At 53.3% G+C, this 115,343-nt stretch carries 89 protein-coding genes and 2 pseudogenes (2 of these 91 cut by a window edge); 49 read left to right on the forward strand and 42 right to left on the reverse strand.

Annotation, left to right across the window (positions count from 1 at the left end):
- On the reverse strand, positions 1-25 hold the beginning of the coding sequence (locus VRZ32_RS05425) for a M3 family oligoendopeptidase (protein ID WP_414524664.1). It extends 1,805 nt beyond the left edge of the window; the window shows 25 of its 1,830 coding nt (coding positions 1-25); its start codon is at positions 23-25; its stop codon lies off the left edge, out of view.
- A gap of 628 nt (positions 26-653) precedes the next feature.
- Here VRZ32_RS05425 and VRZ32_RS05430 point away from each other — a divergent pair.
- From VRZ32_RS05430 to VRZ32_RS05465, 8 genes are all read left to right on the forward strand, one after another.
- Positions 654-2,243, forward strand: coding sequence for a sigma-54-dependent transcriptional regulator (locus VRZ32_RS05430; RefSeq protein ID WP_414524665.1), 1,590 nt, complete (start codon positions 654-656; stop codon positions 2,241-2,243).
- A 58-nt stretch (positions 2,244-2,301) separates the two neighbouring features.
- Positions 2,302-4,203 carry a L,D-transpeptidase family protein gene (locus VRZ32_RS05435; RefSeq protein WP_414524666.1) on the forward strand — a complete coding sequence of 634 codons (1,902 nt, stop codon included), beginning with the start codon at positions 2,302-2,304 and terminating at the stop codon, positions 4,201-4,203.
- Positions 4,204-4,587: 384 nt separating this feature from the next.
- Positions 4,588-6,582, forward strand: a complete 1,995-nt coding sequence (locus VRZ32_RS05440) for a DUF882 domain-containing protein (RefSeq protein WP_414524667.1) — start codon at positions 4,588-4,590, stop codon at positions 6,580-6,582.
- A 476-nt stretch (positions 6,583-7,058) separates the two neighbouring features.
- Complete coding sequence (locus VRZ32_RS05445; protein WP_414524668.1) at positions 7,059-7,349, forward strand: hypothetical protein; 291 nt, start codon at positions 7,059-7,061, stop codon at positions 7,347-7,349.
- A 342-nt stretch (positions 7,350-7,691) separates the two neighbouring features.
- A complete protein-coding gene (locus VRZ32_RS05450; protein WP_414524669.1) occupies positions 7,692-7,982 on the forward strand; it encodes a hypothetical protein in 291 nt (96 codons plus the stop codon).
- A gap of 212 nt (positions 7,983-8,194) precedes the next feature.
- On the forward strand, positions 8,195-9,229 hold the full coding sequence (locus tag VRZ32_RS05455) for a rhodanese-related sulfurtransferase (protein WP_414524670.1): 1,035 nt from the start codon (positions 8,195-8,197) through the stop codon (positions 9,227-9,229).
- 566 nt (positions 9,230-9,795) lie between these two features.
- Complete coding sequence (locus VRZ32_RS05460; RefSeq protein WP_414524671.1) at positions 9,796-10,797, forward strand: metal ABC transporter solute-binding protein, Zn/Mn family; 1,002 nt, start codon at positions 9,796-9,798, stop codon at positions 10,795-10,797.
- A 616-nt stretch (positions 10,798-11,413) separates the two neighbouring features.
- Positions 11,414-12,079 carry a hypothetical protein gene (locus VRZ32_RS05465; protein ID WP_414524672.1) on the forward strand — a complete coding sequence of 222 codons (666 nt, stop codon included), beginning with the start codon at positions 11,414-11,416 and terminating at the stop codon, positions 12,077-12,079.
- Positions 12,080-12,299: 220 nt separating this feature from the next.
- Here the strand turns inward: VRZ32_RS05465 and VRZ32_RS05470 are convergent, their stop codons facing one another.
- Positions 12,300-12,770, reverse strand: coding sequence for an Lrp/AsnC family transcriptional regulator (locus tag VRZ32_RS05470; protein WP_414524673.1), 471 nt, complete (start codon positions 12,768-12,770; stop codon positions 12,300-12,302).
- Positions 12,771-12,892: 122 nt separating this feature from the next.
- Here VRZ32_RS05470 and putA point away from each other — a divergent pair, with 122 nt between their 5' ends.
- The 6 genes from putA (at position 12,893) to VRZ32_RS05500 (ending at position 22,351) form a co-directional block, all read left to right on the forward strand.
- Positions 12,893-16,639: a trifunctional transcriptional regulator/proline dehydrogenase/L-glutamate gamma-semialdehyde dehydrogenase gene (putA, locus tag VRZ32_RS05475; protein WP_414524674.1), complete on the forward strand. Its 3,747-nt coding sequence runs from the start codon at positions 12,893-12,895 to the stop codon at positions 16,637-16,639.
- A 443-nt stretch (positions 16,640-17,082) separates the two neighbouring features.
- On the forward strand, positions 17,083-18,678 hold the full coding sequence (locus VRZ32_RS05480) for an ABC transporter substrate-binding protein (RefSeq protein WP_414524675.1): 1,596 nt from the start codon (positions 17,083-17,085) through the stop codon (positions 18,676-18,678).
- 64 nt (positions 18,679-18,742) lie between these two features.
- Positions 18,743-19,747 (forward strand): ABC transporter permease subunit, encoded by a 1,005-nt coding sequence (locus VRZ32_RS05485; RefSeq protein ID WP_414524676.1) that lies wholly within the window; start codon positions 18,743-18,745, stop codon positions 19,745-19,747.
- A gap of 11 nt (positions 19,748-19,758) precedes the next feature.
- Positions 19,759-20,682 (forward strand): ABC transporter permease subunit, encoded by a 924-nt coding sequence (locus VRZ32_RS05490; protein WP_414524677.1) that lies wholly within the window; start codon positions 19,759-19,761, stop codon positions 20,680-20,682.
- A gap of 2 nt (positions 20,683-20,684) precedes the next feature.
- Positions 20,685-21,521 (forward strand): ABC transporter ATP-binding protein, encoded by an 837-nt coding sequence (locus VRZ32_RS05495; RefSeq protein ID WP_414524678.1) that lies wholly within the window; start codon positions 20,685-20,687, stop codon positions 21,519-21,521.
- On the forward strand, positions 21,518-22,351 hold the full coding sequence (locus VRZ32_RS05500; RefSeq protein WP_414524679.1) for a dipeptide ABC transporter ATP-binding protein: 834 nt from the start codon (positions 21,518-21,520) through the stop codon (positions 22,349-22,351). The genes VRZ32_RS05495 and VRZ32_RS05500 overlap by 4 nt, the downstream gene beginning before the upstream one ends.
- Before the next feature lie 81 nt (positions 22,352-22,432).
- On the opposite strand, the gene VRZ32_RS05505 is transcribed toward VRZ32_RS05500, so the two are convergent.
- From VRZ32_RS05505 to rfbC, 6 genes are all read right to left on the reverse strand, one after another.
- Complete coding sequence (locus VRZ32_RS05505; protein WP_414524680.1) at positions 22,433-23,446, reverse strand: Ldh family oxidoreductase; 1,014 nt, start codon at positions 23,444-23,446, stop codon at positions 22,433-22,435.
- Between the two features lie 80 nt (positions 23,447-23,526).
- Positions 23,527-24,381, reverse strand: coding sequence for a pantoate--beta-alanine ligase (panC, locus tag VRZ32_RS05510; protein ID WP_414524681.1), 855 nt, complete (start codon positions 24,379-24,381; stop codon positions 23,527-23,529).
- Complete coding sequence (gene panB / locus VRZ32_RS05515) at positions 24,378-25,229, reverse strand: 3-methyl-2-oxobutanoate hydroxymethyltransferase (protein ID WP_414524682.1); 852 nt, start codon at positions 25,227-25,229, stop codon at positions 24,378-24,380. Before panB ends, panC begins: the two co-directional genes overlap by 4 nt.
- A gap of 261 nt (positions 25,230-25,490) precedes the next feature.
- On the reverse strand, positions 25,491-26,465 hold the full coding sequence (locus tag VRZ32_RS05520) for a rhamnan synthesis F family protein (protein ID WP_414524683.1): 975 nt from the start codon (positions 26,463-26,465) through the stop codon (positions 25,491-25,493).
- Positions 26,466-26,542: 77 nt separating this feature from the next.
- Positions 26,543-27,619 (reverse strand): dTDP-glucose 4,6-dehydratase, encoded by a 1,077-nt coding sequence (rfbB, locus tag VRZ32_RS05525; RefSeq protein WP_414524684.1) that lies wholly within the window; start codon positions 27,617-27,619, stop codon positions 26,543-26,545.
- A 47-nt stretch (positions 27,620-27,666) separates the two neighbouring features.
- Positions 27,667-28,230, reverse strand: coding sequence for a dTDP-4-dehydrorhamnose 3,5-epimerase (gene rfbC, locus VRZ32_RS05530; protein ID WP_414524685.1), 564 nt, complete (start codon positions 28,228-28,230; stop codon positions 27,667-27,669).
- A 209-nt stretch (positions 28,231-28,439) separates the two neighbouring features.
- Here rfbC and VRZ32_RS05535 point away from each other — a divergent pair, with 209 nt between their 5' ends.
- The 5 genes from VRZ32_RS05535 (at position 28,440) to VRZ32_RS05555 (ending at position 33,499) form a co-directional block, all read left to right on the forward strand.
- A complete protein-coding gene (locus VRZ32_RS05535) occupies positions 28,440-28,955 on the forward strand; it encodes a GNAT family N-acetyltransferase (RefSeq protein ID WP_414525052.1) in 516 nt (171 codons plus the stop codon).
- Between the two features lie 372 nt (positions 28,956-29,327).
- Positions 29,328-30,230 (forward strand): glucose-1-phosphate thymidylyltransferase RfbA, encoded by a 903-nt coding sequence (gene rfbA / locus VRZ32_RS05540; protein WP_414525053.1) that lies wholly within the window; start codon positions 29,328-29,330, stop codon positions 30,228-30,230.
- 47 nt (positions 30,231-30,277) lie between these two features.
- Complete coding sequence (locus VRZ32_RS05545) at positions 30,278-32,314, forward strand: glycosyltransferase family 2 protein (RefSeq protein WP_414524686.1); 2,037 nt, start codon at positions 30,278-30,280, stop codon at positions 32,312-32,314.
- Between the two features lie 77 nt (positions 32,315-32,391).
- Positions 32,392-32,838 (forward strand): sugar 3,4-ketoisomerase, encoded by a 447-nt coding sequence (locus VRZ32_RS05550; protein ID WP_414524687.1) that lies wholly within the window; start codon positions 32,392-32,394, stop codon positions 32,836-32,838.
- Positions 32,819-33,499, forward strand: coding sequence for a DegT/DnrJ/EryC1/StrS family aminotransferase (locus VRZ32_RS05555; protein ID WP_414524688.1), 681 nt, complete (start codon positions 32,819-32,821; stop codon positions 33,497-33,499). Before VRZ32_RS05550 ends, VRZ32_RS05555 begins: the two co-directional genes overlap by 20 nt.
- A gap of 9 nt (positions 33,500-33,508) precedes the next feature.
- On the opposite strand, the pseudogene VRZ32_RS05560 reads toward VRZ32_RS05555, so the two are convergent.
- Positions 33,509-34,236 (reverse strand): annotated as a pseudogene (locus VRZ32_RS05560) (IS5 family transposase); the annotation flags it as partial.
- A 119-nt stretch (positions 34,237-34,355) separates the two neighbouring features.
- Here VRZ32_RS05560 and VRZ32_RS05565 point away from each other — a divergent pair.
- From VRZ32_RS05565 to VRZ32_RS05575, 3 genes and pseudogenes are all read left to right on the forward strand, one after another.
- Positions 34,356-34,784: pseudogene (locus tag VRZ32_RS05565) on the forward strand (DegT/DnrJ/EryC1/StrS family aminotransferase); the annotation flags it as partial.
- On the forward strand, positions 34,781-36,448 hold the full coding sequence (locus tag VRZ32_RS05570; protein ID WP_414524689.1) for a glycosyltransferase family 61 protein: 1,668 nt from the start codon (positions 34,781-34,783) through the stop codon (positions 36,446-36,448). The pseudogene VRZ32_RS05565 and the gene VRZ32_RS05570, both read left to right, overlap by 4 nt.
- A complete protein-coding gene (locus VRZ32_RS05575) occupies positions 36,441-37,394 on the forward strand; it encodes a glycosyltransferase (protein ID WP_414524690.1) in 954 nt (317 codons plus the stop codon). Before VRZ32_RS05570 ends, VRZ32_RS05575 begins: the two co-directional genes overlap by 8 nt.
- Positions 37,395-37,473: 79 nt before the next feature.
- Here the strand turns inward: VRZ32_RS05575 and VRZ32_RS05580 are convergent, their stop codons facing one another.
- From VRZ32_RS05580 to VRZ32_RS05590, 3 genes are read right to left on the reverse strand one after another with little or no spacing between them, the layout of a single operon-like run.
- On the reverse strand, positions 37,474-38,214 hold the full coding sequence (locus VRZ32_RS05580) for an ABC transporter ATP-binding protein (RefSeq protein WP_414524691.1): 741 nt from the start codon (positions 38,212-38,214) through the stop codon (positions 37,474-37,476).
- Positions 38,207-38,986 (reverse strand): ABC transporter ATP-binding protein, encoded by a 780-nt coding sequence (locus tag VRZ32_RS05585; protein ID WP_414524692.1) that lies wholly within the window; start codon positions 38,984-38,986, stop codon positions 38,207-38,209. The genes VRZ32_RS05580 and VRZ32_RS05585 overlap by 8 nt, the downstream gene beginning before the upstream one ends.
- Positions 38,983-39,114 (reverse strand): hypothetical protein, encoded by a 132-nt coding sequence (locus VRZ32_RS05590; RefSeq protein ID WP_414524693.1) that lies wholly within the window; start codon positions 39,112-39,114, stop codon positions 38,983-38,985. Before VRZ32_RS05590 ends, VRZ32_RS05585 begins: the two co-directional genes overlap by 4 nt.
- A 26-nt stretch (positions 39,115-39,140) precedes the next feature.
- On the opposite strand from VRZ32_RS05590, the gene VRZ32_RS05595 reads away from it, so the two are divergent.
- Entirely contained in the window at positions 39,141-40,139 is a 999-nt protein-coding gene (locus tag VRZ32_RS05595) for an LLM class flavin-dependent oxidoreductase (RefSeq protein ID WP_414524694.1), read from the forward strand.
- Here the strand turns inward: VRZ32_RS05595 and VRZ32_RS05600 are convergent.
- The 4 genes from VRZ32_RS05600 to VRZ32_RS05615 form a co-directional block, all read right to left on the reverse strand.
- On the reverse strand, positions 40,136-41,686 hold the full coding sequence (locus tag VRZ32_RS05600) for a SpoVR family protein (RefSeq protein ID WP_414524695.1): 1,551 nt from the start codon (positions 41,684-41,686) through the stop codon (positions 40,136-40,138). The two genes, VRZ32_RS05595 and VRZ32_RS05600, sit on opposite strands and share 4 nt — an antisense overlap.
- Positions 41,686-42,990: a YeaH/YhbH family protein gene (locus VRZ32_RS05605; protein ID WP_414524696.1), complete on the reverse strand. Its 1,305-nt coding sequence runs from the start codon at positions 42,988-42,990 to the stop codon at positions 41,686-41,688. Before VRZ32_RS05605 ends, VRZ32_RS05600 begins: the two co-directional genes overlap by 1 nt.
- 269 nt (positions 42,991-43,259) lie before the next feature.
- Positions 43,260-45,203 (reverse strand): PrkA family serine protein kinase, encoded by a 1,944-nt coding sequence (locus VRZ32_RS05610; protein ID WP_414524697.1) that lies wholly within the window; start codon positions 45,201-45,203, stop codon positions 43,260-43,262.
- A 518-nt stretch (positions 45,204-45,721) separates the two neighbouring features.
- A complete protein-coding gene (locus tag VRZ32_RS05615) occupies positions 45,722-47,158 on the reverse strand; it encodes a YncE family protein (protein WP_414524698.1) in 1,437 nt (478 codons plus the stop codon).
- Positions 47,159-47,743: 585 nt separating this feature from the next.
- On the opposite strand from VRZ32_RS05615, the gene ahpC reads away from it, so the two are divergent.
- The 4 genes from ahpC (at position 47,744) to VRZ32_RS05635 (ending at position 53,052) form a co-directional block, all read left to right on the forward strand.
- Positions 47,744-48,307 carry an alkyl hydroperoxide reductase subunit C gene (gene ahpC / locus VRZ32_RS05620; RefSeq protein ID WP_414524699.1) on the forward strand — a complete coding sequence of 188 codons (564 nt, stop codon included), beginning with the start codon at positions 47,744-47,746 and terminating at the stop codon, positions 48,305-48,307.
- A 206-nt stretch (positions 48,308-48,513) separates the two neighbouring features.
- Positions 48,514-50,091, forward strand: coding sequence for an alkyl hydroperoxide reductase subunit F (gene ahpF, locus VRZ32_RS05625; protein WP_414524700.1), 1,578 nt, complete (start codon positions 48,514-48,516; stop codon positions 50,089-50,091).
- 4 nt (positions 50,092-50,095) lie between these two features.
- Entirely contained in the window at positions 50,096-50,995 is a 900-nt protein-coding gene (locus VRZ32_RS05630; protein WP_414524701.1) for a LysR substrate-binding domain-containing protein, read from the forward strand.
- Between the two features lie 173 nt (positions 50,996-51,168).
- Positions 51,169-53,052 carry a Na/Pi cotransporter family protein gene (locus VRZ32_RS05635; RefSeq protein WP_414524702.1) on the forward strand — a complete coding sequence of 628 codons (1,884 nt, stop codon included), beginning with the start codon at positions 51,169-51,171 and terminating at the stop codon, positions 53,050-53,052.
- A 6-nt stretch (positions 53,053-53,058) separates the two neighbouring features.
- Here VRZ32_RS05635 and VRZ32_RS05640 read toward each other — a convergent pair whose 3' ends face one another.
- Positions 53,059-53,484, reverse strand: a complete 426-nt coding sequence (locus tag VRZ32_RS05640; RefSeq protein ID WP_414524703.1) for a MerR family transcriptional regulator — start codon at positions 53,482-53,484, stop codon at positions 53,059-53,061.
- An 89-nt stretch (positions 53,485-53,573) separates the two neighbouring features.
- Here VRZ32_RS05640 and VRZ32_RS05645 point away from each other — a divergent pair, with 89 nt between their 5' ends.
- Positions 53,574-55,790, forward strand: a complete 2,217-nt coding sequence (locus VRZ32_RS05645; RefSeq protein WP_414524704.1) for a heavy metal translocating P-type ATPase — start codon at positions 53,574-53,576, stop codon at positions 55,788-55,790.
- A 127-nt stretch (positions 55,791-55,917) separates the two neighbouring features.
- Here VRZ32_RS05645 and VRZ32_RS05650 read toward each other — a convergent pair whose 3' ends face one another.
- The 3 genes from VRZ32_RS05650 to VRZ32_RS05660 form a co-directional block, all read right to left on the reverse strand.
- The gene (locus VRZ32_RS05650; RefSeq protein ID WP_414524705.1) at positions 55,918-57,063 is read right to left on the reverse strand and encodes a hypothetical protein; all 1,146 of its coding nucleotides are present in this window, start codon (positions 57,061-57,063) and stop codon (positions 55,918-55,920) included.
- Positions 57,064-57,850: 787 nt separating this feature from the next.
- Positions 57,851-58,951: a hypothetical protein gene (locus VRZ32_RS05655; protein ID WP_414524706.1), complete on the reverse strand. Its 1,101-nt coding sequence runs from the start codon at positions 58,949-58,951 to the stop codon at positions 57,851-57,853.
- Between the two features lie 407 nt (positions 58,952-59,358).
- Positions 59,359-60,252: a DMT family transporter gene (locus VRZ32_RS05660; protein WP_414524707.1), complete on the reverse strand. Its 894-nt coding sequence runs from the start codon at positions 60,250-60,252 to the stop codon at positions 59,359-59,361.
- A gap of 13 nt (positions 60,253-60,265) precedes the next feature.
- Between VRZ32_RS05660 and VRZ32_RS05665 the strand changes: the two genes are divergently transcribed.
- The 7 genes from VRZ32_RS05665 (at position 60,266) to lpdA (ending at position 68,914) form a co-directional block, all read left to right on the forward strand.
- Positions 60,266-60,475, forward strand: a complete 210-nt coding sequence (locus tag VRZ32_RS05665) for a hypothetical protein (protein WP_414524708.1) — start codon at positions 60,266-60,268, stop codon at positions 60,473-60,475.
- A gap of 195 nt (positions 60,476-60,670) precedes the next feature.
- Positions 60,671-62,179: a polyphosphate:AMP phosphotransferase gene (gene pap, locus VRZ32_RS05670; protein WP_414524709.1), complete on the forward strand. Its 1,509-nt coding sequence runs from the start codon at positions 60,671-60,673 to the stop codon at positions 62,177-62,179.
- 549 nt (positions 62,180-62,728) lie between these two features.
- Positions 62,729-63,466 (forward strand): MucR family transcriptional regulator, encoded by a 738-nt coding sequence (locus tag VRZ32_RS05675; RefSeq protein ID WP_414524710.1) that lies wholly within the window; start codon positions 62,729-62,731, stop codon positions 63,464-63,466.
- Between the two features lie 431 nt (positions 63,467-63,897).
- Positions 63,898-65,175: a 3-methyl-2-oxobutanoate dehydrogenase (2-methylpropanoyl-transferring) subunit alpha gene (locus VRZ32_RS05680; protein ID WP_414524711.1), complete on the forward strand. Its 1,278-nt coding sequence runs from the start codon at positions 63,898-63,900 to the stop codon at positions 65,173-65,175.
- 2 nt (positions 65,176-65,177) lie between these two features.
- Positions 65,178-66,191 (forward strand): alpha-ketoacid dehydrogenase subunit beta, encoded by a 1,014-nt coding sequence (locus VRZ32_RS05685; protein WP_414524712.1) that lies wholly within the window; start codon positions 65,178-65,180, stop codon positions 66,189-66,191.
- Between the two features lies 1 nt (position 66,192).
- Positions 66,193-67,503 carry a dihydrolipoamide acetyltransferase family protein gene (locus tag VRZ32_RS05690; protein WP_414524713.1) on the forward strand — a complete coding sequence of 437 codons (1,311 nt, stop codon included), beginning with the start codon at positions 66,193-66,195 and terminating at the stop codon, positions 67,501-67,503.
- 4 nt (positions 67,504-67,507) lie between these two features.
- A complete protein-coding gene (lpdA, locus tag VRZ32_RS05695) occupies positions 67,508-68,914 on the forward strand; it encodes a dihydrolipoyl dehydrogenase (RefSeq protein WP_414524714.1) in 1,407 nt (468 codons plus the stop codon).
- 39 nt (positions 68,915-68,953) lie between these two features.
- Here lpdA and VRZ32_RS05700 read toward each other — a convergent pair whose 3' ends face one another.
- On the reverse strand, positions 68,954-69,793 hold the full coding sequence (locus tag VRZ32_RS05700) for a sulfite exporter TauE/SafE family protein (protein WP_414524715.1): 840 nt from the start codon (positions 69,791-69,793) through the stop codon (positions 68,954-68,956).
- 600 nt (positions 69,794-70,393) lie between these two features.
- Between VRZ32_RS05700 and VRZ32_RS05705 the strand changes: the two genes are divergently transcribed.
- A complete protein-coding gene (locus tag VRZ32_RS05705) occupies positions 70,394-77,113 on the forward strand; it encodes a hypothetical protein (protein ID WP_414524716.1) in 6,720 nt (2,239 codons plus the stop codon).
- Between the two features lie 83 nt (positions 77,114-77,196).
- Here VRZ32_RS05705 and VRZ32_RS05710 read toward each other — a convergent pair whose 3' ends face one another.
- Entirely contained in the window at positions 77,197-77,454 is a 258-nt protein-coding gene (locus VRZ32_RS05710) for a DUF2312 domain-containing protein (RefSeq protein WP_414524717.1), read from the reverse strand.
- A gap of 276 nt (positions 77,455-77,730) precedes the next feature.
- Between VRZ32_RS05710 and VRZ32_RS05715 the strand changes: the two genes are divergently transcribed.
- The gene (locus VRZ32_RS05715; protein ID WP_414524718.1) at positions 77,731-78,201 is read left to right on the forward strand and encodes a DUF1036 domain-containing protein; all 471 of its coding nucleotides are present in this window, start codon (positions 77,731-77,733) and stop codon (positions 78,199-78,201) included.
- Positions 78,198-79,637: a pyruvate kinase gene (gene pyk, locus VRZ32_RS05720; protein ID WP_414524719.1), complete on the forward strand. Its 1,440-nt coding sequence runs from the start codon at positions 78,198-78,200 to the stop codon at positions 79,635-79,637. The genes VRZ32_RS05715 and pyk overlap by 4 nt, the downstream gene beginning before the upstream one ends.
- A 461-nt stretch (positions 79,638-80,098) precedes the next feature.
- Here the strand turns inward: pyk and VRZ32_RS05725 are convergent, their stop codons facing one another.
- The 6 genes from VRZ32_RS05725 to VRZ32_RS05750 form a co-directional block, all read right to left on the reverse strand.
- Positions 80,099-80,902: a DUF1013 domain-containing protein gene (locus tag VRZ32_RS05725; RefSeq protein ID WP_414524720.1), complete on the reverse strand. Its 804-nt coding sequence runs from the start codon at positions 80,900-80,902 to the stop codon at positions 80,099-80,101.
- 498 nt (positions 80,903-81,400) lie between these two features.
- Positions 81,401-82,150: a YebC/PmpR family DNA-binding transcriptional regulator gene (locus VRZ32_RS05730; RefSeq protein WP_414524721.1), complete on the reverse strand. Its 750-nt coding sequence runs from the start codon at positions 82,148-82,150 to the stop codon at positions 81,401-81,403.
- A 183-nt stretch (positions 82,151-82,333) separates the two neighbouring features.
- The gene (locus tag VRZ32_RS05735) at positions 82,334-83,044 is read right to left on the reverse strand and encodes a fumarylacetoacetate hydrolase family protein (protein WP_414524722.1); all 711 of its coding nucleotides are present in this window, start codon (positions 83,042-83,044) and stop codon (positions 82,334-82,336) included.
- A gap of 119 nt (positions 83,045-83,163) precedes the next feature.
- Complete coding sequence (locus VRZ32_RS05740) at positions 83,164-83,952, reverse strand: enoyl-CoA hydratase (RefSeq protein WP_414524723.1); 789 nt, start codon at positions 83,950-83,952, stop codon at positions 83,164-83,166.
- A gap of 5 nt (positions 83,953-83,957) precedes the next feature.
- Positions 83,958-84,851 (reverse strand): 3-hydroxyisobutyrate dehydrogenase, encoded by an 894-nt coding sequence (gene mmsB, locus VRZ32_RS05745; protein WP_414524724.1) that lies wholly within the window; start codon positions 84,849-84,851, stop codon positions 83,958-83,960.
- A gap of 182 nt (positions 84,852-85,033) precedes the next feature.
- Positions 85,034-86,530, reverse strand: a complete 1,497-nt coding sequence (locus VRZ32_RS05750; protein ID WP_414524725.1) for a CoA-acylating methylmalonate-semialdehyde dehydrogenase — start codon at positions 86,528-86,530, stop codon at positions 85,034-85,036.
- A gap of 233 nt (positions 86,531-86,763) precedes the next feature.
- Between VRZ32_RS05750 and VRZ32_RS05755 the strand changes: the two genes are divergently transcribed.
- The 4 genes from VRZ32_RS05755 (at position 86,764) to VRZ32_RS05770 (ending at position 91,264) form a co-directional block, all read left to right on the forward strand.
- Positions 86,764-87,669: a LysR family transcriptional regulator gene (locus VRZ32_RS05755; protein ID WP_414524726.1), complete on the forward strand. Its 906-nt coding sequence runs from the start codon at positions 86,764-86,766 to the stop codon at positions 87,667-87,669.
- 170 nt (positions 87,670-87,839) lie between these two features.
- Positions 87,840-88,607, forward strand: coding sequence for a 3-hydroxyacyl-CoA dehydrogenase (locus tag VRZ32_RS05760; protein ID WP_414524727.1), 768 nt, complete (start codon positions 87,840-87,842; stop codon positions 88,605-88,607).
- Between the two features lie 200 nt (positions 88,608-88,807).
- Positions 88,808-89,998: an acetyl-CoA C-acyltransferase gene (locus tag VRZ32_RS05765; protein WP_414524728.1), complete on the forward strand. Its 1,191-nt coding sequence runs from the start codon at positions 88,808-88,810 to the stop codon at positions 89,996-89,998.
- Positions 89,999-90,136: 138 nt separating this feature from the next.
- Positions 90,137-91,264: an acyl-CoA dehydrogenase family protein gene (locus VRZ32_RS05770; protein WP_414524729.1), complete on the forward strand. Its 1,128-nt coding sequence runs from the start codon at positions 90,137-90,139 to the stop codon at positions 91,262-91,264.
- 2 nt (positions 91,265-91,266) lie between these two features.
- Here the strand turns inward: VRZ32_RS05770 and VRZ32_RS05775 are convergent, their stop codons facing one another.
- The 7 genes from VRZ32_RS05775 to VRZ32_RS05805 form a co-directional block, all read right to left on the reverse strand.
- Positions 91,267-92,511: a phenylacetate--CoA ligase family protein gene (locus VRZ32_RS05775; protein ID WP_414524730.1), complete on the reverse strand. Its 1,245-nt coding sequence runs from the start codon at positions 92,509-92,511 to the stop codon at positions 91,267-91,269.
- Positions 92,512-92,619: 108 nt separating this feature from the next.
- Positions 92,620-93,471, reverse strand: coding sequence for an ABC transporter ATP-binding protein (locus VRZ32_RS05780; protein WP_414524731.1), 852 nt, complete (start codon positions 93,469-93,471; stop codon positions 92,620-92,622).
- A gap of 99 nt (positions 93,472-93,570) precedes the next feature.
- Positions 93,571-94,899, reverse strand: a complete 1,329-nt coding sequence (locus VRZ32_RS05785; protein WP_414524732.1) for an ABC transporter substrate-binding protein — start codon at positions 94,897-94,899, stop codon at positions 93,571-93,573.
- A 53-nt stretch (positions 94,900-94,952) separates the two neighbouring features.
- Positions 94,953-96,029, reverse strand: coding sequence for a branched-chain amino acid ABC transporter permease (locus tag VRZ32_RS05790; RefSeq protein ID WP_414524733.1), 1,077 nt, complete (start codon positions 96,027-96,029; stop codon positions 94,953-94,955).
- A 12-nt stretch (positions 96,030-96,041) separates the two neighbouring features.
- Positions 96,042-96,998: a branched-chain amino acid ABC transporter permease gene (locus VRZ32_RS05795; RefSeq protein ID WP_414524734.1), complete on the reverse strand. Its 957-nt coding sequence runs from the start codon at positions 96,996-96,998 to the stop codon at positions 96,042-96,044.
- Between the two features lie 10 nt (positions 96,999-97,008).
- Positions 97,009-97,824 carry an ABC transporter ATP-binding protein gene (locus VRZ32_RS05800; protein ID WP_414525054.1) on the reverse strand — a complete coding sequence of 272 codons (816 nt, stop codon included), beginning with the start codon at positions 97,822-97,824 and terminating at the stop codon, positions 97,009-97,011.
- 59 nt (positions 97,825-97,883) lie between these two features.
- Positions 97,884-99,857, reverse strand: coding sequence for an AMP-dependent synthetase/ligase (locus VRZ32_RS05805; RefSeq protein ID WP_414524735.1), 1,974 nt, complete (start codon positions 99,855-99,857; stop codon positions 97,884-97,886).
- 141 nt (positions 99,858-99,998) lie between these two features.
- Between VRZ32_RS05805 and VRZ32_RS05810 the strand changes: the two genes are divergently transcribed.
- A complete protein-coding gene (locus VRZ32_RS05810; RefSeq protein ID WP_414524736.1) occupies positions 99,999-100,541 on the forward strand; it encodes a hypothetical protein in 543 nt (180 codons plus the stop codon).
- Positions 100,542-100,547: 6 nt separating this feature from the next.
- Here VRZ32_RS05810 and VRZ32_RS05815 read toward each other — a convergent pair whose 3' ends face one another.
- Positions 100,548-101,231 carry a Crp/Fnr family transcriptional regulator gene (locus tag VRZ32_RS05815; protein ID WP_414524737.1) on the reverse strand — a complete coding sequence of 228 codons (684 nt, stop codon included), beginning with the start codon at positions 101,229-101,231 and terminating at the stop codon, positions 100,548-100,550.
- A 186-nt stretch (positions 101,232-101,417) separates the two neighbouring features.
- On the opposite strand from VRZ32_RS05815, the gene VRZ32_RS05820 reads away from it, so the two are divergent.
- Positions 101,418-101,948 carry an isochorismatase family protein gene (locus VRZ32_RS05820; protein ID WP_414524738.1) on the forward strand — a complete coding sequence of 177 codons (531 nt, stop codon included), beginning with the start codon at positions 101,418-101,420 and terminating at the stop codon, positions 101,946-101,948.
- 6 nt (positions 101,949-101,954) lie between these two features.
- On the opposite strand, the gene VRZ32_RS05825 is transcribed toward VRZ32_RS05820, so the two are convergent.
- From VRZ32_RS05825 to VRZ32_RS05845, 5 genes are all read right to left on the reverse strand, one after another.
- Positions 101,955-102,866 carry a hydroxymethylglutaryl-CoA lyase gene (locus VRZ32_RS05825; RefSeq protein WP_414524739.1) on the reverse strand — a complete coding sequence of 304 codons (912 nt, stop codon included), beginning with the start codon at positions 102,864-102,866 and terminating at the stop codon, positions 101,955-101,957.
- A gap of 4 nt (positions 102,867-102,870) precedes the next feature.
- Positions 102,871-104,886 carry a biotin carboxylase N-terminal domain-containing protein gene (locus tag VRZ32_RS05830; RefSeq protein WP_414524740.1) on the reverse strand — a complete coding sequence of 672 codons (2,016 nt, stop codon included), beginning with the start codon at positions 104,884-104,886 and terminating at the stop codon, positions 102,871-102,873.
- Positions 104,887-104,970: 84 nt separating this feature from the next.
- Complete coding sequence (locus tag VRZ32_RS05835; protein ID WP_414524741.1) at positions 104,971-105,750, reverse strand: enoyl-CoA hydratase/isomerase family protein; 780 nt, start codon at positions 105,748-105,750, stop codon at positions 104,971-104,973.
- A gap of 7 nt (positions 105,751-105,757) precedes the next feature.
- A complete protein-coding gene (locus tag VRZ32_RS05840; RefSeq protein ID WP_414524742.1) occupies positions 105,758-107,380 on the reverse strand; it encodes a carboxyl transferase domain-containing protein in 1,623 nt (540 codons plus the stop codon).
- A gap of 198 nt (positions 107,381-107,578) precedes the next feature.
- Positions 107,579-108,763 (reverse strand): isovaleryl-CoA dehydrogenase, encoded by a 1,185-nt coding sequence (locus VRZ32_RS05845; RefSeq protein WP_414524743.1) that lies wholly within the window; start codon positions 108,761-108,763, stop codon positions 107,579-107,581.
- A gap of 134 nt (positions 108,764-108,897) precedes the next feature.
- Here VRZ32_RS05845 and VRZ32_RS05850 point away from each other — a divergent pair, with 134 nt between their 5' ends.
- From VRZ32_RS05850 to VRZ32_RS05865, 4 genes are all read left to right on the forward strand, one after another.
- A complete protein-coding gene (locus VRZ32_RS05850; protein WP_414524744.1) occupies positions 108,898-109,932 on the forward strand; it encodes an AraC family transcriptional regulator in 1,035 nt (344 codons plus the stop codon).
- A 93-nt stretch (positions 109,933-110,025) separates the two neighbouring features.
- The gene (locus VRZ32_RS05855; RefSeq protein ID WP_414524745.1) at positions 110,026-111,984 is read left to right on the forward strand and encodes a hypothetical protein; all 1,959 of its coding nucleotides are present in this window, start codon (positions 110,026-110,028) and stop codon (positions 111,982-111,984) included.
- A gap of 81 nt (positions 111,985-112,065) precedes the next feature.
- Entirely contained in the window at positions 112,066-112,218 is a 153-nt protein-coding gene (locus VRZ32_RS05860) for a helix-turn-helix domain-containing protein (protein ID WP_414524746.1), read from the forward strand.
- A 93-nt stretch (positions 112,219-112,311) separates the two neighbouring features.
- The gene (locus VRZ32_RS05865; protein WP_414524747.1) at positions 112,312-114,243 is read left to right on the forward strand and encodes a hypothetical protein; all 1,932 of its coding nucleotides are present in this window, start codon (positions 112,312-112,314) and stop codon (positions 114,241-114,243) included.
- A gap of 149 nt (positions 114,244-114,392) precedes the next feature.
- On the opposite strand, the gene VRZ32_RS05870 is transcribed toward VRZ32_RS05865, so the two are convergent.
- A complete protein-coding gene (locus VRZ32_RS05870) occupies positions 114,393-115,067 on the reverse strand; it encodes a TerC family protein (protein ID WP_414524748.1) in 675 nt (224 codons plus the stop codon).
- Between the two features lie 54 nt (positions 115,068-115,121).
- On the opposite strand from VRZ32_RS05870, the gene VRZ32_RS05875 reads away from it, so the two are divergent.
- A protein-coding gene (locus VRZ32_RS05875) for a hypothetical protein (protein ID WP_414524749.1) crosses the window boundary here: on the forward strand, positions 115,122-115,343 show its 5' portion. 165 nt of this gene lie beyond the right edge of the window; only the first 222 of its 387 coding nucleotides appear in the window; its start codon is at positions 115,122-115,124; its stop codon lies beyond the right edge, outside the window.

Consider the following 115,343-nt stretch of genomic DNA (forward strand, 5'->3'; position numbering starts at 1 on the left):
TTTGCGAAGAGACAGTGTGCGACATGACAACTCTCGGATGCAGCGGGGATAGGGGTGCCTACCTCAGTAATAGATGGTCTTTGGGCGCAGTCCTTTTGCAGGTTGCTGCATTGCTGACTGTTCTCCAGGCAAGGTGATTGGGGCGAGCCAACTCATGATATTCAACCCAAATCCCTCCCTTCGAAAGACCATCTATTACTGAGGTATGATCCTCGGATCTTACAGTGAAATATTTTTCATCCTGAAATCTCAGTAAGGCTGAATTACCCACATGAAACATCAAGGAGTAGAGCGTGAACGGGTTAAAGCATGATTCACCTTATTGCGCCCTTGATATATAGACAATGGCGAGAATCCCAAGAGCGGACCTTGACCTCGCTTTATGGCGATGGATGCGTTTTTCCCACCAGCGTTAATGTGTACTTAATTGTTGCTGTTGCAACATGTCTCGAAACGAAACAAAAAATGAGCATTTGGGAGGATGGAACCTTCCCGGCTTCATGAGCTGTGTTTCGAAGTTTATGGTGTTTTCAGAGTAAAAAGGCACTGCTTTTTTAGTTTGATGGCATGTCATATCAATAAATTAGAGTATTTTGGTGCGATTAATGGAAGCGCAGAAAATTCTCTAATCACACTCCTTCGATTGGTTTTCTATGGCGACCATTCTTTTCGTTGATGATGATATCGAGCAACGTCACCAGATGTCGGTTATGGCCGCAGCGCTTGGACATCATGTGTTGGAGGCGGCATCCATCAGCTGTGCGAGCGACCTTCTCATCTCTCGTGCGGACGCGTCCAAGGGCATTGATCTCTTGATTATCGATGCGGCGATAGCACAAACGGGCGCAGCCCTTTCTGCGCTTTGTGATAAAGCGGCGTCTGCAATTGTTTCTGTCTCTCCTGATCGACTGAGTGGTATTGCGGGGTTAATGCAGGCTGGCGCAGTAGATTTTCTGCCCAAGCCAGTGCAGGCCGAGCGCTTGCAAGTATCTATTGCTAATGCCTTGCACATTCAGGCGCTGATGCGGGATGCCAGACGGGCCAATACGCTTGCACTGCGCTTGCCAGAGCGGTCAGCGGAGCTCATTGCCAAGGACCCGGCGATGGTGCGCGCTTTATCGGTGGCCCGGCGGGCTGCGCGCGCGGAAGTACCAGTGCTGATTGAAGGCGAGGCAGGCACAGGCCGGGAGGCGCTGGCGCGGCTTATTCATATGAATAGCACTGGCAATGATGAACGACGCGCGCGTCCGTTCGTTGTGCTGCGCTGTCAGCTTGCGACACCTGCCGGTCTGGATCTTGGCGAGTTTGCGGCGCGGGTACGGGAGGCACAGGGTGGCACATTGTATCTCGACGATATCGATGCCCTGCCGCCCTTACTGCAAGAGCGGCTGATGGGGCTTGTAAGCGAAAACGATGATCGTGATCGCAGCCGCCGCGGTGTGCGCGCGGAAATGAGGGTGATTGCTGCCACACGCACAAGCTTGCTTGATCAGGTTCGAATGGGCACGTTCCGGGAAGATTTGTTCTATCGGTTCAATGTGTTGCCTATAACGTTGCCACCATTGCGAGCCCGTCGATCGGATATTACAGCGTTGCTGCAAATGTTTATCACGCGCTTTGCCGCGTCTGAAGGCAAGATTATCGAAGGGATGACCCAGGAGGCACTGGCATTGCTGATGAGTTATCCTTGGCCAGGCAATGTGGCTGAGCTGGAAAACGCAGCCTTTCGTGCTGTTGCGTTGGCGGAAAATACGCGCCTTGGTGTGGAGGAGTTTCCGCAAATTGTCACACGCATGGCGCGCGCGGCTGAATATGGTGCCAATTGTGCCCGTCCCGCGCCATTATTTCCGCATGGTTCAGGTATAGCTTTGCCTGCAAATGCGGGCCTCAAGGCAGTCGTTTCTCAAAATGGGCAAACGCGTGCTTTTGAGCCGGCTTCTGGAGCAATGAGCAGTCAGAAGGTTGATCCATTTGCCCTGGCGCTGGTGGATAATAGCGGTGAAGTGCGGCCGCTTGAAGATCTGGAGACAGATATCATCCAGTTTGCAATCCGCCACTATCAGGGGCGAATGTCAGAAGTGTCGCGCAGACTCGGGATCGGGCGTTCGACTCTTTACAGAAAAATAAAAGATTTCTGCTTTGATGATGTTGAGCAGGATGTAGAAAACGCAAGTTATGAGCGGTCAGATGTAAAGACGACCGCAAGCTTAGAGAAACAAAAGAGACCGCTAGCGGTAATTTAATCGTCTGATGGTACTTCGGCAAAATGTCGGGCCGCAGTCGAATTCAGGGGGCTGTGGAATGGTTGCGTATGTAGAGAGACGATTCAACAACCAGAAACGGATGCCACTGTGCTTGCGTGTCCGCATGTTTCCCAGCGTTATGGCACTTTCCTTCGCTGCGCTGACCTTATCCATCTCCATGCCCGCCATAGCGCTTGAGCCTGAGCCTTATTCTGAGCGCGATATTGATTTTATTGATGATCTTGGCATCGATCCGATAACCACAGGTTCGATCAATCCCGCCACACGCAGCCCCGGAAAAAATGGCTCTGGGGAGGATTTACTTCAGCCAACAGAAACCCATTACAAGGTATTCGAAGAGCAAGATGCCAGAGATGCGTTTAATGCGCGTGGCATGCCGCTTCCCGACATGCCGTTGCCAGTCGTGATTGGGGCGCCAGATATTAAAACCATGATCGGCGCGCGACTTCTGGGTGATGAAAATGTTATGAAATCGCGCCTGCCACAGGGCCAGCGCGATGCCATCATCAAGGCCTATGAGGCACGTGATTATGTGCCTTATTGGGTTGAGGGCGGGCAATGGAACGCGGCTGCACGTGCGGTATTTGCGGTGCTGAACGAAGCGCAGACGCACGGCCTATCACCCGCAAGCTATCAGGTGCCATCAATTGCTTCCGGGCGCATACAGGCGCAGGCGGATGCCGATATCCGGCTCTCCATTGCAGTGGCTACTTATGCCCGTGATGCGCGTGGTGCGCGTATTGATCGCAACAAACTGGGCTCACTTGCCATGCCCAAGCTCGATCTGCCTGGTGCTGATACAGTGTTGGCGGAAGTGTCGGCGGCGGGTGAAAAAGCGGGCAAGGTTTTGGATGCCTATCACCCAAGCGCGTCAGGTTATCAGGCCTTACGAGCAAAACTGATTGCGCTGCAGAAACTAAATGCCGAGCGTCAGAATCCTTCTAAAAACACCTCCATGGTGCGATTTCCGGATGGGCCTGCGCTCAAGATTGGCCAACGTGATGATCGTGCGCCACTGATCCGTGCACGTTTGGGACTGAACCCGGTTGATGATCAGGAAACAACCCGCATTTACGACAGCCTTCTGGCTGAAGCCGCATCTGCTTTTCAGCAACAGCAAGCTGTGTCGACTACCGGTAGGCCGGGTGCGTTGACGGTGGTAACACTGGCTGGAGCTGAGGTGGAATCGCTTCCGGCAAAGCCCGCAGACATTGCACGGCTTGAGGCAGCTGTTCGTGTGAATATGGAACGTTGGCGCTGGCTTCCACGGGAGTTGGGTGAACGACATATCATCGTCAATGTGCCCGAGCAGGATGTGAAAGTTATTGAAGACGGTAGGGTGATCCATAGGGTATTGGGCATTGTTGGTCGCGCGGAAACCCCAACACCGGTCTTCTCGGATACGCTGCGCTACATCGTGTTGAACCCTTCCTGGAATGTGCCGCAATCGATCGTTCAAGCCGAGATCATTCCAGGCATCGCACGGGATAATGATTATGCGCGTAAGCGTGGCTATGAAATTGTTCGCGAAGGTAAAAAGATCATTGTGCGTCAGCCACCGGGAGTGCGCAATGCGTTGGGACGGGTCAAGTTCATGTTCCCTAACGATTTGTCGATCTATCTGCACGACACACCGAACCGTAGTCTGTTTGGCCGCGATATGCGGGCGCTGAGCCATGGCTGTGTGCGGGTGGATGAGCCGCTGAAGCTTGCAGAAACAGTGCTTGGCAATGGCTGGGATGAGGCACGCCTAAGCAAGCTGATCGGCAGCGAAGAACGCAGCCTTCGCTTGGTAAAGCCGATGCCAATTCATCTGACGTACTTCACAATGGCAATCGGTGCGGATGGTAAAACGGCAACTTTTCCAGACGTCTATAATTACGATCAACGTCTCAAAAGCGCTCTTGATGCGCATGATAAAAACTTGGCCAGACTCTGATAAGGGCGTTTGGTAAGTACCCTGCGTCATCTCACCGCGCCGAGATGACGCATAAACTGCCTTTGCATTACAAGCGATTTCTAACAAAATTTAATCCAGATTGACAAATCTGACACGGTCAGAGACGATGAATTTGTCGTCTTTTGAGACAAATTGCCTATCCAGTTTGGCTAAATGTATATGCATTGATGAGGTTGTTGTGCATTTCGCCATGTCCCCTGTGTGCAACACATTATCGATTTTTTTGCGTAAAGCTAACTTGTCGTTAACGCATCTAGGCAAGAGTGGAACAGTGGAGGGCATGCTTCGCCCGCACAGTCATTATCCATCTTAACAACGGCCGCCGCGATCAAACGGGTGGTTGTGCAACGGGCGAGTATTCTTTTGCATTCGACGCGCGCACGGCTAAGGCCACGTTTGAACGGCTGGGTTTCAGGCTCCTCGCAAGAGGGTGCGCCCGGACACACGCTTAATCAGGACACTTTGTTGAACGGTGCTTTCGGCAAAAGCCGCTTGCTACGCCAGACCGCGCTTGGCGCTCTTGGCCTTGCTACAATTATCACAACATTGCTTGCTGGCACTGGCGGATTGCAGAATGCAGTCGCTAATGGTGATACGCGCACGTTGTCTTTCTACCATGCCCACACGCGTGAATCGTTGACGGTCACCTTCCGTCGCAATGGTCGATATGATCAGGCTGAGCTGCAAAAGCTCAACTGGTTTCTTCGCGATTGGCGAAACAATGACACTGTTGCGATGGATCCCAAGCTGTTCGACATCGTCTGGGCTGCACAGCGTGAAGTTGGATCGACCGGCAAAGTGAAGGTGCTTTCCGCGTATCGTTCTCCCAAGACCAACGCCATGTTACGTCGCCGTTCCAGCGCTGTTGCGAAGAACAGCCAGCATATGGTTGGCAAGGCGCTCGATTTTCAGTTTACCGATGCAGATATGAGCCAGGTGCGTGCCGTTGGCATGCGCATGCAACGCGGTGGCGTTGGCTATTATGCAAATGTACCATTTGTGCATCTCGATTCAGGTTCAGTGCGGTCGTGGCCGCGTATGCCGCGTGCCCAGCTTGCACGTCTTTTCCCTGATGGCCGCACAGTACACTTACCGGCTGAAGGCACGCCGCTGGAAGGTTTTGAAGCCGCTAAACAGATGATCCTCGCGCGTGGAGATTCAGTGCCTGGTATCAGCGCTGCTGCCGTTGCGGAAGTGAGCCGACAGCCTGAAAAGCGCAGAAGCCTCTGGGCCGCGCTGTTCGGTGGCGCGGATGAAGAGGAAGATGCCGAGGTTGCCGATACCTCGCGCCGTCAGGTTGTGGCAAGCGCTTCGCGTGGCCGTCCATCCACGAATGTCGCACCGGATATGGATGGTGATGACAGCGATCCACGCCGGTTCTTTGTTCGCAATAATGCGGCTTCTGCAAGTCGTGTGGCTCCACCAGTTGTTCGCAGCGCGCCTGCGCCAGAGCCAGATCCGGTGCCCGTTGCGGCGCCAGAGGTGGTGCCTGTTGCTGCACCCATTCCTCTGCCCGTTCCATCGCCCCAGCCTGAAGCGGTGCCAACGATTATTGCGCGCACGCAGCCAACGCCGATTGTGGCGTTTACGCCCTTGCGTGGCGATGCCATTTTTGATGGTCCGATGCCAGCTTCACGCCCTGCAAGCCTGACGCCAGGTGGCACATTAGCTGCTGCCGAGCCTATGCTTGCCATGCTGCCGCAACCTCCGCGCCGTCCTGGACAGCCTGTGCCTGCAACGCTTCCCGCTGTTGCTGCTAATGGTTTTGGGGGCGTGATGGGTGCCAATGCTGGCGCCATGACGCTCGCTTCGATCCCCACGCCACCACTGCGTCCGGCCGAGCTTGCGCCTGAAGCTGACAGAAACGCACTTGCCGCTATTGCGGCAGCCTCGCGCAGCTGGAATGCCGAGAGTGGCGCTGATCGTTCCATCCGCACGGCAGCCCTTGCTTATACGGCCGAGCCTGAGATCATTCCGCCGCCATTGCCGCCTTTGCGTCCTGCTGGCGTTCAGTTAGCTGTTGCTGCAGGTGTACCGCAGACCCGTCCTGCGCAGCAGGTACGGTTATCGCCTTCGCTGCCGCCAGGAGTGAAACATGATGAGCGCCAGACGCTCAACCAGTTGTTCGCTATGGTCGCGACCGAGGCGAAACCTTCGCCGCGTGCCAAGGTCAGCACTGCCAAAGTTATATCCACCAGGCCGGCTGCACGCGCCGCAGCGCCGGTGAACGCTGTTGCACCAACCGTTGTTGTGCAAATGGGCTTCACCAAAGATGCAAGCGCATCAGATCTAAAAACTAACATCTTCACCGGCCCCGCCGTAAAACCGTTGCCGATCGCGAAATTCACCCAACAATAGAATGCGCTGATCTTCAGAATGCGCTGATCTTCGCGCCATGGTGGCCTGCAACTGGTACCTTTTTGCGCTTCCGGTGCTCATGGACATTAGTCCACTGCGCTCCGGTTCTCAAAAGGTATCAGTTTCGGCTCATCATGGCACGAAGCTCAACACATTCTGCGCCCTCCTCTTGTACGGTTAAAATATTGCGCGCTAATTTCTGGTTTGACTTCAATCTCGAACGCACTATTCCTACAGGTGGATTCGCAATCTTGTGAGTCTGAGGTGTAGCAACCTCTTGTACACCGGTTGGTGCCAACCGTGATGGTGCCTCCCTTGCTTTATGGCCGGGGAGGCGCTGGCTATGTTCAGGGCTTGCCTAAAGGCCAGCGCAGCCGCGTGTACACGGCTTGCTAACTCTCCCGGCCACCAGCTTTTCGTGCTCTTATATGGTGCGTTTTCTGGTGGCCTCTTCAGTCCAGAAGGGAGTTACTACCGTGACTGATTATCATCTTGGCGAAAATTTACTGACACTCTACGCTCAGCTCACACCTTGGGTGCAGGCATGGATTGGTTTGAGCCTATGCCTTGTTTTGCTTGGTGTGGTTTATCTATTGAAGGAAATTGTGGTTGCGCTCATGCAGCCATTTCGGCGTTCTCAATCATTGCTGAAGGCGCCCGAAAACTCTTCATATGAAGAATGCCAGCAGTTACAGCTAAAGATCTTGCACAAGCTGGACCGCCTGCTGACCCGGAGCATCTTGAATCTTCATCTGGGTATCCGTTAATTTTTGTATGCGGATAGCTTGCTGCGTGCCCCTTCTTGCACTGTTTAGAATATTGCGCGCTAATTTCTGGTTTGACTTCAATCTCGAACGCACTATTCCTACAGGTGGATTCGCAATCTTGTGAATCTGGGGCCTAGAAGCCTCTCACATAGCGGTTGGCATCAACCGTAATGGTGCCTCCCTTGCTCTATGGCCGGGGAGGCGCTGGCGTATGTTCAGGGCTTGCCTAAAGGCCAGCGCGGCCGTCTATGTGCGGTTTTCTAGCTCTCCCGGCCACCAGCGTCACGCTTTTATGGGCGTATTTTCTGGTGGCCACTTCATCTTGGAAGGGGAGTTGTTACCGTGACTGATTATCATCTTGGTGAAAATCTACTGACACTCTACGCCCAGCTCACACCCTGGGTGCAGGCATGGATTGGTTTGAGCCTATGCCTTGTTTTGCTTGGTGTGGTTTATCTATTGAAGGAAATTGTGGTTGCGCTCATGCAGCCATTTCGGCGTTCTCAATCATTGCTGAAGGCACCCGAAGGTTCTTCATATGAAGAATGCCAGCAGTTACAGCTAAAGATCTTGCACAAGCTGGATCGCCTGCTGACCCGGAGCATCTTGAATCTCCATCTGGGTATCCGTTAATTTTTGTGTGCGGATTGCCTGAAAAGAAAAGAGCGTCATGATGGCGCTCTTTTTAATTTCAGTCTTAATTGATTGCTCGTGTGACAAATTGCGCGTTCCATCGTACGCGGCTTATGTCTTGGAGCGCTTGACCAGATGGCGGTGTTCCACCAGAAGAGAGCATGAATTTTTGCTTCCTCATTGGGAGGAGGCGCCATGCTACTGGAACCATCATGCGTGCCACCGCTTCTTCTGCCGCGCCTTTTAAGGTGATGGCAGTTTATAAATTTGCCGATCTGCCGGATTTCGAAACCATCAAGCCCGAACTGGCAGCGTTTTGCTGCTCGCACCAGATCCGCGGTACGCTGCTTCTTGCCCCCGAAGGTATCAATGGAACAATTGCCGGCACATCTGATGCCATAGATGCGCTCGCGCGCTATCTGCTGGCAGAGGGGCCTTTCGGCACACGGCTGGATGGCGCTGAAATCAAGTATGCCTATGCGCAGGAGATGCCGTTTCTGCGCATGAAAGTGCGCCTGAAGGCAGAGATCGTCACCCTGCGTGCACCTGAAGCAAACCCTTCCAAGATTGTTGGCACTTACGTCGAGCCGCAGGATTGGAACAGTTTGATTGAACGCAACGATGTTGTGGTGATTGATACACGTAACGATTATGAGGTGCGTCTCGGCACCTTCCAGCGCGCTCTTGATCCGCAAACGCAGACTTTCACCCAGTTCAAGGATTATGTCGCCCAGAACCTTGATCCAGCGCGTGATCGCAAGGTGGCAATGTTCTGCACCGGTGGTATCCGTTGCGAGAAGGCTTCAGCTTATATGTTGGCACAAGGGTTTGAGGAAGTCTTTCACCTCAAGGGTGGAATTTTGGCTTATCTTGAAACCGTGCCGGAAGATAATAGCCGCTTCAATGGCGAATGCTTCGTGTTTGATGAGCGTGTTTCTGTCGGGCATGGGTTGGTTGAGGGTGAGGCAACACTTTGTCGGGCCTGTCGACATCCGTTGACCGCGACTGAACGGGCTGATCCCACATATGTTGAAGGTATTGCGTGCAAGTATTGCGCGGATGCGCCAGACAAGAGCGCGGCAATTGAGCGGCAACGGCAAATCATGCTCGCCCAGGCGCGTGGTGTGGCGCATATGGGTGATGATGCTTTGCGTGCCGCTACCATCAGCAAAGAGCGCAAACGTGAACGTGCAGAAGAAGCACGCGCTCGCAGCCAGCAAGAAACAGCAGAACCAGATGCCAGCTAGAAAACACGGATGTTAGAGCGCTCCTCCATGCAGTTGATGTAGCCGTGACGCTCTATTCCTTTGTTTGTGCATCCAATTTATTCCAATAGCAGTGCCATTTTGTGGCCGATGTAAAAGATTGGCGGTCAATTAACCGCCAATTCTCCCCACTTGCCAATATCTGGTGAATCAATTATTCTAAGAAAATCAACTAGATAAGAGTAATTCTAAACTATTGCTATGCACGGACCGGTGCTGTGTTTTTGCTTCGAGAGCGGATTGCAACGCAGGCCATACTGCAACCAAAAGCAAATCGTTGTGCGCAGCAAGTGAAGTGCAAAAGGTGTAATTACTCATTATCTTTATGACTTAGTAATAAATTAAACTGAAATAAAGCACTTGTTTGACTGTTTTAACTTATCATGTCTTTTGTGTGAGTTATAAAAGTAAATAAACATTAATCGATATATGATTTTTATGATCAAATATTGATTATGGTGCTTTTCAGCGTTGATTATTAGAATAATTGGATGATCCTCCTCTCCATATCATGGTGGTGGGGAAGGTTATGGGTGAGTGGGGTTGTTATGGTCGACCAAGCGAAGCAAGCAGTTCTGTCAAGACGGGCAGTGCTAGCAGGGGCTGCTGCGTTGCTATCGGTGGGCCTGGGTGGCCATCGCGGGAGGGCCATGGCGGCAACAAACCCACTGCGTGTTGTGACGACTACGGGCATTCTTGCGGATGCCCTAAGCCAGGTTGGAGGGCGGCACGTTACTGTGCAGGCTTTGATGGGGCCGGGGGTCGATCCGCATTTGCACCGTCAGACCAGCTCAGATGTGGCTGCTGCGACTGGTGCTGATATTGTCTTCTGGCATGGGTTGCATCTTGAAACGCAGTTACAGCCATTCTTCGCGCAACTAGGCCGTCGGAAGCCGGTGATTGCATTGGGTGATGCGTTACCACGGGCGCGTCTGCTGCGTGATGAGGATGATGATACCCTGCCGGACCCCCATGTCTGGTTTGATCCGCATTTATGGGCAGGTGTGGTGCGCGCGGCATGCAATGGTTTAAGCGCTGTGCGTCCGGAGGCTGCTGCCGATTTCGAAGAAAATACCGCGCGGCATCTGGAAGATATTGCTGGCATTGCCAAATATGCGAATGCGGTGCTGACTTCTGTGCCGGTTCAATCCCGCATTCTGGTAACGGCGCATGATGCTTTCAATTATTTTGGCCGCGCCTATGGTTATGAAGTGTGCGGTGTGCAGGGTGTTTCGACGGAAAGTGAAGCAGGTTTGCGGCAAATCGAGAAGCTCGTGAGCTTGCTGGTTGAGCGCCGGATTGGCGCTATTTTTGTCGAGTCTTCTGTTTCAGAGCGCAACGTATCAGCCCTGATTGAAGGGGCTGAGATGCGTGGGCATAAAGTGATTATCGGTGGGGCGCTCTACTCGGATGCAGCGGGTGAGGCTGGCACTTATGAGGGCACTTACATTGGCATGATCGATCATAACGCTACCGTCATCGCCCGCGCATTGGGTGGCACTGCGCCAATGAACGGGCTTGCGGGAAAACTGACGATGGCGCATGGCTAAAGGCGATGTATAGACGGGATGTAAATACTCTATTGCGCATGAGAGCAGTTTGCGTTGAATGTGATTATTCAAATGAACGCAAGTTGCGGTAAAATATAGAAATTAAAACGCAGTTCAGTATGTCGCGTGCTCTAATCGCGCATTGTTGTGAGAAATCTCTTTTCATCACTCTATTAGCCGTTTATAATTAAATGTGTTAGCGCAATGATTTGTGAAGATAGCAGATTATCCATGGTTCGCGTTTTAAAGGTGTTGGACTTAGTTTAAGTGGTTCGCATTTTGTATGAATGCTCTCCATATCCTGCCTTGAATTTGACGATTAAATCAGACGCAACTTTTTTAAAGTGTACGTGCCTTCATACCGGTGTCTGAATGCGTGGCCATTGCGTTGCCTCATTCTGCCGCCATATCCTAACGATACGTTCTTGCAAATATGGTCATGTGCTTTCTTCGATGAGAATGGCCGCTACAACGTGTAGCTCTTTCTCGTTGAGGTTTGCTGCAATTGAAACTGATCGTGTCTTTTGGATAGATTTGAGGTTTAAACTAAACGCTAGAGTGTCGCGACTGTATATGATTTAAGGAGCGATATTCGAATGGTAGGAGAGGTTGATCAATGAGGCGACCGTCTCGGTCTTTCACGGTTGAGGTGAAGCGTTCGCGACTGCGTGCGGGCGATCCTTCTATTGCTAGCGCATTGGGTACGCAGCGCGAACTGCCACAGGCAGCTGTTGCCAGTGCCCTGTCGTGGGAGGAGTTGCTGCGGCGGCTGCCCGAGAATATGGCATCCAAAACAGACCAGCCATTTCTTGCGTCCTGGCCGGGACTTGAAGATGAAGCGCAACCTGATATCGCGCCCAAATCTGAACCTGAAAAAGTTTCTCAAGAAAGCGGGCAGCCTGATACCGAGCAGAAGCCGCGCGTTTTGCCATCACTGCTCATACCAGCTGAAATTCCGTTGACTGAGCGCAAGTCGGTTGTTTATTCGCGGACATCTGATCCATGGTCCACGCCCCGCTCGCGTCTACCCAAACAGACTGAAAAACCACAAACAACGGAATTGCATGCGGCCGGATCTTCTCCGTCCGGTGCAGGTTCGCAGCCTTTATCGACGGATGTACAGAAGCGCGTTCAGGCGCGTCTACGCCAGTTGGCAGCCGAGGCGAGGGCGCGCGCAGGGGGTGAGACTGTGCAGGAAACTCAGCCTGGTCGGCCAGCCAGCAAGCGTCGACGGCAGGATTTCTGGAAGCACCGCTTACGTTCATACGCTGCCCGCGATTAAGGGGGCAGGCTATCCCTGACGGGCTGCGAAGCCCTCTCTTCTTTGCATTTAACTGCCTGACAAAGGGTTTTATGATTTTGTGGCAAGCGCTTCGTTTGCTCGCAATGAGTATTGGTTGGTACGCCAGGATGCGTGCTGAAAAATTGTGACTTTTGTCAATAAGCATAAAGCATGCAGAGGGCCTTATTCGGGGCCCTTATGACACGACGATTGCTCCCTCCTAAGCGCCGCTGTCCTTGACTGCCTGCATGACCACATGGGTTGAGGTGCTGGCGACATGGGGCAGGCTGGAGATGCGCTCTCCCAGAACGAGCCGATAATTGCGGATGTTGCTCGTGCGTACTTTTAACAGGTAATCGAATGAGCCTGCGATCATGTGGCATTCCTCGATCTCAGGAATTTTTCGCACGGCAGCATTAAAGGCAATCAGGGCAGCCTCACGGGTGTCCGATAGTTTCACCTCTGTAAAGGCAATATGTTCAAGGTTAAGCTTGCGAGGATTAAGGGTCGCTCTGAATCCCGTGATGAAACCTTCATCAATAAGGCGGCGTAGCCGAATTTGGCAGGGTGTTTTCGATAAGCCGACCTTTGTCGATAAATCCGTTATCGACATACGCCCATCTTGAACCAGGGCCTCGATTATCTTGCGATCAATGAGGTCTAACTCGCTATCAATCGTGATTTTTGCCATTCAAATGCTCTGCAAAACATCTTAATAAAAGGAAAAATACCTGCATTTTAGCTTAATTCAAGTAAGCAAATAAAAGTTACCGGTGGTATCTTCATGGTGAGGATTCTTTTCAAGGTGCAAGCATGTCAGCTGTAATGGGGCCAGGCCAAAAATTGGGGCAGGATAAGGCGCAAGGGAATGCAGGGCAGGGGCATTCTGAAGAGGGGCGCCATGTAGAAGCGTTTTCTCGCTTCGCTCCATCAATTCGCCCCCAAAGCGCCTTGCGGCAGGCTGTTACTGCTGCTTATCGCTTACCGGAAACGCAATGTCTGCCCCCTTTAATTGCAGCAGCAACACTGCCTGAGGCCGTGGCTGAGAAGGCGCAAACAACGGCGCGTGGCCTGATCGTGGCGCTGCGGGCAAAGCATCGCGGATCAGGGGTGGAAGGCCTGGTTCAGGAATACGCGCTATCCAGCCAGGAGGGCGTAGCGCTGATGTGTCTGGCGGAGGCGCTGCTGCGCATTCCCGATGACGCCACGCGCGATGCGCTTATCCGCGATAAGATCGCCGATGGAGATTGGAAGTCTCACCTTGGGCCTGGTCGGTCGCTGTTTGTGAATGCGGCAACGTGGGGGCTTGTGGTGACAGGAAAGCTCACCTCAACCGTCAATGATCATGGTCTTGGTGCAGCGCTCACCCGGCTTGTCGCACGTTGCGGAGAGCCGGTTATTCGGCGCGGTGTTGATCTTGCGATGCGAATGATGGGTGAGCAATTTGTCTCCGGGCAAACAATTGATGAGGCGCTTTCCCGCGCCCGCCCGCTTGAGGCCAAGGGATATCGCCACTCCTACGATATGCTAGGTGAGGCCGCGACCACAGCGGCTGATGCTGCGCGATATTACCGCGATTATGAGAACGCCATCCATGCTATCGGCAAGGCGGCTGATGGACGTGGCATCGTGGATGGCCCGGGTATTTCCATCAAACTCTCGGCGCTGCATCCCCGCTATGCTCGTGCGCAGGCAGAGCGGGTTATGGGAGAGTTGCTGCCTAAGGTAAAAGAGCTGGCAATGCTGGCGCGCCAATATGATATTGGCCTCAACATTGACGCCGAAGAAGCAGACCGGCTGGAACTCTCGCTCGATCTGTTGGAAGAGCTGTGCCTTGATGCTGATCTTGCGGGTTGGAATGGCATTGGTTTTGTGGTGCAGGCATACGGCAAGCGCTGCCCGTTTGTGCTTGATTATGTGATTGATCTCGCGCGGCGTGCGCATAGGCGTATTATGGTGCGGCTTGTCAAAGGCGCGTATTGGGATGCCGAGATTAAGCGCGCGCAGGTTGATGGCCTTTCAGATTTCCCCGTTTTTACCCGCAAGGTGCACACGGATGTGTCGTATCTGGCATGTGCGCGCAAGCTTTTGGGAGCGACAGACGTAATTTTCCCGCAGTTTGCTACCCATAATGCCCAGACGCTAGCGACCATTTATGAAATGGCGGAATTTATTATCGGCCAACCGTTTGCGCAGGGACAATATGAATTTCAATGCCTGCATGGCATGGGTGAACCGCTGTATGATGAGGTGGTGGGGGCGGATAAGTTAAACCGTCCATGCCGAATTTATGCGCCTGTCGGTACGCATGAAACGCTGTTGGCGTATCTGGTTCGCAGATTACTGGAAAACGGTGCGAATTCGTCTTTTGTGCATCGCATTGCCGATCCGAAGGTGTCTGTTGAGGCGCTTATTACGGATCCTGTTGCTGATGCAAAGGCGCTGCCAAGTCTTGGCGCAAAGCATGATCAGATCGCGCTGCCGAAGGATCTGTTTGGCGCCTCACGTCAGAATGCGCGTGGATTGGATTTATCGAATGAGGCAACATTGGCATCGCTAACAGAAGCGCTGCAGGAAAGTGTTGCGATATCGTGGACAGCACTGCCGTTACTTGCCGAGGCGATAGAGCGGGATACGGAAGCGCGTCCTGTGTGCAATCCTGGTGACCATCGCGATTATGTTGGTGCTGTGGTTGAGGCGAGTGCGGTAGAAGCGCAGCGAGCGGTGGCGTGGGCAAAGGCTGCTGCTCCCGCATGGGCTGCGACATCTGTCACGGCCCGCGCTGATATGCTGGAACGCGCTGCTGATGCGCTGGAAACGCGCATGCCCGTCCTGTTGGGACTGATTGCACGTGAAGCCGGAAAATCCATTCCCAATGCCATTGCGGAAGTGCGTGAAGCAGTTGATTTTCTTCGGTATTACGCAATTGAGGCGCGTGCGCGATTCACGGCAAGCAATCGCCCCTTGGGACCGATAGTATGCATCAGTCCCTGGAATTTTCCGCTTGCTATTTTTATGGGGCAGATCGCAGCCGCGCTGGTTGCCGGTAACCCGGTTTTGGCTAAGCCTGCAGAGGAAACGCCGCTTATCGCTTGCGAAGGCATTCGCATTTTGCATGAAGCAGGCGTGCCACGCGATGTGCTTCAATACGTGCCTGGTGATGGCCATGTAGGCGCGGCACTTGTCGCAGCCGAAGGCGTGTCTGGTGTGATGTTTACAGGCTCAACCGAAGTAGCGCGCCTCATTCAGACACAGCTTGCCGATCGTGTTTCGTCAACAGGTCGCCCAATCCCGTTGATCGCTGAAACGGGCGGTCAAAACGCGATGATTGTGGATTCTTCGGCGCTGGCAGAGCAAGTGGTGATGGATGTCATTGCATCGGCTTTTGACAGCGCTGGCCAACGGTGTTCAGCGCTTAGAGTGCTGTGTTTGCAAGAAGAAGTGGCCGAACGCACGCTCACCATGCTGAAAGGTGCCCTGCAAGAACTTGTCATTGGAAAAACCGATAGGCTTGCCGTCGATGTCGGTCCGGTGATTACGCCGGAAGCCAAAGCCATTATTGATGAGCACATTGAAAAAATGCGCTCGCGCGGTAAACGCGTCGAGCAGATTGCATTACCGGATGAGACCGTCCACGGCAGCTTCGTGCCGCCAACCATCATTGAAATCGATGCGCTGGATGAGCTTGAGCGTGAGGTTTTCGGGCCTGTTCTGCATGTGATTCGTTATTCACGAGCGGGGCTGGATGACCTGATCAACGCCATTAATGCAACAGGATATGGCCTGACATTCGGTCTGCACACACGCCTTGATGAGACCATTGCGCATGTCAGTGGGCGGATAAAGGCAGGTAATATATATGTTAATCGCAATATTATCGGTGCAGTTGTCGGGGTGCAGCCCTTTGGCGGTCGTGGCCTTTCTGGCACAGGGCCTAAAGCGGGTGGGCCATTGTATCTTGGGCGCCTTGTCGAGAATGCTCCTGCATATGATCACGGTGCGATGTTGCACGCTACTCCTCCCGCGTTGGCGGACTTCATTGCATGGCTTCAACAGCGGGGGGAGCAAGCATTGGCGGCGGTAGCCCTAAAGATGGGCGAGCAATCCCGGCTAGGCTTGACATACGATCTCTCTGGACCGGTAGGGGAGCGCAATATCTATGCCTTGCATGCACGTGGCAGGGTGTTTCTTGCACCAGAAACCGAACGGGGGTTGATTTTGCAACTTGCTGCAACGCTTGCTACGGGCAACATGGCAGTAATCGAGGCGGATGATTTACTGAAGGCCAGCTTCTCAACGCTTCCAGCTTCGGTCGCAGGACGGATCCTATGGTCAAGCCTTGCAATGATAGACCAGCCCGTATCCGCTGCGCTTGTTGAGGGAGATGCCATGCGGGTACGTGCGTTATCAGCGGCTATTGCAACACGACCGGGGCCGTTGACTCCAGTGCATTTGCTGCATGATGAAACATATTGTCTTGACTGGCTGCTGGAAGAAGTTTCAACCTCTATCAACACAACAGCCGCTGGCGGGAATGCGAGTTTGATGGCGATAGGGTGAGCATATACAGGGTGTAAATGTAAGTAAATTGATGAGAGTTTAATCAATATGTGAAAAATAAATCTAGTTTTAAGTGGCGTTATTTCGTAGGTTTGTTGTCGTTTTCTCACGTATATTTATGTGTGCGTTTTTATGTCTGGGGAATTGTTGTATTCTGCGCTAAAATGTTCAATAACGTACAAATTGCGTAGAATCGGTTGCAATTTTCTTTCAATTTGATTACGCACCGTCTCTTCATGGCAAAGGCTGCGCAATTTTTTGTGCTAGCTGCGGCGAAACCTGTAACAAACGGAAAATGCTAAACCGGAAGGGTTAATCCGCTATTTGCTTAGCTAAATAATCGGTACCAGTGCCTTTCGAGGCGCTGTGGGGGCAATAACTGAGGCGTCCAGCCGCTCAAACAGAGCTGGATGATAAGAAAGAACCACATCGAGGGAATTTAAATGCTTAGCAAAGTAGGTATGGCAGCGGCCTGTGCTGCGATGATGCTGTTTGGTGGATCCGCTAGCGCAAAAACGCTGATTTATTGCTCGGAAGGTTCTCCTGAGGGTTTCGACCCCGCTCCTTATTCTGCAGGCACAACATTCGATGCCTCGTCTAAGCCGATATACAACCGCCTCGTTGAATTCGAGCGTGGTGAAACAAATGTTATTCCTGCGCTGGCTGAGCGTTGGGAAGTTTCTGATGATGGCCTTGAATATACGCTTTTCTTGCGCAAGGGCGTAAAGTTCCATAAAACGCCTTATTTCACCCCAACACGTGAATTCAACGCGGATGACGTTATTTTCTCCTTTGAGCGTCAGCGCGATAAGAGTGCGCCATGGCATCAGTATATGCCTGGCCTGTCGTATGAATACTTTGACAGCATGGAGATGGGCGCTCTGATCAAGGAGATCGTCAAGGTTGACGATCATACGGTCAAGTTTGTGCTCAACCGCCCAGAGGCACCCTTCCTGGCCAACATTGCGATGGATTACGCCTCTATCATGTCGAAGGAATATGCCGACAAGCTGGAAGCTGAAGGCCACCGTGAGAAGTTGAATACAGCGCCTGTGGGCACTGGCCCATTCATCTTTGTGAATTACCAGAAGGATGCTGTTGTCCGCTTCAAGGTCAATCCGGATTACTGGCGGGGCCGTCAAGCGCTTGACAATCTTGTATTTGCAATCACCACGGATGCTTCCGTGCGCTTGCAGAAGCTGAAGGCTGGTGAATGCCATCTTGCGCCTTATCCTTCACCTGCGGATATCGCTGGTTTGAAGGCCGATCCCAAGATCAAGATGGATGAGCAGGCCGGTCTGAATGTAGCTTACCTCGCGCCTAACGCGCTAACTCCTCCTTTCGACAAGCCTGAAGTTCGTCGTGCGATTGAGCATGCCATCAATAAGCAGGCTATTATTGATGCAGTGTTCCAGGGCTTCGGTCAGGTGGCGAAGAATCCAATTCCGCCTACCATGTGGAGCTATAACAACGCTGTTCAGGACAATACGTACGATCCGGAACTTGCCCGCAAGATGCTGGATGATGCTGGCGTCAAGAACCTGAAAACCAAGATATGGGCAATGCCTGTAAGTCGCCCTCACATGCCTAATTCCCGCCGTGCGGCCGAGCTGATCCAGGCGGATCTCAAGAAGGTTGGTGTGGATGCGGATATTGTATCAATGGAATGGGGCGAATACCTCAAGAAATCCGGCGAGACTGACCGCGATGGCATGGTTATGCTTGGATGGGTTGGTGACAATGGCGATCCGGACAACTTCCTTGGCACGCTGCTTAGCTGTGCGGGTGTTGGTTCGCAAAACCGTGCGCAGTGGTGCAACAAGGAATTTGATGCACTGACACAGAAGGCCAGAACGCTGTCCAACAAGGAAGAGCGCACGAAGCTTTATGAAGAGGCGCAGATACTCTTCAAACAGCAGGCACCTTGGACGACACTTGCGCATTCTACGGCTTATCAGCCCATGTCGATCAAGGTGATCGGTTACAAGATGGATCCGCTCGGTTCACACCGTTTTGACGGCGTCGATCTCGCACCATAATTTAAATGATTGAGAAGGCGGTTCATGGGGGCACATACACTCATGGGCCGCTGGAGTTTATATAATGCTACGATTCATAATGGGGCGGTTGTGGACCATAATCCCGACGCTGATCGGTATCACGATTGTGGCCTTCGGCTTCGTACGGGTTTTGCCTGGCGATCCGATTCTGCTTATGGCTGGTGAGCGCGGTATCAGCGCTGAGCGTCATGCAGAACTGATGGCGCAGTTTGGCTACGATCGTCCTATCTGGGAGCAATATTTCGAGTATGTCTGGGGGCTGTTGCACGGCGATCTCGGCCTTTCCATTATTACCCGTCAGCCTGTGATTGAGGAGTTTCTGACGTTATTCCCGGCAACGGTTGAGCTGGGCGTATGCGCAATCATTCTGGCTGTTGCTATTGGTGTTCCGGCGGGCGTTTTTGCGGCTGTCAAGCGTGGATCATGGTTTGATCAGACATCGATGGGTGTTGCGCTTGTTGGCTATTCCATGCCGATTTTTTGGTGGGGCCTGCTGCTTATCATTCTGTTCGCGGGCATCCTTGAGTGGACGCCGGTGTCTGGTCGCATCTCGATGATGTATTACTTCGAACCCGTTACCGGCTTCATGCTGATCGATAGCTGGTTATCGGGTGAGGAAGGGGCGTTTAAGTCCGCCGTTTTGCATCTTATCCTGCCGTCAATTGTGCTGGCTACAATCCCATTGGCTGTGATTGCACGTCAGACGCGTTCGGCGATGCTGGAAGTGTTGGGTGAGGATTACGTACGCACTGCGCGTGCCAAGGGCTTGTCGGCATGGCGGGTTGTTGGTCTTCATGCGTTGCGTAACGCGATGATCCCGGTGATCACGACTATCGGGTTGCAAGTTGGTGTGCTGCTCGCAGGCGCGATTCTGACTGAAACAATCTTCTCCTGGCCTGGCATCGGCAAGTGGCTGATCGATTCCATTTTCCGCCGTGATTATCCCTCAGTGCAGGGCGGGCTGCTGCTTGTGGCGCTGCTCGTCATGATGGTCAATCTGATTGTTGATCTGCTTTATGGCCTGATCAATCCGCGTATCCGGCACTGAAGGATGGCACTATGAGCGATTCAACATCCCTGACACCTATTGCGGCTGACACGCCCAAGGTTGCCACCACGAAACGCGGTGCTTTGCGTGAATTCTGGTTCTACTTCTCAGAAAACCGTGGCGCAGTTATCGGGCTTTGGGTTTTTGCGGCCCTAATTCTGGTGGCGTTGTTTGCGCCTTTACTGGCACCGCATAACCCGGATATACAGTTTCGTGATGCGCTTCTAATGCCTCCTGCATGGGAAGCGGGTGGCAGCATGAAATTCCTCTTGGGCACAGATGCTGTTGGCCGGGATATGCTGTCACGGCTGATCTATGGTTCGCAGTTTTCATTGTTTGTCGGTATCGTGGTGGTGAGCGTTGCGCTTGTTATCGGTGTCACGACAGGTTTGATTGCGGGCTTTTTTGGTGGCTATGTCGATACCTTCATCATGCGGGTGATGGATATTATTCTGTCGTTTCCGTCATTGGTGCTGGCATTGGTGCTGGTTGCAATTCTTGGACCCGGCCTGACGAATGCGATGATTGCAATCGCCTTGGTTCTGCAGCCGCATTTTGCCCGGCTTACGCGCGCAGCGGTGATTGCCGAGAAGAACCGCGAATACGTCACAGCTGCCCGTCTTGCAGGTGCAGGTCGTCTCCGGTTGATGTTCAAGACCATTTTGCCGAACTGCCTTGCTCCGCTGATCGTGCAGGCAACGCTGTCATTCTCGAACGCAATTCTGGATGCGGCAGCGCTTGGTTTTCTGGGCATGGGCGCACAGCCACCGACGCCTGAATGGGGAACCATGCTGGCCGAAGCGCGTGAGTTCATCCTGCGCGCCTGGTGGGTTGTAACTTTCCCTGGCCTTGCCATCCTCATCACGGTGCTGGCTATCAACCTTGTCGGCGACGGGCTGCGTGATGCACTCGATCCCAAGCTGAAGCGGAGTTGATGATGGCGCTGCTTGAAATTCGTAATCTAAGTGTCTCGTTTGAGACCTCGACCGGCCCATTTCTAGCGGTCAATGGCATCGACATGACGGTAGATCGTGGCGAGGTGCTTGCGATTGTTGGCGAGTCTGGCTCAGGTAAATCGGTTGGCATGCTGGCGATGATGGGCTTGTTGCCCAAGACCGCGACTGTCACTGCGGACCGCATGCAGTTTGATGGCCGTGATCTGCTGACGATCTCGCCCAAAGAGCGCCGGAAGATCATTGGGCGCGATATTGCGATGATCTTTCAGGAGCCGATTGCAAGCCTGAATCCGTGCTTTACGGTTGGGTTCCAGCTTGAAGAGGTGCTTAAGTACCACGGCGGTTTGCGCGGGCGTAAATGCCGGGCGCGGGCTGTGGAGCTGTTGCAGCTCGTGGGGCTGAGTGAGCCGGAGAAGCGCCTATCGGCATTTCCGCATCAAATGTCGGGCGGACAATGCCAGCGCGTGATGATTGCAATGGCAATTGCGTGCAATCCCAAATTGCTGATCGCCGATGAGCCAACGACTGCGCTCGACGTTACCATTCAGAAGCAAATCCTTGATCTGTTGATGGATCTGCAAACGAAGCACGGTATGGGCATGATCATGATCACCCATGACATGGGCGTGGTTGCAGAGACGGCTGATCGGGTGATCGTGCAGTACAAGGGCCGCAAGATGGAAGAAGCCGATGTGCTGACGCTGTTTGAAGCACCACAAAATCCCTACACCCGCGCGCTTCTTTCGGCGCTGCCGGAGAATGCAACGGGCGACCGGCTTCCTACTGTCGCAAGCTTTCTGAACGAGGGAGCAGCATGAGCGATTTCGCACTCGAAGCCAGAAATCTCTGCCGCGATTATAACATCGGTGGCGGCTTGTTCAGTTCTCCGCGCGTGCTGAATGCGGTCAAGCATGTCAGCTTCCAGGTGGAGCGTGGCAAGACACTTGCCGTAGTGGGGGAAAGCGGTTGTGGCAAATCCACGCTCGCGCGCATTCTCAGCCTGATTGATGCGCCGACATCCGGTGAATTGTTCATCGATGGTGCGAGGATTGACCTTGCACGCGATGGCATGACGCGTGAGATGCGCCAAAAGGTGCAGATTGTCTTCCAGAACCCCTATGGTTCGCTCAACCCGCGCCAGAAAGTTGGTGACGTGCTGATGGAACCACTGCTGCTCAATACCACGATGTCCGCCAAAGAGCGGCGCGAGCGGGCAATGCAGATGCTTATCAAGGTTGGTCTGGGGCCTGAGCACTTCAACCGCTATCCGCACATGTTTTCGGGCGGGCAGCGCCAGCGCATCGCTATCGCGCGTGCGCTGATGCTCAGCCCCGGTCTGCTGGTATTGGATGAGCCGGTGTCAGCGCTTGATCTATCTGTGCAGGCACAGGTGCTGAATTTGCTGGCGGATTTGCAAGATGAGTTCAAGCTCACCTACGTTTTCATCAGCCATGATCTATCTGTGGTGCGCTACATCGCTGATGAGGTGATGGTGATGTATTACGGTGAGGTTGTGGAGGCGGGCACCCGCGAGCGCGTGTTCGCTGATCCTCAGCACGAGTATACTAAAAAGCTGTTTGCGGCGACGCCGCGTGCTGATGTTGAAACCATTCGCGCACGTCTGGAAGCAAAGCGTGCAGCTGCCTGATTGATGCGGCATTGAGAACCATCTCATACAAAGGATCAAAGGGCGTCGTAAAAGACGCCCTTTCTTTTTTCTTGAGCTGTTCTAGTTAGCTAATGCCATAATCGCTTCGTAAAGCGATTTCGGAATGCTGACACCGTTTGCATCCGATTGTGCGCGGGCTGCGAAGCGTCGTTGTGAGGGAAGGCGCGCGCCCTGTTCGACAATAGCTTCGAACATGGTTTCTGCTCTTGCGATATGTTTTGGTGCGTCTTCTCCCAGAAACACTTTGGGATCAAGCGCCAACAGCAATTCGCCATGCATAGGCGCAACGCCTGCTCCAGCATCATATGCCATGGATTCAGCACTCATCAGATCGCCAATCAGTGGCCCTGCCATCAGCTCGATCATGGCTGCAAGCGCGGACCCCTTGTGCCCTCCGAACGTAAGCATTGCTCCGGCAAGGGCGGCAGTGGGATCGGTTGTGGGGTTGCCCTCACTATCGATGGCCCAGCCTTCATGAAGCTGTTTGCCGTCCCGCCGATGCAGCTCGATATCGCCGCGTGCAATGGCGCTGGTTGCGAAGTCAAACACGAATGGCGGTCCCTCAGGCCGTGGCCATGCGAAGGCGATAGGGTTAGTGCCAAACACGGGGCGTTTGCCGCCTGCGGGTGCTACCCAGCTGTGACTTGGCGTCATCGCCAGCGCAACAAGGCCCTCTGCGGCAATGGCTTCGACCTCCGGCCATAGCGCTGAGAAGTGATAGCAATTGTTGATGGCTAACGCTGCTATGCCCTGTCGGCGCGCCTTTTCAACGAGCTTCGGACGTCCCAGATTGAACGCCAATGGCGAGAACCCAAACCGTGCATCCACCCGCACGACGCCGGGAGCGTGATCAATAACCTCTGGCATCGCCACAGGATCAACCTTGCCTGTCTTCAAAGTCTGCACCACGCCGGGAAGACGATAGAGACCATGCGAATGGCACTCATCGCGTTGACCAGCTATCAGCACATCCGTGATCGCTTGCGTATGGGCTGCAGAAAAGCCCTGCGAGCTCAGTGCCTTGCAACCTAGCGCGTGGGCCTCGGCAAGCGAAAGGGCAATGTGATCGCTCATATTGAAACTCTCTTTCCATGAAGGTAGAGCGCTGCTCCATCCTTCCTGTATCGATTGTTCATCAACGCACTCATGCGTTACTAAGTGGAAGGCTGGACGGGCATGTTGTCGATGAGGCGCACGTCATTCAGCCACACGGCCGCCAGTAGTCGAGAGAGTACATCAGCGCGCTCAAGTGGTCGCAAATCATTTTCGGCGCGCAGTTCGAGATACTCCACTGATGCAAAGCCCGCCTTGAGCAAGGCAGCGCGAGCACCAGGCAAAACAGCCGATGTCTCCTCGCCCGCAGTCAGCCGATTGGCAGACGCATAGAGGATTTGCGCAAGTGCATTTGCGGTTTTGCGCTGTTCGTCTGTCAGGCGTGCATTGCGCGATGAGAGCGCCAGTCCATCAGGCTCGCGCACGGTTGGGCAGGTGCGGATTTCGACCGGAATATCGAGATCGCGCACCAGTCGACGGATGACGTGCAATTGCTGGAAATCCTTTTCGCCGAACAGCGCAATATCCGCGCCAGTCTGCATCAGGAGTTTGGTGACGACGGTTGCAACGCCATCAAAATGCCCTGGCCGATGTGCGCCGCACAGGCCCTCGCTCACGCCTGTTACCGACACGGTTGTGGCGAAGCCTTCCGGATACATCGTGGTAGCGTCTGGCGCATAAAGCACGTCCACACCCAGGGGGCCAAGCTTGACGGCATCATCGTTTTCTGTGCGCGGGTAGTTGGCCAGATCGTCGGGATTGTTGAACTGTTTGGGGTTGACGAACAGCGTCACCACCAGCCGGTCGGCCAGCTTGCGCCCTGTGCGCACCAGTGATAGGTGGCCCGCATGCAAAGCGCCCATGGTGGGCACCACGGCAACAGTTTCGCCCGCACGTTTCCAGCGGGTGACAACAGAGCGCAGTGTCGATAACGACCGGACAATAGCAACGCTCACGCCGAACCTCCCGCAAGCCGTGTGCGGTCAGTAACCTTGATACCGAACAGGTGTTCATCAGCAGGAAAGCGACGGGCGCGAACATCGGCAGCGTAGGCTGCGATGGCGCTGTCGGCATCGTGATTTAGCTCGGCATAGCGCTTGACGAAGCGGGGTTTGAAATCTGCAAACAGACCAAGCATGTCATCAACCACAAGGATCTGCCCATCACAGCCGGGGGAAGCACCGATGCCAATAGTGGGGATGGCAAGCTCCTGCGTAATCTGATCCGCAAGCGGTGCGGTGATTTTCTCCAGCACAACAGCGAAAGCGCCTGCTCTCGCGACTGCCTTTGCATCTTCACGCACACGGCCAGCGTCCTCGCCACGCCCTTGCACGACATAGCCGCCGAAAGCGTTCACTGCCTGCGGAGTGAGCCCGACATGCGCCATTACCGGAATGCCGCGTGCAGTCAGAAAACGGATGGTGTCAGCCATCGCCACGCCGCCTTCGAGCTTCACAGCTGCGCATTCGGTTTCGGCCATCACGCGGGCGGCGTTGCGAAATGCCTGCTCTGGCCCTTCTTCGTAAGAGCCGAAGGGCATATCGACAACCAGCAATGCGCGCTCAACGCCGCGGCGCACGGCCTTGGCGTGCATGATCATCATGTCCAGGGTGACGCCTAACGTTGAAGGCAAGCCATGCAGCACCATGCCGACGCTATCGCCCACCAGCACGACGTCACAATGCGCATCGACCATCCGCGCGACGGGCGTGGTATAGGCCGTGAGGCACGCGATGGGCGTGCCGCCTTTGCGGGCCGAGATATCTGGCGGCGTCAGGCACTTGGAAAAGATTGTGGCGCTCATCGGTTTTCGCCCTCTTGAGTGCAACCCTATGATTGCGTGCGAAACAGCCTTGAGGAGATAGCCCCTGGTGGCAGTTGACGCAAGAGGATAGCGGCGAGTGCAGTGTGCGATTTACCGGACTGGAATAACAGCCGTGGTTTGAAACTTGATTTTGGCGCGGTCAGTTTCCCCGATGCCGCAGCTGTATACACAGTTACCAACCGTCACCGAGATCGTGTGCCTTAATTAAAGGGACTCATCAGATTAAACCAAGCGCTGCACTCAGGCAGGGCTATCGCTGGGATCGCGCTTTGTATAACGCCTGATCAAGCGGCGTGCAGCGCGCCATACGGGTGATGGCACATGGCGATAGGTGAGGTGCGCCAGCAGCAATAGTTTACGGTGCTTCGCCCAGAATGAGGCCAGCGGCATCGAAAACGGATTAACCGCTTCAAGGTATGCCCGCTCCGAAATACTGCGCAGAGTGGCAAGCGGTAATACCGCATCACTGCCCGTTTGCTTCGCATCTCGTATGGCTGCCAAAAGCGGGGTGACGGCTTCCATCGCGGTGGCGAAGAAGCCCTCCTTTTCACATACAAATGCGAATAACCGTTCAGCTGCGTGGGCGGCGGTGCCATCCAGTTGGGATTCTTCTGGCTCGAACAGACTTTTGAGCGCCGGGTCCATGAACGGTGCCACAGCTTTGCGGCGGAACCAGAACATCGTTCCCGCTGCAAAACGCTCATCGTCAAGCGCTGCAATCGATGTGTTAATGCCCAGCGCTGCCAGCATTTTCTTCATCTGCGGGCCATTGAGCGCCACCCGCCCCAGCAATGGCAATAAATGCCCCTGTGGTGCGATGATACCGATGCGAGAATCTTCCGACATCAATTGATAAGCGCTCAGCCCTTCATCATTATGGGCCAGCAGCGAGGCGGTGAGGAACTGCCGCCATTGCGGGCCGTCGTCGCGGTGGGGCGAGCGCTTGGTGTGCAGCTTCAGGCCAATCTCAAACGGCGGTAGATCAGCGCGCAACGCTTGCAGGAAAGGCAGCACATCGCGGCCACGGTTTTCGACCACGATCTCCTTGCAAAAGGCGAGGCACGGCGTTTGGGGGCGCGCCAGTGGCGCGCTGCCGTAGTGGGTCAATACCAGGCCAAAGGGTTTGTCGCACAGCTCTGCAATTTCGCGTGCCATATCCTCCCAGATTTCGGGATAGTGGACGTGCACAAAAATCATCGGCATCGATGTGGACATTATCGTGCCCCCATGGTTGCGGATGGCCCGACAATTAGCCGCTGCTGCATGTCACCCTTGGCGTGGTGTTTCATCATTCAACCCTGTGAAGCCACAGCTTTCTTGGCAACGCCAAGACGCTCGCCCGCATAGCGATCCCGGATAGGGCGCCACCAGCTTTCATTGGCGAGATACCAGCGGACTGTCTTTTCAAGGCCCGTTTCAAAATTTTCCTGTGCCTTCCAGCCAAGCTCAGTTTCGATGCGTGTGGCGTCGATTGCGTAACGCAGATCATGGCCGGGGCGATCTGTCACGAAGTCGATCAAGCTGCGGCGCGCTTCTCCGTTGGCGAGTGGCATGAGCCGGTCGAGTGTATCGCAGATGGTCTCGACCACAGCCAGGTTCGAGCGCTCATTGCGTCCACCGATGTTGTAGGAACGACCGGGCACGCCCTTCGTTACCACGAGCTCCAGCGCACGGGCGTGATCATCAACGAACAGCCAGTCCCGCACGTTCTCGCCCTTGCCGTAGACGGGCAGGCGCTTGCCATCCATGCCATTCAGAATAACCAGCGGAATGAGCTTTTCCGGGAAGTGGTATGGCCCATAATTGTTGGAGCAGTTCGACAGCACCACTGGCAAGCCATAGGTGTGGAACCAGGCGAGCGCCAGATGATCAGACGATGCCTTGGAGGCCGAATAGGGCGACGATGGTGCATAGGGCGTTTCCTCGGTGAAGAGGGAATCGTCCAGCGGCAGATCGCCGTATACTTCGTCGGTGGAGATGTGATGGAAGCGGAATGTCTCACGCCGTCCCGCAGGCAGCGTACTCCAATAACTGCGCGCAGCCTCCAGCAGGGTGTAGGTGCCGACGATGTTGGTCGATACAAAGTCGCCAGGCCCATCGATGGAACGGTCAACATGGCTCTCTGCCGCCAGATGCATGATGGCATCGACTTGTGCAGATTCCAGCAGGTCACGCACGAGATCGCGGTCGAGGATATCGCCATGGATAAAGCTATAGCGCGGCGATTGCTGGATCGGCTCAAGCGATGACAGCGATGCGGCGTAAGTCAGCTTATCCAGATTGATAACGCTATGGTTGGTGTTTTCAATCAGGTGGCGACAAACAGCCGAGCCAATAAACCCTGCACCGCCAGTTACGAGTATCTTCATGGAAGACCTTTCAAAGGGCAAAAACGAGCTGCGCTCGCCAAATTCATTCAAGATTCAAGAAATGGCGAAACAAACGCCTCAAAACCGGGGGCCGCTGCATCTTTTGCCGACAAAATCGGTTTATTGCCAGCCAGAGGCCAGTTGATCGCCAGCAGTGGATCATCAAACCGAATGGCACGGTCATGTGCTGCGGAATAAGGAGCTGATACCTTGTAAATAACCTCGGTATCAGGTTCCAGCGTCACAAAGCCGTGTGCGAAGCCGACGGGCACCAGAATCTGGTTGAACGCCTGCGCAGAGAGTTCGAGCGATACCCATTGGCCATAAGTTGGGGAGCCAGCCCGAATATCGACGGCAACATCAAAAATACGCCCGCGCAACACGCGCACGAGTTTGTCCTGAGCGAAGGGCGGCTCTTGATAATGAAGACCGCGTAACGTGTAGGGATCACGTGAGAGCGACTGATTGTCCTGCACCCAAGTGGTATCGATGCCGCTCTCCAGGAGCGCGCTCTGACTGAAAACTTCGGAGAAGAATCCGCGCTCATCCTTAAAGACAGTTGGTATTATTTCCTGAACATCCGGGATGCTCAGTTTGCGGACGATTGGCATTCCATCTCCTCGGAGCGTTTTAACATGACGGGGTTTTGCGATATTCTTTTGTATTTCGCAACTGCTATCCACGGCAAATGTGTCATAGAAATGAGTGCTACCGGATGTTATGGATAGACAGTCAAAAATGAAATGCCTCAGAGTGCTTATTGCTTTTGATGAAGAGGTATCTGTCAATATTTCTATTATTCCGGATGAGCCTGATTGCAATGATCATAATCGAAACAAACCGTCTCGTTCTGCGACCGCATTCTATCGCTGACTTTGCAAGCTATGCTCAGCTGTGGGCAACGATGGCGCCAGAGCCTCCTGGTACGCCGCTGCGAAGCCGGGAAGAAACCTGGGCACGTCTCTTGCGGTTTGTCGGGCATTGGTCTGTGTTTGGCTTTGGACCGTTCATGGTTGTTGATAGGGCAACAAATTCCGTCATTGGCGAGGTGGGATTTGCCCATTTTCATCGTGGTAATGGTGCAAGCTTTGATGGCTTTCCCGAGGCGATGTGGATGATCGACCGTCCTTTTCACGGAAAAGGTTTTGCAGCGGAAGCGGTTCAGGCTGCTATAAAATGGTTTGATAGTGAACAGTTTGCAAAACGAACAGTGTGCATGATTCGCCCGGAAAATATCCCTTCACTCAAAATCGCTGAGCTTTTTGACTTTCATCCGTTTACCCGCTCTACTTATCGTGGCGATCCAATCCTCTTGCTTGAAAGGCTAAGGGAATAAAATCAGGGGCAGCCAACACCTGAAGCCTTGTCATATAATGTTAAGGCGTTTTTATGCATGTATTATGATAAGCTGTGGCGCTGAATATCAAATATTTACATATATCTGATCTTGTTTATTTCAACTATCTCTATGGTATTGAAGTTGTAATTGATGGGCGATGTAAAACGTATTCAATATAATTGTTTTTATATATAGACTACATTGATGATCGGTGTATCTATATTCATGCAATGTCTACTTTAAAGCCGTGGGCTTAACTGCTTAATGATCCTGTCTGAAAGCTGGAGTATGACGATTGTGTCCTTGCGCTGTTGTACGTGAAAGGATATGAACGCAAAAGTTCGCTGGGGAAATACGATTGAGGTTTCAATGAAGGGCATCATTCTGGCTGGTGGGAGTGGCACGCGTCTACACCCAATTACGTTAACGGCGTCCAAACAGTTGTTGCCTGTCTACGACAAGCCGATGATCTATTATCCGCTTACCACACTGATGCTGGCGGGTATCAAGGATATCCTGATTATCTCCACGCCACATGATCTGCCCCGTTTCCAGTCGCTTCTGGGTACAGGTGAGCAGTGGGGAGTGAGCTTCACCTATGCCGAACAACCAAGCCCTGATGGTTTGGCGCAGGCTTATCTGATTGGTGAAGAGTTTATTGCCGGTGAGCCCTCTGCGCTTATTCTGGGCGATAACCTGTTTTATGGCCACGGCCTGCCAGAGCTGCTGATTGATTCTGCGCGCGATCTTACCGGAGCAGCCGTTTTCGCCTATCACGTCAACGATCCCGAGCGCTATGGCGTGGTGAAGTTCGATGATGAAGGGCGGGCTATTTCAATTGAGGAAAAGCCACTCAAACCACAATCCAACTGGGCGGTCACGGGGCTTTATTTCTACGATGGTCGTGCCTCTTCGCTGGCGCGCACACTGAAGCCATCGCCTCGGGGCGAACTTGAGATTACGGATCTTAACCGGATTTATCTTGAAGAGGGCACCCTGAACGTTGCCTGCATGGGACGTGGCTTTGCATGGCTTGATACCGGCACGCCGGATTCGTTGCTGGAGGCTGCGGGGTTTGTACGCACGCTGGAAACGCGGCAGGGGTTCAAGATTGCCTGCCCTGAAGAAGTAGCCTTCAAGATGGGTCTTATTGATGCGCCGCAATTGGCTGCATTGGGGCGGGCGCTTGGTAAAAGCCAATATGGTATCTACCTGCAGAAGCTTGCGGATCAGGAAGGTGTGCGGCCAGGTCTGAAAGCTGTGGCCGGGTGAGGGAACCAAATATGCCGTCCGCTCAAGAGGGGTCGCGAGCGCACACAATGCCTGACTCATCAGCTTCGGAAAAGATAACCCGTCCATCAGGGCGTTCAAGATTTGCCATGCGTGTGCGGGCGTTTCAACGTTATGCGTGGACGCTTATCACCATGCCCAATCTTATGGAGCGCTGCCTGCGGGTCGCCAAGCGTGAGCTAGGCGCAAACGGCGTGCGGGGATTGCTGGGTTATACTCGGCGGTTGCTCGTATCGGGCGCTACGCCTTATGAGGCAGATGAGTTTTATCGCGCATGGATTGAAGAGTGTGAGGCGCTTACCGATATCGATCGGGCTGCTATCGGGCGGCATATTGCTGCCATGGCTTATAAGCCTCTGATTTCGGTTGTTGTCCCAGTCTATAATACGGCGGAAGAGCCCTTGCGGGCGATGGTTGCCTCGGTGCAGGCGCAGCTTTATCCGCATTGGGAGCTATGTCTGGCGGATGATGCCTCGCCTTCTCCCCATGTTGTTCGTGTGCTGGCGGAGCTTGCCGCCGCCGATCCGCGCATTCGCTGGATGCGACGTGAGAAAAACGGCCACATCTGCGCGGCAAGTAACTCGGCACTAGAGCTTGCTACCGGTGAGTTCGTGGCGTTGGTCGATCATGATGATCTGCTGCCCGAGCATGCGCTTTATGAAATCGTGGCTGAGCTGAATGCGCATCCTGATACCGATCTTGTCTACTCGGATGAGGACAAGCTCGATGAAGATGGTTTGCGCTACGGCCCGTATTTCAAGCCCGATTTCAGCCCGGACCTGCTGCTTGGCCAGAACATGATCAGCCATTTCGGCGTTTATCGCACAAGCGTTTTGCGCGCTATTGGCGGTTTTCGCGAGGGATATGAGGGCAGTCAGGATTATGATCTGGCGCTACGCGTTGTACAGTATAGCGGTGCCACGCGGGTGCGTCATATCCCGGCGATTCTTTACCATTGGCGGCAAGAGCGGAAAGGCGGTTCATTCTCGCAATCGCAGCTCGACAAGTGTGTTGCTGTCGCCCGCCGATCGATTCAGGATTATCTTGATGCAACAACCTCACATGCGAACACTTCGCTGCATGGCGTTGCGCGTGGCGCAGTTGTTGCCAATCCGCTTATTTCGACGTGGAGCCGGGTGAAGTGGGATCTTCCTGCGCCGCCTCCTCTGGTGAGCGTGATTATCCCGGTTACGGGACGCTTTGAGCTTGCGCGGGCAAGTGTCCAGCAGTTGTTGAACAAAGCCAATTACCCCAATTTGGAAATCCTGCTTGTTGATCAGGGTGGTGAGCAGGTCGTGCCGTCGGATGATTCGCGCGTGCGTGCGGTGACATTGCCTTCGGATCTGACTGCCCCAGCATTGATGAATGCGGCAGCCCGGCTGGCGCAGGGTGAAGTGCTGTTATGGTTGGCGCCCGAAGTTGAAGGTATAGGTGCAGACTGGCTTACGGAAATGGTAAGTCAGGTCATGCGGCCGGATGTTGGCGTTGTTGGTGCAAAGCTGCTCTTTAAAGATGGGCATGTGCAGCATGCAGGCATGCGCCTTGGGGCGGTGGTTGATGCAAAGGATGCAGCTTTTGGCCTCGGGATTGCGCAACCATTAGGCTATCGTCATCGGCGCACTGATGTTGGTTATTTCGGCCAGCTCGCCCTGGCGCGGGATGTCAGCGCTGTGACGGATGCATGTCTGGCTGTACGGCGAGAAGTGTGGAATGCCGTTGACGGCATGGACGAATGCCATCTAAAGGGCGCGTTCCTTGATGTTGATTTCTGCCTGCGGGTGCAGGAGGCACATTATCGGGTTCTGTGGACGCCGTTTGCCGAACTCTTTTATAGGGGTTCCCCTGTACATGGTTCCGCTTTATTCTCAGTAAGCAATAGTGATATTTTTGCTGATGGTCAGTACATGCGCCAGCGCTGGGGCAGATACTTGGCGGCTGATCGATTCTACAACGTAAATTTTGATGCGTGTGGCGCGGATTTCATGCTGGCAAAATTTCGACGCCGCGCGTATCCGTGGTTGCCGTGGGCCGAGGGCGGCAAGGTGGAGAAAAGCGTTTCTCTTTGAAGGTTGCCAATTTTTGATGCGATCTGTCCTGAATTTGGGTCATTTTCGCTTTAAGACTGTAGAACGGAATTTTTGCCTTGGATAGAAACGATTTCGAACAGCGCGATCATTTCATGCTCTCGCTGCCAACGATCCCGGATGAACGTGGCAAGCTGGCTGTGGTTGAAGGTGGTCGCTTTTTGCCATTTGAGATTCAGCGGGTGTATTACCTGTTCGACGTTCCTGCAGGCGCAGAGCGGGGCGGGCATGCGCATCTTGATCTGCAGCAGCTCCTGATTGCTATTTCGGGCAGTTTTACAGTTGATGTTGAGAGCGCCGAGGGCAAGGCAACTTATACGTTGAATCGCCCAAATGAAGCGCTCTATATCGGTTCTCTGGTTTGGCGTGAAATGCGCAATTTCTCATCGAACGCCGTTTGTCTGGTGCTCGCCTCGCACTTATACACCGAGAGCGATTACATTCGCTCTTATGATGTTTTCAAGCAGAAGCTCAACGGAGAGAGCCATGCAAGTTCCATTCGTTGATCTAACCGGTTACCTGCAGGACGATCGCGCTGCCGTTCTTGAGGCTATCAGCGGCGTGCTGGATCGTCAGCATCTTATCATGGGCCCTGAGCTGGTGGCCTTTGAAAAGGAATTTGCAGAATATTGTGGTGCACGTCATTGCATCGGTGTGGGCAATGGTCTTGAGGCGCTAAGCCTGACATTGCGCGCGCTTGGCATCGGGCCTGGGGACGAAGTTATCGTGCCGTCGCAGACCTTTGTCGCAACCTGGCTTGGTGTTTCACATGTGGGCGCAACGCCGGTTTCAGTTGATGTCGATCTGGGAACAGCGCTGCTTGATCCAGCCAGGATCGAAGCGCGGATAACGCCGCGCACACGTGCTATTATACCTGTGCATCTATATGGTCAGCCAGCAGATATGGCGCCGATCATGGCGATTGCAGAAAAGCATGGCTTGTTTGTGCTTGAGGATTCAGCGCAGGCGCATGGCGCGCGTTATCAAGGACAGCGTGCCGGTACACTTGGCCATGCGGCAGGCTTCAGCTTCTATCCAACCAAGAATCTGGGCGCATATGGCGATGGTGGTGCTATCGTCACCAATGATGATGCACTGGCTGAACGCCTGCGCAGGCTGCGCAATTATGGTAGCCCTGAAAAGTACGTGCATACCGAAGTTGGTTAGGCTGAGGATTCAAATTAAGTAATACGAGAATAAGATAGCGATTGTTACGGCGTTGAGGAACGATTGAGCTGATTTGTCATATCGTGTAGCGATGCGGCGCCAGTTTTTGAGTTTGGCAAAGCATGCCTCCACCCTCCATCTTTTTTTATAAAGCTCTGTATCAATTGTATTTTTGACTTTTGCATTTTTTCGGTCTGGCACACAATATGTGATGTTTGCGGCTTCAACGCAGGCGCGGATGTCTTTGGAAACATAGCCTGTATCCGCCAGTATCTGGCGTAAATTTGGATGATTGCAGGCGTTGATCAGCAGCGGGGCGAGGCAAACATCGTGAATGTTGCCACCCGTGATCAACCATGCGACGGGTTTGCCGCGCCCGTTACAGGCCAGGTGGATTTTACTCGTCCAACCGCCGCAAGATCGACCTGTGGCAGGACATCCTTTTTTTGGGCGCCAAGAGCCGAACGCTGTACCCGTATCGTGGTCGAATCTATCATAAGTGTCTCATCTTGCGCGTCTTTTTCGGATAAAGCCTGAAAAATACGCGTCCAGACGCCCTGAGCGTTCCAGCGTTGATAGCGCGTGTAAAGTGTTTTGTGTGGTCCGTAAATCGCCGGAGCCTGCCGCCACATCACACCCGACTGAAGAACATAAACAATCCCCGATACGACCCGCCGATCATTTACACGCCGCCGTCCCCGCTTCACCTTCGGCAACAAATCCTGCAATTTGGACCAGGCAATGTCATTGATATAAAAAGGATATCCACCCATCAGAAACCTCAAAATTAAAGCGATGATGGGAGTGAATCAAAACACTTATAAATATTCGTTAATTTGAAGGCTTAACCTACAATACACGCCTCGATGAAATGCAGGCAGCAATCCTGCGGGTGCATCTGCGTTCGCTCGATGCACGCAATCAGGCCAGACGCGATGCAGCCGCCTATTACACGGCAGCGCTGGCCGATGTACCAGGGCTGGAGCTACCAGTGGTGCAGGATGCAGTTGAGCACGTTTATCACCTCTATGTCGTGCGGCATGCAAAGCGCGATGCGATCCTGCGTGAGTTGCAACGTTTAGGCATTGGTGCTGCAATCCACTATCCGATAGCTCCTGGCGATCAGAAGGCTTATGCAGAGGGCGCACAGCTGAGCGACGCGAACAACAATGGTGCCGTGTCGGCCGCGACTTGTTTGTCGCTACCGCTGTGGCCGGGTATCACGCATGCACAGCAGGATATCGTGATAGCAACGCTTAAAGATATTGCGGCATCTCTGTCATGAGACTATGGCTGGCAAAGCATGTGAAGCGGGGCATATTGCGCCGCTTCAGCCTGAGTGCGCGTGGCGTATTGGCTGCTGCGCGGCAGATTATCGATGATGAATGGTATTTTTCCAAATATCCATCGGCTGCAAAATCAGGCTTGTCAGCTTTTGACCATTATATGAAATTTGGTGCGAAGCAGAATAATGATCCGTGCCTCTTTTTCTGGACCCAGTGGTATCTGGAACATAATCCGGACGTAGCACAGCTCCGTATCAATCCGTTCCTGCATTACCTTCAGCATGGTGGGCGGGAAGGGCGTAATCCCTCGCCTTTGTTTGATAGCAAATGGTACAGTGACAGTTATTTGTCACCTGAAGCGCAGCCTGTTAATCCATTGCTGCATTACTATCTTACAGGGCAGGCGCAGGGTTTAATCACGCGACCTGATCTTGCTATTGAAGCTCATCGCAATGGGGCGCTACAGCGAACCATGGCGCCGCTTGATCATATCCGCACCATTGCCCAGAAGGTTCAGCTTTCGGGTAAGACTATGTTTTATCATAGTCCTCTACAATCATGTTTTTCCTGGCTCATGGCCAGGGGTGAGCCGGTGAACGAAATCACAACCTCTCTGGGCGCTGCGATTGCGCGAGAGATGGATGAAGTCAAGCTATTCGCGCGCGCGCCTTATCATTGCTATCTGAATGATGCGACGATCTTGCCTGGCTGCAGCACGATCATAGCCTCAGATGGCACCCTGCTGAACGATGAAATTACTTTCGTACACGAACGTTTCGGCTCTTCAGAGATGAAACTGTTTGATAGCAACTGGCTGCACAACAATGATCTGTTACTCAAATACACTGTTGAGTTAACGCCAACGCTTGAGAGTGGCATTCATCTGTTCAAAGAGTATGAGCAGAACTATTTCCATTTCATCTTTGAGATCGCGCTTAAGCTGTATCTCATCGAGCGAGAAGAGTTAGTACCGCCTCACATTCCTCTATTGATCCCGAATGATCTGGATGGTCGTCTTTATGATATGATCTCGTTGCTCAAGCATCCTGATCGTCGGGCAATTCACCTCAAGCGAAATGTTCCTTATCGCGTAAATCGTTTATTCTATATGTCGGATGTCTCGCGTATCGTTGATGCATACGAGGGCGTTCCTGACGAGAGCTTTACGTTCATGTCGCCGACACTCGTGGCTGATTTTGCCCGATACGTCAAAGAGGAACTGGGAGAGGATAAAAACACTATCCGGCGCCGACTATTTCTAATGCGCTCTAGTGAGCGCCGCGGGCTTGTTAACCAGCGCGATGTTGTCGATGCTATCCTTGGAGAAGATTTTGAAGCTGCCTCGCTTGAGTTGCTGAGTTTGGCGGGGCAGGTCAAGGTTATGTCAGAGGCTTCAGTTGTCATTGGCGCAACTGGTGCTGCATTTGCCAATCTGGTGTGGTGCGCTCCAGGAACGCAGGTGCTGATTTTGTATCCGGATCATCCCCTCAACAACAGAACTTTCTGGAACCGGATTGGGCAAGCAATTGGCTTGCAGATTACCTATCTGGATGGCGAACGTCAGGGGCGGCATGTCGGCAAATATGGCATGCATGATGATTTCAAGATTGATGTCGATATCTTTGATAGTTCAGTTCGTGGGCTGATATCTGGCAATGCGTGATGGCAGCGTGATGATAAAGAACCAGCCTGCTCGGGTTTCTGTCGTTATCACGGCTTATAATCATGAGCGCTTTATCAATGAGACGCTGGACAGTGTCCTTTCACAGGATGCTGGTCCGCTTGAGATTATTGTTGTCGATGATTGCTCGCGTGATAATACGCTGGCCATAGCGCAATCTTACGCTGGTCGGGGTGTGAGGGTGATCACCAAGCCTAACGGCGGTCCTAGCAGCGCGTTGAATGCCGGGATTGCGTGTGCGACAGGTGATATCATCATCCTGTTATCCGGTGACGATGTGCTGCTACCTGACAGCATCGCTCCTCGCTGCGAGGCACTCGCGCTTTCCGGGGCAGATGTTGTCAGTGCCGTTCCGAGATGGATTGATGAAAGCGGGCGTGTGCTGACCTCCAATGAGCATCCGCACGTATTTGCTGCTCCTGAGAAACTGAAACCGGTCGATATGTTCAGCCGGTTGTTCTTCCATGGTAATTTTATTTGTGCGCCGTCCGTGGCGATTACACGGCGCTGTCTTGAGGCGGTGGGCGCATTTGATGAAACGCTGTGGCAGTTGCAGGACTTTGAATATTGGCTACGCGTGAGTGCAAAGGGCTTTGGTTTTTATTTCCTGCAGCAACCACTGATTAAATATCGGATGCATTCGCGCAATCTCTCGACCTCTAATCCTGAACGTCTGAGGCAGGAAAATGAGCTTGTGCTTGCAAATGCGGCACAGTTTCTTTCAGCTCCGGATTTACAGGAGCTGCTGTTTGGCGAGGGCTTCCGCGAGATAGATTTAGGGCTTGATGCAACGCATCTTGCTCACTTGCTAACCATTCGGCATTCATATTGGACTGTTCGCAGCATCGGCCGATGGGAACTGAGCAAAGTGCTCAAAGATTCACATGCCTACGCACAGCTTGTCGAAAAATTTACCCTGGGATTATAAGCCGTATTGACCAGGCCGCTTGAGGAGAGGCCCTCATGGATGCCATGCTGGCTAGCTCCAATCATGATGTGATCGCAACCTACACGCCAAGAAAGGTAGCGCGTACTGTTGCGTCTGCTTGCAAGGCTTGCATGCTGCCCGAAAAGCGGATGTGGCCTTTTTCGAGCACGTAGGCTCTATCCGAAACGCGCTCAGCAAAGTGCATGTTTTGCTCTGATAGCAGAACGCTGACACCCTGCGCCTTCAGCTGCAAAATCATCGCAACCATCTCATCAGCAATCACCGGTGCGATTCCTTCTGATGGTTCGTCAAGCAGCACGAGATAGGGATTGCCCATCAACGCGCGGGCCACGGTCAACATCTGTTGCTCGCCACCGCTCATGCGTGCCGCACTGCGGTTAGGCATCTCGGCGAGGTTGGGAAAAAGCGCAAACAGCCGCTCAGGCGTCCATGCTGGCAGAGGCGTGCCATCGGGCCAATTGCGGGCTGGCTGTCGGCCGACATTGAGATTTTCCATCACTGTGAGATCAGTGAAAATCCGCCGATCTTCCGGCACAAAGCCGATGCCGCGTTGCGCAATGGCATAAGGTTCGGCATTGGATATATCGGTGCCCATGAAATGGACTGTGCCACTCTTGCGGGGTAATAGCCCCATCAGTGCAAGGAAGGTTGTTGATTTGCCCGCGCCATTGCGCCCCATCAGCGAGACGACTTCGCCCCGCTTTACGGTTAAATCAAGATCAAACAGAATATGCGCACCGCCATACCAGGCGGATAGCCCGCGTACTTCCAGAAGAGGCGATTGTTGCGTTTCATGCATCGAAGGGGGTGTCCAGCTTGCCGCCAGGGAGTGTGCTTGTGCCGAAGTAAATCTCGGCAACCTTTTGGTTCTCGCGAATTTCCTGAGGCGTGCCTTGTGCGATCAGTCGTCCACGCGCCAGAACAACAATGCGATCGGCATAACCAAACACGGCATCCATGCTGTGCTCGGTAAACAGCACCGCCACATGATGTCGCACCACAAGTGCCCGTGTAAGCGCCATGATATCGTTACGCTCACGCGGGGCCATGCCTGCAGTGGGTTCATCCATCAGCAGCAATCGAGGCCGGTGCGCCATTGCGATGGCCAGATCAAGCCGCTTCACATCACCATAGGCAAGGGCATTGCAGGGGCGATCAGCCTGTTCGGCCAGTTGCACTTGCTGTAACAGGTCCAGCGCTTCATCACGATGGTGATCAGCCGCGTTTCGCCATAAATTGAATAGCTTACGGTCACGCGAGAGGAGGGCAGTTTGGACGTTCTCGATGGTAGTCATGGACGAGAAAGGCTGTGCCACCTGAAACGTGCGGCCAACGCCAAGACGCCAGATGGCGCGCGGTGCCAGACCCACAAGCTCCTGGCCCTCAAGCTTGATCGAGCCGCTATCGGCACGCAATTGGCCGTTGATCATATTGAACAACGTTGATTTACCCGCGCCATTGGGGCCAATCAGCGCAAGGAGTTCACCCGGTTTCAGCGAGAAACTGACATCCTCATTCGCATTCACGCCGCCAAATGCTTTGCTGAGCGACGATATTTCAAGCAGATTCATGCACGAAGCTCCGCAATAGCGATTGGCGCGACATAGCCAAGCATTAACATCACCTGCTTCCAGATGAAACGGTTGAGTGCATCTGGCATGCGTTGGCGCACTTGACGGGCGGAAACTGCGCCACCCATATGAAACAGACATCATTGGAGGCATTATGACGCCCTTATCCATTCTCGATCTCGTCCGTGTCACCGAGGCAACCGATGCTGGTGAGGTGTTGCGCAACGCGCGCGATGTTGCGGTGCATGCCGAGGGTTGGGGGTATAACCGCATCTGGGTTGCCGAACATCACAACATGATTGGTGTAGCAAGTGCGGCGACTGCGGTTGTTATCGCGCATATCGCTGGAGGCACTCAACGCATTCGAGTAGGGGCAGGAGGCATCATGCTGCCCAACCATGCGCCCTACATCATTGCCGAGCAATTTGGCACGCTGGAGCGTCTCTTTCCCGGCCGTATCGATCTTGGCCTTGGCCGGGCGCCGGGCACAGATCAGATAACCTTGCGCGCATTGCGCCGCATACCTGAAGCCTCAGACCAGTTTCCGCAGGATGTGCTTGAGCTGCAGGCGTTCCTGGCGCCCGCAGGCCCCGACCAGCGCATCGTTGCAGTGCCGGCAGCGGGCACGAATGTGCCGCTATGGATTCTAGGATCAAGCCATTTTGGCGCAATGCTGGCTGCGGAACTTGGCTTGCCCTATGCCTTTGCCTCGCATTTCGCCCCGGATCAGCTGCTGTCCGCACTTGAACTCTACCGCAGTCGCTTCAAGCCTTCCGAGCAGCTTTCGCGGCCCTATGCGATGGTGGGCGTTAACGTGATCGCTGCCGATACGGACCAGGAAGCGCGCCGCCTTGCGACCACGCAGCAGATGTCGTTTACGGATCTCTCCGCTGGCCGGCGTGGTCTCAGCCGCCCGCCGATTGATGATATTGAGACCTACTGGTCAGGACCGCAGAAAGCACAAGCCCAACGGATGCTCGCCCGCTCAATAGTAGGCGCCCCCGGGGCGGTTCGAGAGGGACTGCAGGCGCTTGTAGCCGAGACTGGGGCGGATGAGCTGATGATCGTGTCCGACATCTTCAATCACCCCGCCCGTCTGCGCTCGCTTGAGCTTATCGCGCAGGCGGGGGGTGTGTCGGCGATAAGTAATTAAACAACCACGCTTTCGCGCTGTGGTGCTTTTACTGCATGTTCTTTCAGCACCTTGCCGGTTGAAGGTTCAACCTCGCGCAGCACGACGCGGTAGCCCCAGATTGCGGCAAGGTTTTGCAGTACCTGCTCGACATCCTTCTCATACAGCAGCACATTGTTGACCGTGGAATGCTGCAGGGTGAGCTGGCGATCGCCGTCGAGATCAACATCGATGACCTGAATATCCGCCTGTTGCCAGCCAATGTCATATTGGCGTGAAAGTGCGCTGCGGATGCGGCGATAACCGCGCTCATCGTGAATAGCGTTCACGACAATTGCGGGTTCGGTTGCATCGTCTTCCAGATGGAACAGGCGCAAATCGCGGATCAGACGTGGGCTTAGGAACTGCGCCAGGAAGCTTTCATCGCGATAATTCGCCCAGATGTACTTCAACACCTCGGTCGCATCACCCTTGCCGGCAATATCCGGGAACCATTCGCGGTCCTCATCTTCCGGGGTTTCGCAGATGCGCTTGATGTCCTGCATCATCGCAAAGCCGATGGCGTAAGGGTTCAGGCCGTTGTAGTAGGGCGAGTCAAAGGTGGGCTGCATGACCACGTTGGAATGGGACTGCAGGAACTCCAGAAATGCGCCGTCGTTGATCGAGCCCTGCTTGTGCAGCTGCGTCATGATCTCGTAGTGGCACCACGTGGCGCAACCTTCGTTCATCACCTTGGTCTGTGACTGCGGATAGAAATATTGTGCAATGTGCCGCACGATGCGCAGAATTTCGCGCTGCCAGGGCCGCAGAAGAGGTGCGGTCTTTTCCAGGAAGTAGAGGATGTTCTCTTCCGGCAGATTTAGCATAGCCCGTCGGCGATCTTCCGAGGATGAGCCCATCGCGCGTTGAGTGCCCGGCACGGTGCGCCAGAGGTCGTTATAGACCTGCTCCTGATGCGCATGACGCTCAGCCTCGCGCTGCTGCTCTGCCCGCAGATCAAGCCGTGCGCGGCGCGGATAGCGATGCACGCCCTGGTTCATCAGCGAATGGGCAACGTCGAGAATCCGCTCAACCGCCGAAAAGCCATAGCGCTCTTCGCACGCTGCGATGTATTTCTTTGCAAACGACAGATAGTCCAGAATACCTTCGGCATCCGTCCACTGCCGGAACAGATAATTGTTCTTGAAGAAGTGGTTATGCCCAAAAGCTGCATGCGCAATAACCAGGGTTTGCATCATGGCGGTGTTTTCCTCCATGATGTAGCTGATGCAGGGGTTGGAGTTGATGACGATTTCATACGCCAATCCGCCCATCCCCTTACGATAGACCATCTCATGATGCGCAAATTGCTTGCCGAATGACCAGTGCCGATAAAGCTGCGGCATGCCGGTGGAAGCATAGGCATCAAGCATCTGCTCGGCCGTAATCACCTCAATCTGGTTGGGATAGGTATTCAGCGCCAACTTGCTGCGCGCCACATTCTCCACCGTGTCGTGGATGCGCTGGATTGTACCAAAATCCCAGTCAGAGCCCGAAAATAGCAGCGGGTGGGTGTCGATCACCGTCATCACGCGCCTCCCCCATCTGCGCCATTGCGGCGGAACAATTCGCGGAACACCGGATAAATCTCGCGCCGATGCCAGACCTTGCGCATCACAAAATGCCCACCTGCAGGCACCTGTGATTCATACGCCCGCCATAGATCCGTTGTGCGTGTAACAACGCCGGTGGGCAGATGGCCATCGCCACGCCCCACTTCAAGATAGGCGAAATACTGGCAGATCGGCAGGATCGATTCGTTGACCAATGCAGCGACCTTGGTGTTATCCGTGCCGATGTTATCGCCATCCGAAGCTTGCGCGACGTAGATGTTCCAGTCGTCCGGATTATAGCGCTCGCGCACAACCTTCATCATCTCTTCCAGAGCGGTGGAGACGATGGTGCCGCCTGTTTCCGGGCTATGGAAGAACGTATTTTCATCCACCTCTTCCGCGTGGTCAGTGTGGCGAATGAATACGACATCGACATTGCGGTAGCTGCGGCGCAGGAAGATATGCAGCAAGGCATAAAACCGCTTTGCCAAATCCTTCATCTGCTCGCTCATCGAGCCAGACACGTCCATGAGGCAGAACATGACTGCCTGTGCAACAGGGCGCGGCACCGACTCATAACGGCGATAACGTAGATCGATCGGGTCGATGTAAGCGATGCGCTTGCTGCGTCTGACCAGGCGCTGATGTTCTTCCTTCAGGGCCTCAAGCCGCACAGGATCGGCACCTGAAACCACAAGCCCGCTGATTTCTTCCTCAAGCGCGCGGATGGCATCTTTGCCGGGGCGGCGCAGAGCAATGCGGCGGGAAAGTGAGTGGCGCATGGTGCGGGACACCGACAGGCTCGATGGCGAACCTGAAGTGGAGTAACCCGCACGATGAATTTCTTTGGATTCAGCGCCCGTCAGTTTACGCTTGGCGAGGTTGGGCAATTCCAGATCGTCGAGGAACAGGTCCAGATATTCATCACGGGTGAGGAGAAAGCGGAATGCGTCTTCCCCGCTCCCCTGCCCGGCTTCGTTGCCGTCACCACCGCTGCCGCCGCCTTGCGGGCGCTTGAGAGAGTCACCCTCAAGATATTCCTTGTTTCCGGGCAGTACGAAATCGCGCTTGCCCCCACCTGACCCACGGCGCAGCACAGGCTCATGCACGCCTTCGCGCACGATGCTGACTTCGCCGCCTTGCTCTAGATCCTTGATGCTGCGGTTCTTGAAATCCTCGCGGACTGCCCGCTGTACCAAAGTCTTGGCGCGACGAAGAAACCGCTGCCGGTTGGTGAAACTCCTGCCTCCAGGATTGAGGCGTCGATCAATGATATGCACAGAAGTGTCACCTTAATTCCGATGGCATCGGGATACCTTAGCCTCGGTCTTCAACCAAAGGCAATTCCTACCTCCGGCCGCTGGCTTTATTCCGGCGGCCTCAGGCCGCTTCCTCTGGTTATGGTGTTGCAACCAATAACCTCGGATGTAATCACACGGACGGAGCTTTTGTTCCGGGCGGAGCAGCATGCTGCCCCGTCCAAAACCAGTACAAATTTGAGCATCATCTATATCCAAAAGCAAAAACCACTCTTGGTTTGATAATGTCATCAGCCCGCCTGTTTGACGCGCATATACCACTCAACCAAACGGCGAACCTGACGTTCAGTATACCCTCTTTCGCACATCCGATGCACGAATTCGTCGTGCTTCTTCTCGGATTCACCGTCTTTCTTCGAGCCGAAACTGATCACCGGCAGCAGGTCCTCAACCTGTGAGAACATCCGCCGTTCGATTACCTCACGGATTTTCTCGTAGCTCGTCCACGATGGGTTGGTTCCACCATGGTGTGCACGGGTGCGAAGTGCGAACTTCACCACCTCATTACGGAAATCCTTGGGGTTAGCGATGCCGGCAGGCTTCTCGATCTTGGTGAGTTCCTGATTGATCAATTCGCGATCAAGCATCTGTCCGGTGTCAGGATCCTTGAAATCCTGATCTTCGATCCACGCATCGGCATAGGCCACGTATCTGTCGAACAGATTCTGACCATAGTCGTGATAGGACTCGAGATAGGCCTTCTGGATTTCATGGCCGATGAACTCCGCATAACGCGGTGCCAGATCACCCTTGATGAATTCCAGATACCGCTTTTCGGTTTCGGCAGGCAGCTGCTCCTGACGGATCATGTGCTCAAGCACATACATCAGATGCACTGGATCTGCCGCGATCTCGGTGGTGTCGTGGTTGAACGCTGCCGCCAGCGCCTTGAAGGCAAAGCGTGTGGAGATACCGTCCATACCCTCGTCCACGCCTGCGGTATCCTTGTATTCCTGCAGGCTGCGGGCGCGGGGATCGACCTCACGTAGGTTCTCGCCATCATAGACGCGCATCTTCGAGAACAGGTTGGAGTTCTCATGTTCACGCAACCGCGACAGCACCGAAAAACGCGCCAACAGCTCCAGCGTGCCCGGAGCGCAAGCGGATTCCGACAATTCCGAACCCCGCACGAGCTTCTCGTAGATCTTCGTTTCCTCAGTCACCCGCAGGCAGTAAGGAACCTTGATCACGTAGATACGGTCGATAAAGGCTTCGTTGTTCTTGTTGTTCTTGAAATTCTGCCACTCGGATTCGTTGGAGTGGGCGAGAATGACACCCGTGAACGGGATCGCGCCGATGTTCTCGGTGCCAACGTAGTTGCCTTCCTGCGTTGCGGTGAGCAACGGATGCAGCATCTTGATCGGCGCCTTGAACATTTCGACGAATTCGAGCAAGCCCTGATTGGCCCGGTTCAACCCGCCCGAGTAGCTGTATGCATCAGGATCGTTCTGCGACAGATGCTCAAGCTGGCGTATGTCCACCTTGCCGACGAGGGCCGAGATGTCCTGGTTGTTCTCGTCACCCGGCTCGGTCTTGGCGATGGCTTCCTGGCGCAAGCGCGAAGGCATGATGCGCACGACCTTGAACTTGGAGATGTCGCCGCCAAACTCTTCAAGCCGCTTGCGGCACCATGGGCTGATAAGCCCGGTGAGGCGACGCGCGGGAATGCCGTAATCTTCTTCAAGACGCGGCGCGAGCGAGGCATCGAACAGTCCAAGCGGGCTCTCGAACACAGGGCTGACTTCATCGCCTGCCTTGAGCACATAAATGGGGTGTACTTCCATCAGTGCCTTGATGCGCTCAGCCAGCGATGATTTACCGCCGCCAACGGGGCCGAGCAGATAAAGAATCTGCTTGCGCTCTTCCAGTCCCTGCGCCGCATGCCGGAAGAAGGAAACGATACGCTCGATCGTCTCTTCCATGCCGTAGAATTCGGCGAAGGGCTTATAAGTACGAATCGTGCGGTTCATGTAGATCCGACCGAGGCGCGGATCGCGCGACGTGTCGATGATCTCCGGCTCACCAATAGCCGCAAGCAGACGCTCGGGAGCGCTGGCATAGAACATGGGGTCGCTGCGACATCCCTTCAGGTACTCCTCAAGGGTCATCTCGACTTGCCGCCGCGCTTCGAACGACTGCGCGTAGCTCGAAAAGAGATCGCCGTTGGCTGCCATTGCTTATCCTCAACCTTGAAATTTGGATACCGGGAACGCTTTGCCTTATTCCCCCCGTGTGGATTATAAAGGCCATTGGTGCGTTTCCATATGGCCAACACATAATTACGCTGTGCAGAACTAACACCCCCTGAGAAGAATCAAATGATGCGCTCAGGCTAGTTTGATTGTGAGCGCCATTTCGCAACTGCACAAATTATTTTTTTGCCCTCCCGCGCAGCCAGTGCTTGCCGATCGCTGCTGACAACGGGCAGTCACAGATGCTTATTGCATCTGATAGAGGCCCTAAATACAGGCACTTAGGCTCTGCTCATATACCGTAATCAGCTATGATTAACAATTAGTTCCTTTTGCAACGAATCGCACGTTACGAAAATTTCATGCAGACATGTCACCTGAATTCCACTGCCATGGGCGGCCGTTTGGCTTAGTATGAAAAATGTTTAATTTCGTGCTTTCTATAAAAACACCGCCAGCATGAACTGGCGGTGCATTAAGCGGCGTGGTGCGTGAGGGACTTATGATTTGGGCGTTAGCCGGGTAACGCGGTCTCCTGTGGCATCGTTTTCACCGCGTGCCTTATTGATAACGAAGACGTTCCCCTTACCATCAATGCCGATATGGTTAGGGAAGCTGCCGCCCTCCAGATTGGCTACTATTTCGCCCTGCGGATTAACCACAGTGACGGTGCCTGAGCCGCGATTGGCGACATAAGCCAGCTTTGCCACGGGATCGAAGGCAACATTCAATGGCCCTGCGCCGGTTGCCACATCATGCAGAACCTTGCCGGAAGCGATGTCGACAATCAGCAGGTTATCGCTGCCTTGAGAGGCGACATAGAGCTGATTATTGGCGCTATCCACCGCCACACCAATGGCGCTCTTGGCACCCGGCAAGGGGAAGGTTTTTTCAACCGTGTTGGTCTTGGTATCGATAATGGCGGCTTCCGAAGTCTTCAGGCTCACTGTGTAGAGCTTATGGTTCTTGGCATCCAGCGCGAGGCTTGCGGGTGTGAACTTCTCACCGCGCCGCTTTGAGGGGATTTCGATGTTTTGCAGCTTGGTCAGCGCCTTGGCATCAAACACGACCACGAAATTCTCGTCGACTGACGAAGCGTAAGCGCGACCAGCTTCAGCATCCACGACAACATCGCGGCCATGGGGCAATATGTCTGCCTCGAACTGCTTCACAAGACTGAGGTCATCCTGTTTGAAGACGGCAACGGCATTGTCACGGGTCGTCGTGGTCCAGACATTGCCTTCTGCATCATCAACGGCTACGCCATAGATAGCATGCAGATGGCCATCATCGCGGCCAGCAACGGGCTTGGCATCGGCTGTAGCCACCACTGCGAGGGTTTCAGGATTCAGTTTGACGAGTTTGGATTCCTTGACTGGTGGACGACCAACAGCAGAGGTCACAAACAGCACGTTGTTTTTAGGGCTATAGGCCACCTGGTAAAGGCCGCGCACAACTTGCTGGCTATTGATGTTGAACTTATCCGCCCCGGAGATTGCAATCACGGGCGATACTTTCAGTGGCACAACGATAGCAGCAGCCGGATTTGCGACATTCACGATGATCGGGTGCTGACCGGGCGTGGTGTCTGCTGGTATGGCGATTTTGGCTTCAAAACCGCCCTTGTCATCAGCCACATAGGGTTTTCCATCGGGGTTAAGAACGGTGCTGCCACTCAACAGGATAACGGTCTGGCCGGGCGTGAATGAAGAGCCGCGCAATGTGATCTCGGCACCTGGCACAACAACGCCGCCTGGTGAAACGCGGCCCTTGAAGTCAGAATCAGGCTTGCTGAAAACAGCCCCGGTGGCTGTTTGTGCAAATGCGGAAACGGGCAGTACTGCCAGCGGGAGCGCCAGCGCGAGCATTGGTAAGGTGCGGATCGCTAAAGCGCGGCGTGAGGTGGTGGTTTTGGTGAAGGTAGAAAGCATTGTCATGAAAGGCCTCTGCGTCTTCTAAGGTAAGAATAAATAACCACGCTGCGGACACTATAAGATGAATAGAAAATAGACAATTAAATTAAGCTATAATTGAATTAGAACTATTTTAAATAAAGATCGATCGTTTTTTCTTAATGTATTGAATATTATTTTAATTCCATGTTTGTTTGTTGTTTTCTGAAATGTGACTACATTACTGTGATTTAAGTCTATTTTGCGGTGCAGCAGATGTGTGCAGAAGATGAGATGGTGGCAGAATATATAGCCAATTGAGCGTATACCGAGCTATGCATGCGCAGTTGCGTTTAACGCATGGCAAAAGCAGTGATATGTATAAATATTTGAAATATAATAATTTTATCCGGAATTTTTATTCTTCCATGCGTGCGATGCGCATTAATTGCATCGCTATAGATAATATCTATCGATATCCGCGTATTTATCTATTTTGCCTTTGAGGTGGTTTCCCCTATGTTGCGTTGCGAAGGGCGGGAGTGCTTGCAAACGGATGAGCGTTTCAATGTTCTGCCGGATGCATTGCGCCAGCCCCCGAAAAATTATCATGTAGTTCAAGGAGCCGTTATGTCTCTCGTAAATACCGCTATCAAACCCTTCAAGGCCCAGGCATTCAAGCAGGGCAAGTTCATTGAGGTCTCCAACGAAGACCTGAAGGGCAAGTGGTCCGTATTCTTCTTCTACCCAGCTGACTTCACGTTCGTCTGCCCCACAGAGCTGGGTGATGTCGCTGACCATTACAGCGAATTCCAGAAGCTCGGCGTTGAGATTTACTCGGTATCGACCGACACGCATTTCACGCACAAGGCCTGGCATGATACATCCGAGACCATCGGCAAGATCCAGTACACCATGCTCGGCGACCCAACTGCCACGCTCTCACGCAACTTCCAGGTGCTTCGTGAAGATCAGGGGCTTGCTGATCGCGGCACATTCATCGTTGACCCCGATGGTATCATTCAGGCAATGGAAGTTACGGCTGAGGGCATTGGCCGCGATGCTACCGATCTTCTGCGCAAGATCAAAGCTGCACAGTATGTAGCAGCGCACCCAGGCGAGGTTTGCCCTGCAAAATGGCAGGAAGGCGAAGAGACATTGGCTCCTTCCCTCGACCTGGTAGGCAAAATCTAAAAATGCATTGACCTTCGCGTTCTGGTGGCCTGCAAATGGCAACGCTTTGAATGTCCTGGGTTCATGGTCAGAAGTCCACTGCGCTCCGACTTTCAAAACGTCACCATTTTCGACTCACCAGAACGCGAGCTTCAACGCATTTTACAATGCCCCAAACGGGGCGGCCCCTTTCATGCTTTTTATGTTATGGAATGTGAGGATGATCCATGTTGAACGATAGCCTTAAAGCCCAGCTCAAAACCTATCTTGAGCGGGTGGTGCGCCCCATTCACATTATCGCCTCGCTAAACGACAGCCCCAAATCCCGTGAGCTGCAGGAGCTGCTTGGCGAATTGCGTGCGCTCTCTGACAAGATTACCGTCAATGAACTGCATAGCGATGGACAACGGGCGCCTTCTTTTGCGCTCACAAGTCCAGGCCATGATATCAGCTTGCGCTTTGCCGGCCTGCCTATGGGGCACGAGTTTACTTCGCTGGTGCTGGCGCTGCTGCAGGTGGGTGGGCATCCGCCCAAAATCGAGCAGGCGCTGATTGACCAGATCAAAGCGCTTGATGGTGACTTCACGTTTGAAACGTATTTCTCGCAAAGCTGCCAGAACTGCCCGGAAGTGGTGCAGGCATTGAACCTGCTGGCTGTGCTCAACCCGCGTATCCGACACATCGCCATTGATGGCGCGGTGTTCCCGGAAGAGGTTGAGATGCGGCAGATAATGTCGGTGCCCACGATCTTCCTCAACGGCAAGGTGTTTGGGCAAGGCCGTATGGGCGTTGAAGAGGTGATTGCGAAGCTCGATACCGGCGCTTCAGCGCGTGAAGCCGAGAAAATTAATGCCAAAGCCGTCTTTGATGTATTGGTCGTTGGCGGTGGCCCGGCTGGTGCTGCGGCGGCGATCTATGCAGCGCGCAAAGGCATCCGCACGGGTGTCGTAGCCGAACGTTTCGGCGGGCAGGTGCTGGACACCATGTCGATCGAGAACTTCATCTCGGTACAGCACACGGAAGGCCCGAAGATGGCCACCGCGCTTGAGCAGCATGTACGCGCGTATGATGTCGATATCATGAACCTGCAACGCGCGGAAAAGCTTGCGACCAACGGGGAACGGGTTGAAATCAGCCTTGCCAGCGGTGCGACGTTGAGCGCCAGAACGGTGATCCTGTCTACGGGCGCACGCTGGCGGCAGATGAATGTGCCGGGTGAGGATACCTATCGCAACAAGGGCGTGGCCTATTGCCCGCATTGCGATGGTCCCTTGTTCAAGGGCAAGCGCGTGGCGGTGATTGGTGGTGGCAATTCTGGTGTTGAGGCGGTGATTGATCTGGCTGGCATAGCGGCCCACGTGACGGTGATCGAATACGATAACGTTTTACGTGCTGATGACGTGTTGCAGCGTAAGCTGCGTAGCCTGAAGAATGTGGATATCATCACCTCTGCCCGCACCACGGAAGTCATCGGGGATGGCCAGCGGGTGACGGGTCTTGTGTATGAAAACCGTAAAACCGGCGCTGAGCACACGTTGGCCCTTGAGGGTATTTTCGTACAGATCGGCCTGCTGCCAAACACCGAATGGCTGAAAGGCACGGTGGCGTTATCCGCGCGCGGCGAGATTGTTGTCGATGCGCATGGCCGCACGTCTGTGCCCGGTGTTTTCGCGGCAGGTGATTGCACGACTACGCCTTACAAGCAGATCGTGATCGCGATGGGAGAGGGCGCAAAGGCATCGCTTGCGGCGTTCGATCACTTAATCCGCGCACTTCCTGAAACGGCAGATGTAGAGGCCGCTTAAGGGAATGAACGTTCGCGAACTGCAATACCTCGTGGCGCTGGCCGACCATCGTAACTTTGGTCGGGCGGCGGAGGTATGCCTTGTGAGCCAGCCCACGCTTTCAACCCAGATCCGTAAGCTGGAGGAAGAGCTGGGCGTGGCGCTGGTTGAACGTGCGCCACGTAATGTGATGCTCACGCCCGCCGGTGTCGATATCGTTGCGCGGGCGCGCCGTGCGCTCAGCGAGATTGAGCAGATAAAGGAAGCTGCACGGCGGCGCAGCCAATCAGGCATCGGTGCAGTGCGGCTTGGCATCTTTCCAACGCTTGGCCCTTATCTGCTGCCGCATGTACTGCCTGCGATCAGCACACGTTTTCCGAAGCTTGAGTTGCAGTTGGTTGAGGAAAAAAGCGATCTGCTGCTGGAGCAACTCGATACCGGTAAGCTTGATGCAGCGGTGTTGGCACTGCCGGTTCAGAATAGCCAGCTGCATTGCGAAGTGTTGTTCGACGAGCCCTTTCTTCTGGCCGTGCCGAGGCATCATGCATTGGCGAAAAAGAGAACCATTAATGCCGAAGCGCTTTCACAGCTTGATCTGATGTTACTTGAGGACGGTCATTGTCTGCGCGAGCAGGCGCTTGAGGTTTGCCGCTTGTCCGGCGGTGTGGAGGCGGCACGGTTTCGTGCGACGAGCCTTGAGACATTGCGGCAGATGGTGCTGGCTGGGTCTGGTGCAACGCTGCTGCCGCAGCTTGCAGCGATAAGCCCGTTTCCGCATGCCGAAAAAGTTCAACTGCTCCGTTTTGATACGCCACCAGGGCGACGCATCGGCATGTTCTGGCGCAAAAGCTCGGCCCTTGATGATCTGCTCAGTGATGTTGCTGGCATTATAAGTGTTGTGGCAAAGCCGATGTTGGAGGCCTAGTTTTCGGCTATTTTGCTTGAAATCTGTTAATTGTTCTGCATCTGTTAATCATAAATCAACGGGATTCACGAAATCGTCGGACAATCGGCGTGCTTGCCTTTTGGTGAGCTGCCAAAAGCATCACTGCTGCACATGTGCCCCAACTGAGAGATGAATTGAGCAAAATAAAAAGAATGAATATCGAGATCGACTGGGGCGGGAAATTTCAACGATACGGAATGAATGTCATCGCGGTGCTTGCAGCCGCCGCTTTGGCGTGGAGTTTCTGGTCGAACAATTACTGGATGCAGCTTTGCGCCGGTCTGGCGTTCTTTCTGTTTGGCATGCAATGTCTTGAAGAAGGTCTGCGCGATCTCGCTGGAGAAGCGTTGGAAGAAACGCTGGCTCGCAGCACTGCTACCCCCTTTAAAAGCCTGATGATTGGCATCGTTGGCACCACAATGCTGCAATCGAGTACGCTGGTGGCGCTGATGACGATTGCGTTCATCTCCACGGGTCTCATTGCCCTTGCGGCAGGTATTGCGATTATCTTCGGTGCCAATCTGGGCGCGACCACAGGTATTTGGCTGCTGGCGTTGGCGGGGCAGAACTTCAGCCTTGGTCCGCTGGCTTTGCCACTGGTGGTGTTTGGCGTGCTGGTGAGTTTCCGCGGGCCTCGTGCCAAAGCGGCAGGGCGTATTCTGCTGGGCATTGCCTTTATTTTTCTTGGTATCGATCAGATCAAAACCGGCTTTTCAACAGTGGCGCAAAGCCTCGACCTGGCGCAATATCCGGTTGAGGGCATTGTTGGGCATTTCATTTTTGCGGGCCTTGGTCTGGCGCTGACCATGGTGCTGCAATCGACGCATGCCACTTTGATGCTTACGTTGACTGCGCTCTCTCTGGGGCAGGTCAATCTGATGCAAGCGGCGTGCATTGCCATTGGTGCAAACGTTGGCAGCAGTGTTACTACGGGGCTGGCGGGGGCGCTGGGTGGTAACCGCAGTGGGCAACGGTTGGCGCTGGCGCATGTGCTGTTCAACGTGACGACAGCGGTTATTACCTTTGCGCTGATAACACCGCTCGTATGGTTGACACAGTACATCGCGGACTTGATTGGCTTTGCTGATAACAAGCTCATCATGCTGGCGATTTTTCACACGCTCTTCAACATGTTTGGCGTGATGCTGTTTTGGCCCGAGCGGGATCGCCTCGCCCAGCTGCTGGTGCGCCTGTTGCCGGAGCCTGCCGAGCCACGTGTGCTGATCCCTGTTCTCGAAATACCGGCGGGGGTTGATGAAAGCAGCCCTGAGTCAGAGCGCTCACGCGCTCGCTACCTTACGCCCCAAGCATTGCAATCGTTCGATACGGCGGCAAGTGCGGTCGTGCGTGAGCTTTTGTACTTAGGGCGGCTCAGCATCGAGGTGATCTGCTACGCGCTTTATCTACCGGTGAACGAGATCGACAAAGTTACGCCGGATCGCACCCTCATCAGATCGCGCCCTGACGATCACTACCTTGATGCCGATACTCTATATAAACGCCATATCAAGGGCGTATATGGCGACCTGCTGGCATTCATGGGACGTATCGATATGCCAAGCGATGGCGAGCAGCGCTCATTCTGGGTGGAGTGCCAGATTGCCGCGCTACAGCTGGTGGAGGCGGTGAAAGATGCCAAGCATCTGCAGAAGAACCTCGGCTTTTATCTGCGCCAACCCGATACCCCCGCGCGTGATGCCTATATTGAGATGCGACGTCATCTCTTATCGGTACTGCATGATATCCGTGCGCTGGGCCATCTGCAGCCGCATGATCCCGCGTGGAATATACATCTTGAAGAGCTTGATCGGAAGCAGCAAGCTTTTGAAACGCGCTTCCGTAGCCATGTCTTCTCAGCTGTGCGTGATGACAGGCTGGATGGCATGCAGCTGAGTTCGCTTTTGAATGATCTGGGCTATGTGGGCCGCATCAGCCGCGGGTTGCGGGCCGTGGTGATCATCCGTGCTGAAGAAGAAAACGACCTTCTACGCAATCTCCACATTACGGCAGATGAGGGGCCCTTGATCGTTTACTAGCCTGCCTCAGCCGGTATGGTGCTGGTCCTCGCACAGATCGTGATTAGCCAGTACTTCGATCACCCTGCAATCGCACACACGCCCGTGCCCGCACTCAGCGACCATGCGTGACAGCTCATTGCGTAAAGCGCCCAGGCGGGCGATGCGGCGTTCGATCTCATCAAGATGCTTACGGGCGATGCTATCTGCCGCATGGCAAGAGGCTTGCGGGCTATCGGTCATGGTAATGAGTTCGCGGATATCGTCGATTTCAAATCCCAGATCGCGCGCGTGGCGGATGAAGTTCAGCTGGCGCACGGCGGCGGCGTCATACTGGCGTTGGCCGCCTTCGCTGCGAGGTGGAGCTGCCACGAGGCCAACTTGCTCATAGTAGCGAATGGTTGAAACCTTCACGCTTGTGCGGCGCGACAATTCACCAATTGTGAAACCCATGGCTAGGACTCCCGTGCGTAAAAACGCTTGACCCTCTAGTCACTAGAGGTTGTACACGTAGCGATATGGCGTGGAAAAGGTGAAATACAATGGCGCATACGCAACGTGATATGGAAGATGCACACAGCCCGGCGGTGCGTTACCGGATCGGTGGTATGGATTGTGCGGCCTGCGCAGCCAAGATCGAAAAAGCCGTTGCGCGTCTGCCGGGTGTGACACAGGTTGGTGTATCGGCGCTTGCTGGCACAATGGTGGTGCACGGTGGGGAGGCGACACGCATCAGTGCGCAGGTGACGGCGCTCGGCTATACGGTGGATGATGAAGCGCAAGCGTCCTCCCATCAAGAGCACTCCCATCATGATCATGCGGATCACAGTCACCATGATCACGCCCATACTGATGCTGATGATCATAAGGGGCACGGCCATTCCCATGCTCCTTTGGGTGATGGCTCTTTATGGCGCACGCCTAAAGCACGGCTGATTGCCATTTGTGCGGCAGCGCTTCTGGTTGCACATATTGTCGTTATGAATGCTCCCCAATTTGGGCAATGGCCATTTCTTGTTGCGCTGTTGATTGGGCTTGTACCGATTGCTCGCCATGCCTTTGCGGCAACCCGCGCGGGATCACCTTTCTCCATCGAAACGTTAATGACCATATCCGCCGTGGGCGCTTTTCTGATTGGTGCGGCCGAAGAAGCAGCAATGGTGGTGCTGTTATTTATGGTCGGCGAACTACTGGAAGGCCTCGCCGCACAACGTGCCCGTGCAGGCATTACGGGGCTGACAAAGTTGGTGCCCGATGTCGCGTTGATTGATGCGAGTGGCGCGCTGCGTGAAGTGCCAGCTTCGAGCCTCGCACCGGGAGCCGTCATCATTGTGCGCCCCGGTGACCGTATTGCTGCTGACGGCGTGATTGCGGAAGGTGAGAGCGCTATAGATGAAGCGCCCGTAACCGGTGAGAGCGTGCCCAAGACCAAGCGCCCCGGCGACCGCGTGTTTGCAGGTACCATCAACATGGATGTAGTGCTGCGTATCGAAGTGACGTCACGTGCGGCTGACAACACTATTGCGCGGATTGTTCGCCTTGTTGAAGAAGCGCAGGAAGCGAAAGCCCCAACCGAGCGTTTTATCGACCGCTTTGCCTCCCGCTATACGCCTGCGGTGCTGGTGCTGGGTGCGCTCGTCGCCATTCTGCCGCCGCTTCTTTGGGGGCAGGATTGGGATACGTGGATCTATCGTGGCCTTGCCGTGTTGCTGATCGGTTGCCCGTGCGCACTCGTCATCTCGACACCGGCAGCAATTGCTGCTGGTCTGTCAGCGGGTGCACGGCACGGCCTGTTGCTGAAAGGTGGCGGTGTGCTGGAGGGGCTACGTCGTGTAACCATTGTTGCCTTTGATAAAACCGGCACACTCACTCAAGGCCGGCCTGTCGTAACTGATGTCCAGAGTTTCGAGGATAATGATACACGCATATTGACCTATGCTGCCGCGCTGGAGCGTGGTTCTAGCCATCCTTTGGCGCTCGCCATACTGGATAGGGTAGACGCTGCCCCTATTCCCGCTGCAATGGCGACCAGAGTAATTGCTGGTAAGGGCATCTCTGGTGTTGTCGAGGGGCGAAATGTTGCCCTGTTATCGCCACGGGCGCTGGACGACATCGTGTTGTCACCTATACAGGAAAGCGCCATTGCCGCGTTAAATGGTGAGGGTAAAACGGTTTCTGTGCTAACGATTGATGGTCGCATCGCTGGTCTTATCGCATTGCGCGATGAGTTGCGCGCAGATGCAATTCCCGCTTTGAAAAGCCTCAAGATGCAAGGCATCAAGGCTGTGATGCTCACTGGCGACAACCGTCTGACAGCAGATGCAATTGCGCAATCGCTTGATATCACAGCCTATGCTGAGTTGATGCCGGAAGACAAAAGCCGTCTTGTGCGCTCGCTGCAGGCCGAGGGTGAGGTCGTGGCCAAGGTAGGCGACGGCATCAACGATGCTCCCGCTCTGGCAGCAGCTGATATTGGCATTGCTATGGGAGGTGGCACGGATGTAGCGCTGGAGACAGCAGATGCTGCAGCCCTGCACGCCCGGATGCAAGATATTCCTGCGATGATCGCTCTTTCGCAGGTGACAATGGGTAATATTTGGCAAAATATAACAATAGCGCTGGGGCTAAAGGGGGTATTTCTGATCACGACTATTATCGGTATCACAGGTTTGTGGCCCGCCATCCTTGCAGACACGGGCGCTACAGTGCTCGTCACCGCCAACGCATTACGTTTATTGCGTTGGCGGGTACGAGGGTAACGTCGGAATGAAATTTCATTCTACAAGAGGCTTATCAAAGAACTTCAATATCGGACCATAGGTTGCAATACCCATTAGGTCCGGTAGTTTGAAAAGCGGTGTAGTACCTCATTCCAAATAGACGGTTCTAAGGGGTGCCCAGATCTTGAGAATTCAGTAGATCTTGAGGCGATGCATCCTGATGGATTTTCAATAGTAATTTCTCTAGCAATTTCTCTAGCAGGTCACTGTCCATGGATACCGCTATTTTAGCGCTATTAGGCGATTTTTTTTCTAATTCTTCAAGAATAAATTTTTCGATTATTTCCTGTTTTTCTTTTGAGAGATTAAGCAATATCTCATCATTAAGACGTGTAAAGAATTTAGCATCCAATTCTTTAAAAGTGTCATGATTGATGTGCTTGAATACATGAGGTTCTAAGTTTTGGCAAGTGTGATCAGAAAGGTGGTTGAAGAAGGAGCTATTTAGATAACGAATAGTATGCTCTGATAAGTTATTAATAAACCGTTCATCTAAACCTGAAATAGTATACTTGCTAAGTGCATTAAGAGTGCGGCTATTAAGATTTTCTATAGCATCTGTAGCAAGGTTTATAAGCTCCCTTGCTTCAATGTATTTTGAAATAAAACTATCGCTAATATTAATCAAGTAACCGAATATATTTACATCTATTTCTCTTCGAGTGTCGTTCGGTATATTAAATATAAGTCGAATTGTGCTTATTTCATTATAAGATATGAGATGTTCATCACTAAAAATTCTAGATAATGCAGGTGCATTTAATTTACGGATCTCCTCCGCACTCAGGTCATCTAAAATATATACTGGAAACTTTATTTCTGGGGTTGGATAATTTTCCACGAAAGCATTTAAATGTTCTGCCGTTGGTATGTCTGCACCTACCCGTATGCGTTCGTAACCAAGGAAATAGTTGTAATAATCCACAGCCATGGTAGGTTCAGAAAATAACGCTCTGCGAAATCTTTCATCCTCTTCTTTTGTATATATCTCCCGCTCATCATGCACCTCCTGCTCATGATGCACCTCCTGCTCATGATGCACCTCCTGCTCATGATGCACCTCCTGCTCATGATGCACCTCCCGCTTATCATCGATATGAGAGGTCAAGAATATATTTGGTGTAATTGAATATAAAATAGATGAAAAATATTCCCAAATCCCTGTTGAATTGTTATTTTGTTGAGTGTTGTTTTCGGGATTATTAATTATAATAGGTCTAGCTGAGTTTGAGGTTGAGAATACTTGGCCCATGAATTTTCTCCTGATTATGTGATATTGCAATAAACTCATGATTTTATTTATTGCAATTATTTTTCACCGTGTAGAGATTATGGTCTGCATTTGGAGTGCAGATGATTCTAAAGTATATAGAATTTTCTTGGGAGTGTTTGTAGCGTAATTCTTGCAAGTTTACGGAGTGCTGTGGTTTAAAGTGATGTTATCAACAGTTCTAGAAAAATGTGATAAACAAGCGCTGAAAGAGGAGGATTCTCCAGTCTAGATGAGGTGCTATAATATTATTCATTGGCGAGCGATCAGCTGTGCCAATTTGTCATTCACAGAAGTAGATTTTTGTAAGTTCAGCAAGTTTAATAATGCACGGTGTGAAGATGGCCCTGCTGACGGCGATCATTGTCTGATAGCAGATACAATTGCGTAATCGCTCAATACTAATAGTTTATGCTGCTTAAAAGCGGATAAATATAAAATTCGCATTATGACGATATTATTTTAAGATGTAATGCATGGAAAAACAATGGGTGCCAGCGATGGCTTGTGTTGCTTTGGCTAAAGACATGACTGCGACGTGCTATAAACGGCACCGCAATCATTCATGTTCGGACGCAGCTCTTCTTGCAAAGCTTACAAAGCGATTTTATCATGATTAGTGGGGGCATAGGTTAGTGGCGCGTAAGGTATCAGGCATTTGGCGGCTATGCTCGTTGTTGCCAAATGCACTGTGTTTATTTTCTATTAAGTAATAAAATACAAAACGCTTATTTTGTTTTTTTAATATTGTTTTTCAGCGTGGTACTGCTTACCGATTTTCTGATATGTATTTTATAATAAAGGATTCTAATGTTTCGCCTTCTAGCTTCATCAATAAATGTGGCATTCGAAGCGTTAAATCATGCGGTTCTGTTTGTTGATGCTGCCGAAGCGTTAAATCATGCGGTTCTGTTTGTTGATGCTGCTCTATTTCATCAATCGCTACTTTCACAAGAAGTTCTTTTCTTTCCTCAGATAGCGGTTGAAATTGTTCATCGTTAAGGTTGTCAATAAAATTTGCACGTAGTTCCATAATGACATCATTGTTCAGATGTTGCAAAATTCTTGATTGCAAAGGTTCATATCGTCTTGTGCGGAACAGACCTGTAGGAGCATTCATGGAATTAGGGTCTGTTGAATGTGAATCCTTCGTTTGATTATTGATATCTAAAGATCGATTAAACCTACGGGCATCAAGCTGAGTTATTGTTTGCTCATTAAGAGCATTAAATACATACCATTCTATTTGTTGACACGCTTCGTCAGAAATATTGCGGAAGATACGTGCCTCCAATTTCTCAATAGTCGCATTTCCTAAATTATTAATGACCCTAAATTCCAGGGCTTTCAGGCTTTCCTCAGGGAGGCCATTAATAACAGCGGCATCTAAGTTTTGAAGGGCACCCGGATTGAGATTATTCAATACAGATGCATTTATTTTGGCGCGTTCGGTGTCTAACAGATTATTTAAAATCTTTGCTCTCAGTCGCCTAACCGATTGAGCATTGAGTTTGTTTAAGTGCTCTGCTTTTATTTCTTTTTCTATTATTTGAGATCCGAAGCTATTTAATTTATCCAATATTGTTAAACACTGAACAAAAATTTCAGGCCAGTGAGAGTAACCAATTTCATTCTCTGCATTTTGAGGTAAAGGAAAATGTATCATATCCTTGGAAGATGGCGCGGTTTCGGAACTAAACGCACGTCTCCTTTCTTCTGCCAGATTTAGAGTTTCCATCAAATACGTATTTTCTGAAAGAGACAATTCCAGAAATAACTCTTCTATGTCTTGGGATTGGACGTCATAATCTTCCTCATAAGCCGGTAAGACAGGTGTTGTTGGTCGTGATGATGAATGTATCTGGCTCATGAAATCGTTCCTGATTAATTGATAATGCAATAAAGAGAGGTTTATACTTATGTATTTTTCTTTATGTTATAAATTTCTATGTCATCATTTGATCTATGAGTGTCATTTGAGAAGTACGCTTATCGAGCGAGCGCTTATAGCGCATTTCAGATAACCTGACAAAGCGTTATGCAAGGAAATTGCACCATTTTTCCAACTTTACGATGGGCATAATAATCAGTGTGAAATGCATTCAAGTTGAGTTATTTTATTATTTCTTTTTTTTTGAATAATATCTATCTTAAAATCAGTATCCACTTTTTAACCTGATGCAATATATATTTTATGCAATGGCTTTTCTTATGCATCAAACACGAAAGAGAAATCCCCTTCTTGTTTGGTGTTGTCATTTAATAATTGTGAATATCTTATTGCCGACCGCGCATGGCTATCTGCCATTCACGGAAGCAAATGAACAGTCCTGATCCGATGAGGATTGGTAAGCCAATAAAGAAATAAATATCAGGCCCTTGGGCAAAAAGCAGCCAGCTGAAGCCTGCCATATAGATCAGCTGAGTATAGGTGAAGGGTGCAAGCGTAGTTGCTGGCGCGAAGCGATGGGCCATTGTGTAAAGTGTGTGCCCAGCAAGACCAACCATACCGATTAGTGCGCAGAAGAACCAGCTCTCCGCTGATTGGGGCCAAACCCATTCCTGAAACGCAAACGGCAGCGAGACCAGCAAACCTGAGAACGAGGCATAAAATTGCTGGGTGAGACTGGAATCCACACCTGCAAGCTTACGCGTCAAGATCGCATAAAACGCCAGCAATACAGCCATTGCTAGCGAATAAAGCATTGCAGGATGAAGAGACTGTGGGGTTGGATGAATGATGATAAGAACCGCCACGAAGCCTGTTAACACAGCGATCCATCGTGCCAGATCTACGCGCTCGCCTAAAGCCATACCCGATAAGAGGCAAAGGATTAAAGGAGCTGTAAAGATGATGGAACCCGTAATCGTTAGTGGCAAATACTGTAGTGCGAGAAAGTTTGTTACTGTGGTACCTAGCATGCACAGTGAACGAATGATCTCTAACTTGAGCGACCGTGTACGCATAACGGCGAGGCCGTGACGCGGCGTAAATATTGCCGCCAGCAATATGCAGGGTAGCAGGAAACGCACAAAGATGATCTGTCCGGGCGGAAAGCCGTCACGCAGTAGCCATTTCGCGCTGGTATCAACCAATGTTAATGAAAGCGCGCCCAAGAGCACCAGTATAATACCAAGTCCGCGCCGATCCACCACGCGTTTTGGTTCCACTTGGGATGCTCGGATGCGCGGCATTTTAACAGCTTTATTGTCAGTGCGTATGCCCACCGAAGGTATCGATGAGCTGGATGGCGAAATTTCCTCAGCGGGCATGGTCACGATTGTTGTTCTGCTCAATTGTGGTCGAAAAAATAAGGGCTTCCAGAACGCCCCACGCAAGCGCAGCATAACACCAACCCGCCTGCATTCGCACGTGCAGCTCTTGCAACCCTGACCTTGGAATATCTAGGAGCGCTTCAAAGTTTTGCCATCAGCAGGACGCAGCATTGACATGCTGCTGCTCCGCATCATGTCGCAATAGGCTATAAAAGTCCCGAGAAACAACTTTGTTGACGATAGCCTGCTGGCTATTTACGCTGTTTCATTAAAGGCGATAGTAAAATTCGCTTATTCTAGGGAGTGGATGGCTATGTTCGATTCAACAAAGCTTGAACATACACTCGACAAGGAAGAATTTAAACGGATTGAGGCGCAGCTGCGCAATGACCTTCTTGATGCCCAACGGGAGCTGCGCGACCGGGGAACGCATGCCATTATGATCCTGATCAATGGCGTTGATGGCGCAGGTAAAGGTGAGGTGCTGAACCGACTTTATGAATGGCTCGATCCACGTTTTCTTGAAACCAATGCCGTTGATATCCGCAAGGACATTGACAACGGCTGGCCAGCCGCCTGGCATTATTGGCGAAAAATGCCCGCAAAGGGATATATTACTGCCGTCCTGGGCTCATGGTATCATTTGATATTACGCGAGCGGGCATTGGGGCATATCGATCGTGAAGAGTTTTTACGCCTGTTAACAATATCGAGCGATTACGAAACCATGCTTGATCATGAAGGTGTGAAAGTACTCAAGTTGTGGTTGAACCTTAATGTTGATGAAGCCGAACGCCGGTATCGCAAAGTTAAGAAAAAAGGTTTTTTTGGCAGGCCGCTGGTTGAGGAATGGTCGGATATTGCAGCTACAAGTAGTAAACATAAGCTGCTTTCAATCATCCAGGAAGTATCTCAGTTGGTGTTACCAAATGCCATTCCCTGGACGATTATTCCTGCTGCAGACGGACGCTACCGCGATATTGCAATGGGCCAGGCATTGTTAAAGCTGTTGCGAGAGACCTTCGACGCAGCACAACCCGCTGAAAAGCGGAAATCTACCAAGGCAGCGCAGAAACATCCCGAAGCTTCGGAGCAATTATCGCGGCCATCTATCGTTAGCACGATTGATCTCAGTAAAACGATTGATCGAGAAAGCTATCAGCGCGAGCTAAAAGATGCGCAGCATCGCATTTTCGAGTTGACGTCTTCCAAGGCGTTTCGCCGGCGCGGCCTCGTGATTGCATTTGAAGGTAACGATGCTGCCGGTAAAGGGGGCGCTATCCGCCGGATTAGGCAAGCGCTTGATCCGCGTGATTTCAGTGTCTACGCAGTCGCCGCTCCTAGTGAAGAAGAACGTGCTTATCCTTATTTATGGCGCTTCTGGAGAGATATTCCAGAACGTGGCACGACAGCGATCTTTGATCGAAGCTGGTACGGTCGCGTGCTGGTGGAGCGCGTAGAAGGTTATTGCTCTGTGAGCGACTGGACGCGGGCCTATGCTGAAATCAATGCATTTGAACGGCAACTGAGCATCAATGGCTATATCATTATAAAGTTTTGGTTGGCCATTAGCCCCGAGGAACAATTGCGCCGGTTTGAAGAGCGCAAAGAAACACCCTACAAGCAATTTAAAATTACAGATGAAGATTGGCGCAATCGCGAGAAATGGCCTCAATACGAAGAGGCGCTTACCGAAATGGTAGATCGCACCTCTACAGCCTTGGCACCATGGACCCTCGTGCCTGCAAACGATAAGCGATATTCGCGTGTTCAGGTGCTGAAAACGGTTGTGAAGAGCCTGGAAACTGCCCTTAAAGACTAATGGCCTTCAAGTTGGGGGAGCTGGAGTAGGGACGACAGATCACTGTATTGGGTGACCATATATTGCTTTCACAGGCGATAATAGCCTTGCTTTGTCTGTGCTTAATGAGGCCATTAAAGATTATCTACTTAAAACTTCTTCTGGGCTGTTATAAAATTTCTTCTTATATTATCAATAAGGCTGCTGAAATATCGCGCTTTTCTTGCAATTCATGCTATAATTACACTGCGCTGATGATAGTGCAGGCGAAGTGATTTCGACTAATGGAAATCATTGTTGCAAATGAAACAAGTTTGAGCGGAAATAAAATTCAACCGATGGTTGAAAATTCACATGCCTAATTCTGGCACTATGCCTACTCTATGACAAAAATGGATGGCAAATAATCATTCCACTCTGCAAAAACACTAGGATCTTGGCCAATTTGAAGAGATGGAGGGCAAAAAACATTGTTAAATATCTTACGCAATGACAGATTATGCTTGATCATCGCCCCTATAATCGCCATGTAAGTGTCTGTTGTTTTAAAATTTGAATTGGAGATCATTTATGAGCGAGGATGCTGGGCAATTGTTGAGCAAGGCAGAGCTGATTTCGGTAACTGCAGATATCGTTGCTGCGTACATTGCAAACAACAGTCTACCACCGGCTGAGGTATTGCGATTCATTGAGGGCGTGCATGCAACGTTCTCGCGCCTTCAGCATGGTGGTACACCTGCGCAGGCAGCAGCAGTTTCTGCGCTTCTTCAGCCAGCTTCTGCACAGGGCCTGTATGCATCTGCGGGACGTGTAGAATCTGCCCAACCAGCAATAGCAGGTGCTTATGGGGCTGAGCAGCCGATCTACGAAGAACCCGAGGCTCCACGTGGTCCTTCTCGGCAGGTTAATGCAGAATTGTCACGCAAGGCACAGCTGCGCAATCCGCCCAATCCCATAGACCCAAAGACGGGCGCACTTCTACCGCTTGAGTTCGAACAGCTTGTGCCTGATGAAGAAGGCTATGTATTTGACGTTGCTTGGGTAGACCAGAATGCATATGTGCGCTTCCCACCGATGACCCCCATCGAAAAAACCGTCAAGCGTGACAGCATCATTTGCCTTGAAAACGGCAAGACCTTGAAGGTTCTGAAGCGTCATCTGGATTCCGAATTCGGTTTGACCCTTGATGCATATCGCAAAAAATGGGGTCTGTCGGAATCTTACCCTTTGGTAACGCATACGTTCAGCACTTCGCGCTCCAAGTATGCGAAGGCGCAGGGCTTGGGTAAGTCCCGTGGTCGTGGCTAATTTAGCCATTAGACTGTTGCTTGGAGACTGATAACCTCAGAGCTATTGTCGATCTGAAATGGTCGATAATTGCTCTGAGTTGAACTTTTTAAAGCTTGGCGCTTATTTAGGATTTATTGAGTGACGCGCTATCGTGGCGTCATTCTCGTTTACGCCGAAGACACGCTTATGCGTCAGGCATGGATCAGCTGCATCCTGTGAAATAGTCATGCGATGTTTTCTATCGCAACTAAATGCAATGCTGTGCGTCTCAATCTCGAAACAATCTGTTTGTGTGTGCCCTGGCGCCGATATTTTCTTGCTATTTTGAGGTGGTCTTCGCCCCCTATCTGGACTTGCCCCTTCGCGAGTTTACTATTGCGATAAGGCGTCAACTTCCAAAAATATGACGCTAAAAATAAATGAGGGAATTCAAGATAGGGGGGACGTCCATGACGAAACAGTCAGTGGCGACGCCGTCGGTTGGGCTAACAGGTGCGCATGCGCCCGGATCATTAAGTCTGCACGTGCCTGAGCCAGAAGTGCGGCCAGGCGGCACGCCGGATTTCTCCAATGTGCGCATTCCAAAGGCGGGAGCTGTGCCTCGCCCGGAAGTGGATGCAAATCCTGAAGATATTCGTGATCTTGCATTCTCCATCATTCGCGTGCTGAACCGTTCCGGTGAAGCGAGTGGCCCCTGGGCTGGCCTCTTGTCGGATGAAGAACTGCTTTCCGGCATGCGCGATATGATGACCTTGCGTACTTTCGATGCCCGCATGCAGATTGCACAGCGACAGGGCAAGACATCATTTTATATGCAGCATCTGGGTGAAGAGGCAATTTCCTGCGCATTTCGCAAGGCGCTCATGCCGGGGGATATGAATTTCCCAACATATCGGCAGGCTGGGCTTTTGATTGCGGGTGGTTATTCGCTCGTCGACATGATGAACCAGATCTACTCCAACTCCCGCGATCCGCTAAAGGGTCGGCAAATGCCGATTATGTATGCGGTCAAGGATCAGGGATTTTTCACCATCTCCGGTAATCTGGCGACGCAGTTTCCGCAGGCCGTGGGCTGGGCTATGGCCTCTGCCATCAAAAACGATAACAAGATTGCAGCCGGCTGGATCGGCGATGGCTCAACGGCGGAATCCGATTTCCATGCAGCGCTGGTTTTCGCATCCACCTACAAGGCGCCGGTGGTGCTGAATGTCGTCAACAATCAGTGGGCGATTTCGACATTCCAGGGGATCGCACGCGGTGGTGCGGGCACGTTTGCGGCGCGCGGACTGGGTTTTGGGCTGCCGTCATTGCGCGTTGATGGCAATGATTATCTTGCTGTCTACGCTGTTGCCAAATGGGCAGCGGAACGGGCACGGCGCAATCTTGGGCCAACGCTTATAGAATATGTTACGTACCGTGCAGGCGCGCACTCCACGTCTGACGATCCATCCGCATATCGCCCCAAGACGGAATCCGATGCATGGCCATTGGGTGACCCAATCATGCGGTTGAAAAATCATCTCATCCTGCGCGATGTATGGTCGGAAGAGCGTCACAAGCAAATGGAAGCCGAAATCCTTGATACAGTGATCACGGCGCAGAAAGAAGCAGAGAGCTACGGCACATTGCATGCGGGCGGCAAGCCCTCCGTGCGTGATATTTTCGAGGGTGTGTTTGCGGAAATGCCGCCACACCTGCGCCGCCAGCGCCAGCAGACAGGGGTTTGATCATGGCACAGATGTCAATGATCGAAGCGATTCGCAGCGCGATGGATGTTGCAATGGGTCGTGATGAGGATGTCGTTGTTTATGGCGAGGACGTAGGCTACTTCGGTGGCGTCTTTCGTTGCACGCAGGGGTTGCAACAGAAGTACGGACGCACGCGCTGTTTTGATGCGCCAATCAGCGAATCCGGCATCATCGGTACAGCAATCGGCATGGCAGCCTATGGCCTTAAACCATGCGTGGAAATTCAGTTCGCGGATTATATGTATCCGGGTTACGATCAGCTGACACAGGAGGCCGCGCGCATCCGCTATCGCTCGAATGGCCAATTCACTTGTCCCATTACGGTGCGAATGCCTACAGGAGGCGGTATTTTCGGTGGGCAGACGCATAGTCAAAGCCCGGAAGCGCTCTTTACCCACGTGTCGGGGCTGAAGACGGTGGTGCCGTCGAACCCCTATGACGCCAAGGGATTGCTCATAGCGGCCATTGAAGATCCTGATCCGGTGATTTTTCTGGAGCCAAAGCGGCTTTATAACGGCCCGTTCGATGGTCATCATGAGCGTCCTGTGACGCCGTGGTCGAAGCATGCTTTGGGCGAAGTGCCGGAGGGGCATTACACGGTGCCGCTTGGCAAGGCAGCTGTTGTGCGTGAAGGCGCAGCGGTGACGGTGCTTACTTACGGCACCATGGTGCATGTAACGCTGGCAGCGGTTGAAGAAACTGGTATCGATGCGGAAGTCATAGATCTGCGCACTTTGGTGCCGCTTGATCTCGATACCATTGTCGCTTCCGTTGACAAGACGGGGCGCTGCGTGGTGGTGCATGAGGCAACGTTGACATCAGGCTTCGGGGGCGAGCTGGTATCGCTGGTGCAGGAACATTGCTTCTACAAGCTGGAAGCACCTGTCGCACGCGTGGCGGGTTGGGATACACCTTATCCGCATGCGCAGGAGTGGGATTACTTCCCTGGACCCGCGCGCATATCGCGGGCGCTGATTGAGACGATGGAGGGCTGAAATGGGCGAATACGTCATCAAGATGCCCGACGTTGGTGAAGGCATTGCAGAGGCTGAGCTTGTCGAATGGCAAGTAAAGGTGGGCGATCTGGTGCGTGAGGACATGGTGCTCGCGGCAGTCATGACCGATAAGGCCACTGTTGAAATTCCCTCATCCGTGAATGGTGAGGTGCTGTGGCTTGGGGCTGATCTTGGCGCCAAGGTTGCCATCGGTGCACCGCTTATCCGCCTTAAGGTGGAAGGGGATGGCAATGTTGTGGCCGGTGCCGTGGCAGAAATAGCAGAGGCGCCTATGGAAGCAGCAACACCTGCGCCCAAGCAGGAAGCGGTTGCTGTTGCTGCGCCTGTTATGGAGAAAGCAAAGCCTGCTACGTTAGCGCCATCACGCCCTGTTGCGAGTGCGACCATTGCTGCTGCCCCCCGGGCAGAAGGCGAGAAGCCGTTGGCATCACCCTCTGTGCGGTTGCGGGCGCGTGATGCAGGGATTGACCTGCGGCAGATCATTGGCTCAGGTCCGGCAGGGCGCATCAGCCATGAGGACATTGATGCCTTTATCGCGCACGGCGGCAGTCAGCCGGGTGGCATACGTTCCGGTGCACCAGTTGCGCGGACTGAGGTTGAGGAAATCAAGGTTATCGGTCTACGCCGTAAGATCGCGGAGAAGATGGCGCTGTCGAAGTCACGTATTCCGCACATCATGTATGCGGAAGAGGTTGATGTGACTGCGCTCGAAGAGCTGCGCACTACCCTGAACCGTGACAAGAAAGCCGATCATCCGCGCCTGACAATTCTGCCTTTCCTGATGCGTGCGATGGTAAAGGCATTGGCGGAAAATCCGCAACTCAACGCGCGTTATGATGATGATGCAGGTGTTGTCCATCGTTATGCTGGTGTGCATATCGGTATAGCGGCGCAGACACCAGCTGGCCTTGTTGTGCCGGTGGTGAAGCATGCTGAGGCGCGCAATCTGTGGGAAAGCGCTATTGAGCTGAACCGCCTGTCGGATGCTGCGAAGGCCGGCACGGCAAGTCGCGATGAGTTGAGCGGCTCTACGATCACCATTTCATCACTTGGGGCGATCGGCGGCATTATCAGCACGCCTGTCATCAATTATCCTGAGGTGGCGATAATCGGCGTTAACAAGATTGCGGTCCGTCCTGTCTGGGATGGCACGGCATTTGTGCCACGCAAAATCATGAACCTGTCATCGAGCTTCGACCACCGCGTTATTGACGGGTGGGATGCGGCGGTTTTCATCCAGCGCCTTAAAACGCTTCTGGAAACCCCTGCGCTCATCTTTGTGGAAGGTTGATCCGATGGAAACGGCAAAGAAAGAAATCTCCTGCAAGTTGCTCGTGATTGGTGCAGGGCCGGGTGGCTACATATGCGCTATCCGCGCGGGGCAGCTAGGCGTTGATACAGTAATTGTTGAGGCCAGGAAAGTTGGCGGCACCTGTTTGACAGTCGGGTGCATTCCCTCCAAGGCGCTTATCCATGCGGCTGAAGAGTTCGAGCGCGTGGCGCATCTGGCGGCGGGCGGCAATCCGTTCGGTATTACGACAGAGCTACCCACTATCGATCTTTCTAAAACCGTGCAGTGGAAGAACGATATCGTCTCGCGTCTCAATAGCGGCGTGGCTGCGTTGCTGAAGAAATCGCGGGTCAAGATTGTTACGGGTCGTGCGCATTTTCTTGATGGCCGCACCATCCAGGTGGAGACAGATGTCGGTAGCCAGATTATCCGCGCTGAGACAGTGGTGATTGCCACAGGGTCGGCGCCGGTAGAGCTGCCATTTTTGCCCTTTGATGGTGATGTCATTTCATCAACCGAAGCGTTGTCACTGGATGAAGTGCCCAAAAAGCTTGCCATTATTGGTGGTGGCTATATCGGGCTGGAGCTTGGCACTGCATTTGCCAAGCTTGGCAGCCGCGTAACCGTGGTTGAGGCGGCTTCCCGCATCTTGCCTCAATACGATGCCGAGCTGACGCAACCCGTTGCCAAGCGCTTGAAGCATCTGGATATCAAGGTATTAACCAATACAAAGGCACTCGGCCTCAATAGCGCAGGCAAGTTGATGATCGATGATTCGGATGGCAAGCAATCACAGCTTGCTGCTGATAAAATACTCGTCACGGTTGGCCGCAAGCCCGTTACTGAGGGATGGGGCCGTGAGGAACTGGCGCTCGATATGGATGGTCGGTTCGTGCGCATTGATGAAAAATGCCAGACTTCGATGCGCGGCATATATGCAATCGGCGATGTTACCGGTGAACCCATGCTCGCGCATCGGGCTATGGCGCAGGGCGAAATGGTGGCTGAGATCATTGCGGGTCACAAGCGCCAGTGGGATAAGCAGGCGATTCCGGCGGTATGCTTTACCGATCCTGAAATTGTGACAGTTGGCTTGTCACCGGATGAGGCGCGCACAGCTGGGCGTGAAATCAAAGTCGGCACGTTTCCGTTTGCGGCCAATGGTCGTGCAATGACGAAACTTGCCGAAGATGGTTTTGTGCGCGTGGTGGCGCGTGCTGATAATCACCTCGTGCTGGGAATTCAGGCAGTGGGTGCGGGGGTATCGGAATTGTCTGCGGCCTTTGGGCTGGCGCTGGAGATGGGCGCACGTCTGGAAGATATAGCAGGCACTATCCATGCCCATCCGACGCAGGGGGAGGCGTTACAGGAAGCGGCTCTCAAGGCGCTTGGCAAGGCCCTCCATATCTAGCACAGATGCATTTAAGGCTAGCGCGCCGGGTGCGATCATTCATGAAAGCAGGTCATAAAACATGCGTGCGGAGGTGATTGCCAGAAAAACCGCAAAGCATGTTTGCAGCATGCGTCGTGGAATGGAGTGAGCAAGTCTTGCTCCTAATGGTGCCGTTAGCATTGTCAGCGGCACCAGCACTAACGCTCCCAACCAATTGAGATAGCCAAGCGAAAACGGCGGGAGCCCCTGCACCCCAATGCCTGATAGCACATAGGTTATTGTACCGGGAATGGCGATGATGAAGCCAATAGCGGCTGCAGTGCCAACCGCTTTGCGGATGTCGTAGCCAACAGCAGATAGAATTGGCACACTCAAGCTGCCGCCACCAATTCCCATCAATGCTGAGATCAGCCCGACAAATGCACCTGATCCCCATCTGAAAGCAAGGTTAGGGAAGTCATCCCAGATTTTTGCGCCTCGATTGGTGAATGTCATCTGCAGGGCAACGAGTAATGCAACTGTGGCAAAGACGAAGCTCAATACACGTCCATCCACATGTCCGCCGATGATTGCCCCGGCAATTACGCCCACGAAAATAGGTCCACTCCAGCTTTTCAATAGCCGGGTGTCAACGGCGCCCCTGTCATAATGGCTTTTCACTGAAACCGCAGAGGTCGCGATGATCGTTGCAAGTGAGGTGGCAACTGCAATTTTCATGCGCAGGGTTTCCGCAATACCAACAGTGGTGAAGACCTGATAAAGCACCGGCACAATAATGATGCCGCCGCCTACTCCCAGTAAGCCAGCCAAAAGCCCTCCTAACAAACCAGCAAAAGCAATGGCAATAACCCAGAATGCATATTGCGAGAGGGCACTTCCCACATAATCCATCAGCATATTTCATCCTCGGCGATACAGTTGGCACTTAAGTTACGGGGCGAGCCGCGTGCTAACCTATACTAATTAGCGGCGCGCCGAGTCTAATGAGTGGAAAAATATCGAAGTGCGGTATGTGAGATACAGATTACCCGGACTGTGGCGTGAATGAGAAGATTTCCGATGTATATTTTAAGTAACGCTTATTTATAGGCTCAAGAATTTTAATACTATTGCAATGGATGTGGTATTTCAGCATCAAGTAGATGGACACGGAAGATCATATGCTGCGAATGAAGGCGTTGATTGACTTTGATATGTTTTGTCGGATGTGGGAAAGTGCTATATTTGCGTTGTTTTTTCTCTCTCCACATAGGAAATCTGGAGACAGGAATAGCGATAATTTCTTGTGATAATTAATATTGCATTTATTTATTAAATAAATAAGTTTTTTGCAATATTCATACAAATTTTATTTATTGATTTATTTATTATATATGAAATGATGTGTATTGATGAAGGTGTTTGTTTTTTCATATAATGCCAATTGCTTCGGCTAAAGAGTATGTTATTGTGAAATAGTCGTAATTGCGGTTCAGTATTGTGCTCTGGAGTTGGTTCATGCTGGCAGGTGTGCGTTCGTCGATTGGTTTCGTCTCGCGTCGAGCACGCGCTTTATCTGGCAGCATTAGTATTTTTTCACTAGTGGTCACATGCGGACTACCTGTTGCGGAAGTGCGTGCCGAAGATATCACCACTGATCGCCCTGATTTACTCACCAATCACACCGGCACAAATGGTGCTAACGCGACGGCGAGCGCAGATGGTTTGCCTGGGGGGACTTCGCAGTCATTTCTCTATCGCAATCTGGGCACGATAGGCACTACGTCTCTGAGCGGTACGCGGGTGAAGCTGTTAACGACGGGCGGCAAAGGGGGCGAGGCATATGTGCGCTCGGGCTTTTGGTCGCCTGATATTCAGTCCGGTGCAGCGGGTGGCGCAGGCGGTAATCTGACTTTTATTCAGCAAGGCATTGTGACAGCAAAGTCTGGGGACCAGACCGACGATGTGCCGCTCATTCTGTTGCTCTCCAAGGGCGGTGTTGGCGGTAGAGGACAAACGTTCGTTGATTCCAGCTTTGGCAGCTCCATTGCATATACGGGCGATGCGGGTGCAGGTGGCAAGGGCGGTGATGTGCTCTTGCAGCTGCAGAGCGCTGTTAGCACCCAAGGCAAGCGCTTTGCGATTGCACGCGTCACATCGCAGGGAGGCGATGCGGGTAACGATGGCGGTGCGCATCGCTCTACTATCAATAGCACCAAGGCTATGGGTGGCACGGGTGGTCGAGCTGCGGTGGAAGTCGCAGCGGGAGCTTATCTGACGACCAATGGTCTTTCTGCACCCGCTATTCTTGTTGAATCGAAGGGCGGTAATGGTGGATCAGGTGCCAACGATGGTACGCGAATAGGCGGCACCGGTGGCAGCAGTGGTGTTAATGAGATCGATCCGACTGTCTACTTCAGAAATGACGGCATTGTATCGACGAGTGGTGGCTCCTCGCCTGTTGTGGTGCTTCAGAGCATTGGTGGCAACGGCGGGGCCGGGTCAGCTTATGGCGCTGGCCATGGCACAGCTGGCGGACTTGGCGGGCGCGCGGGTGCGATCCTTGCTGAAAACAATGGCATAATCGTAAGTGAGGAGGCATATAGCTTCGGCATTGTCGCGCAGTCTGTTGGTGGCACGGGCGGTACGGGCGGCTCTGCATTGTTTTCGGGTGGCAAAGGTGGTTCGGCCGGTAAAGGCGGTACGGTCACCATTCGCAATACGGGAGCGATTGCCACTAAAGGAAGTTATGCAACCGGCATTGTGGCGCAGTCGATTGGTGGCGGTAATGCGCTGGATGCATTTCGGGCCTTTGCCCCCTTTCCCGCTAAAGTATCACCAGGCGGCGGTGGAGGGGGCGGCGATGGCGGTGATGCCATCTTCGGCCTGTTTTTCGCCAGTGGCGGTAATGGCGGAACGGGTGGCGATGGCAACACGATCAGTATTGAACGCGTTGGGTATATCACCACGATGGGTGATGGCGCCATGGGCCTGCTGGCGCAAAGCATCGGTGGCTCTGGCGGTCGGGCTGGGGACGCAACAGCAGCTGGCGGTTTTCTAGCGATTGCATTGGGCGGTAATGGCGGTGGTGGTGGCAATGGTGGCAGTGTCAGCGTTGGCACAAAGGCAGATGCTAAAACCTACGCCGCCTTGAAGATATCCGATCCGGTTGCAGCGGCTGCTGGCATATCGAGCATTGCAACGTATGGCAAAGATGCCATTGGCATTCTAGCGCATAGCGTTGGCGGTGGCGGTGGTGTTGGCGGGTCAGCGAAAGCATTTTCGGGTGGTGCAGTGGCCTCAGTGTCGGTCGCGGTTGGTGGATCGGGCGGAAAAGGCGGTGATGGTAAGGATGTAAGCGTCTGGAATATCACGCATATCAGTACGTTAGGTAATAATGCCACGGGTATTCAGGCGCAAAGCATCGGTGGCGGCGGCGGTAATGCGGGTGATGCGAGTGCATATGCCCTTGCAATCACAGGCGGACCATTGCCAGCTGTCGCAGTACCCGTATCAGTTGGTGGATCGGGCGGTGATGGTGGTCATGGCGACAAGGTGCTTGTCAGCAATCTCGCCAATATTACCACAGATGGCAGTTTGGCCTCGGCTATCGATGCGCAATCAATCGGCGGTGGTGGCGGGCGGGCTGCCAGTGCTACGGCTTATGCTTACGCTATCCAGACAGGGCCAATGCCGGCGATCAGCATTCCGGTTACCATCGGTGGATCGGGTGGCAAGGGTGGTAATGGTAATGCCGTGGAGGTTGAAAACTCCGGCAAGATCCTGACCACAGGAAACCAGTCTGTCGGTATTGATGCGCGCAGCATCGGCGGCGGTGGTGGTCTCGCGGGTGACGCAACCTCAAGCGCCAGCATCATGAGCGCCTATTTCAATGTTGGCATTCCGGTCTCGATTGGCGGTTCTGGCGGCGGTGGCGGTAAGGGTGGCGATGTAACCATTACCAACTCCGGTGCTATTGAAACGCAGGGCAATTTCTCCGAAGCCATCAACGTACTGAGCATCGGCGGCGGCGGCGGTAAGGGCGGTACGGCTGAAAGCGCATCGGGCGTAGGCTTTTCAGTTGAATGGCTTGATGATCAGCTGGCGCACGATGTCGCTGACAAGGTAATCGACCAGTTGGCGAGCAACGTTCTGCCGCTGGCGGATTCTGTTACGACCAACATCAACATTGGTGGTTCGGGCGGTAAGGGGGGGGCCGGTGGTGTTGTTACCGTAACGAACAAGGGTTCAATCCTGACGCAGGGCCTGAATTCGTCCGCCATTTATGCGCTTAGCGTTGGTGGCGGTGGTGGTTATGGCGGTGGTTATGCTGGTGGCGGTAAGGCTGGAACAGTTGCTATCAACGTCAGCGTTGGCGGTTCTGGTGGTGAGGGCGGCAAGGGTGGCAACGTTACGATCACCAATGAGGCCAAGGCCACTATTGTAACGCAAGAGGAAGGCTCGCACGGTATTTTTGTGCAGTCGGTTGGCGGTGGCGGTGGTTATGGCGGCTCATTCACGGGGCAGCAGGCGAAAAGCACCGATTACAGTAATGTTTCGGGCTGGATCTCGGCGGCGGGCAAGCTTGCTGGTGAAGTGCAGCGGATAAACAAAACTTATAAGGCGATTAAAGGTCAGGATAAACCTGCCGATAACGACCCAGATCGTAAGGCATTGGATGAAGCGCGCCCGGAAAAGGGTGAAAGCAAGACATCCAAAAGATTGGGCTACATCAAATCCGTCATGACGATCGGTAAGGAGCTCGCCAATAAAAATAGAGATTGGCGAGACAATATCGTGATGGCAGTGATGGTTGCTGAAATTGAAGCGCTCAAGACCGCACTGAAGAAAGAGCTCAAGGCGACAAAGGATAAGCTGGCGAGCAATGCTTTGGGCAATCGCAAGCCTATCGATTACCTGCCAAGTGTGGGCCTCAACGTAGCTGTCGGTGGTTCTGGTGGTGATGGCGGTGCGGGCGGTGTTGTGACGGTTACCAATAATGGCAAGATTTCAACCAAGGGCGGCATGTCTTATGGCGTGTTTGCGCAATCTGTTGGCGGTGGCGGCGGCACAGCTGGCGGCGCGTATCTCAACGGTAACAACTATATGAATGTCGATGTCACCGTGGGTGGTACAGGTGGTAAAGGCGGTATTGGCGGTGCAACAACCGTTACCAATAAGGGCACTATAGAAACGCAGGGCTACGGCTCGTATGGTTTGTTTGCGCAATCCATTGGCGGCGGTGGCGGTGTTGGTGGAGCGGCGACTGCGACCAATTCACTCTCTGCTTCCGTGGTTTTTAATGTCGGCGGCAATGGCGGGGCGAGTGGTAATGGCGGTGTTGTCACTGTTACCAACGAAGGGCTGATCACCACGCATGGCAAGGATGCACATGCGCTTGTCGGCCAATCGGTTGGCGGTGGCGGTGGTGTGTACTTTTTGAACATTGCTGATCCGGCTTCCAAGAAGGGTCGGGCTGCAGCCAGTGTGACGCGCGAAGTGCAAGAGGCTATGGACGCCACAAACGAGTTCCTCAAGGCCATCGGCATCGATCCTGCAGCAGGCGATCAACCCACGGGCACCAACAGCACGACGACCGTGCTGCCAACGCTTGCGGCGAACGTTACGCTGGGTGGGCGTGGAAAAGCGGCTGGAAATGGCGATAAGGTGACGTTGACACATGCGCATCGGATTGTGACAACCAACGACGGTGCATTTGGTATCTTCGGCCAATCCATCGGTGGCGGCGGTGGGTTCGGCAGCGATTCCTCAGCAGGTGGCCGGATTCATCTGGACTTTGTTGTCGGTGGAACAGGTGGTGCTGCGGGTAATGGCAGCAATGTCACGATAAACCTCAACACGCCTGTTTCCGGCAGCAACCTGACGTCCATCAGAACCTCCGGCAAGCATGCTCATGCTATCGTTGCGCAATCCATTGGTGGCGGCGGTGGCTTTGGCGGTGCAGCCCATTATCGCTTTGTCAGCGATTTCATCGCTAGTAGTGGTTCATCGGGCAATGGTGGTCCGATATTGATCCAGACAAACTATCCTGAAGCCCGGCGTAACTATGCAAAAGCCACTTTTGTGATTAATACGACCGGCGAGCAAGCCCACGGTATTTATGCGCAATCGCTGGGCGGTGGCGGCGGTGCAGTTGCCAATCTGGCGGGTGTGCCGGTGCCGGTAAAGAGCACAAGGCCTGCGCGGACCAACGTGACGGGCAATGGCGGTAAAATCGAGATCAACACGGCCGGCACGATATCTGCGAAGGGCAAAAATTCATACGGTATCTTCGCGCAGAGCGGTGTGCAGGCCAGCGATGGTTCCATTCAGCAGCCGGGAGTGAGCTATTATTATCCGCCAAGCTTCTCGCAATACCCTGTTTATGTACGCCCCATAGAAACGCCGATCCGCACGGGTGATGACATCAAGATCACCCATTATGGCGATATTACAGGTGGCGCTGGCGTGGGCGCTGCAATCCGGATTGATGGCGGTAAAAACAATACCATCACCTTGCGGGAGGGTACTGTTTCGGCCTTATCAGGCGAAGCTATTCTGGCCACGTGGGGTAATGAGACGGTCGAGAATTATGGCACCTTGATCGGCAATGTGAAGCTCGATGGTGGTTTCAAAAATGAGGTGAACAAATTCATCAACGCGGGGATTTATCGCACTGTCGATAAGGGTGTGATTGAGCTTGGCAATCATGCCAACAGTGTTTTCACAAACCGTGGAACATTTGATATTCGCGGTGCTGGCAGCCTCACGACGACATCACTGGCGGGGCATCTCGCCATGGAGACGGGGAGCAAGCTTGTATTCAACATCTCACCAGAAGGTAAGGTAGCGAGCGACAAGCTGGCTGTGAGTGGCAAGGTCACCTTTGCGGCAGGGGTGGAGCTACAGCCCGTTTCGCTCTTCTACCTCAATCCAGGCAATTACCATATCCTGAGCGCAGGTGGCGGCATCACCGGTGTACGCCCGGCTGTTACAGGTGTGCCCACTGGTGTGGTGCCGGTGGAGTGGCAGCTGAAGGGCCCGTGGGATACCCCATATACTCAACAGAATTCTTACACAGGTACTGTTATTGGCGATAAGAACAACCTGTTTCTTTCTCCCCAACCTAAGTTCAACAGCCCACATTCGGTGATGTTGACGAGTGGCCAACAGTCTGTCGCAATGCAGCTTCAACAGGCGTGGAATGCCGGCAGTCTGGCTAATGCCAATGTATTTGCATATTTCCTGCGTCAGACGGATCCCAACAAATATGCACGCGATCTGGATGAATTGGCGCCGGATTCTGTCCAGGAATCAACTGCACCGTGGTTCCATAGTGCGCGTGTTGGCGTATCGATGGCACTAAGCTGCCCCGCGTTTTCGGGGGATGGCACGTTGTTGCAGGAAGGTAATTGCGTCTGGGGCAAGATACAGGGTGAGCAGACGCGCTTTAACGACAGACTAGGTACAAACTTCACGCGTGATACGCTTGCCTATCGTGTTGGTGCACAGAAAGAAATTGCGCCGAACTGGTTCCTGGGCCTTGCGGGTGCGTACATCACTTCAGATCATCGGGATCGGGATGGTGTATCAAACGCAGATGCGCACGGGTTTGAAGGTGCTATCGCCCTCAAGCATCAGATTGGTCCATGGCAGTTTGCAGCAGCAGCTATCATTGGCCAAACCTGGCAGGATAACGTGCGCTATATCGACTTTGATCGCATGGGACTTTCCGCGCGCAGCAAGTCGGAAACGCTCTATGCAGCTGCGCGGTTGCGGGCAAGCTATGAGTTTGCCTTCAAGGATTGGTATATCCGTCCCTATATCGATGCAGACGCCATTCATCAGCGCAGCCCTGCGTCGCATGAGTTCGGCGTGCCGGGCATGAACCTTAATATCCATTCCAGGCGCAAAACGATCTATGCGATCAGTCCGAATGTGGAGATCGGCACCCGGTTTGATATCGCGCCAGATTACTGGATCCGGCCTTATGCCACGATCGGGTTCACGCTGCTTTCGCACAACAATGTCTCCTCCCGGGCCAGCCTGCAGGGAGCACCGATTGAGGCGGGGTCATTCGAGACAACCTCGTCACTTCCGCACCAGTTGTTTGATGCGGGTGCGGGTGTGCAAATCTATTCGGCTGAGGGCATCGATTTCACGGCGGAATATAAGGCCTCGAAGGCGCGTGGATATCTCTCGCACATGGGCAGCGCCAAGTTGTCGGTGCGCTTCTAATAGGCTCATTTGCTAATAAAAAACAGGGCAATTGCGATCCGGTAATATCGCAATTGCCCTGTCTCATTCTTTGCCTTTAGAGGTTACCCCTGCATGCCAAGTGCTTGCAGATATAGCTCCAGAATAGCATCTTCCTCAGCGCGTTCTTCAACGGGCTTCTTGCGGATTGCTACGATCTTGCGAATCGCCTTGGCATCAAAGCCACGGCCCTTCAGCTCCCCATACACTTCCTTAATGTCACCGGCTATCGCGGCTTTTTCTTCTTCAAGGCGTTCGATTCGTTCAATAAATTGCTTCAGCTCATCTGCGGCAACGCCGCTGTCGGCTACGTCTGTGACCATGGATATTGCTCTTGCTTGATGGGCTTGCGCCCCGAAATGTGTCTGCGAATGGTGGCGCACACTATGGCAGCAGGCGGATCGACGCAAACCTTTCATGCTCGCGCTCAAGCGTTGCGTGCATCATTGTGGATTGCTCACAACAGATGGCTCGCAATTCAAGCAGGCCTGGGCCACCATTTTCACACTTATGCATCTGTCATTCAGGATTTTCTTGGCAGAGACCGGTGCCCCCTGAATAGGAAAGTGCTATATGGCAAACAGGAGATATCGCCCAATATGCCATACGCTGCCCGCCCATCTTATCGACGTTCGCTGACTTCCGCCCTCGTGGCAGGGATGCTCGGCATTGGTATGCTGCTGGGAATGTCAGGACAAGCGCTGGCGGATCTGCGTATTTGCAACATGACTGGAAGCCGTGTGGGTGTTTCGCTCGGCTATCGCGATAGTAAGGGCTGGCTAACGGAAGGCTGGTGGAACCTGGGTGTGCGCGATTGTCAGACGCTGATTAGTGGCACACTTGTTGCGCGGTATTACTACATCCACGCTGTTGATTATGATCGGGGCGGCGAGTGGGCCGGGCGCTCATTGATGTGCACGCGTGAGAAGGAATTCAGTATTCGCGGAATAGAGAATTGCTTTGCCCGCGGCTATGATCGCACTGGATTTTTCGAGGTCGATACCGGCCAGCAGAAAAGCTGGACAATCCAGCTCACAGAACAGAATCAACAGCGAGAGGAAGCCCAATGAGACGCGCACGCCGTACAAAAATCGTCGCGACCCTCGGCCCTGCGTCAAACGACGAGGAGATGATCTCCCGGCTGTTTCTGGCGGGCGTCGATGTATTCCGCATCAATATGAGCCATTCCACGCATGAAGTGCTGCGAGAACGGGTGCAGACCATCCGCGCGGTCGAAGAAAAATTCGCGCGGCCGATTGGCATTCTGGTGGATCTGCAGGGGCCGAAACTGCGCGTGGGTACGTTTGCAGACACGGCAGCGGTGCTTAAGAAAGGCGATGAGTTCATCCTTGATGGACATGATCGGCCAGGCAATGCCACGCGCGTGCAGCTGCCGCATCCAGAAATTCTGGAGGCGCTCGTGCCAGGTGATGCCATCCTGATCGATGACGGTAAGGTGCGCCTGGAGACCATCTCTGTCATAAGAGAACAGGGAATTATTATAGCACGTACGCGGGTTATTATTGGTGGCACGGTGTCGAACCGTAAGGGTGTGAGCTTGCCTGATACCACCATTCCGGTTTCTGCGATGACGGATAAGGATCGCGCCGATCTCGAAGCTGCCGTGCCGCTTGGCGTGGACTGGATTGCACTATCCTTTGTGCAGCGCCCGGAAGATATTGCGGAGGTGCGCAAGGTTACGCAAGGGCGCGCGCTGGTGATGGCCAAGATCGAGAAGCCACAAGCGGTTGCACGGCTTGATGAGATTATCGCGGCTTCTGACGGGCTGATGGTGGCGCGTGGCGATCTGGGTGTGGAAATGCCATTGGAGAAGGTGCCAGGTATCCAGAAACGTATCACACGTGCAGCACGGGCGCTTGGCAAGCCGGTGGTGGTGGCGACGCAGATGCTGGAGTCTATGATCACCGCGCCTGTACCTACCCGCGCCGAAGTATCGGATGTCGCAACTGCTGTGTTTGAAGGTGCGGATGCGGTGATGCTGTCGGCGGAAAGTGCTGCTGGTCAGTACCCGGTGGAGGCCGTTACCACCATGAACCGCATTGCGGAAGAGGTGGAGGGCGACATCAATTATGGCCTCATCATCCACGGCCAGCGCACGGATCCGGAACCCACGACCGCAGATGCGATTGCAGCCAGCGCTCGCTCGATGTCTGAAACACTCCAGCTGCCAGCTATTGTTGCGTGGACATCATCAGGTTCGACAGGTTTGCGGATTGCGCGCGAGCGCCCGCTGACTTCCGTGCTGGCGTTAACGCCAAATGTTGAAACAGCACGCCGTTTAGCGTTGGCATGGGGCGTACATGCGATCATCGCTGCAGATGCACGCGATGTAGATGATATGGTGCGCCGCGCATGCGAAATCAGCGTTGCAGAGGATTTTGCCAAGCCAGATCAGCGCATTGCTATTGTTGCAGGTATTCCCTTCGGCAAGCCGGGTGCAACAAACACAATTCGCATCGCCCGTGCGAGTAACACAGCGATATAAAGTGTTTGCCGATCAGATGCGATTAGAAATAACAGGCGACATCCGATCATCCTGACGGCTGTCGTTGCTGTTTCAGGAACGGTCTTTCTGCCTGTCCGCCATAGTCAACATGACATCCACGGGGAGCACTGGCGGGAGCTCGGTGCGCACGACAAAGTCCCGATCTACCCTGGCAATCAGGTTCGTGAAGCCGCGTAGCGCCTGGGACTGACTTGATTGGCTGCTGATCATTGGAATAGAGCGGATGATCGGTCCATTGACCAGTTCGGCACACCTAGATCATGCAGTCCTTGCGCAAAGTCCATTCCGCATGTCAGCGTGGGCGCTGTACACTGAATCCTCGACCAAGCAGAGCGTGTCTAGTGCTATGCAGTCGTTGATGGTTGCGCTCTCGATGGCGCCCAATAAAAAACCCGCCTCACATGTGTGTGGCGGGTTTTTTGTTTTTGTTTCAGGTGGCCTTAAGGCTGCTCATCCTGATTGTTTGTTGAGGTGAACACGCCGCCGAGGTCAACAGCATCAGCGCTGTCATCATTTTCGGCTGTATCCTGTGCCTCGTCCTGCTTGAGCGTCTTGAGCTTGGCAAACACGTTTTCAACGTCGATCGCGGGCTCTTCCTCACGCTTCGGCGACTTATGGTCACCAAACGGAGAGCTGGCAAAGACATCCTCAGGTGCCGTCGACACCTCAGTTGGCAGCAGGCTTTGGCCGCCATCGATATCCTGCGTGCGCACAGGTGCATCCTTGGCTGAACGCGCGACCTCAAAGTCAAGATCGATCTGCGAGCAAAGGCCAAGCGTAACCGGATCGGATGGCGTCAGGTTGGCTGAGTTCCAATGGGTGCGCTCACGAATCTGCTCGATCGTCGTCTTGGTTGTGCCGACGAGGCGCATGATTTGTGCGTCCTTCAGCTCCGGATGGCTACGTAGCAGCCAGAGGATGGCATTGGGGCGGTCCTGACGACGAGAAACAGGTGTGTAGCGCGGGCCGCGGCGGCGCTTTGCTTCAGGCAGCTTAACCTTGGGAGGCGCGATCCGCAGGACGTGCGTAGGGCTTTTCTCAGCGAGTGCGATTTCTTCACGCGTGAGCTGCCCACTGACTGTCGGATCCAGCCCCTTAATGCCGGAGGCGACTTCGCCATCGGCGATTCCCTTGACTTCTAGCGGATGCAGTTTGCAGAACTCAGCGATCTGCGAAAAAGTCAGCGCTGTATTGTCGACGAGCCAAACGGCGGTCGCCTTGGGCATCAGCGGTCCGGTGCTCATAGGGGTGGCTCCTTAGCTTTGGACGCCGCTTGTGGGCGGTGTCATGGTATGCAGCCGCTGCCGAAGGCTTTCACCAGCGTGGCCGAGCATGATCGGCCAAACAGGCAAAAGTCCCCGTTTTCCGGCCCAGCTTCTTCGGCTGGGCCGGTCAACGACCACCTGATTGATGGGAAGACTCCGCGAATATAAGGGCACGCGGACAAAATGGCAATTGACCCTTTGCGCAAAAATGCAATGGCTTTGCAAAATTTCAGAACTGCAGCCCATGATATGCTCATTCTTGCAATGATGTTGGCCATTCATTGAAAGGTTGAGCATAAATCAGAGACATTGTTCAGTGGATCAACCCTATCCTGAGCGCAGGCCTGCTTCATTGAATCACTCGACCGGGGTTATATACCCCGATCTTCGTGACTCTCCTTGCATATCCTGATCCCGTCAGTGCGGGGGAATGAACTGGCCATGAGCCCAGTCCAAATATCCACATGCGCTTGAGCTTCAATCAGCTGAAAGCTTCGCCAACAGGGCGTCCGAGAACTGGGCGTTTGTATAAACATTCTGGACATCATCGTTGTCTTCAAGCAGTTCGATCAAACGCATGACCTTCTCTGCTGCTTCGTCATCAACGGCGATGTCATTCTGTGCTTTCCAGACAAGCTTGGATGCGCGCGGCTCGCCGAACGTTGCTTCAAGCGCCTTGGAGACTGCAGCAAGAGAGCCCTGTTCGCAGTAGATTTCGTGCGTATCATCGTTGGAGATGACATCATCCGCACCTGCTTCAATTGCTGCTTCAAGCACTGAATCGCCATCGCCGACGCTTGCTGCGAATTCAATAAAACCCATGCGATCGAACATGAACGACACTGCGCCTGTTTCCGCCAGATTTCCGCCCGCCTTGGTGAAGTAGGAGCGCACATCGGAAGCAGTACGGTTGCGGTTGTCGGTCATCGCCTCGACGATGACAGCTGTGCCAGCGGGGCCATAGCCCTCGTAGCGAATTTCTTCGTAGTTATCGCTGTCGCCGCCAGATGCCTTTTTAATGGCGCGCTCAATGTTGTCTTTGGGCATATTTTCGGCGCGTGCCGCCAGAATCGCTGCGCGTAGACGCGGGTTGAGGTTGGGATCAGGCATGCCAAGACGTGCAGCGACGGTGATTTCACGCCCGAGCTTCGAGAATAGCTTGGAGCGCACGGCGTCCTGCTTTCCCTTGCGGTGCATGATGTTTTTAAACTGTGAATGTCCTGCCACAGGTGCCTCCGGAATGCAGGCGGCACATTGGACCCAGATCGAGCCGGGGTGGCCGCCCGGATAAGACGATTGTTATTTGTATTATTGCGCATAAACGCAAATCGAAATCTGTGCAACCGTAACCGGTAAGTTGGCGCTACACCATGCATCACATAATGCGGCTAGCAGAACTAACCTGGTATTTTAAACCTGTTTGGGGCCGATTGTCAGGGTCAATGGCTCCAGGCCGTTTACATAAGCTTCCAGCCGATCGCCTGGCTCAATGGGCCCCACGCCATCAGGGGTGCCGGTCAGAATAATGTCGCCGGGGGCAAGTTCAAAAAACGCGGAAAGACGGACAATAATTTCCGGAATTTTCCATATGAGTTTGCTGATATCGGAATCCTGCACGACCTTACCATTCACAGCGAGTGAGATTCGGCCGCTATCGATGAAACCGAGATCGCTTGCAGGCGTAAGCGGCCCAACCGGGAATGAGCGATCAAAGGCTTTGGCGATTTCCCATGGCTTGCCGTCTCTGCTTTGGATGTCGCGACGTGTGAGGTCAAGGCCAACAGCATAGCCCCAGATATGGTCAAGTGCCGTGTTTTCTGCGATGTCGCGTCCACCCTTGCCAATGGCGACCACCAGTTCAACTTCATGATGCAGGTTTTGCGTTTGTGAGGGGTAGGGAATTGTTGCGCCAGAGGCAACGACGGCGTCTGCGGGTTTTTGGAAAAAGATAGGGGGATCGCGGTCTGCGTTGCCGCCCATTTCGACTACATGGGCTGCATAGTTGCGCCCGATGCAATAGATGCGTCGCACGGGAAAGCGCTTTTCGCTCCCAACAACTGCAATGCTTGCCTGAGGTGGGACAGGGAGCACATAAGCATGCGTGTTGGTCGTTTCTGACATGGGGTTGATCCTCAACATTTTACATTGAAGGGGCACCATAGTCAGTTATGAGCGCATGTGCCAGCGTACAAAAATATGGCAGACCGTGCATGCATGCGCGGCCCGCCATGGAGTGGCATTTACCGATCGCGGAAGGCTGCCGGGCGCTTTTCGACGAAGGCTGCCATGCCTTCCTTCTGATCTTCAAGCGCGAACATGGACTGGAATACACGCCGTTCAAAGCGCAGCCCCTCAGCCAGTGTCGTTTCAGTTGCGCGATTCACGGCTTCCTTGTTCATCATGACAACCGGCAGTGAATAGGCAGCGATTGTCTCCGCAGCTTTCAGTGCTTCCTTCAGCAGATCAGCCGCAGGTACTACACGTGCCACAAGGCCGGCGCGTTCAGCTTCAGTAGCATCCATCATGCGGCCTGTAAGGCACATATCCATCGCTTTTGCGCGGCCAACGAGTTTTGTCAGGCGCTGGCTGCCGCCCATACCGGGCATCACACCCAGCTTGATCTCGGGTTGTCCAAATTTGGCTGTATCAGCGGCAATGATGAAATCTGCCATCATGGCCAACTCGCAACCACCACCCAACGCAAAACCAGCCACTGCTGCAATGATCGGCTTGCGCACTGCAGGCAAACGATCCCATGCGCTGAACCAGTCCGATACATACATATCAACGTATTGTTTCTGCTGCATCTCCTTGATATCAGCGCCGGCTGCGAAAGCTTTTTCCGAGCCGGTGATGACAATGCAGCCAATCGCTGGATCGGCAGCGAAAGCTTCAGCTGCTGCAAGCACTTCCTGCGTCAATTGCGTGTTGATGGCATTGAGAGCCTGGGGGCGATTCAGTGTGATCAGGCCAACGCGCCCGCGTTCACCATTGCCGTGCACTTCGATGAGAATGGTTTCATAGGTCATGAGGTCTATTTCCCTAAGTGGTCACCCCGCAGAAAGCGGATGATGGCGGAAAAGTCCTCGTTGCCATGGCCTAATTTCTCAAAAAGGTCAAATAACTGCGTTGCTTCAGCCCCCAGGGGGGTGGATGCCCCGGATGACAATGCCGCTGCTTGAGAGAGCTTCATGTCCTTCAGCATCAGGGACGTCATAAAGCCGGGTTTATAGTCGCGGTTAGCTGGGGAGTTTGCCACTGGCCCAGGCACTGGGCAGTTGGTTGTCAACGCCCAGCATTGGCCTGATGAAGTGGAAGCGACATTATATAGCGATTCATGCGAAAGACCGAGCTTTTCGCCAAGCACAAACGCTTCCGCCACCCCGATCATCGAGATACCGAGGATCATGTTATTGCAGATCTTGGCGGCCTGACCCGCACCCGCATCGCCACAATGGACAATGCGCTTGCCCATGGCTTGCAGGAAACTTTCCACGTGCGCAAACGCTGCTGCCGGACCGCCAACCATGAATGTGAGCGTTGCAGCTTCCGCACCCATTGTGCCGCCGGAAACAGGCGCGTCGAGAGTGATTTTGTCTGTGCCAGCAAAGATTGCATGAGCCTTGCGGGCGCTGTCGACATCAATTGTCGAGCTATCGATCACAAATGCACCGGTTTTGACGTGAGGGGCAATCTCCTCCCACACGTCGAGCACGAGCTTGCCATTAGGCAGCATGGTAAGAACAATATCCGCGTTTGCTACCGCATCGATGGCCGAAGCAGCAATGGTGACGCCACTGGCTTTTGCCGCCTCAAGTGAGGCTGGAGCAAGATCAAAGCCGGTAACCTTATGGCCCGCTTTAATCAAGTTGGCCGCCATTGGCCCACCCATATTTCCAAGACCAATAAACCCGATAGCACTCTTCATTTTGCGCTCTCCCCTGGGATGTATTGATCTTCGCATCAGGGTGGCCTGCAACTGGTACCTTTCTGTACTTCCTGGCCTCACGTACATTTTACGTTGGTCAGGTTTTCGAAAGGCACCTATTTCGGCTCATCCCTGATGCAATCTCAACCCATCCTTGACGTGTTTATTATGGCAGTTTTTTATCAACGCATTGTTGGAATAACGAATTCTGCGCCGTCCTTCACACCCGATGGCCAGCGTGAGGTGACGGTTTTGGTCTTCGTATAGAAACGGATTGAATCTGGGCCATGCTGGTTGAGATCACCAAAGCCTGATGCCTTCCAGCCGCCAAACGTATGGTATGCGATCGGCACTGGAATTGGCACATTGATGCCCACCATGCCCACATTCACACGGGCCGCGAAATCACGTGCAGCATCACCATCACGCGTGAAGATGGCAACGCCGTTGCCGTATTCATGGTCGGATGGCAATGCCAATGCCTCTTCGTAGTTGTTCGCACGCACAACCGAGAGCACGGGGCCGAAGATCTCTTCCTTGTAGATCTTCATTTCCGGTTTCACATTGTCGAACAGAGTGCCGCCAACATAAAAGCCATTCTCATAGCCCTGCAGCTTGAAGCCGCGCCCGTCCACGAGGAGCGAAGCGCCTTCCTGTACGCCGCTATCGATATAACTCTCGACACGCTCTTTCGCCTGTTTCGTAACCAGTGGGCCGTAATCGGCACCAGCATCTGTAGATGGACCGATGCGCAGTTTTTCAACGCGCGGCACAAGCTTTTCGATGAGCCGGTCTGCCGTTTCCTTACCCACTGGTACAGCAACAGAAATCGCCATGCAGCGCTCACCGGCCGAGCCATAGCCTGCGCCAATCAAGGCGTCGACAGTCTGATCAAGGTTGGCATCAGGCATGATGATGGCATGGTTCTTTGCGCCGCCAAAACATTGGGCGCGTTTGCCGGTTTCTGCCGCGCGGGAGTAAATGTATTGCGCAATCGGTGACGAGCCAACAAAGCCAACAGCCTTGATGTCACGATCATCCAGAATGGCATCGACAGCTTCCTTATCGCCATTGACGACATTGAGCACGCCAGCGGGCAGGCCGGCCTCCAGGAACAGTTCAGCGATACGCATCGGCACGGAAGGGTCGCGCTCGGAAGGCTTCAGAATGAAAGCATTGCCGCATGCAAGCGCAGGTGCAGCCTTCCACAGTGGAATCATGGCCGGGAAGTTAAAAGGAGTGATGCCCGCAACGACACCAAGCGGCTGACGAAGAGAGTAAACATCGATGCCGGTGCCAGCTGAATCCGTGAACTCACCCTTCAACAGATGCGGAATGCCGATGGCAAACTCGACAACTTCAAGTCCGCGCTGAATATCGCCCTTGGCGTCTGGCACAGTCTTGCCGTGTTCGCTGGCGAGAAGTTCGGCAAGGGAATCGTATTCCTTATGCACCAGCTCAAGAAACTTCATCAGCACGCGAGCGCGTTTTTGCGGATTTGTGGCAGCCCAGCCAATCTGTGCTTCCCGTGCATTCTCTACGGCTTCGCGCATTTCCTCCCGGGTAGCAAGCGCCACGCGCGCCTGTACTTCACCGGTAGAAGGATTGTAAACGTCCGCAAAGCGTCCGCTACGTCCTGCTACGCGCCGGCCGCCGATGAAATGTCCGATGTCATTCATACTGTGTCACTCCCTCAATCATGCACGCCTGCGAGAGGGTGCGATTATTATAGGTGCCGTGTGGCATTGCCTTGATATATCATCTTGGCGCATGGCCCGCTGGCAGGAATTTTCCACCTTCTTTGTTTGGCATGGAAATATGCGCTGTGATACCGGTAAAATTCGCGTATCGTTGTGCATAGATTCGCATACCAACGCTCTGGCGTGGGAATTTTTGCGCGAAGGATACCTTTATGGTCCAGCCATTCAACTGGGATCTTCTGCAATCTTTTCTGGCTATCGCACGCGCGGGACGCTTGACACTTGCCGCCAGGCGCCTGGGGATTGACCATTCAACGCTAAGTCGCCGGCTGGCAACGCTGGAGGCGACGCTTGATGCCACGCTGTTTGAGCGAACCATGGCAGGTTATGCGCTCACTACGCAGGGAGAGCATCTGCTCAAGCATGCTGAGAGCATTGAAAGCTCTGTTATCGCTTTGCAATCGGATATGGCGGATAGTCGTTCCACCGTCTCGGGTGTTGTGCGTATCGGTGCGCCGGAGGGGTTTGGCACAGCCTTTTTAGCGACGGTGATCGGGCGGTTATCGGTTGCGCATCCGGGGTTGGATATCCAGATTGTTGCAACCCCGCGCAACTTCAGCCTGTCACAGCGCGAGGCCGATATTGCGATTACATTGGCGCGTCCGTCACATGGAAGGCTGCATGCGCGCCTGCTGACGGAATATGAGCTTGGCATCTACGCCGCTCGCGATACGCCTGCGTTATGGCAGGATGTTGCGACACTGGATGACTGTGCCGGAAAGCCCTTTATCAGCTACATCGATGATATGATCTTTACGCCAGAACTGGATTATCTCTCTTCGATTTCGCGCGATATTACACCGCGCATCAAGAGCTCAAACCTGATTGCGCAATATCGTGCGGCTGCGGCGGGAGCAGGTTTATGCGTGCTGCCGTGCTTTCTTGTGGCTGATGATCCCCGCCTTATGCGCTTGCTGAACGAGGTGCGATTGCTGCGCAGCTTCTGGTTGCTGGTGCATAGCGATATGCGTGATCTGGCGCGCATTCGGGTTACTTCAGATTTCATTGCTGAAGAGGCTCGGCGCGCGAGAAACCTCTTTTTACCCGCTCTGTCTTAAGATTATCATGCGGTAGAGCTTGAAATCCTGTTGTCGAAACTTCTATTGCATCAAGAGCGAAACAAAGCCCATTGAATGCAGGTTTGATGCGCGATACCACTTGAGGGCTCATCTTTTACGACAACACGGCCTAAAGCTAATTCATAAATAAAATCATCAGGGGAAACGATATGCAGATCAGGGATCGGGTTTTTCTGATCACCGGTGGCGCATCTGGCTTGGGCGCAGCGGTTGCGCGCCATTTCGTTGCGCAAGAGGGCAGGGTGGTGCTGGTGGACATCGGTCGTGAAACCGGTGAGGCCCGCGCCAAAGAGCTGGGCGAAAATGCGCGCTTCGCCTTGACGGATGTTACCGATGCCGCTCAGGCACAGGCCGCTGTGCAGCTGGCAGTGGATCAATTTGGTCGTCTTGATGGTCTTGTGAACTGTGCCGGTGTTGCGCCGAGTGAGCGTGTTGTTGGAAGGCAGGGGCCGCATGCGCTGGAGAGCTTTGCCCGCACGATCTCGATCAATCTGATTGGGACATTTAACATGCTTCGTTTGGCGGCAGATGCCATTTCGAAAAATGAGCCGGATGACGAGGGCGAGCGTGGTGTTATCATTAACACGGCTTCCATTGCGGCGTATGATGGGCAGATAGGACAGGCAGCTTATGCGGCATCAAAAGGCGGCGTCGCAAGCCTCACGTTGCCGGTGGCGCGTGAACTTGCCCGCTTTGGTATACGCGTCGTGACAATTGCGCCCGGTGTATTTGAAACACCAATGATGGCTGCAATGCCGGAAGAAGTGCGCACGTCACTTGGCAACACGGTGCCGTTTCCGCCACGTCTGGGCAAGCCCGATGAGTTCGCCAGCCTTGTGCAGCACATCATCGAAAACCGCTTCCTGAACGGCGAAGTAATACGCCTCGATGGTGCCCTCCGCATGGCACCTCGCTGAGGATGTGTCGATCTACGCGCCATGGTGGCCTGCAACTGGCAACCTTCTCCGCTTCCGGTGCTCATGGACATTAAGTCCACTGCGCGCCGGTTCTCGAAGGTTACCAGTTTCGGCTCACCCTGGCGCGAAGCTCAACACATCCTTGGGGGCTGGTTTGAGGGGGCTATATCGTTATAAAAATAAATCTGGGAGGAGCTACTATGACGACGCATGATCCAATCGTGATCGCAGGCTATGCGCGTACGCCCATGGGCGGTTTTCAGGGCGATTTTAAAGATGTGAGTGCTGCCCAACTCGGTGCTGAAGCCATTCGTGCGGCTGTGTCACGCGCGGGCGTTCAGCCGGAGATGGTTGAGGAAGTTGTTTTCGGCTGCGTTTTGCCGGCAGGGCAGGGGCAGGCGCCTGCGCGCCAGGCAGCACTGGGGGGCGGGTTGCCGCTTGCTACCGGGGCAACCACCATCAACAAGATGTGCGGTTCTGGCATGAAAGCTGCGATGCTTGCGCATGATCTCATTCTGGCTGGCAGCGCTTCTGTCGTGGTTGCAGGTGGTATGGAGAGCATGAGCAATGCACCTTACCTGCTCGACCGTGCACGCTCCGGCTATCGCATGGGGCATGGGCGGGTGCTCGATCATATGTTCCTTGATGGCCTGGAAGATGCCTATGATAAAGGCCGCCTGATGGGTACCTTCGCGGAGGATTGCGCGCAGGAATATCAGTTTACACGCGAGGCGCAGGATGCATTCGCTATTACCTCGCTGACGCGTGCGCAGAAGGCTATGTCAGATGGCTTGTTTCGCGATGAAATCGTGCCAGTAGCGGTTAAGGCTGGCAAGGTTGAGCAGGTGATCAGTGCAGATGAGCAGCCGCCCAAGGCCAAGCTCGACAAGATCCCGACACTACGTCCGGCCTTCCGCGAAGGTGGCACGGTGACGGCGGCGAACGCCAGCTCTATTTCCGATGGTGCGGCTGCGCTGGTCCTGATGCGTCTTTCGGAAGCGGAAAAGCGCGGTCTGACACCGCTTGCAGCTATCCGTGGGCACAGCACCCATGCGCATGCACCAAACCTGTTTCCGACAGCGCCGATTGGTGCGATGAATAAACTGATGCAGCGTGTGGGCTGGTCGAAGGATGATGTTGATCTTTATGAGATCAATGAGGCTTTTGCGGTCGTCACCATGGCAGCGATGCATGATCTTGGTTTGCCGCATGACAAGGTGAACATTCACGGTGGCGCTTGCGCACTCGGTCATCCAATTGGCGCGTCTGGCGCGCGGGTGATGGTGACGCTGCTCGCTGCCCTCAAGACACACGGCCTCATGCGCGGTGTCGCATCGCTGTGCATTGGTGGTGGTGAGGCAACAGCGGTTGCTATTGAACGGATGAATTGATCTGCCCGCCCTGGTGGCCTGTAACTGGACTGCTCAGCCTTCAGTTTTCGATAGGCACCAGTTTCGGCCCACCTCTAACGGGTAGCTCAACACATCTGTTAGCGCTCTGCTGGTCACGCTATTTAACGGGAGGCAATAATGATCTTGTCTGATGATCAACTCGCCATTCAGGAAGCCGCGCGCGATTTCGCGCAGGAGCGGCTCAAGCCTTTTGCCGAGGAATGGGATCGTAAACACGAATTTCCGCATGATGCGATCCGTGAACTTGGCGAGCTTGGCTTTCTGGGCATGCTGCTGCCAGAGGAATATGGCGGATCAGATACGGGACAAGTCGCTTATGCGCTTGCGGTGGAAGAGATTGCTGCCGGATGCGGGCCAATCTCAACGATTATGAGCGTGCACAGCTCTGTGGGCTGCATGCCGATTTATAAATACGGCACCGAAGAGCAGAAACAGCGCTTCCTGCCCTCTCTTGCTTCTGGTGAGGCAATCGGCGGCTTTGCGCTTACCGAGCCGCAGGCGGGATCAGATGCAAGCGCGCTGCGCACCCGGGCACGTAAAGATGGCGACCATTATGTGATCAACGGCTCCAAGCAGTTCATCACCTCGGGCAAAAACGGCAAGACGATCATCGTCTTTGCTGTTACCGATCCTGATGCAGGCAAGAAGGGTATCAGTGCCTTCATCGTCCCCACCGACACGCCCGGTTATGAGGTTGTGCGGGTGGAGTTGAAGCTCGGGCAGCATCTTTCTGATACCTGCCAGCTGGCTTTCAACGACATGCGCATTCATGAGAGCCTGTTGCTTGGCAAGGAGGGCCAGGGTTACGCCATTGCCCTTTCCAATCTGGAAGGCGGGCGCATTGGTATTGCGGCGCAATCCGTTGGTATGGCGCGGGCGGCTTATGAGGCAGCGCGTGATTATGCGCGGGATCGTGTGGCGTTTGGCAAGCCTATCATCGAGCATCAGGCGGTTGCTTTCCGGCTTGCGGATATGGCAACCCGGCTTGAGGCTGCACGTCAGCTCGTGCTATCTGCGGCGGCGCTGAAGGAGGCCGGTCAGCCGTGCCTGAAACAGGCAAGCATGGCCAAGCTCTTTGCCTCTGAGGTTGCGGAGCAGGTGTGTTCGGACGCCATTCAGATCCACGGCGGCTACGGCTATCTGGCCGATTTTCCGGTTGAGCGTATTTATCGCGACGTGCGCGTCTGCCAGATTTATGAAGGCACCAGCGACGTGCAGCGCATCGTTATTGCGCGCGATCTTTGAGGTTAGGTGTAGCTGCGCTCGTCCGCGATAACTTTGCCATCATTTGGCAGGGTGTCGGGGGCGAGCAGTTCGATGGTGCCTTTCACCTTTGTCACGTTGTGCAGGGTGGTTGCGAGAGCGCCAACAAGCGCTTCAGCCTCAGACGGATCAGTAATGGGCGTTTCGGCTTTCAGCGTCATGGCGTCGGTTTCGTTCGCCCGGGTGACGACGAGTCGCAGTTTGCGGATATCAGGGTGTACCTTCGCAATTTCGGCCAGCTGTTCTGGACGAATGAACATGCCTTTGACTTTGGTCGTCTGATCGGCACGACCCATCCAGCCCTTGATGCGCTGATTGGTGCGCCCACAGGGACTTATTCCCGGCAGGATGGCGGATAGGTCGCCCAGTGCCAGCCTGATGATGGGGTGCAGTGGGTCCAGTGCGGTAACGAGCACTTCACCGACTTCGCCCTCAGGCACAGGATCGCCGGTGCCTGGCCGAACGATTTCGATGATCAGGCCTTCATTGATGATCAACCCTTCGCGTGCGCTGGATTCATAGGCTACCACGCCGCACTCAGCTGTTGCGTAAGCCTGAAAACCATCGACGCCCCGCTGAGCGAGTTCTTTTTGTAGCGAAGGTGGAAAGGCCGCGCCAGATACAACCGCTTTTTTGATTGAGGAAATATCGGCGCCTTTCTCCTGGGCGGCGTCGAGCAGGATTTTGAGAAAGTCTGGTGTGCCGGTGTAGCCTGCCGGCCGATAGGCCTCGATGATCTGTAGCTGTGTTTCGGTGTTGCCCGGTCCCGCCGGAATGACCGGGCACCCAAGAGCATTGGCACCAGAGTCAAAGATAAATCCACCGGGGGTGAGGTGGTATGAGAATGTGTTGAGCACAATCTCGCCCTCACGAAAGCCGGCAGCATAAAGCGCGCGGGCGGACCGCCATGCATCCCGACCAGCGACTTCGGGCTCGAAAATGGGGCCGGGTGATGCGAACAGGCGGCTGTATATGGGGGAAGGTGGGGCCAGTAGCCCCCCAAAGGGAAGGCTAGCCGCATGCAGCGCGGGCAGGTCAGACTTCCGCAACACGGGTAAAGTTGCGAGGGTTGCTCTATCGATGATCGCGGCGGAGTCGACCCCTTCCAGCCGGCCGGCCCATCCGGGTTGTTCACGCGCGGCATCGATAACGCTTGCGAGGCTTGTGAAGAGATCAGCTTCGCGTTCTGCAGGATCGCGTGTTTCGAGGTGGTGATTGAAAGCGGCCATGGAGAAAACTCCGGTTCCCATCTAAAACGAAATTCAGGGCGCTGGGGCGTATGGATAGAAATTGTTTGATAGTGCGCTGCGCTCTGGTGAGATAGCTGGTGCGGTTTCTCAGGAGAGCCATCTTTTGCGGCGTTTGTAGCTTTTTACGTCGCGGAAGGATTTGCGGTTCTCGCCGCCCACGCCAAGATAGAATTCCTTGACGTCTTCGTTTTCGCGCAGCGCTTTGGCTTCACCGTCCATCACGATGCGGCCGGTTTCCATGATGTAGCCATAGGTGGCGTAACGAAGGGCAATGTTGGTGTTTTGCTCGGCGAGGAGAAATGACACGCCCTCTTTGGTGTTGAGATCGCGTACAATCTCAAAAATTTCCTCAACCACTTGTGGTGCAAGGCCCATCGAAGGCTCATCGAGCAGGATCATGGAAGGTTTGGACATCATCGCCCGGCCAATCGCACACATCTGCTGCTCGCCGCCAGAGGTGTAGCCAGCCATGGAGTTCTTGCGTTGGGCCAGACGAGGAAAGTACTCGTAAACCTTCTCCATATCGCGCTTGATGGCTGCCTTGCCATCGCGGCGGGTGAAGGCGCCTGTCAGCAGGTTTTCCTCAATGGATAAATGGCCAAAGCAATAACGCCCTTCCATCACTTGTATGCAGCCGCGCCGCACCAGCTCATTCGGCGACAGCTGATCCACGCGCTCGCCCTTGAACTGGATCGACCCCTTGGTCACTTCGCCGCGCTCTGCATGAAGCAGGTTGGAAATGGCTTTGAGGGTAGTGGTTTTGCCCGCACCATTTGCACCCAGCACCGCCACAATGCCTCCACGCGGCACTGTCAGCGACACGCCCTTGAGCACAAGGATGACGTGGTCATAAATCACCTCGATATTGTTTACCGACAGGATGGTTTCAGTCGCGCTTTGCGTTGTGGCTGTTGGTGCGGTGGCTGTTAACTGGCTCATTCACGATCCCTCCGTTTGCTCCCAAAGAGGAGGAAGCTGATTGGTGGATGGGGGATCGCGATATTTATCATCGCGATCCCGCTATCTCTGTGCCACGCGTTATGCGGGTGCGTCACATGTTTCTGTACGCTTGGGCCAGCCAGTGTTTTTGGTGGCGTATTCTTGCGCGGCTGCTTTCAGCAGCGGTGAAACGCGGTCATGGAGTGGCTCGATCAGATCGGTGGTGCGCACCCATTTTTCACCATCCCATTCCTGTAGGAAGGCTGCCTTGTGGCCGTTGTGATCGGTACAGGTGAGCTTGAGTGGTTCAGCAAAACCCTCAAGGCCAAGCTCTTTCAGGCGCTCTGGCGTGATGTTGATAGATTCAAGCCCGCGCCGCACGTCTTCACCGGTTACCACTTTCTTGCCAGTGATTTTCTGCGCGTTGGCGATGGCTTCTGCAATCAGCAGTGAATTGTAGACGCCGCGATTGTAGAGCACATCCCCAATCTTGGCGGCATCGGTCTTGCTTTTGCCGGTCTCAACGAGGTGCTTCTTGATGTCCTGAAGCGCGGGATAGTCAGCGCCAACACCATGCCAGTTCAAGATCTTGAAGCCCTTGGCGGCAGGACCTGCCGAGCGCACATCGTCCTCGCCGGGCCACCAGATCGAGAGGAACTTATCCATGGGATAGTTGATCTTGATCGCTTCCTTCACCGCTGTCGGGTTCAGTGCACCCCAGCCAAACAATACCACGTAATCAGGTTTGTCACGGCGAATGCTCAGCCATTGCGAGGATTGGTTCTGCATGCTGTCAGCGGGAACCGGGTACAGCTTCAGATCAAAGCCGATTTCCTTCGAGAGCTCTTCAAGCAGCGGGATGGGTTCCTTGCCGAAGCCGGCATCAAGGTAGATGTAGCCGATGCGCTTGCCCTTGAGCTTCTCAAGACCACCTTCTTGCGTTCCGATGTGGCTCAGGATCATCGACATTCCATCCCAGTATGTATCTGGCGGATTGAAGATCCACGGGAAGGTTTCTCCATCTGCAGAAGCGGAAAGACCGTAGGCCATTGAGAGAACCGGCACCTTGTCAACGCCCGCCTTTGGGATCAATGACAAGGTTGTGCCCGTGGACCATGGGTTGACGATGACGGGCTTTTTGCCCTTCACGGCTTCATAACATTCAACACCCTTTTTGGCGTCATAGCCGGTTTCGCATTCCTCAACGCGTATTTTCACGCCGCCGATGCCGCCATCGCGTTCATTAAGCATCTGTAGGTAATCATTCATGCCGTTGGCAATGGGAATGCCCGAGCCGGAAAATGCACCTGTGCGGTAGGTGAACAGGGGCACGTAGATTTCATCCTGGGCGCTTGCGGGTTGAATAGCGAAGGCAGTGGATGCCGCCATCGCAACCGACAAAGCTATCGCTTGGTATTTCTTGAGCATTTCTCTCTCCCCAGTTGCAGGCGCCTTTCCGGCGCCTTTTCATCGCGCTCCCATTAGTAGGGGAACGGCCATGTCCGTAATTTCTGCTTCAAGGTTTGCCACAGGCGCGCAAGGCCGTGCGGCTCAACGATCAGAAACACAATGATCAGCGCGCCAATGATCATGTAATTGAGGTGCTCAACCGTGGCGGCCCCCACCGAGATGCCAACGCTTTCCGGCAGATAACGGATCACAATTGGCAGTATGTAGATGAACGCCGCGCCCATGAACGAGCCTACAAGACTGCCTAACCCGCCAATAATCACCATGAACAGAACCAGGAACGACATGTTGATGCTGAAGGCATCCGGTTCTGCCGATCCAAGGTAGAGGAACACCATGAGCGATCCCGCAACACCCGCGTAAAAAGATGACACGGCAAAGGCGAGCAGCTTGGTGGGTAAAAGCCGGATGCCCATCAGTTCGGCGGCGATATCCATATCGCGGACAGCCATCCACATCCGTCCTATGCGTCCATGCACGAGGTTTGATGCCACCACGGTCAGCAATGTCACGATGGACAGCACCACCAGATAGCGCACTTCGGGTGCGGCATTAGGGCCGGTGATGGGGATGTCGAACAGCGTGCGTGTTGGTACTTCGATGGCACCTGAAATATTGTAGTTGGTGAGCCATGGAATGCGCACGAAGCACCATTGCAGAAAGAACTGCGCTGCCAGCGTGGTTACGGCTAGATAAAATCCCTTGATGCGCAAACTCGGTAGCCCGAAAAATACGCCGACAAGGGCTGAGAAAAGCCCGGAGGCCAGTATCCAGATGATGACATTTACTTCTGGGAACACGGTGGTCAGCTTGTAGCAGGCGAAGGCGCCCACCCCCATGAAGCCTGCATTGCCCAGCGATAGAAGCCCCGTGTAGCCAGTGAGCAGATTGAGCCCGATTGTCGCCAGCGCAAATACCAGAAACGGTATCATCACCGCATTGAGGAAAAAGCTGCCGCCGAAAAAGGGTATGGCGATGAAGGCAATGACGAGGATGATGGCAAGGCCGATCTTGTCCTGCCGGATCGGGAAGATCGCCATATCGTCGGCGTAGGTGGTTTTGAACTGGCCAGCCTCACGATAAAACATGATGGCGCTCCCTTAGATGCGTTCGATGATCTTGTCGCCGAACAGGCCTTGTGGCCGGAACAGCAGGAAGACAAGCGCAATGAAATACGCCAGCCAGCTCTCGATGCCGCCACCCACCAGCGGCCCCCAGTAGAATTCGCCAAGCTTCTCGCCAATGCCGATGATCAGGCCACCCACAATCGCCCCGGGTACCGACGTGAAGCCGCCGAGGATGAGCACGGGCAACGCCTTCAGCCCAACAATCTGCAGCGCGAAGGAAACATCAGACCGTGCGCCCCACATAATGCCGGTGGTCAGCGCAACAACGCCTGCCGTGAACCATACGATCACCCAGATTTGGTTGAGTGAAATGCCCACTGACAGTGCAGCCTTGTGACTGTCCGCCACCGCCCGAAGAGCGCGGCCGATACGGGTTTTCTGAAAGAATACAGCAAGCCCTGCCACCATGATCGAAGCAATAAGCGCTGCTGCGATATCGATTTTCTGCAAGGAGACAAAGCCATCCAGCATCTCGAACTCAACAGAACCTGAAGGCAGAAAGAGCTCTTCCGTGATCATGGATTTCGGATTGCCGCCGAAGATCAGTTCGCCAAAGCCGATGAGGAAATAAGTGAGGCCGAAGGTGGCCATGAACAGGATGATATCCGGCTGGTTCACAAGCGGGCGCAGCATCACCCGCTCCACGCCAACTGCCAGCAGATACATGATGCCTATCGTGAGCACGAGGGCGAGCAGGGCAGGCACGCCGATCTCGAACAGTCCAACCAGCGTGAGCGCCGCGAACACCACCATAATGCCCTGAGCAAAGTTAAACACGCCAGATGCCTTGAAGATCAGCACGAAACCCAGTGCAATCAGCGCATAAAGCACGCCAGAGACAAGGCCTTCCCATAGCGTTTGCACCAATAGATCAGGCGCTGATACCATTTGCGCGAATGGTTCGACGAAGATGCTATACAGAATGTCCATGGCATCCTCCTCAATGCGCCACGCCGAGATAGGCATCGATAACGCGGCTGTCGTTCTTCACTTCATCAGGTATACCGTCAGCGATCTTGCGGCCGTATTCCAGCACCACCACGCGGTCGGAGAGGTCCATCACCACGCCAATATCGTGCTCGATCAGGGCGATGGTGGTGCCGAATTGATTGTTCACGTCGATGATGAAGCGGCACATGTCCTCTTTTTCTTCAAGGTTCATGCCGGCCATCGGTTCGTCGAGCAGCAGCAAATCGGGCTCCATCGCGAGGGCGCGGCCCAGCTCTACGCGCTTTTGCAGGCCATAAGGCAGGCGCCCCACAGGGGTTTTGCGGATGGCTTCGATTTCAAGAAAATCAATGATTTCCTCTACGAACTTCCGATGCTCGATCTCCTCACGCATTGCGGGGCCGTGGCGCAGCATTTGCCAGAAGAAGCCACGGTGCATTTTCAGCGTACGACCGGTCATGATGTTATCGAGTGTAGACATGCCCTTGAACAGCGCCACGTTCTGAAATGTGCGTGCAATGCCCTGGTTTGCTGCCACACTTGGACGCATCCGTGAACGGGTTTTGCCTTTGAAGGAAATGCGCCCTTCCTGCGGGTTGTAGAAGCCATTGATGACATTGAGCATGGAGGTTTTACCGGCACCATTGGGGCCAATAATGGCGCGGATTTCGCCTTTGCGGATATCGAACGATACATCCGTAATGGCCTTTACGCCGCCAAAGCGCAGCGAGACGTTTTCAACATTGAGCAGAACCTCGCCTGTGCTTCCGCTTCCAGTTCCGCCGCCTGTGCCGCCGCCTCTGCCCATGTGTGGCGCTCCCGTTAAATCTGGCGTTCTCATTTTTCGCCCCCTGTATGGGTTGCCATTCAGGCTGCCTTGGTTGCTGCCTGCTGCTGGATCGGGATCACCGCTATGTTGCGGATTTTGACGCGGGCAGAGATCGCGCCTTTACGGCCATCTTCAAAGGTCACTTCTGTGGTGATGTCTTCTTCATCCTTGCCACTATAGAGGGCTTCGATCAGCGGCTGGTAGCGCTCGGCGATGAAGCTGCGGCGCACTTTTTGAGTGCGTGTGAGTTCACCGTCATCAGCATCGAGTTCCTTATGCAGGATCAGGAAACGATGCACTTGCGCACCTGCCATCAAGGGTTCGCGTGCCAGTGCGCGGTTAACTTCCTCAACGTTTCTCTGCAGCATGTCATACACTTGCGGATGCCCCGCGAGTTCCTGATACGAGGCATAGGAGACGTTGTTGCGCTCCGCCCAGTTGCCGACAGCTGTCAGATCAATATTGAGAAAACACGTAACGAAATCGCGATTGTCGCCAAATGCCACTACTTCCTTGATGTTATGGAAGAATTTCAGCTTGTTCTCGATGTACTTGGGCGGAAACAGCGCACCGCTGGCCAGTCTGCCGACATCTTTTGCCCGGTCGATGATTTTCAGGTGGCCATCTGCCTCGAAAAACCCTGCATCGCCCGTTTTTACAAACCCATCAGGGGTGAGTGTTTCAGCAGTTTTTTCGGGGTCCTTGTAGTAGGCAATGAATTGCCCCGGAGAGCGGAATTGCACTTCGCCATTCTCGGCAATGCGGATTTCTACATTAGGCGTTGGTGGCCCAACGGTATCGGCGCGGATATGGCCATCGGGTTGTGCTGTAACGTAGAGGAAAGCTTCTGTCTGGCCATAAAGCTGCTTCAGATTCAGCCCCAGTGATCGATAGAAAGAAAACAGATCCGGTCCAATCGCTTCACCCGCAGTATAGGCTACCCTGATGCGTGAGAAACCTAGAACATTCTTCAAAGGCTCATAAATCAGCAGCTGCCCCAAGCCGTAAAGTAACCGCCCGCCCAATGGCACAGGCTCACCATTCAGCAGTTTCTCGCCGTATTTTTTGGCTACACCAATGAAGTAGTGGAATAGCTTTCGCTTCAATGTGCCAGCATCTTCCATACGGATCATGACGCGTGTGAGCAGTGCTTCAAATACCCGTGGTGGTGCAAAGTAGAAGGTGGGGCCGATCTCGCGCAGGTCCTGTTCGGCTGTTTCAGATGCTTCCGGACAGGCCATGCAGAAGCCGGCGACAAGCCCCTGCGCGTAGTTGAGATAATGATCGCCCACCCACGCAATCGGCAGATAGGCCAGCACTTCATCCTGGTCGGTCAGCTTGTCGAACGCCACAGTGTCTGTTGCTGCATCAATGCAGCCTTTTGCGGTCAGCACCACGCCTTTGGAGCGCCCCGTCGTGCCCGAAGTGTAGAGGATAATTGAGGTATCAGTGCCGCTGCCCTGTGCGATGCTGGCATCGATCTGTGCGCGGATCGCATGGTTTTCAAGTAGGTTGCGGCCGGTGGCAATGATCTCGTCGATGGCATGCAGTTTTGCGTGATCATAATCCCGCAGGCCGCGCGGTTCGTCATAGAAAAGATGCAATAACTGCGGCAGTTTATCAGATACGGACAGCAGCTTATCAACCTGCTCCTGATTCTGCACGGCAGCAAATTTCACGTCGGCATTCTCGAGAATGTAGGCGATCTCATCTGCCACTGCATCAGCATAGACTGGCACAGGTACTGCGCCAAGCACCTGCGCCGCCATCACGGTCCAATAAAGCTTCGGCCGGTTAGCACCAACAATTGCCACCGCATCACCGCGCCTGACGCCAATGGCCGACAATCCCGCAGCGTAAGCACGGACTATTTCAAAGCTCTCAGCCCAGCTCCAGGTTTGCCAGATGCCGTAGTCTTTATGGCGGATAGCTGGCCTCTCCGCGCGTATGGCAGCGTTGTACGCCAGAAGCTTGGGAAAGGTATCCAGATGTGCGGAGTCGTTCGTCGGCATGACGTAAACCCTCCCGTAAGGCCTTGAAAGACCTGATGACGTTCCCTCGGGGCACCGTGATACAATGATCCGGTGCCTCTATCTTGTATTTTTAAAATTGCGCGATATCGCATTTTACGCAACCACGCGCTTGACAGACACGTGCGACGTTTTCATAGTAAAGTTGGAGTAGTCTTTTTACTAGTGCTTCTTTTGAGGATGCGTATGGGTATCAAGATATCAAACAATTCCAATGTCTTGTCTGTTTCCCGTGATGAGGGGAATGTCAATAAAGAGGCAGTTGCGGAAAAGAAAGTCGGGCTTTTCAGCTGGATTGATTCCTGGTTGTTTCGCGGCGAGCAGAACAAAGAGCTTAAATCCCTGGTTGTTGAGGATTTTAAATCCAGGGCACAGTCAATCACCGGCAATGATGCCTTTAAATCCCAGTTTATGACCGCGCTTGAGAAAGCTTTTGACCCAAAGGGCAGGGCGCCACTCGACAAGACCACTTATGAGGCTGTTGAGTCTGGCCTGACGGCACTGGAGCATTCTGACAATTTAGAAGCCTTTGCCTGTATAGGCGGAGAGTTTCTGACGATTGAAAAATCAATCACACATTTGCCGCCTGCCGATAATGCAGGGTTTTCCTTCTATGATGCCCATGATTTCCGGAAAAAGCTGGAAGCTGGCAACGAAGTACGATGATGCTCTTTATTCCTCTCCGTAACTTGTTAGCCCGTCTAGATTTATCACGCGGATGCCGTTGCGCTCCATGGTGAGAAAGCCCTCTTCTTCAAGCTCTTTCAAACCCTTGTTGGCGGCTTGTCTGGATAATCCGCAGATAAGGCCTAGATCCTCCTGGCTGATGTCGAGATAGGTGCCAACGCCCGGATAGAGCACGGGATTGAACAGCCAGCCTAGTGCACGTGCAACCCGTGCGCGGGCATCGAACATGCGGTCATATCCAACAGTAGCAATGAATTGCCCTAATCTTTCGTTGAGCTGACGCACCAGAAAGCGGTTAAAGCCGACGGAATTTTCAAATAGCCAATCGAATGTGGTTTTTTGCATTAAGGCGACACGTGAGTCGCGTACAGCCACGATGTCATATTGACGGATTTCATCCTTCAGAATGCTGCCTTCACCCACCCAACCGCTGGTTGGTACGCCGGTGAAGGTTACAGCCTTGCCCGCTGTCGAAATGGTGCCAACCTTGATGATACCACTTGCCACGCCGCACCAGTAATTCATGCGATCGCCCTGATGGCAGATGTAATCGCCTTTTGAAAAGCTTTTTTCGATGGTCCCACGCGCTGCGCGCTCGCGCTCTGCTGCCGTCAGTTCCGAGGCCCACGGCGCGATTTTAGAGAGATATTCGGCTGTTAGAAAAGCCATTACTGCTTTGCTATCAGAATGACTGGCGAGAAATGCATTTATCGCATGTCCTTGTTTTATTTTCCCCAATCCCGTCCAGATGCAGTATTATTCAGCATGCAGATTTGCTCAAGTCCGAACCTGAAGGCAAACCCTGTTAATTTGATTGAAATGGGTTAAGTATCAGGCGAAAGCAGCGAGGGAACTATGCTAGAGGCACGCCATTCAACGTTATTGCTGGTCGATTTCCAGGATAAGTTGGCACCTGTTATTGATCAGGCGGAGGAAACGCTGGTGCAGGCTGAGCGTTTGGCGAAGGCCGCGAAGCTTTTAAATGTGCCCATCATTGCGACAGAGCAAAATCCGCATGGCTTGGGCCATATCGCGCCAATTCTGGCCAGTTTCCCTGATATCGCAATCCCTAAAATGAGCTTCGATGCAGCGCGTGAGCCAGATTTGTTGCGCACGTTGCCGCAAGAGCGTCCCGAAATCATGATTGCTGGTTGGGAGGCGCATGTTTGCGTGCTGCAAACGGCATTAGGGCTGTTACGTGAAGGCTTTAAACCAGTGGTGGTTGTGGATGCGATTGGCGCGCGCCGTGCTGATAGCAAGGCGATTGCATTGCAGCGGTTGGCAGCGCATGGTGTTGAGATTGTAACGACAGAGATGGTGCTGTTCGAATGGCTTGGCACAGCCGATCATCCGGCTTTCCGGGCCGTGCTCAAGCTCATCAAGTGAAACGCATCAGCCCGCCCGTTTAGCAAGAATGGCGTTTGCCACGCGCGAACCATTGGGGCGGCCAATATGCTGCGAGATGAATGCGCCAGCATCGATCAATGCATCGAGATCAATTCCGGTTTCGATGCCAAGGCCATGGAGCATGTACACGACATCTTCAGTGGCCACATTGCCGGTGGCGCCCTTTGCGTAGGGGCAGCCGCCAAGCCCTGCGACAGATGCATCGAACTGGCTGACACCCAGCTGCAGCACCGCATAAATATTGGCCAGCGCTTGCCCGTAAGTATCATGGAAATGCCCAGATACATCGGCGATGTCATAAACAGATAATGCTGCTTCAAGCGCTGCCTGCGCCTTGCGAGGTGTGCCAACGCCGATAGTATCGGCAATGCCAACATGCTGCACACCTATATGCTTCATCAGCCGGGAAACATAGGCCACCTTTTCGGGCGCAATATCGCCTTCATAAGGGCACCCCAGGCTGCATGAGATCGCCCCGCGCACATAAATGCCAGCCTCTCGCGCCGCCTGCACAACCGGAATGAAGCGCTCAATGCTTTCGGCAATGGAGCAGTTGATGTTCTTCTGGCTGAAGGCCTCACTGGCCGAGCCGAACACTTCGATTTCGGTTGGTGTGGTTGGGATGGCGGCTTCATAGCCTTTTGTATTGGGCACGAGCACGGAATAGATCACATCCTTGCGGCGCGTGATACCCGCCATGACGGCAGCGTTATCGGCCATCTGCGGTACCCATTTCGGGCTGACGAAACTGGTTGTTTCGATGTGCCGGATACCCGTTGCCTGGAGCTGGTCAATCAGCGCAACCTTGACGGCTGTGGGCACAAAAGTCTTCTCGTTTTGCAGGCCATCGCGCGGGCCGACTTCAACGATGCGTACTTTTTCGGGCAATTGGCTCATCGTTTTATTCCGCCTTTTGGGGTGCTTCAACGCGTAGCAGCTCTACACCCTCTGTGAGTTGATCTCCGACGGCATAAAGCACTTCCGAAACCGTACCATCGATGGGGGCCTTGATGGTGTGCTCCATTTTCATGGCTTCCATTACTGCAAGCGGTTGTCCCTTGACCACAACATCACCGGCTTTAACCAGCATGCCAATAACCTTGCCGGGCATCGGTGCTGTGAGGCGGCCAGCTTCGGCTTCAGTTTCACCAGCATGCGCCAGCCGATCAATGAGATGCACCTGCGCACTGCCGGTGTTAGCGAACACCGAAAACATCTCGCCGGTGCGATATGTGGTGAGGTGCAGGCGATTACCATCGAGGCTGATGTCCCGCACATCATCCAGAATGAGTTGATGGCTATTGCCGCCGATTTCCAGGCGGATTGTTTGCCGATCAAGCTGTGTGAAAGCAACCGTTTCAAGGCTTTCACCATGCCCAAACTGCAAGACGCGCCGCGCCGGGCCACCGATGCGCCAGCTGTCGCGATGCGACCATGGATCGGTGTTGCCCAGAGTGCGTTCCGCCCGCACGATATGCGTAACAACGGCCGCTGCCGTAACAGCAAAGGGCAGAGTTTCAATGCCGAAAAGCGCCGTGCGTTCTCGCTCAATAAGTGCGGTATCGAGATCGGCGTTCACAAACGAATGGCTTGCCGCAACACGTCGTAAAAAGGCAACGTTGGTGGCAACACCCACGAGGTGTGTATGCGCCAATGCTGTATCAAGCCGTGCAAGTGCTTCTTCACGGGTTTCCCCGTGCACGATCAGCTTGGCGATCATCGGATCGTAGAATGTCGAAATGTTATCACCTTCACGCACACCGGAGTCGATGCGGACACCATGCGTGTTGATCGCAAACGCGGTATGACCTGGAAGACGATAAACATCGAGATGGCCAGCTGCGGGCAGGAAGTCATTATCGGGATTTTCGGCGCAGATACGCGCTTCAATCGCATGGCCGTTGATCGTCAGCTGGTCCTGATGCAGCGGTAAGCGCTCGCCAGCAGCCACGCGCAATTGCCATTCCACCAGATCAAGGCCGGTAATGGCTTCGGTTACCGGATGCTCTACCTGCAGACGGGTATTCATCTCCATAAAGTAGAAGTTGAGGTCGCCATCGCTTGTTGGTTCTGCGATGAATTCAACCGTGCCAGCCCCCACATAACCCACTGCACGTGCGGCAGCGATGGCGGCCTCGCCCATGGCCTTGCGGCGCTCCGCACTGAGACCGGGGGCCGGCGCCTCCTCCAGCACCTTTTGATGGCGACGCTGCACCGAGCAATCACGCTCAAAAAGCCATACGTAATTACCAAGGCTGTCGCCAAAAATCTGAATTTCGATATGACGTGGGCGCTGCACATAACGCTCGATCAGCACGTCACTTTTGCCAAAGCTGTTGTCAGCCTCACGCTGGCAGGAAAGCAGTTGTTTTGCGAAGTCTTCTTTCCGCTCAACAATGCGCATGCCCTTGCCGCCACCACCCGCGCTTGCCTTGATCATCACCGGGTATCCGATGCGGTCTGCCTCTTTTTGCAACAGGTCAGGATTTTGATCTGCACCATGATACCCTGGCACCAGCGGCACACCGGCCTGTTCCATCAGGCGTTTTGATTCCGCCTTGAGGCCCATTGCGTTGATGGCTGATGCTGGCGGCCCGATGAAGATCAGGCCTGCATTGGCGCATGCTTCGGCGAATTCGGCATTCTCGCTCAAGAAACCATAACCGGGGTGGATTGCTTCCGCCCCCGTTGCCTTAGCTGCCTCAATGATGCGCTCCCATCGCAGGTAGCTGTCGCGCGGTGCTGCGCCGCCCAGCGAAACCGCCTCATCGCATGATGCAACGAACTTGGCGCGGGCATCGACATCCGAATGCACCGCGACCGTGCGGATCGACATGCGGCGCGCAGTCGCGGCAATGCGGCAGGCAATCTCGCCACGGTTGGCAATCAGGATTTTGTTCAAGGTCGTCCGAGACATAAAGTTCCCCGCCCGCTTATTGTTCTGGTATTAAATTTCAGCATCAAGTTTACCCAGAAATGGGATCCGTTTCCGGGTCTGGTGCTATAGCCACGAGGGCTTTTGTTTGTTCAGAAAGGATTGCACGCCTTCGCGGCCTTCAGCTGATGCGCGAATGTCGGCAATGCGTTCAGCCGTGTCTGCGACGAGTGCATCGCTGATGGGGCGTCCGCCAACCTCACGCAGCAGATGTTTGGCAGCTGTCAAGGCTGCAGGAGAAGCCGATAGCAACGCATTTGTAAAATGCGTGATGCGTGCGTCCAGTTCATCCGCTGTTGAAAGCTCATGCACAAAACCGATTTGGGCTGCTGTCTGTGCTGAAAACACTTCCGCTGTCAGGAAGAAACGCTGTGCCGCACGTGCGCCCATTGCTGCGATTACGTAAGGGGCGATGGTAGCCGGGATCAGCCCAAGCTTCACTTCGCTCAAGCAAAAGCGGGCGGTGTCAACGCTTGCAGCAATATCACATGCCGCCACGAGGCCCATGCCACCTGCGAAGACATCGCCTTGCACGCGGGCAATCACCGGCTTTGGGCATTCGTGGATGGTGCGCAGCATGGTGGCGAGGGCTGTTGCGTCTGCCAGATTTTCAGCGTGGGTGTAGTCCGCCATGCGGCGCATCCACGTCAGATCCGCCCCGGCGCAAAATGCCTTGCCGTTTGCTGCAAGCACAATCACACGGACGGCTTCGTCCGCTCCCAACGCAGTAAACGCTTCAGTGAGGGCGCCAATCAGCGCGTCATCGAAAGCGTTGCGGACATCTGGCCGGTTGAGGGTGACGGTGGCGCGGGCGCCGGTGCGTTCAATAAGAAGGTTGTTGCTCATCAACGCCTCACATGCGGAACACGCCGAAGCGTGGTTCTGGGATTGGAGCATTGAGGCTGGCGGAAAGGCCAAGTGCCAACACACGACGTGTATCGGCAGGGTCGATCACACCGTCATCCCACAAGCGGGCTGTGGCGTAATAGGGGTGGCCCTGATCCTCATATTGCTGGCGAATAGGTTCGCGGAATGCGGCCTCTTCTTCCGCGCTCCATGTGCCGCCCTTGGCCTCGATGCCATCGCGCCGCACTGTGGCGAGAACTGCTGCAGCCTGCTCGCCACCCATTACCGAAATGCGGGCATTCGGCCACATCCACAGGAAGCGTGGCGAGTAGGCACGTCCGCACATGCCATAGTTGCCCGCGCCAAAAGAGCCGCCGATGATCACAGTAAATTTCGGCACATTCGCGCAGGCAACGGCCGTTACCATTTTCGCGCCATGGCGAGCGATACCTTCGTTTTCGTATTTCTGGCCAACCATAAAGCCAGTGATGTTCTGCAAGAACACCAGCGGAATACGGCGCTGACAGCAAAGCTCAATGAAATGCGCCCCCTTGGCCGCACTCTCCGAGAACAGGATACCGTTGTTGGCAACAATCCCAACAGGCATGCCTTCGATATGCGCAAAGCCTGTCACGAGGGTGGGGCCGAAACGGGCCTTGAATTCATCAAACTCCGAGCCATCCACGATACGGGCGATGATCTCGCGGACATCGAACGGCTTGCGGGTGTCAGTCGGGATGACGCCATAGATTTCTTGAGGATCATACTTGGGGGGCCGCGCAGCAATTGGTGTTACCGGAATATCCTTGCGGCGATTGAGGTTTGCAACGGCTTTGCGCGCAAGCGCCAACGCATGCGTGTCATCATTCGCCAGATGATCCGCAACACCTGACAAACGCGTGTGCACGTCACCGCCACCCAATGCTTCTGCGCTAACGACCTCACCGGTGGCGGCTTTCACAAGCGGAGGGCCGGCCAGAAAGATCGTGCCCTGGTTTTTCACAATGATTGTCTCATCACTCATCGCCGGCACATAAGCGCCACCCGCCGTGCACGATCCCATCACGACTGCGATCTGGGCGATGCCATCAGCGCTCATATTCGCTTGGTTGTAGAAAATGCGGCCAAAGTGATCGCGATCTGGAAAAACCTCATCCTGATTGGGCAGGTTTGCGCCGCCAGAATCCACCAGGTACACGCATGGCAGCTTATTCTGCGCTGCAATCTCCTGCGCCCGCAGGTGCTTCTTGACTGTCAACGGGAAATAGGTGCCACCCTTGACCGTAGCATCATTACAGACGATGACGCACTCCGTGCCATTAATCCGACCGATACCCGCGATCACACCTGCAGAAGGTGCTGAATCGCTGCCATCTTTTTCCTTGTAGACATTGAAGGCGGCCATTGGCGCGATTTCGAGAAATGGTGTACCCGGATCCAACAGCAACTCCACCCGCTCGCGTGGCAGTAGCTTGCCCCGAGAAACATGCTTATCACGTGCAGCAGCGCCTCCGCCCTGTGATACTTCATCAAGGCGTTGACGCAAATCTTCGGCGAGCGCACGCATGGCATCCGCATTGGCCTGGAAATCCGCACTACGCGGGCTGATCTTGCTATCGATGATGGCCATCTGCACATCCCATTGAAACACCCTTGAAAGCGTTTGTACTGCTCAAGTGATTGATACGAAGAGACAATAAGTGAATGCTGATACTGCATCAAACCGGAAAGCGGGCACTGTTTTCTGGTTTTATTGATGCGTAAATAAAGAGAGCGGCCGCGTCAGATCATGCCGCGCTCCAGTGCATTTCTAGCGACTGCAACGCTATCAGCTATCGGCGGTTTCGGTAAACAATTCCCGTCCGATCAGCATGCGCCGAATTTCCGATGTGCCTGCCCCAATCTCATAGAGTTTGGCATCGCGCCACAGACGCTCAACCGGGAAATCTTTTGTGTAACCAACGCCACCCAGTGTCTGAATGGCTTCGCCCGCAATCCATGTAGCTTTTTCAGCCGAATAAAGAATTGCGCCAGCTGCATCCTTACGCAGAGTGCGGGCATGGTCACCACGATCGCAAGCCTTGCCGAGCGCATAAACATAAGCGCGCGTGGCCTGCCAGGTGGTGTAGATATCAGCCACCTTGCCCTGCATCAGCTGGAATTCGCCAATGCTCTGGCCGAACTGCTTGCGCTCATGAATGAAGGGAATGATCGCATCCATGCTTGCCGCCATCAGGCCCAGCGGGCCGCCAGAAAGCACCGCACGCTCATAATCAAGGCCAGACATCAGCACTTTTACGCCATTGCCGACGCCTCCGAGCACATTTTCTTCCGGCACTTCGCAATTGTCGAAATAGAGCGGGAAGGTATTTGAGCCGCGCATGCCGAGCTTATCAAGTTTCGCACCGGCCGAAAATCCGGCAAAGCCTTTCTCGACGATAAAGGCGGTGATGCCCTTGGCGCCAGCTTGCGCATCCGTGCGGGCGTAAATCACCAGCGTATCAGCGTCACCGCCATTGGTGATCCACATTTTGGAGCCGTTGAGGACGAAGCGATCACTTTTCTTTTCGGCGCGCAGCTTCATGCTGACAACGTCTGAACCCGCGCCAGGCTCGCTCATGGCAAGCGCGCCGACATGCTCGCCAGAGATGAGCTTGGGTAGATACTTTTCCTTCTGGGCGTCGGTGCCGTTGCGGTTAATCTGGTTCACGCACAGGTTGGAATGTGCGCCATATGACAGACCGATAGAACCCGAAGCGCGCGATATCTCTTCCATGGCGATGATATGCGCCAGATAGCCCAGGTTTGTGCCGCCAAAGTCCTCGCTGACGGTCAGGCCATGCAGGCCCAGATCGCCGAGTTTGCGCCAGAGAGGCGCAGGAAAGGCATTGTCACGATCAACATCTGCCGCGATGGGGGTGATTTCCTTGGCCGCAAAAGTCTGCACGGCATCGCGCAAGGCGTTGATATCATCACCAAGATCAAAATCCAGCCCAAGACCTGGAAACGTCATTGCATCTCTCCCCGCTCGTTATTTGTCGTTGGCGCCAGCATGGCCAGTTCATTGGCACAAAGATTACTGTGTCATCCCACTCATTTGGTGCCACAATGGTTGCAAATCATGCCATCATTTATCAAGAATGAGTTATGAATAGAAACGCAAGATCACTCTCCGATGCGGTCACGCCAATAGCCTTTGTGCGCTATATTACAAAAGCTTATGAAGCATATGGCTTATCCTTTGATGCGGCCCTGCGCGAGGCACGAATTGTGCCGCATCTTCTGGATGATCCTGCATCGCGCGTGACTGCAGAGCAATTCGAGAAATTATCCGGTTATGCGATGCGAGAGCTGGATGATGAGGCGCTTGGGTGGTTCTCTCGCCGTCTGCCGTGGGGCAGCCATGGAATGATTTGCCGGGCCGCCGTCACAGCCCCCGATTTAGGAGTTGCCCTTAAACGTTGGTGCCGCTGTCACGGCTTGCTAACGGAGGATATAGCGCTCACGCTTAGCGTCAAGGCCGGTGCGGCCTCCATTACAATTCACGAACGGTGCGTGACAGCTGCGTTGCGAGAGTTCTGTCTGGTTTCGGTATTACGCATGGCGCATGGCTTTGCCTGTTGGTTGATCGATTCTCGTATTCCGCTCATCGATCTGACATTTCCTTATGCACAACCGGAACATGGCAGCGCTTATGGCGCGATGTTTCCTGGTCGGGCACGGTTTGAGGCTGCCCATGCAGGTTTCAGTTTTGATGCCCAATACTTGTCATTGACGCCTGTTCGGGATGAAACTGCAACACGGCAGATGTTACAAAAAGCATTGCAGCTGACAGTATTGCAATATCGGCGTGATCGTTTGCTTGTTGATCGTGTGCGCATGCTGCTAAAAAGTCATCTGGCGTCATCTACGCACACCAATGATCTGCCTAATGCAGAAGCCCTGTCTGAGATGTTGGCCATCTCAAGCCGCACCATGCACCGTCAGCTGCAGGAGGAGGGGGCATCATTACAGGAAATCAAGGATGCCGTGCGTCGCGATTATGCCATCGATCTGATGCAACGCACGAACCGCCCTCTCAAGCAGATCGCGCATATGGCCGGTTTTCGCAACGAGAAGAGTTTTTCGCGCGCATTTAAACAATGGGAGGGTAGTGCGCCAAGTGATTTCAGAAAGCGCTGAAATGTTGAAAATGCATATTCTGCCAGCTCTAGCCAATGGCATATAGAATTCTATTTCAATCTCTATCTTGCAATATGTCTATTCAAGAGGTAGATGAATTACACAAAGCAAAACATAACATTGTTTGGGCTGCGTCAGGGCGTGTTTTTCGTTATTCTATTTGCTGAGGTTCGCATGAGTAATATCTTCAATACCGTTTTTGGTTGGCTGTGGAGTCAAGATTATAATTCTGCAAATCCGGCTACCCAAACCCAACGCTCCGAATCTGGATCTGTAAATCCGGTGTCTTCAGTTACATCTCCATCTGCAGACCGGTATTTTAGTGGAAGATATTATGATCCAGACCCGTATCATGAGGGAATCTATGATTATAAGAATACTAAATATGATCTAGACCCGTATCATGAGGGAATCTATGATTATAAGAATACTAAATATGATCTAGACCCGTATCATGAGGGAATCTATGATTATGAGCATGCTAAATCCGTAGTGGATGCTAATGATAATAAGGCTGAGACCAAACGAGTGGTATCCCAAGTGATATTCGGTGATAGGGTGGATTATTCTTTGCTAAATCATCTTCTGCACTCTACCTCCTATTATGATGTTGATGAGGCTACAATTGAGCGAGCAATATTCCATGGTGGTAAGGTAGATTCTGAGGCGCTGTATACTATCCTGCGCGCTGACCCCGCTCGTGTTGATAATACTATGATCAATCGAGCGATATTTCATGATGATAAGGTAAATTCTGAGGCGCTGGATACTATCCTGCGCATTGCCCCCGCTCGTGTTGATAAGACTATGATCGATCAAGCGATATTGCGTGGTGTGGATTCTAAGATGCTGTGTACTATCCTGCTCAGGGTCCCCGCTCATCTTGATGATGGTGTGATCCATCCATCGAGATTTCATGATTGTAGTGTGGATTCTGAGATGCTGCATACTCTCTTGTGCTATGCCCCCGCTTGTGTTGATAAGACTATGATCAATCGAGAAATATCGGATGGTGTGGATGCTTTGATGTTGAGTACTATCCTGCGTTGTGTCCCCGCTCAGGTTGATGGGGATATGATCAAGAGAGCAATATTTCGTGATGATCAGGTGCATCTTGCTTCGCTGTGTGCTGTCCTTCGCCATGACCCCGCTTATATTGATGATGATATGATCGAAAAAATAATATTTCGTGGTGATCAGGTTAGCATTAAGGCGCTGGCTAAGATCCAGGAGCTGGCCCCAACGCGTATTAATAAGAATATGACGAAGAAATCGGCATGTCATAGTGATCAGCAGATGGTTGCTGCGACGTTGGCTGCCTTGCGCGCTGACCCCGCTCGTGTTGATAAGACTATGATCGATCGAGCAATATTTCGTGATGATCAGGTGGATATTGATGTGCTGGGTACTATCATTCGCTATGACCCCCCTCATGTTGATGATGATATGATCGAAAAAATAATATTTCGTGGTGATCGGGTTAACATTGAGGCGCTGGCTAAGATCCTGGATCATGCCCCAACGCGTATTAATGGGAGTATGATGAAAAAATTGGCATGTCATGGTGATCAGCAGATGGTTATTGCGACGTTGGCTACGATTTTAGATTATATCCCAAATGATGTTGATGAGACTGTGGTAGAGCTTTTTGTATTTGCTGGTGGTCAATGGAATCGTGACGTGTACAAAGCGTGGCGATTTGGGAAGGAAGAATATATTAAACCTGGATACTTGAATGGCTTGTTACCCAATGCATTGGCTGAACTTGATGGACGTTTGTTCAGCGCTCTGCCAGATGAAATTCTTGAAAATCTCAAGGAAAATGTATTTAATAGCTTGTCGGTTAAAGCTAAAGCGCGGATCAGTATGCGCGTTCTGGCGAAAGTTCCAGATACAACCTTTAACAGATTAGATGATAGCGTATTGGCACATGATGGACGCGTAGCGGCGCTGGCCGCTAATCCTGAAGCGCTCTTCGAAGACATATCTTCTAATGAAAGAAAACAAAGAATTGTCGACGCTTGCGCTCGACGGAAGCCGCAATTTCATTGATTTTAAATGCGTATAGAAGCTTGATAACCATCTTCAAGCTTCTATACATTCGAATTTAATACAAGCATCATCAAGAATGTCGTGCGCCGCGACTATGCCATCGACTTGATGCAGCGCACGAATTGTCCTCTCAAGCAGACCGCACATATAGCCAGTTTTCGCAACGAGAAGAGTTTTTCGCGCGCATTTAAACAATGGGAGGGTAGTGCGCCAAGTGATTTCAGAAAGCGCTGAAATGTTGAAAATGCATATTCTGCCAGCTCTAGCCAATGACATATAGAATTCTATTTCAATCTCTATCTTGCAAGATGTCTATTCAAGAGGTAGATGAAGTGCACAAAGCAAAACATAACATTGTCTGGGCTGCGTCAGGGCGTGTTTTTCGTTATTCTATTTGCTGAGGTTTTTATGAGTACTCCTGCTGCTGTCTCTGGCTTGCCGCTAAATCAAACTTATAATTCTACAAATCTGGATGCCCCAATTACGTCTCCATCTGCGCTATCATATTTTGATGGAAGTTATTTTAGTGTTATTGCAGCTCCTGTGGTGAGTGCTTGTAAATATGTTGGATATGTTATTAGTAATGTTTTTTCGTCTGTGGTTAGGTTTCCTTTAAATGTTTTTGATGGCGTGAAAGAACTGTATTGCAGAATTATAACTAGTATAGCGATATTTCATGGTGGTAAGGTGGATTATGAGGCGCTGGCTGAAATCTTGCAATGCACTCCCGATCGTGTTGATGCGGCTATGATCGATCGAGCGGTATTTCATGATGGTGATGTGGATTATAAGGCGCTGGATGCTATCCTCTACGCTGTCCCCACTTGTGTTGATAAGGCTATGATCGATCGAGCGGTATTTCATGATGGTGGGGTAGATTCTGAGGCGCTGGATACTCTCCTGCGCTTGGTCCCCACTCATGTTGATAAGACTATGATTGATCAAGCAATATTGCATGGCGTGGATATTAGTCTCCTGGGTACTATCCTGCGTTATGTCCCCGCTCATGTTGATGATGACGTGATCGATCGAGCGATATTTCATGATGGTGGAGTAAATTCTGAGGCGCTGGATACTCTCCTGCGCGCTGCCCCTGCTTGTGTTAATAAGACTATGATCGATCGAACAATAAAGCATGGTGTGGATTTTGGGATGCTGTGTACTATCCTGCGTTATGTCCCCGCTCATGTTGATGATAATGTGATCAATGGAAAGATATTTCATGATGATCAGGTGGATATTGATGTGCTGGATACTTTCCTGCGCATTGCCCCCGCTCGTGTTAATAAGACTATGATCGATCGAGCGATATCATATGGTGTGGATTTTGGGATGCTGTGTACTATCCTGCGTTATGTCCCCGCTCATGTTGATGATAATGTGATCAATGGAAAGATATTTCATGATGATCAGGTGGATATTGATGTGCTGGATACTTTCCTGCGCATTGCCCCCGCTCGTGTTAATAAGACTATGATCGATCAAGCGATAAAGCATGGTGTGGATTTTAAGATGCTGTGTACTATCCTGTGCTTTGTCCCCGCTCATGTTGATGATGATGTGGTCAACGGAAAGATATTTCATGATGATCAGGTGGATATTGATGTGCTGGATACTTTCCTGCGCATTGCCCCCCCCCATATTGATGATGATATGATCGAAAAAATAATATTTCGTGGTAATCGGGTTAACATTGAGGCGCTAGCTAAGATCCTGGAACTGGCCCCAAAGCGTATTAATAAGAGTATGATGCAGAAATTGGCATGTCATGGTGGTCATCAGATGGTTACTGAGACGTGGGCTACGATTTTAACTTGTATCCCAAATATGATTGACGAGACTGTGGTAGAGCTTTTTGTATTTTCTGGTGGTCAATGGAATCATGATATATACAAGGCGTGGCAATGGGGGAAGAAAGCATTTATTAAACCTGGATACTTGAATGGCCTGTCACCCAGTACAGTGGCTAAACTTGATGGACGTTTGTTCAGCGCTCTGCCAAATGAAATTCTTGAAAGCCTGAATGCGGATGTATTTAATAGCTTGTCGCCTAGAGCTAAAACGCGGATCAGTATGCGCGTTCTGGCGAAAATCTCAGATACAACCTTTAATGGATTAGACGATAGCGTATTGGCACATGGTGGACGCGTAAAAGCGCTGGACGATAATCCTGAAGCGCTCTTCGAAGGCATATCTTCTAATGAAAGAAAACAAAGAATTATCGACGCTTGCGATCGACGGAGGTCACAACTTCATTGATTTTAAGTGCGTATAAAATCTTGATAACCATCTTCAAGCTTCTATACATTCGAATTTAAGATAAGTCTCATAGCATTTTGACGATTGTTGATCGCTAAAATGCTATGAGTTTTATTTTGACGCTTTTCTGAAAGCGCCATAAATATTCTTTACATCACGCCATTTACAACTGGTATCACTTCAAGTAGGCCGCGATAGATCATATCCAGCGCTACGTAGAGAATGACGGCAAGGCCGACGTATGCAATCCAGCGATGGCGCTGTAACAACTTGGCAATAAAGCTGGCCGCAACACCCATTAGTGCGACAGAAAGCACTAATCCGAAGATCAGAATTTCTGGATGCTCCCGTGCAGCGCCTGCAACGGCAAGTACGTTATCGAGCGACATAGACAAGTCTGCAATAACAATCTGCCAAGCTGCTTGCGCAAAGGTTTTTCGCGGAGTTTTGGCTGCAATACTGCCATCATTGTTGATGTCTTGCTCTTCCAACGCCTCAACAGCTTCTAGCTCGTCATTATGCGAGACACGCAACTCGCGCCACATCTTCCAGCATACCCACAGAAGCAATACGCCGCCGGCAAAAAGAAGACCGACAATCTGCAACAATTGGGTCGTTGCCGCCGCAAAAATGATACGTAGTACTGTTGCTGCGATAATACCGATGAGAATGGCCTTGCCACGCTGCTCTTTGGGCAGACCAGCGGCCGCAAGGCCGATCACGATCGCATTGTCGCCTGCCAGCACAAGGTCAATCATGATAACCTGAAGCAGAGCAGTAAGCGCTTCTGGTGTAAAGAGATAAGAGTTAAACAAATCAACCATTCGGCACCCACCATGAGGTTGGGAACTTGGTGCAGTAGGAATGATATCGTGCGGATGGAAAAATCCGTCCGCTTATTCACGCAACAATTGCCCGCAGGAATTCCACGTAAGGTGAAAGGGCAGAGTAATTATTGCAACTGCCATGCCTTGCAGCTTTCAAGCGCGCAGCATGGTATATTAACGATATCGATAATTTTCTACATGCTCCAGGCCACCCGATTTCAGATATCCAGTCCGACATCACAGTTCGATGAACTGTCAGAGGGGCCCGGGCTG

It is taken from the genome of Pseudochelatococcus sp. G4_1912 (genome assembly GCF_047501465.1).
Classification (GTDB): domain Bacteria; phylum Pseudomonadota; class Alphaproteobacteria; order Rhizobiales; family Beijerinckiaceae; genus Pseudochelatococcus.

What these genes read in the sequence shown, in the direction of transcription:
- VRZ32_RS05430 (WP_414524665.1), top strand. Translation starts at nt 654, where the DNA reads ATGGCGACCATTCTTTTCGTTGATGATGATATCGAGCAACGTCACCAG.
- VRZ32_RS05435 (WP_414524666.1), top strand. Translation starts at nt 2,302, where the DNA reads ATGGTTGCGTATGTAGAGAGACGATTCAACAACCAGAAACGGATGCCA.
- VRZ32_RS05455 (WP_414524670.1), top strand. Translation starts at nt 8,195, where the DNA reads ATGCGTGCCACCGCTTCTTCTGCCGCGCCTTTTAAGGTGATGGCAGTT.
- VRZ32_RS05460 (WP_414524671.1), top strand. Translation starts at nt 9,796, where the DNA reads ATGGTCGACCAAGCGAAGCAAGCAGTTCTGTCAAGACGGGCAGTGCTA.
- VRZ32_RS05465 (WP_414524672.1), top strand. Translation starts at nt 11,414, where the DNA reads ATGAGGCGACCGTCTCGGTCTTTCACGGTTGAGGTGAAGCGTTCGCGA.
- VRZ32_RS05470 (WP_414524673.1), bottom strand. Translation starts at nt 12,770, where the DNA reads ATGGCAAAAATCACGATTGATAGCGAGTTAGACCTCATTGATCGCAAG.
- putA (WP_414524674.1), top strand. Translation starts at nt 12,893, where the DNA reads ATGTCAGCTGTAATGGGGCCAGGCCAAAAATTGGGGCAGGATAAGGCG.
- VRZ32_RS05480 (WP_414524675.1), top strand. Translation starts at nt 17,083, where the DNA reads ATGCTTAGCAAAGTAGGTATGGCAGCGGCCTGTGCTGCGATGATGCTG.
- VRZ32_RS05485 (WP_414524676.1), top strand. Translation starts at nt 18,743, where the DNA reads ATGCTACGATTCATAATGGGGCGGTTGTGGACCATAATCCCGACGCTG.
- VRZ32_RS05490 (WP_414524677.1), top strand. Translation starts at nt 19,759, where the DNA reads ATGAGCGATTCAACATCCCTGACACCTATTGCGGCTGACACGCCCAAG.
- VRZ32_RS05495 (WP_414524678.1), top strand. Translation starts at nt 20,685, where the DNA reads ATGGCGCTGCTTGAAATTCGTAATCTAAGTGTCTCGTTTGAGACCTCG.
- VRZ32_RS05500 (WP_414524679.1), top strand. Translation starts at nt 21,518, where the DNA reads ATGAGCGATTTCGCACTCGAAGCCAGAAATCTCTGCCGCGATTATAAC.
- VRZ32_RS05505 (WP_414524680.1), bottom strand. Translation starts at nt 23,446, where the DNA reads ATGAGCGATCACATTGCCCTTTCGCTTGCCGAGGCCCACGCGCTAGGT.
- panB (WP_414524682.1), bottom strand. Translation starts at nt 25,229, where the DNA reads ATGAGCGCCACAATCTTTTCCAAGTGCCTGACGCCGCCAGATATCTCG.
- VRZ32_RS05520 (WP_414524683.1), bottom strand. Translation starts at nt 26,465, where the DNA reads ATGTCCACATCGATGCCGATGATTTTTGTGCACGTCCACTATCCCGAA.
- rfbB (WP_414524684.1), bottom strand. Translation starts at nt 27,619, where the DNA reads ATGAAGATACTCGTAACTGGCGGTGCAGGGTTTATTGGCTCGGCTGTT.
- rfbC (WP_414524685.1), bottom strand. Translation starts at nt 28,230, where the DNA reads ATGCCAATCGTCCGCAAACTGAGCATCCCGGATGTTCAGGAAATAATA.
- VRZ32_RS05535 (WP_414525052.1), top strand. Translation starts at nt 28,440, where the DNA reads ATGATCATAATCGAAACAAACCGTCTCGTTCTGCGACCGCATTCTATC.
- rfbA (WP_414525053.1), top strand. Translation starts at nt 29,328, where the DNA reads ATGAAGGGCATCATTCTGGCTGGTGGGAGTGGCACGCGTCTACACCCA.
- VRZ32_RS05545 (WP_414524686.1), top strand. Translation starts at nt 30,278, where the DNA reads ATGCCTGACTCATCAGCTTCGGAAAAGATAACCCGTCCATCAGGGCGT.
- VRZ32_RS05555 (WP_414524688.1), top strand. Translation starts at nt 32,819, where the DNA reads ATGCAAGTTCCATTCGTTGATCTAACCGGTTACCTGCAGGACGATCGC.
- VRZ32_RS05570 (WP_414524689.1), top strand. Translation starts at nt 34,781, where the DNA reads ATGAGACTATGGCTGGCAAAGCATGTGAAGCGGGGCATATTGCGCCGC.
- VRZ32_RS05575 (WP_414524690.1), top strand. Translation starts at nt 36,441, where the DNA reads ATGCGTGATGGCAGCGTGATGATAAAGAACCAGCCTGCTCGGGTTTCT.
- VRZ32_RS05580 (WP_414524691.1), bottom strand. Translation starts at nt 38,214, where the DNA reads ATGCATGAAACGCAACAATCGCCTCTTCTGGAAGTACGCGGGCTATCC.
- VRZ32_RS05585 (WP_414524692.1), bottom strand. Translation starts at nt 38,986, where the DNA reads ATGAATCTGCTTGAAATATCGTCGCTCAGCAAAGCATTTGGCGGCGTG.
- VRZ32_RS05590 (WP_414524693.1), bottom strand. Translation starts at nt 39,114, where the DNA reads ATGGGTGGCGCAGTTTCCGCCCGTCAAGTGCGCCAACGCATGCCAGAT.
- VRZ32_RS05595 (WP_414524694.1), top strand. Translation starts at nt 39,141, where the DNA reads ATGACGCCCTTATCCATTCTCGATCTCGTCCGTGTCACCGAGGCAACC.
- VRZ32_RS05600 (WP_414524695.1), bottom strand. Translation starts at nt 41,686, where the DNA reads ATGACGGTGATCGACACCCACCCGCTGCTATTTTCGGGCTCTGACTGG.
- VRZ32_RS05610 (WP_414524697.1), bottom strand. Translation starts at nt 45,203, where the DNA reads ATGGCAGCCAACGGCGATCTCTTTTCGAGCTACGCGCAGTCGTTCGAA.
- VRZ32_RS05615 (WP_414524698.1), bottom strand. Translation starts at nt 47,158, where the DNA reads ATGACAATGCTTTCTACCTTCACCAAAACCACCACCTCACGCCGCGCT.
- ahpC (WP_414524699.1), top strand. Translation starts at nt 47,744, where the DNA reads ATGTCTCTCGTAAATACCGCTATCAAACCCTTCAAGGCCCAGGCATTC.
- ahpF (WP_414524700.1), top strand. Translation starts at nt 48,514, where the DNA reads ATGTTGAACGATAGCCTTAAAGCCCAGCTCAAAACCTATCTTGAGCGG.
- VRZ32_RS05630 (WP_414524701.1), top strand. Translation starts at nt 50,096, where the DNA reads ATGAACGTTCGCGAACTGCAATACCTCGTGGCGCTGGCCGACCATCGT.
- VRZ32_RS05635 (WP_414524702.1), top strand. Translation starts at nt 51,169, where the DNA reads ATGAATATCGAGATCGACTGGGGCGGGAAATTTCAACGATACGGAATG.
- VRZ32_RS05640 (WP_414524703.1), bottom strand. Translation starts at nt 53,484, where the DNA reads ATGGGTTTCACAATTGGTGAATTGTCGCGCCGCACAAGCGTGAAGGTT.
- VRZ32_RS05645 (WP_414524704.1), top strand. Translation starts at nt 53,574, where the DNA reads ATGGCGCATACGCAACGTGATATGGAAGATGCACACAGCCCGGCGGTG.
- VRZ32_RS05650 (WP_414524705.1), bottom strand. Translation starts at nt 57,063, where the DNA reads ATGGGCCAAGTATTCTCAACCTCAAACTCAGCTAGACCTATTATAATT.
- VRZ32_RS05655 (WP_414524706.1), bottom strand. Translation starts at nt 58,951, where the DNA reads ATGAGCCAGATACATTCATCATCACGACCAACAACACCTGTCTTACCG.
- VRZ32_RS05665 (WP_414524708.1), top strand. Translation starts at nt 60,266, where the DNA reads ATGCGCGGCATTTTAACAGCTTTATTGTCAGTGCGTATGCCCACCGAA.
- pap (WP_414524709.1), top strand. Translation starts at nt 60,671, where the DNA reads ATGTTCGATTCAACAAAGCTTGAACATACACTCGACAAGGAAGAATTT.
- VRZ32_RS05675 (WP_414524710.1), top strand. Translation starts at nt 62,729, where the DNA reads ATGAGCGAGGATGCTGGGCAATTGTTGAGCAAGGCAGAGCTGATTTCG.
- VRZ32_RS05680 (WP_414524711.1), top strand. Translation starts at nt 63,898, where the DNA reads ATGACGAAACAGTCAGTGGCGACGCCGTCGGTTGGGCTAACAGGTGCG.
- VRZ32_RS05685 (WP_414524712.1), top strand. Translation starts at nt 65,178, where the DNA reads ATGGCACAGATGTCAATGATCGAAGCGATTCGCAGCGCGATGGATGTT.
- VRZ32_RS05690 (WP_414524713.1), top strand. Translation starts at nt 66,193, where the DNA reads ATGGGCGAATACGTCATCAAGATGCCCGACGTTGGTGAAGGCATTGCA.
- lpdA (WP_414524714.1), top strand. Translation starts at nt 67,508, where the DNA reads ATGGAAACGGCAAAGAAAGAAATCTCCTGCAAGTTGCTCGTGATTGGT.
- VRZ32_RS05700 (WP_414524715.1), bottom strand. Translation starts at nt 69,793, where the DNA reads ATGCTGATGGATTATGTGGGAAGTGCCCTCTCGCAATATGCATTCTGG.
- VRZ32_RS05705 (WP_414524716.1), top strand. Translation starts at nt 70,394, where the DNA reads ATGCTGGCAGGTGTGCGTTCGTCGATTGGTTTCGTCTCGCGTCGAGCA.
- VRZ32_RS05710 (WP_414524717.1), bottom strand. Translation starts at nt 77,454, where the DNA reads ATGGTCACAGACGTAGCCGACAGCGGCGTTGCCGCAGATGAGCTGAAG.
- VRZ32_RS05715 (WP_414524718.1), top strand. Translation starts at nt 77,731, where the DNA reads ATGCCATACGCTGCCCGCCCATCTTATCGACGTTCGCTGACTTCCGCC.
- pyk (WP_414524719.1), top strand. Translation starts at nt 78,198, where the DNA reads ATGAGACGCGCACGCCGTACAAAAATCGTCGCGACCCTCGGCCCTGCG.
- VRZ32_RS05725 (WP_414524720.1), bottom strand. Translation starts at nt 80,902, where the DNA reads ATGAGCACCGGACCGCTGATGCCCAAGGCGACCGCCGTTTGGCTCGTC.
- VRZ32_RS05735 (WP_414524722.1), bottom strand. Translation starts at nt 83,044, where the DNA reads ATGTCAGAAACGACCAACACGCATGCTTATGTGCTCCCTGTCCCACCT.
- VRZ32_RS05740 (WP_414524723.1), bottom strand. Translation starts at nt 83,952, where the DNA reads ATGACCTATGAAACCATTCTCATCGAAGTGCACGGCAATGGTGAACGC.
- mmsB (WP_414524724.1), bottom strand. Translation starts at nt 84,851, where the DNA reads ATGAAGAGTGCTATCGGGTTTATTGGTCTTGGAAATATGGGTGGGCCA.
- VRZ32_RS05750 (WP_414524725.1), bottom strand. Translation starts at nt 86,530, where the DNA reads ATGAATGACATCGGACATTTCATCGGCGGCCGGCGCGTAGCAGGACGT.
- VRZ32_RS05755 (WP_414524726.1), top strand. Translation starts at nt 86,764, where the DNA reads ATGGTCCAGCCATTCAACTGGGATCTTCTGCAATCTTTTCTGGCTATC.
- VRZ32_RS05760 (WP_414524727.1), top strand. Translation starts at nt 87,840, where the DNA reads ATGCAGATCAGGGATCGGGTTTTTCTGATCACCGGTGGCGCATCTGGC.
- VRZ32_RS05765 (WP_414524728.1), top strand. Translation starts at nt 88,808, where the DNA reads ATGACGACGCATGATCCAATCGTGATCGCAGGCTATGCGCGTACGCCC.
- VRZ32_RS05770 (WP_414524729.1), top strand. Translation starts at nt 90,137, where the DNA reads ATGATCTTGTCTGATGATCAACTCGCCATTCAGGAAGCCGCGCGCGAT.
- VRZ32_RS05775 (WP_414524730.1), bottom strand. Translation starts at nt 92,511, where the DNA reads ATGGCCGCTTTCAATCACCACCTCGAAACACGCGATCCTGCAGAACGC.
- VRZ32_RS05780 (WP_414524731.1), bottom strand. Translation starts at nt 93,471, where the DNA reads ATGAGCCAGTTAACAGCCACCGCACCAACAGCCACAACGCAAAGCGCG.
- VRZ32_RS05785 (WP_414524732.1), bottom strand. Translation starts at nt 94,899, where the DNA reads ATGCTCAAGAAATACCAAGCGATAGCTTTGTCGGTTGCGATGGCGGCA.
- VRZ32_RS05790 (WP_414524733.1), bottom strand. Translation starts at nt 96,029, where the DNA reads ATGTTTTATCGTGAGGCTGGCCAGTTCAAAACCACCTACGCCGACGAT.
- VRZ32_RS05795 (WP_414524734.1), bottom strand. Translation starts at nt 96,998, where the DNA reads ATGGACATTCTGTATAGCATCTTCGTCGAACCATTCGCGCAAATGGTA.
- VRZ32_RS05800 (WP_414525054.1), bottom strand. Translation starts at nt 97,824, where the DNA reads ATGGGCAGAGGCGGCGGCACAGGCGGCGGAACTGGAAGCGGAAGCACA.
- VRZ32_RS05805 (WP_414524735.1), bottom strand. Translation starts at nt 99,857, where the DNA reads ATGCCGACGAACGACTCCGCACATCTGGATACCTTTCCCAAGCTTCTG.
- VRZ32_RS05815 (WP_414524737.1), bottom strand. Translation starts at nt 101,231, where the DNA reads ATGGCTTTTCTAACAGCCGAATATCTCTCTAAAATCGCGCCGTGGGCC.
- VRZ32_RS05820 (WP_414524738.1), top strand. Translation starts at nt 101,418, where the DNA reads ATGCTAGAGGCACGCCATTCAACGTTATTGCTGGTCGATTTCCAGGAT.
- VRZ32_RS05825 (WP_414524739.1), bottom strand. Translation starts at nt 102,866, where the DNA reads ATGAGCCAATTGCCCGAAAAAGTACGCATCGTTGAAGTCGGCCCGCGC.
- VRZ32_RS05830 (WP_414524740.1), bottom strand. Translation starts at nt 104,886, where the DNA reads ATGTCTCGGACGACCTTGAACAAAATCCTGATTGCCAACCGTGGCGAG.
- VRZ32_RS05835 (WP_414524741.1), bottom strand. Translation starts at nt 105,750, where the DNA reads ATGAGCAACAACCTTCTTATTGAACGCACCGGCGCCCGCGCCACCGTC.
- VRZ32_RS05840 (WP_414524742.1), bottom strand. Translation starts at nt 107,380, where the DNA reads ATGGCCATCATCGATAGCAAGATCAGCCCGCGTAGTGCGGATTTCCAG.
- VRZ32_RS05845 (WP_414524743.1), bottom strand. Translation starts at nt 108,763, where the DNA reads ATGACGTTTCCAGGTCTTGGGCTGGATTTTGATCTTGGTGATGATATC.
- VRZ32_RS05850 (WP_414524744.1), top strand. Translation starts at nt 108,898, where the DNA reads ATGAATAGAAACGCAAGATCACTCTCCGATGCGGTCACGCCAATAGCC.
- VRZ32_RS05855 (WP_414524745.1), top strand. Translation starts at nt 110,026, where the DNA reads ATGAATTACACAAAGCAAAACATAACATTGTTTGGGCTGCGTCAGGGC.
- VRZ32_RS05865 (WP_414524747.1), top strand. Translation starts at nt 112,312, where the DNA reads ATGAAGTGCACAAAGCAAAACATAACATTGTCTGGGCTGCGTCAGGGC.
- VRZ32_RS05870 (WP_414524748.1), bottom strand. Translation starts at nt 115,067, where the DNA reads ATGGTTGATTTGTTTAACTCTTATCTCTTTACACCAGAAGCGCTTACT.